This window comes from Verrucomicrobiia bacterium (assembly GCA_023953615.1).
Lineage (GTDB): Bacteria > Verrucomicrobiota > Verrucomicrobiia > Limisphaerales > JADLHS01 > JADLHS01.
Window position 1 is genome coordinate 1,498,206 of record JAMLJH010000002.1, and the last position, 115,343, is coordinate 1,613,548.

The 115,343-nt window shown below is 58.3% G+C and carries 77 protein-coding genes (2 of these 77 cut by a window edge); 24 read left to right on the top strand and 53 right to left on the bottom strand.

Annotation, left to right across the window (positions count from 1 at the left end):
* Positions 1 to 6,217 carry the 3' end of a hypothetical protein gene (locus tag M9920_16495; protein ID MCO5053877.1) on the top strand. 7,427 nt of this gene lie to the left of the window's left edge, so 6,217 of the gene's 13,644 nt are visible here — the last part of the coding sequence; its start codon lies off the left edge, out of view; it ends in the stop codon at positions 6,215 to 6,217.
* A 103-nt stretch (positions 6,218 to 6,320) separates the two neighbouring features.
* Positions 6,321 to 6,911: a signal peptidase I gene (lepB, locus tag M9920_16500; protein MCO5053878.1), complete on the top strand. Its 591-nt coding sequence runs from the start codon at positions 6,321 to 6,323 to the stop codon at positions 6,909 to 6,911.
* Positions 6,912 to 6,930: 19 nt separating this feature from the next.
* Here lepB and M9920_16505 read toward each other — a convergent pair whose 3' ends face one another.
* The 6 genes from M9920_16505 to sppA all read right to left on the bottom strand — a co-directional run bounded on the left by M9920_16505 (position 6,931) and on the right by sppA (position 11,965).
* Positions 6,931 to 7,686 (bottom strand): 2-phosphosulfolactate phosphatase, encoded by a 756-nt coding sequence (locus M9920_16505; GenBank protein MCO5053879.1) that lies wholly within the window; start codon positions 7,684 to 7,686, stop codon positions 6,931 to 6,933.
* 9 nt (positions 7,687 to 7,695) lie between these two features.
* Positions 7,696 to 8,586, bottom strand: a complete 891-nt coding sequence (locus tag M9920_16510; protein ID MCO5053880.1) for a hypothetical protein — start codon at positions 8,584 to 8,586, stop codon at positions 7,696 to 7,698.
* A gap of 8 nt (positions 8,587 to 8,594) precedes the next feature.
* Positions 8,595 to 9,131: an adenine phosphoribosyltransferase gene (locus tag M9920_16515; protein ID MCO5053881.1), complete on the bottom strand. Its 537-nt coding sequence runs from the start codon at positions 9,129 to 9,131 to the stop codon at positions 8,595 to 8,597.
* 16 nt (positions 9,132 to 9,147) lie between these two features.
* Positions 9,148 to 9,948, bottom strand: coding sequence for a sigma-70 family RNA polymerase sigma factor (locus tag M9920_16520; protein ID MCO5053882.1), 801 nt, complete (start codon positions 9,946 to 9,948; stop codon positions 9,148 to 9,150).
* A 366-nt stretch (positions 9,949 to 10,314) separates the two neighbouring features.
* The gene (upp, locus tag M9920_16525) at positions 10,315 to 10,944 is read right to left on the bottom strand and encodes a uracil phosphoribosyltransferase (GenBank protein MCO5053883.1); all 630 of its coding nucleotides are present in this window, start codon (positions 10,942 to 10,944) and stop codon (positions 10,315 to 10,317) included.
* Position 10,945: 1 nt separating this feature from the next.
* Entirely contained in the window at positions 10,946 to 11,965 is a 1,020-nt protein-coding gene (gene sppA, locus M9920_16530; protein ID MCO5053884.1) for a signal peptide peptidase SppA, read from the bottom strand.
* Positions 11,966 to 12,391: 426 nt separating this feature from the next.
* Here sppA and M9920_16535 point away from each other — a divergent pair, with 426 nt between their 5' ends.
* Entirely contained in the window at positions 12,392 to 13,360 is a 969-nt protein-coding gene (locus M9920_16535) for a prepilin-type N-terminal cleavage/methylation domain-containing protein (GenBank protein ID MCO5053885.1), read from the top strand.
* A 146-nt stretch (positions 13,361 to 13,506) separates the two neighbouring features.
* Positions 13,507 to 16,326, top strand: a complete 2,820-nt coding sequence (locus M9920_16540; GenBank protein MCO5053886.1) for a glycoside hydrolase family 78 protein — start codon at positions 13,507 to 13,509, stop codon at positions 16,324 to 16,326.
* Between the two features lie 62 nt (positions 16,327 to 16,388).
* Here the strand turns inward: M9920_16540 and M9920_16545 are convergent, their stop codons facing one another.
* Complete coding sequence (locus M9920_16545; protein MCO5053887.1) at positions 16,389 to 17,795, bottom strand: neutral/alkaline non-lysosomal ceramidase N-terminal domain-containing protein; 1,407 nt, start codon at positions 17,793 to 17,795, stop codon at positions 16,389 to 16,391.
* Positions 17,796 to 17,868: 73 nt separating this feature from the next.
* A complete protein-coding gene (locus M9920_16550) occupies positions 17,869 to 20,652 on the bottom strand; it encodes a hypothetical protein (protein MCO5053888.1) in 2,784 nt (927 codons plus the stop codon).
* 175 nt (positions 20,653 to 20,827) lie between these two features.
* Here M9920_16550 and M9920_16555 point away from each other — a divergent pair, with 175 nt between their 5' ends.
* The 4 genes from M9920_16555 (at position 20,828) to M9920_16570 (ending at position 26,603) form a co-directional block, all read left to right on the top strand.
* Positions 20,828 to 21,229: a hypothetical protein gene (locus M9920_16555; protein MCO5053889.1), complete on the top strand. Its 402-nt coding sequence runs from the start codon at positions 20,828 to 20,830 to the stop codon at positions 21,227 to 21,229.
* A gap of 93 nt (positions 21,230 to 21,322) precedes the next feature.
* On the top strand, positions 21,323 to 22,624 hold the full coding sequence (locus tag M9920_16560) for a TolC family protein (protein ID MCO5053890.1): 1,302 nt from the start codon (positions 21,323 to 21,325) through the stop codon (positions 22,622 to 22,624).
* Entirely contained in the window at positions 22,621 to 23,391 is a 771-nt protein-coding gene (locus M9920_16565) for a hypothetical protein (GenBank protein ID MCO5053891.1), read from the top strand. Before M9920_16560 ends, M9920_16565 begins: the two co-directional genes overlap by 4 nt.
* Before the next feature lie 8 nt (positions 23,392 to 23,399).
* Complete coding sequence (locus M9920_16570) at positions 23,400 to 26,603, top strand: CusA/CzcA family heavy metal efflux RND transporter (GenBank protein MCO5053892.1); 3,204 nt, start codon at positions 23,400 to 23,402, stop codon at positions 26,601 to 26,603.
* Here M9920_16570 and M9920_16575 read toward each other — a convergent pair.
* The 3 genes from M9920_16575 to M9920_16585 all read right to left on the bottom strand — a co-directional run bounded on the left by M9920_16575 (position 26,600) and on the right by M9920_16585 (position 29,809).
* A complete protein-coding gene (locus tag M9920_16575) occupies positions 26,600 to 28,525 on the bottom strand; it encodes a M48 family metallopeptidase (protein ID MCO5053893.1) in 1,926 nt (641 codons plus the stop codon). The genes M9920_16570 and M9920_16575 overlap by 4 nt on opposite strands.
* Positions 28,526 to 28,599: 74 nt before the next feature.
* Positions 28,600 to 29,202, bottom strand: a complete 603-nt coding sequence (locus M9920_16580) for a LemA family protein (protein ID MCO5053894.1) — start codon at positions 29,200 to 29,202, stop codon at positions 28,600 to 28,602.
* A 301-nt stretch (positions 29,203 to 29,503) separates the two neighbouring features.
* On the bottom strand, positions 29,504 to 29,809 hold the full coding sequence (locus tag M9920_16585; protein MCO5053895.1) for an ISAs1 family transposase: 306 nt from the start codon (positions 29,807 to 29,809) through the stop codon (positions 29,504 to 29,506).
* Between the two features lie 157 nt (positions 29,810 to 29,966).
* Between M9920_16585 and M9920_16590 the strand changes: the two genes are divergently transcribed.
* From M9920_16590 to M9920_16630, 9 genes are all read left to right on the top strand, one after another.
* Positions 29,967 to 30,854 carry an AraC family transcriptional regulator gene (locus M9920_16590; protein MCO5053896.1) on the top strand — a complete coding sequence of 296 codons (888 nt, stop codon included), beginning with the start codon at positions 29,967 to 29,969 and terminating at the stop codon, positions 30,852 to 30,854.
* A 191-nt stretch (positions 30,855 to 31,045) separates the two neighbouring features.
* Complete coding sequence (locus M9920_16595) at positions 31,046 to 31,726, top strand: hypothetical protein (protein MCO5053897.1); 681 nt, start codon at positions 31,046 to 31,048, stop codon at positions 31,724 to 31,726.
* Positions 31,727 to 32,072: 346 nt separating this feature from the next.
* Positions 32,073 to 37,253 carry an autotransporter-associated beta strand repeat-containing protein gene (locus M9920_16600; protein MCO5053898.1) on the top strand — a complete coding sequence of 1,727 codons (5,181 nt, stop codon included), beginning with the start codon at positions 32,073 to 32,075 and terminating at the stop codon, positions 37,251 to 37,253.
* A gap of 104 nt (positions 37,254 to 37,357) precedes the next feature.
* On the top strand, positions 37,358 to 38,164 hold the full coding sequence (locus tag M9920_16605) for a prepilin-type N-terminal cleavage/methylation domain-containing protein (protein ID MCO5053899.1): 807 nt from the start codon (positions 37,358 to 37,360) through the stop codon (positions 38,162 to 38,164).
* A gap of 116 nt (positions 38,165 to 38,280) precedes the next feature.
* Positions 38,281 to 40,779 carry a carbohydrate-binding protein gene (locus tag M9920_16610; protein MCO5053900.1) on the top strand — a complete coding sequence of 833 codons (2,499 nt, stop codon included), beginning with the start codon at positions 38,281 to 38,283 and terminating at the stop codon, positions 40,777 to 40,779.
* 19 nt (positions 40,780 to 40,798) lie between these two features.
* Entirely contained in the window at positions 40,799 to 42,238 is a 1,440-nt protein-coding gene (locus tag M9920_16615; protein ID MCO5053901.1) for a sugar porter family MFS transporter, read from the top strand.
* Positions 42,235 to 45,897, top strand: a complete 3,663-nt coding sequence (locus M9920_16620) for a DUF5107 domain-containing protein (GenBank protein MCO5053902.1) — start codon at positions 42,235 to 42,237, stop codon at positions 45,895 to 45,897. Before M9920_16615 ends, M9920_16620 begins: the two co-directional genes overlap by 4 nt.
* Positions 45,894 to 46,772 carry a hypothetical protein gene (locus M9920_16625; GenBank protein MCO5053903.1) on the top strand — a complete coding sequence of 293 codons (879 nt, stop codon included), beginning with the start codon at positions 45,894 to 45,896 and terminating at the stop codon, positions 46,770 to 46,772. Before M9920_16620 ends, M9920_16625 begins: the two co-directional genes overlap by 4 nt.
* A 79-nt stretch (positions 46,773 to 46,851) precedes the next feature.
* Positions 46,852 to 49,425, top strand: a complete 2,574-nt coding sequence (locus tag M9920_16630; protein ID MCO5053904.1) for an alpha-galactosidase — start codon at positions 46,852 to 46,854, stop codon at positions 49,423 to 49,425.
* An 87-nt stretch (positions 49,426 to 49,512) separates the two neighbouring features.
* On the opposite strand, the gene M9920_16635 is transcribed toward M9920_16630, so the two are convergent.
* The 8 genes from M9920_16635 to M9920_16670 form a co-directional block, all read right to left on the bottom strand.
* Positions 49,513 to 51,990, bottom strand: a complete 2,478-nt coding sequence (locus tag M9920_16635; protein ID MCO5053905.1) for a discoidin domain-containing protein — start codon at positions 51,988 to 51,990, stop codon at positions 49,513 to 49,515.
* A 297-nt stretch (positions 51,991 to 52,287) separates the two neighbouring features.
* Entirely contained in the window at positions 52,288 to 54,696 is a 2,409-nt protein-coding gene (locus M9920_16640; GenBank protein MCO5053906.1) for a hypothetical protein, read from the bottom strand.
* Entirely contained in the window at positions 54,693 to 55,997 is a 1,305-nt protein-coding gene (locus tag M9920_16645; protein ID MCO5053907.1) for a DUF3748 domain-containing protein, read from the bottom strand. The genes M9920_16640 and M9920_16645 overlap by 4 nt, the downstream gene beginning before the upstream one ends.
* Before the next feature lie 304 nt (positions 55,998 to 56,301).
* Positions 56,302 to 57,699: a tetratricopeptide repeat protein gene (locus M9920_16650; GenBank protein MCO5053908.1), complete on the bottom strand. Its 1,398-nt coding sequence runs from the start codon at positions 57,697 to 57,699 to the stop codon at positions 56,302 to 56,304.
* 125 nt (positions 57,700 to 57,824) lie between these two features.
* Complete coding sequence (locus M9920_16655; protein MCO5053909.1) at positions 57,825 to 59,150, bottom strand: GTP-binding protein; 1,326 nt, start codon at positions 59,148 to 59,150, stop codon at positions 57,825 to 57,827.
* A 53-nt stretch (positions 59,151 to 59,203) separates the two neighbouring features.
* Entirely contained in the window at positions 59,204 to 60,139 is a 936-nt protein-coding gene (locus tag M9920_16660) for a sulfate adenylyltransferase subunit 2 (GenBank protein MCO5053910.1), read from the bottom strand.
* Positions 60,140 to 60,285: 146 nt separating this feature from the next.
* Entirely contained in the window at positions 60,286 to 60,951 is a 666-nt protein-coding gene (locus M9920_16665; GenBank protein MCO5053911.1) for a phosphoadenosine phosphosulfate reductase family protein, read from the bottom strand.
* Between the two features lie 4 nt (positions 60,952 to 60,955).
* On the bottom strand, positions 60,956 to 62,629 hold the full coding sequence (locus M9920_16670) for an NADPH-dependent assimilatory sulfite reductase hemoprotein subunit (protein ID MCO5053912.1): 1,674 nt from the start codon (positions 62,627 to 62,629) through the stop codon (positions 60,956 to 60,958).
* A gap of 453 nt (positions 62,630 to 63,082) precedes the next feature.
* Here M9920_16670 and M9920_16675 point away from each other — a divergent pair, with 453 nt between their 5' ends.
* The 4 genes from M9920_16675 to M9920_16690 all read left to right on the top strand — a co-directional run bounded on the left by M9920_16675 (position 63,083) and on the right by M9920_16690 (position 71,851).
* Positions 63,083 to 64,390, top strand: coding sequence for a chloride channel protein (locus M9920_16675; GenBank protein ID MCO5053913.1), 1,308 nt, complete (start codon positions 63,083 to 63,085; stop codon positions 64,388 to 64,390).
* A gap of 85 nt (positions 64,391 to 64,475) precedes the next feature.
* A complete protein-coding gene (locus M9920_16680; GenBank protein ID MCO5053914.1) occupies positions 64,476 to 70,019 on the top strand; it encodes a PA14 domain-containing protein in 5,544 nt (1,847 codons plus the stop codon).
* An 87-nt stretch (positions 70,020 to 70,106) separates the two neighbouring features.
* Positions 70,107 to 71,195, top strand: a complete 1,089-nt coding sequence (gene aroB / locus M9920_16685; protein ID MCO5053915.1) for a 3-dehydroquinate synthase — start codon at positions 70,107 to 70,109, stop codon at positions 71,193 to 71,195.
* A gap of 53 nt (positions 71,196 to 71,248) precedes the next feature.
* Complete coding sequence (locus M9920_16690; GenBank protein ID MCO5053916.1) at positions 71,249 to 71,851, top strand: hypothetical protein; 603 nt, start codon at positions 71,249 to 71,251, stop codon at positions 71,849 to 71,851.
* Positions 71,852 to 71,889: 38 nt separating this feature from the next.
* Here the strand turns inward: M9920_16690 and M9920_16695 are convergent, their stop codons facing one another.
* The 14 genes from M9920_16695 to M9920_16760 form a co-directional block, all read right to left on the bottom strand.
* Positions 71,890 to 73,623, bottom strand: a complete 1,734-nt coding sequence (locus M9920_16695; GenBank protein ID MCO5053917.1) for a M3 family oligoendopeptidase — start codon at positions 73,621 to 73,623, stop codon at positions 71,890 to 71,892.
* Positions 73,624 to 73,663: 40 nt separating this feature from the next.
* On the bottom strand, positions 73,664 to 74,530 hold the full coding sequence (locus tag M9920_16700; protein MCO5053918.1) for a cysteine peptidase family C39 domain-containing protein: 867 nt from the start codon (positions 74,528 to 74,530) through the stop codon (positions 73,664 to 73,666).
* Between the two features lie 561 nt (positions 74,531 to 75,091).
* Positions 75,092 to 77,026: a hypothetical protein gene (locus tag M9920_16705; protein MCO5053919.1), complete on the bottom strand. Its 1,935-nt coding sequence runs from the start codon at positions 77,024 to 77,026 to the stop codon at positions 75,092 to 75,094.
* 201 nt (positions 77,027 to 77,227) lie between these two features.
* Entirely contained in the window at positions 77,228 to 78,031 is an 804-nt protein-coding gene (locus M9920_16710; protein MCO5053920.1) for an alpha/beta hydrolase, read from the bottom strand.
* A gap of 351 nt (positions 78,032 to 78,382) precedes the next feature.
* Positions 78,383 to 79,195 (bottom strand): nucleotidyl transferase AbiEii/AbiGii toxin family protein, encoded by an 813-nt coding sequence (locus tag M9920_16715; protein MCO5053921.1) that lies wholly within the window; start codon positions 79,193 to 79,195, stop codon positions 78,383 to 78,385.
* The gene (locus tag M9920_16720; GenBank protein ID MCO5053922.1) at positions 79,162 to 79,419 is read right to left on the bottom strand and encodes a hypothetical protein; all 258 of its coding nucleotides are present in this window, start codon (positions 79,417 to 79,419) and stop codon (positions 79,162 to 79,164) included. The genes M9920_16715 and M9920_16720 overlap by 34 nt, the downstream gene beginning before the upstream one ends.
* Before the next feature lie 844 nt (positions 79,420 to 80,263).
* On the bottom strand, positions 80,264 to 82,165 hold the full coding sequence (gene aspS, locus M9920_16725) for an aspartate--tRNA ligase (GenBank protein ID MCO5053923.1): 1,902 nt from the start codon (positions 82,163 to 82,165) through the stop codon (positions 80,264 to 80,266).
* Between the two features lie 251 nt (positions 82,166 to 82,416).
* Positions 82,417 to 83,772 carry a hypothetical protein gene (locus M9920_16730; GenBank protein MCO5053924.1) on the bottom strand — a complete coding sequence of 452 codons (1,356 nt, stop codon included), beginning with the start codon at positions 83,770 to 83,772 and terminating at the stop codon, positions 82,417 to 82,419.
* Between the two features lie 189 nt (positions 83,773 to 83,961).
* Complete coding sequence (locus tag M9920_16735) at positions 83,962 to 84,771, bottom strand: DUF1559 domain-containing protein (protein MCO5053925.1); 810 nt, start codon at positions 84,769 to 84,771, stop codon at positions 83,962 to 83,964.
* A 157-nt stretch (positions 84,772 to 84,928) separates the two neighbouring features.
* The gene (locus M9920_16740; protein ID MCO5053926.1) at positions 84,929 to 85,744 is read right to left on the bottom strand and encodes a prepilin-type N-terminal cleavage/methylation domain-containing protein; all 816 of its coding nucleotides are present in this window, start codon (positions 85,742 to 85,744) and stop codon (positions 84,929 to 84,931) included.
* Positions 85,745 to 86,023: 279 nt separating this feature from the next.
* Positions 86,024 to 87,346: an MFS transporter gene (locus tag M9920_16745; protein ID MCO5053927.1), complete on the bottom strand. Its 1,323-nt coding sequence runs from the start codon at positions 87,344 to 87,346 to the stop codon at positions 86,024 to 86,026.
* Between the two features lie 15 nt (positions 87,347 to 87,361).
* Positions 87,362 to 88,702: a glutamine synthetase family protein gene (locus tag M9920_16750; GenBank protein MCO5053928.1), complete on the bottom strand. Its 1,341-nt coding sequence runs from the start codon at positions 88,700 to 88,702 to the stop codon at positions 87,362 to 87,364.
* Positions 88,703 to 88,722: 20 nt separating this feature from the next.
* Positions 88,723 to 90,153, bottom strand: coding sequence for an aldehyde dehydrogenase family protein (locus M9920_16755; protein ID MCO5053929.1), 1,431 nt, complete (start codon positions 90,151 to 90,153; stop codon positions 88,723 to 88,725).
* Positions 90,150 to 91,304: an iron-containing alcohol dehydrogenase gene (locus tag M9920_16760; protein MCO5053930.1), complete on the bottom strand. Its 1,155-nt coding sequence runs from the start codon at positions 91,302 to 91,304 to the stop codon at positions 90,150 to 90,152. Before M9920_16760 ends, M9920_16755 begins: the two co-directional genes overlap by 4 nt.
* 135 nt (positions 91,305 to 91,439) lie before the next feature.
* Between M9920_16760 and M9920_16765 the strand changes: the two genes are divergently transcribed.
* On the top strand, positions 91,440 to 92,543 hold the full coding sequence (locus M9920_16765) for a haloacid dehalogenase-like hydrolase (protein MCO5053931.1): 1,104 nt from the start codon (positions 91,440 to 91,442) through the stop codon (positions 92,541 to 92,543).
* A 66-nt stretch (positions 92,544 to 92,609) separates the two neighbouring features.
* On the opposite strand, the gene M9920_16770 is transcribed toward M9920_16765, so the two are convergent.
* Entirely contained in the window at positions 92,610 to 93,623 is a 1,014-nt protein-coding gene (locus M9920_16770; protein MCO5053932.1) for a response regulator transcription factor, read from the bottom strand.
* A 262-nt stretch (positions 93,624 to 93,885) separates the two neighbouring features.
* On the opposite strand from M9920_16770, the gene M9920_16775 reads away from it, so the two are divergent.
* On the top strand, positions 93,886 to 95,829 hold the full coding sequence (locus M9920_16775) for a hypothetical protein (protein ID MCO5053933.1): 1,944 nt from the start codon (positions 93,886 to 93,888) through the stop codon (positions 95,827 to 95,829).
* A gap of 115 nt (positions 95,830 to 95,944) precedes the next feature.
* Here the strand turns inward: M9920_16775 and M9920_16780 are convergent, their stop codons facing one another.
* The 17 genes from M9920_16780 to M9920_16860 form a co-directional block, all read right to left on the bottom strand.
* The gene (locus tag M9920_16780; protein ID MCO5053934.1) at positions 95,945 to 96,940 is read right to left on the bottom strand and encodes a D-cysteine desulfhydrase family protein; all 996 of its coding nucleotides are present in this window, start codon (positions 96,938 to 96,940) and stop codon (positions 95,945 to 95,947) included.
* A 69-nt stretch (positions 96,941 to 97,009) separates the two neighbouring features.
* Complete coding sequence (locus M9920_16785; protein ID MCO5053935.1) at positions 97,010 to 98,497, bottom strand: NADH-quinone oxidoreductase subunit N; 1,488 nt, start codon at positions 98,495 to 98,497, stop codon at positions 97,010 to 97,012.
* Entirely contained in the window at positions 98,494 to 100,008 is a 1,515-nt protein-coding gene (locus M9920_16790) for an NADH-quinone oxidoreductase subunit M (protein ID MCO5053936.1), read from the bottom strand. The genes M9920_16785 and M9920_16790 overlap by 4 nt, the downstream gene beginning before the upstream one ends.
* Complete coding sequence (locus M9920_16795; protein ID MCO5053937.1) at positions 100,002 to 100,523, bottom strand: hypothetical protein; 522 nt, start codon at positions 100,521 to 100,523, stop codon at positions 100,002 to 100,004. Before M9920_16795 ends, M9920_16790 begins: the two co-directional genes overlap by 7 nt.
* Positions 100,483 to 100,680: a hypothetical protein gene (locus M9920_16800; protein MCO5053938.1), complete on the bottom strand. Its 198-nt coding sequence runs from the start codon at positions 100,678 to 100,680 to the stop codon at positions 100,483 to 100,485. Before M9920_16800 ends, M9920_16795 begins: the two co-directional genes overlap by 41 nt.
* Before the next feature lie 400 nt (positions 100,681 to 101,080).
* Positions 101,081 to 101,569: an IS200/IS605 family transposase gene (tnpA, locus tag M9920_16805; GenBank protein MCO5053939.1), complete on the bottom strand. Its 489-nt coding sequence runs from the start codon at positions 101,567 to 101,569 to the stop codon at positions 101,081 to 101,083.
* 155 nt (positions 101,570 to 101,724) lie between these two features.
* Complete coding sequence (locus M9920_16810; GenBank protein MCO5053940.1) at positions 101,725 to 102,843, bottom strand: HEAT repeat domain-containing protein; 1,119 nt, start codon at positions 102,841 to 102,843, stop codon at positions 101,725 to 101,727.
* Positions 102,844 to 102,849: 6 nt separating this feature from the next.
* Positions 102,850 to 104,442 carry an NADH-quinone oxidoreductase subunit M gene (locus M9920_16815; protein MCO5053941.1) on the bottom strand — a complete coding sequence of 531 codons (1,593 nt, stop codon included), beginning with the start codon at positions 104,440 to 104,442 and terminating at the stop codon, positions 102,850 to 102,852.
* Positions 104,439 to 106,589 carry an NADH-quinone oxidoreductase subunit L gene (gene nuoL, locus M9920_16820; GenBank protein MCO5053942.1) on the bottom strand — a complete coding sequence of 717 codons (2,151 nt, stop codon included), beginning with the start codon at positions 106,587 to 106,589 and terminating at the stop codon, positions 104,439 to 104,441. The genes M9920_16815 and nuoL overlap by 4 nt, the downstream gene beginning before the upstream one ends.
* Before the next feature lies 1 nt (position 106,590).
* Complete coding sequence (locus tag M9920_16825) at positions 106,591 to 106,998, bottom strand: pilus assembly protein (protein MCO5053943.1); 408 nt, start codon at positions 106,996 to 106,998, stop codon at positions 106,591 to 106,593.
* Positions 106,995 to 107,219, bottom strand: a complete 225-nt coding sequence (locus M9920_16830; GenBank protein ID MCO5053944.1) for a ribbon-helix-helix domain-containing protein — start codon at positions 107,217 to 107,219, stop codon at positions 106,995 to 106,997. The genes M9920_16825 and M9920_16830 overlap by 4 nt, the downstream gene beginning before the upstream one ends.
* A gap of 645 nt (positions 107,220 to 107,864) precedes the next feature.
* The gene (gene tnpA / locus M9920_16835) at positions 107,865 to 108,317 is read right to left on the bottom strand and encodes an IS200/IS605 family transposase (GenBank protein MCO5053945.1); all 453 of its coding nucleotides are present in this window, start codon (positions 108,315 to 108,317) and stop codon (positions 107,865 to 107,867) included.
* A 584-nt stretch (positions 108,318 to 108,901) separates the two neighbouring features.
* Complete coding sequence (gene nuoK / locus M9920_16840) at positions 108,902 to 109,213, bottom strand: NADH-quinone oxidoreductase subunit NuoK (protein ID MCO5053946.1); 312 nt, start codon at positions 109,211 to 109,213, stop codon at positions 108,902 to 108,904.
* Entirely contained in the window at positions 109,210 to 109,797 is a 588-nt protein-coding gene (locus tag M9920_16845; protein MCO5053947.1) for an NADH-quinone oxidoreductase subunit J, read from the bottom strand. Before M9920_16845 ends, nuoK begins: the two co-directional genes overlap by 4 nt.
* A gap of 106 nt (positions 109,798 to 109,903) precedes the next feature.
* Entirely contained in the window at positions 109,904 to 111,088 is a 1,185-nt protein-coding gene (gene nuoH / locus M9920_16850) for an NADH-quinone oxidoreductase subunit NuoH (GenBank protein MCO5053948.1), read from the bottom strand.
* Positions 111,089 to 111,166: 78 nt separating this feature from the next.
* The gene (locus tag M9920_16855; protein ID MCO5053949.1) at positions 111,167 to 111,784 is read right to left on the bottom strand and encodes a 4Fe-4S dicluster domain-containing protein; all 618 of its coding nucleotides are present in this window, start codon (positions 111,782 to 111,784) and stop codon (positions 111,167 to 111,169) included.
* Between the two features lie 152 nt (positions 111,785 to 111,936).
* Positions 111,937 to 112,356 (bottom strand): DUF309 domain-containing protein, encoded by a 420-nt coding sequence (locus M9920_16860; protein ID MCO5053950.1) that lies wholly within the window; start codon positions 112,354 to 112,356, stop codon positions 111,937 to 111,939.
* Between the two features lie 437 nt (positions 112,357 to 112,793).
* Between M9920_16860 and M9920_16865 the strand changes: the two genes are divergently transcribed.
* Complete coding sequence (locus M9920_16865) at positions 112,794 to 113,162, top strand: hypothetical protein (GenBank protein MCO5053951.1); 369 nt, start codon at positions 112,794 to 112,796, stop codon at positions 113,160 to 113,162.
* Positions 113,163 to 113,678: 516 nt separating this feature from the next.
* Here the strand turns inward: M9920_16865 and M9920_16870 are convergent.
* Positions 113,679 to 114,674, bottom strand: a complete 996-nt coding sequence (locus M9920_16870; protein ID MCO5053952.1) for a dihydroorotate dehydrogenase-like protein — start codon at positions 114,672 to 114,674, stop codon at positions 113,679 to 113,681.
* A 69-nt stretch (positions 114,675 to 114,743) separates the two neighbouring features.
* Positions 114,744 to 115,343: the 3' portion of a pyruvate:ferredoxin (flavodoxin) oxidoreductase gene (gene nifJ, locus M9920_16875; GenBank protein MCO5053953.1), read on the bottom strand. The gene runs 3,015 nt beyond the window's last position; 600 of the gene's 3,615 nt are visible here — the last part of the coding sequence; its start codon lies beyond the right edge, outside the window; the stop codon is at positions 114,744 to 114,746.

Here is a 115,343-nt window from a genome sequence, read left to right on the forward strand (position 1 = left end):
CGCCGCCACGATGACCTGGAACAGTTTCAAGGAATGGGGCGACAAAATCCTGGCGCAAACGCCGACGTTCCCGCCACTCGGTACAGGTCCGAAACTGGAACTTGTTGAACCCGGCACCTATCCCGCCAACGACCCCATCGGTTGCCCGGTGGATATTCCACCCGTGACCGCCAACATCTTCGGCATGCCGCATCCCGATCAAGTCCAGTATCCCGGCAAGTTCATTTTGAAATTCAGCTCCATTCCCGAGGACACGCTGAACAAGCCACTGGCCAACGGCGGCATGGGTATTACGCGCGAGTTCATCGAATCGCTCAACCAATCCGGCACGACCCTGGCCCAAACGCTGGCGACGCAGATTTACTCGCAAATCACCAACAACCTGCCGCCAGTGCCCAGTGCGCTCGGGCCGGGCTTGCAACAAGCCATGCAGGAACTGGCGAATCAGTTGCGGACGGAATTTACGACCGCCTTCACCACAGCGTTGGCGACCGCCGGACCGGATTCACAAGCCATCTACGCAGCCATTCGTGAAAAGGCCTACGCCGGTGTGCCAGTGCAGGATGCCACTTTCAAGGTCAAGGGTGTGTTCACGCATACGGCGGTTTCGTCTTTCTTAAACGTGGAAGGCGGCGGCACCATTGGCACGACGGGCAGTGCCGGCGTGTCTGGAGCGGTGAACTTCTTCGGTGTGCCCGTGGGCGTGGGTCAACTTTATCTCTCCGCCACGGATGCCAACGGCAATCCCAATCCCCAACTTTCCGGCGACATTGCCCTGGCGCTGGGGCCGTTGGAGTTCGGCAGCGTCAAAGCGGTGTTGAAAGCCGACGGCGCGATGACCGGACTGGCGGCAGTCGTGTCCGGTATCGCCAGCGCCTTGGGACAACCGTTCCTGAACCAGATCATGGCGAACGTAAATCCGGATTACGTCGGTCTGACGCTGGCCCAAGCGGAAGCCGCAGTAACCCAGGGCATTTCCGATCCGCTCCAGCGAGCGAAACGTCTCGCCACCTTCCACGCGGCTTTTATCGCCCAAGTGTTGCGTCTGCCGCCAAACACTTTGAACGAAGCGTTGATTGACCAGATCGCGACGCTGTTTGATCAGGTGAATCCCGAGCTCGTCATCTGCGCGGATTCCAGCGTCAAGCTGGCTGGTTTGAAACTCGGAAATGGGTTGGCTTCCATGAAATACCGCATGCGTAAAACCGGACGGGAAGCTTACTTCGACATCGCGCCCGCGGGATTCATCGGCTACGGCACGCCGTTGGTGCTGCTGACGAGCGGACTCGACCGTGCCAGCCTCGCTTATGCGGAAACGTTCCCAGACGCCACTGGTTTGATCAAACGATTGCTCAACGGCAAGCTCAGTTCTCCCGCCGCTTGGGAGGCGGAAGCGCGCAACCAAGTGCGTAACATGCTGGAACATTCCGTCATCACCGGCACTTACGAGGTCAATCCCTTGGGCATGACTTTGTTCCGCGCTCAGGCCCGCCTGATCAATCCCGACTTGACCGCGCATCCCGTAATCCGCAATTGGGTGCGGCCGGGGACCGGCGCGCTGGCGCACCTGCCGCCGCGCGAAGATTTGCTCTTGAAAGCGGTTCGAGCTGATGTGCTGGGTGATGGGTTCTGGAAAGGAACCACCAACGAGCTGGCGGCGCTCTACGACCAGGAGTTTCCCGATCTGGAACCCCGCACGCTGACCCACGATTATTTTCCTCACGGTGGCCTGGCCCTGGCCGCCATGCTCGAAGTGCCGCGGATTTTGGCGACGTTGCCGCGCACGGAGCTGGCCATCTTGTTAAGCGAAAGCGCTCAGCCACTCGACCGCTTGAACGCCTTGCGCACCATCCTGTCCGACTATTTCGGCACCACGGTCCAACAGGGCAATTTCATGGCTTACCTGCCGTTGCCAAATCCACCCGCGCTCTTCGATGCCAATGGCAATCCGATTGTGCCACCACCAACGCTGGACCCGCTTGACTTGATCAACTCACTCAAAACCTTCGATCCAGAAACCGCCCATCCTGGTTCGCTCTGGGATCTGGGTGAGAGTTTCGTCTTCCTCAACCTTGACGGACAACTGCTCGACATCCCGATCGGCAACGCCAAACTGACCGCCGTAGGCCCGAATCCCGACACCGGTGCGTCCGCCATGTTTGCGGGCAACCTGCAGTTGGCCAGCAACAGTTGGGCGGCGCAGGTATTCGGCGTGAACGTGGATTTGGTGGCGCACATTGTCGGGCAGGCCCGCCCCAACCGCCGCCCGCTGGCGACCGCTTTCGCAGATTTGCAATCGCTTGACACTTTCGGTCCCGCACCGAATCCAGCCGTGGTGGCCGCGGCCATTAACGATCTGGCAAGCCAGTTGGTGGAGGTGGTCGCTCAAGACCTGCCGGCGGTGGAACTGACAGCCAGCGTGAATACCCTGACGCCACCGGGTAATTGGGGTTGGGCGAATAAAATTGTGCCGCAAGGCGCTTTGTCCCTGACGGCTTATACGCCGGAATTTGTGAGCGAATTACCACCCGTGCCCACCGATCAGCAACGGCTTCAGAAAACCGGCGGTATTGCGATCGCGGGTAATTTCAAACTCGGCAACCTGATCACCACCGAGGCGCAGATGCTCGTCACCCCACCCATCCCTGGTCGCCCTCGGCCGCAACTGACTGCCCATCTGACCGGTCAGGCCGTTAATCTGCCGGCGCCCTTCAATAATTTGTTGGCTAACGCTGCGCTCACCTTCGATAGCGAGGCGTCCAATTATGTCGTTGCCTCCGGCGCGTTGTCCGGCAGCGTTGCGATCACTTTACCGAACGGTTGGTCGGTCACCATACCGACCGGAGCCACGGTGGGGATTACGAATCACCAAGCCACCTTCCACTTCACCAGCGGCGGGGCCAGCGCCACGGTGACGGCAAACTACGCGAACCCGCTGAACCCGATATTCTCTTTCGAGGGCACGCTGGAATTCAATCCTTTCGGAACGGGCGTCATCGGCATCGTGCCCCAGCCAGGCACCGGGTCCAAACTCCTGGTGACCTTGAACGGAAACACGGGCCTGCTCAGCAATGCGCGGGTAGTGCTCAATGGACTCTTCGGCGGGGCCAGCGCCAACCTTCCCACCCTCACGGTGGATCAAGCTCTGAATTTTGCCTCCACCGCCATCGCCGCTCCCATCAGCAATCACACGCTATTCGACTTCAGCGTCACGAACCTTGTCTTGCAGGTGCAACGCGTCAACGGAGTCTTATCCGTCCAACAGATTGCCTTCCAATCGCCGCTGCCAATCGGTTTTAATTCCGGCATGTTCTCCGTCAGTGGCGGCGCGTTTGCCGCCAACAACGTTGCCACGCTTCCGGTAACAACTCTGCCCTCCCTCAACCTGGGCCGCTTTGCGATTGTCAACAACGGGGGAACCCCCACGCTGACGGCTAGCGGATTGAGTCTGCCGGCGCCGCAATTTACTTGTGCGGATTTGGGGATGAATTTGCCTCTCCCAGGGGGGGCGCTGGTGATTCCACCCAACGGCGCACTAACCCGCAACGGACTTTCCGCTTCGACCTTGGCGTTGAATTTCGGCGCCCTGAACGGATTTTCACTCAGCGGAGCCACCTGCGATCTCGTGAAGTCCGGGGCGTCAATGAATCTGCAAAACTTCCAAGCCAATTTAGCGGTCCCCGGTTTCACCGCTGCGCCCGTAGCGCTGAACGGCACGATACCGGCCAGCGGCGCGATCAGTTTCACGGGCGCGGGCATTCCGCAATTGAGCAGCGGCAAGATCATCATCAAGGGACCCAACGGCGCCGCGCTCACATCCACACTCAGCAGCACTGCCGGACTGGTTTTCACTGCGGGTTATTGGGACGTCACCGGCATTTGCAAATCCGCCCTGATTCTAGCCAACCCGATTAACCTGTCGGTGCCGGCAAACACAATGGCGGATCACACCTTTGCCACCTTTACGGCCGCACCCAATCTCCGCGGTTTCGCCTTGGGCGACTCCACCCTTGCGTTTAAGCGGGTCAGCGGCGCCACGCAATTGCAGGTCAGCGCCGGTAATCTACCATTGCCCGACGGCCCCACGCTGATCAACTTCAACGGCACGATTTCGTCCGCCGGCACAGTGTCTTTGAACACCGCGTTCAACGGCCGGTTTTACAATTTCCCCGTGAGCGCCAACTTTGCCTTGGCAAACAACACCACGCCCTGGGTTACCATCATGAATAATTCCCAACCTCGAGCCTGGTGGCGAATGAACGAGGCCAGCGGGCTTAGCCTGGCCAACGCCTCCAGTTCCGGCAGCACGCACAATGGCAGCACCACGAGCACGACCACGCGTCCCCAACTGCAACAACCTTCCGGTTTCCAGGATGGCAACGGCAGCGTTAATTCGATGCGCTTCGACGGCACCGACGATTTTTACAATGTGCCGAACCACGCCAATCTCCAGGGTGGAAACGCCATGTCGGTCGCCTGCTGGTTCCAAGTAAATCAATTCACGCCGGGCAAGTCCTGGCACACGCTCCTGGCCAAGGGCGACGATTCCTGGCGCGTGGCCCAAGACAACCAGAACCACTGGCTCAGCTTCGACACCACCGATACCGGCGGCGGTTATCATGTGCTTAGCGCTGCGAGCATTCCTGTGAATGACGGTCAATGGCATCACGTCGTTGCCACTTTCGACGGTCACACCAAGCGCATCTATGTGGATGGAGTGCTGCAGAATTCCGCAACCTGGGACGCGACCATCAAAGCCAGTAGCTACCCGGTCGGCATCGGCCACAATCCTCAGGTGGCCGGACGCAACTGGAACGGGGGGCTGGATGAAGCCGCCTTCTGGAATCGCGCTCTCAGCCCGGCAGAAATTCACGCCATGTATGAGCGCGGCAACGGATTACGGCTGACGCTCAGCGGCACGGCTAATCTGCGGACGACCGCTCCCGCCTTCCAGCCTGCCTTCAGTGGGAGTGTTAATGCGCACGGAGAATTTGAATTCTCCACCCACCTCAACAACGCCACCCTGCTCGGTTTTGGCTTTACCGATCTGGATCTCATTTTCGAGCGTCGCTTGTTGCCGAACAACACCGCCACCCTGACGGCGGCCGCCACCCTGCAAATACCCGCCGCTCCTCCCGACAGCATCCCGTTCCCGGTATTGGACATCGCCCCACGGTTTGACGCTACGTTCACATCAACCGTAATCGCCAATAGTGTGACGCTGACGGCTTCGAACGTAATGGCGAAAATTTACGGTTATCAACCCAAGTCTCCCGGCTACACACTCCAACTTTCCGGAAACTTGGGGAGCACCAAAGACTTGATCTTGTCCGACTTCAAATTCGGTCCGTTTGGTAACAGCGAGCTTACGGATATCAACCTGAACCCGCCGACCGGGACCATCACCAGTGATGGCTTGTTGGCCGTGGGCCCGTTTAACCAACTTCTAAAACTGCGCAATCAGACGGCCAACAACGCCACCATCGCCTTTTACGAAGGTGGCTTGGTGGTAAATGCGCCGTTTCAGTTGAAAACCACCATCAACGGAACCACGCGAGACTGGGGAACGATCACCTTCAGTGGATTGATTGAGCCTTCGGGCAAATATGATCTTACGGGCAGCGGCAGCATCGGCATCGGCAATAATCCGCGCTTTACGACCACTAGTTTCAACCTGCGATTTCGGTCGCCTGACTTTAATACTTGGACGGTGGCGCCTGCCAACGGCATCCCCAAACCCAAATTTTCTTACGGTGCGGTTAATCCAGAGGTCGAAAACTTTGGCATTCATGCCGACGGTTTCAGCTTTTTGGCCAAGCTTAGCGGCGCCCAAGATTGGCAAAACCGCTCCCCGCTACCGATTCGAGACTACCTTTTCTGGGTCTTGCACTTCGAATTTGACTTTAATGCCGACAGACTCGACGGAAATATCAGCGCCGAAACCGATTGGAAATGGCAAGGTATCTACCCACCGAGCGGTTTTCCACCTCATGTGACTTACGGCCCGGAACACACCGTCAAACTCCGAGGCAAGGTGGGTACCGATGGTAAACTCTTCATCGACGGAGCGGCGATTGTCAGCGGTACTTGGCCGGTGGATTTGGGGGGCTTCGATCCGCTCGGTGGCTGGAACCAGGATGGATGGAGCGTGTTTAACTTCGATGGGACGTCGGACTTTAATTTCCCTCAGGCCCCCGGCAGAGCGCGGTTGTGGTGAACCCGTAATCCGTAATGTTTACGATTAAGTACGTAATCGCAGTGATTGCGTGGCCAGGCACGACCTGCTTAAAATGGTTTCCAGATGGAGCTAATCCCACGGCATGGAACTTGATCCGACATTGGATTTGAAGCTGGCAGACTCGGCGACAACGCCAGTTGCTCCGTCGCCGACACCGGTGTCGGCGCCCCGGACGTGGTGGCGTCCCCTGCTCCGCCATCTGTTCACCGGCGTACTGATTCTGGGCTTGAGCTACGGCACCTTCCAATTCGTCACCCATTATCTATTGCAGGTGATCGAAGTGGTTGGGGTCAGCATGACGCCCACCCTGCAAAGTTCTCATCGCTACATGATGAACCGCTGGATCTTTCACTTCCGCGATCCGCGCCCCACCGACATCGTTGTGCTGCGGGATCCGTCAGACAATGGCTACGCGGTAAAACGGATTGTCGCTCAACAAGGGGATACGGTCTATGTGGCGGACGGACACCTATTCGTGAACGGCAAATTGCTGGACGAGCCTTATCTACCGGAAAAGACCCCGACGTATCCCGGACCACAGGTGCGGGAGCAAATGTGGATCTGCGGTATCAATCAGTACTTCGTGCTTGGCGACAACCGCAACAACAGCGCCGACAGCCGGATCTATGGCGCGGTGCCGCGCGAAAACATCCTCGGACTGGTCACGCCTTGAAGCGGTTGCACAGCGCGACTCAATGCGCCAGCGTGATTCGACCGTCGGCCTGCATCTGAGCGACAACGTCGAAGACGTCTCGTTGAAGGCAAAATTCCACGTCCGCACGCAAGTCCGGCTGTCCAAGCAAACGCGATCCATTTTGCGAATGGGCGACCACCTCCAATAATTGATCCGCCGCTTGTCGGTAGGCCGACTCGACCAACTGCGCGGCATCGCTCCACCCGTTGCGCTTCAGCGTCGGCTCGAGTCGTTTCAGCAACGCGCCGGCGCCCAGAACATCCTCCAGCGCGCAGTTCGCTCCGGTCCCCGCGCAAACCAAAAGCAACCGCTGCGGTTTCACCCGCTCCAGCCAGCGCGCGGTGGCGCGCAAGTTGAGCAACCCGGCCGCCAGTATGGATTCCGCACCGACGCAAGCGCGCAACGCCCGGGTGCCGTTCGTCGTCGTGGTCACAATGTCTTTGCCCGCAACCACCGACGCCGGATATTCCCGGGGGGAATTGCCGAGGTCAAAATCCACCCCACCGCTGACTGCGGAAGTAATCCGCAATCCGTTGCGTTCTCCAGCCAGCAACACCTCCGGATGCTGCTCGCGCCATTGCCGGGCTTCGGCTATTTCCAAAACTGGAATGAAACTGCGCGCGCCATGTGCCAGACCAGTCACCATCACACTGGTCGCCCGGAATACATCGAAAACAACACAAACGCTGCCGTCAAATCGGCCCGGCGTCGGATGCTCGTATTCCGACGGACTGAGTAAAACATCCACCTTCATTGGTTTCCTTTAAGTTTTAGCAATCAAACGACCTTCGACTCTTCCCTTCATCATGCGAACGTGATGAAACAGGTATTGCTGACAATAGCCGGCGTTTCGCCCGAAGTGTCTTTGGATAAATTGTTGCAACCGCGCGTCGCTGACTTGGCGATTCCGGAAATAGTATTTCAACAAAACCCAGCGCACCCAAACATCCACGGGAAACGCTTCCGGAAAATCGTAGGCGAACAACAATACGCAATCCGCGATTTTGCGTCCGACCCCATCCAGCCGCAGTAATTGCGCTCGCGCCTCCGCCAGGGACAAACGCTCCAGCCCGGCCAAATCCATCTTACCGACGGCCACTTGTCGCGCCGCCTGCAAGAGGTACGGCGCGCGAAACCCCATCTTGCAAGCCCGCAACTCCACCTCCGTCAACGCCGCAATTTGTTCGGCGGACGGAAAGGCAAATCGCCTTTCTTCAGCGTCGCCGGTCGCGACCGGCGTTCCATAACGCTCGCTCAGCAACCTGACGATCTGACGAATTTGAACGATCTGCTTGGTCGCCGATAGAATGAACGCCGCCAGACATTCCCAAGGCGATTGGCGCAGCAATCGCAAGCCGTGACAAGCACGCACGGCGTCGCGCAAATGCGCATCGGCAGCGGGAAAACTCGTCACAATCTCGGCCAGATTCACGTCCGTTTGCAGAAAGTAGGTCAACCAGGACCAGTTGCGTTGCGACGTCGCGGTTCGAGCGACTATGGCGCCATCGGCAACCCGTAATTCAACCCAGCGTCCGTGGATCACGCCAGTCCAAGCGCCATCATTTTGTTCCCAGTTGAAGACTTGTCCCGAAGTCAACGTGGCGGACAGGTCGTAATCCGTCACCGGCACCGAGATGGTCGTTCCCGGTTGCATGAAACGGTTCAGTAGGTCACCAGCGAATGAATCGGCAGCCCCGGCAGCTTGTGGCGTCCATGCAAAAATTCGAGTTCGATAACGAACGCGGCTTCAAGGATTTTTCCTCCCAGCTTTCCAACGAGGGTCGCCGCCGCCGCTGCCGTGCCGCCCGTGGCCAACAAGTCATCCACCAGCAACACGCGACTGCCGGATTGCAACGCATCGGTATGAATGGCCACGGTGGCTTGACCGTATTCCAACGCGTAATCCTGCTCGATGGTTTGAAACGGTAATTTTCCTTTTTTACGCACGGGAACGAAGCCCGCCCGCAGTCGCATCGCCGCCGCCGCGGCAAAAATGAAGCCGCGCGCGTCAATGCCCACCACGGCATCCACCTCGCCGGGGCGGAAATGCGACGTCAGCAATTCCACGGTGCCGGCAAAGAGGCGCGGATCGGCCAGCACCGGCGTAATATCTTTGAATTGCACTCCCGCACTGGGAAAATCCGGCACGTTGCGGATGGCTTGCGCAATTTCGCGCGACGTAAGTTGAGCAGCACTCATATCACCACTGGCGGATTCAGCGTTGGGTGCGCTCGAATTTTTCGATCATGCGGCGCAAGCGGCGCAGGGCGATGTTTTGAATCTGCCGGATGCGCTCCCGCGTCACGCCAAATTTCTCCCCGACCTGCTCCAAGGTTTTTTCCGTGCCGCCATCCAGCCCAAAGCGGTAACGCAAAATCGTCGCTTCGCGCTCGTCGAGGTTCTTGACCATCTCTTCGAGCATGTCGGCCACCGTCTTGTCCTCCAACTTGACGTACGGGTCTTCCGCGTTTTCGTCCTGCACGACTTCGGAGAAGTGGTTGGAATCCTCGTCGCTGATGGGAGCGTCCAGTGAAGCCGGGCGAATGGAGGCCTGACGCATCGCCGCCACGCGCGCCGGCGTGGTCTGCAATTCCTCCGCCAATTCCTCGTCGGTCGGTTCGCGACCAAATTCCTCCTGCAGCTTCAAGGCCGTGCGCCGCATCCGCGAAATTTTATCCACCAAATGCACCGGCAAACGAATGGTCTTCGACTGATTGGCCAGCGCGCGTTTGATGGATTGCTTGATCCACCACGAGCCATACGTGGAAAGTTTGCCGCCCTTGGAGGGATCAAATCGCTCCACGGCCTTCATCAAACCGATGTTGCCCTCGCTGATCAAATCCAGCAGCGGCAATCCAATCCCCTCGTAATCGCGCGCGATTTTAACGACCAACCGCAGGTTGGCTTTGATCATGTGTTCGCGCGCGCGCTTGTCGCCTTTTTTTACCTTGGCCGCGAGGGCAATTTCCTCCGCCGGGGTCAGCAATTTGACCCGGCCGATTTCCCGCAAATACAATTTGACCGCGCTATCGCCATCGTAGCCGCCGCGCCCCTGGAATTCCGCCGGCGCCTCGGTCTCCGATTGTTTGTAGAAAGCCGTATCAATACGAATTTTTGCGGCCGCCTCCAGATCGCGCTTGAACTGCTCCACATCCACACCGCCGCTGACCTTGCGCAAAATTGCGGTGTCAAAGGCTTGTTCCAACTCACTGCGCTCCGACTTCCGCACGGTCTTTTGCGTCGAAGTCACCGCGCGGCGAGCCACGGATTTGGCACGCGGCGGCGATTTACGTTTCGGATTTTTTGTCTTCTTGGCTGACATCGAATGATTAATCTAAGTACCCCACCCAAGGGAACAAGCAAATTGCATGCAACGCGAAGCTCAAACGCCAAACAAACGGTCGCCCGCATCCCCCAGCCCCGGCAAAATGAAGCCGCGCTGATCCAACCGCGCGTCCACCGCGGCCGTGAAAATCTTCAGCCGGGGAAATTGCTTCCGCACCCGGCGAATGCCCTCGGGCGCGGCCACCAGATTCACAAGTCGCACCTGGGAAATGCGGGCGCGATGCTCCTGCAACAAGTGCAACGCCGCGCTTAAACTCCCGCCCGTCGCCAGCATTGGATCAATCAATAATACTTCGTACGCCCGCAGGTCCTCGGGCAGACTCTGGTGATAAAATTGGGCAGCGAGTGTATCTTCGTGACGCTTCAAGCCAATGAATCCGACGCGCGCTTGCGGAATCAGTTGGAGAATGGATTCCAACATGCCCAGACCGGCCCGCAAAATTGGCACCAGCACCACCTCGCGCTTTAACCGGCGTCCGGTGGTTTTGGTGAGCGGCGTTTGTACCGGAATAATTTCCGTGCCAAAGTCGCGGGTGGCTTCATAAATCATCAAGGCCGCCACCTCGCTCAACACCTGCCGAAACTCTTGCGGCTCGGTGCGCGCGTCCCGCAGGCGCGTCAGGTTATGCTGCACCAGCGGATGTCGGATGACCGTGACGCCGTTCACTTCAATGCAGGAATGTTGGGGCCAGAAAATACATGCAGCCTGGACGCAGTTGCGGCGCTTCCACACCCAGATCCACTTTGACCACCGTTGCGTCGCTCTTGCCCCAGATGCTGAACAAGTCGGCGAAATCCAAACGCAACCGATATTCCACCAGAGTCGGTTTCTTGGTGATCTCACCCAGGGTTCGGGCCCGGGCTACCGCCGTATCAAAGTCCCCCAACTCATCCACCAACCCGAGATCGTAAGCCTCTTTACCGGACAACACCCGCCCATCCGCGTAATCCTTCCAATCCTTCGCCAGCGGCCGTACCTCAGCGTTGTTCTTGGCGGCGCCATCGCGTCCTTCAGCCACCACCGTTTTGAATTGGCCGTAGGTTTCGTCAATCAACTTCTGCACCATGGCCCGCTCCTCGGCGGTAATCTCGGTGGTTTCACGATCACCACTCAACATGTCTTTGAACTTGCCGCTCTTGTACACTTCGGGACGCAGACCAATCTTGTCCATCAATCCGCGATAGTTATAGCCGTGCATGATCACGCCAATGCTGCCCGTGATGGTCAGTTTGTTGGCGACAATCCAACTGCACGGCGCGGAAACGTAATAACCGCCGGAAGCCGCCAGGCTTCCCATGGAAACCACCACCGGTTTGTAAGCCGTATTCTGAAATTTGGTCAGGCAGCGCGCAATGTCGTCCGAGGCCAGCACTTCGCCGCCGGGAGAATCCACGCGCAAAATGACCGCTTTCACCGTGTCGTCGGCCTCTGCGCGAGCCAACTGCGCCTTGATCAAATCCACCAAATTGAATCCACTTCGTCCGCCCAGGCTGCTGCTAATGATTCCTTCGATGGGAATTACAACGATCTTTTCCTTGCTCCCGCTCTCCTTGATCACCTCGTCCAGGCGCGGCCCACTGGAACGGCGTTGCGCGTTGCTCACGCCCGCCAGTTCATTCAGAAAACTACCGGCGTTGAACATCATGCTGATCACCAACAACGCGAGCAGCACCAGCGAGATCACCATCCATCCCCAACGCCGGGGTGGTCGCGCCGGTGGTGGGGGCGTGATTACCGGTGGAGGGACCTGGAAAGGTGGCGGAGTCCCGGCCCCGCTATTGGGAGGAAACGTGCTATCCATAATGACCGCACCCTAGCCAAACCTTTTCCGGGCGGCAAGCGGTATCCCGAGGAAATGGCGCCGCCATCACCAAACGCCACCGCCGCCCTCCTCATTCCGCCGTGCCGCACAAACATCCACCAACGAACATCAGTCCGCCTCGCGACAGATACGCGCATCGCAAACGTTTGAAAATCCCCCGACATTACCAGGCGGCTTGGTCCAAGAGTCTGCCGACACTTCAACCGCAACGAAAAGCTCGGAGTAATAGGAAGGAATTACCTTGCGCGAGCGGAACATCGTGACCAAGATTCAGCAACTCAAAAGCAGCTTATGCAAAATGACCTTACTAAAAACAGCGGCCTGCCGGATAACGAGCGGACGATAATTCGTTCCCTGCGCCCAATGGGCGGTGGGCGGGGCCAGGGCTTTACACTGATCGAGTTATTGGTGGTAATTGCCATCATCGCCATTCTCGCGGCGATGCTGCTCCCGGCGTTATCCAAGGCCAAAACCAAAGCACAAGGCATCAGTTGCCTGAACAACACGAAACAACTCACGCTGGCGTGGCTGTTGTATGCCGGCGATAGTAATGATCGCGTGGCCAACAATTACGGCGTAAACGAAACCGTTGCCGCCATTGAGAACAGCAAGCTGGATAATTGGGTGAACAACGTCATGACCTGGGGTGCGGGCAACTCAGTTGCGGACCGCAGCAACACCAATCTGCACTGGGTGGCTTCCGGCGTATTGGGCCGATACACAGCCGCCAGTGTCGGGGTATATAAATGCCCGGCCGACGTTTTTCTTTATGACACTCAGCGAGCCGCCGGTTGGAAACAACGTAATCGCAGCCTGTCAATGAATTCCGTCTTTGGGCGCTTCCAGAGTATCGACACACCAGCACAGCCTGACATTACGGCCAAGGGCAGAAATTGGGGCTTTCAGGATTACCGTCAGTACCTCAAAATCACCGAGGTGCCGCGCCCAGTGCGTACTTGGTTGTTCGTGGATGAACATCCCGACTCAATCAACGACGGATATTTCATTAACAACCCGGACGCCGCCAACTGGCAGGACATCCCGGCTTCATACCACAACGGCGCGTGCGGTTTCTCGTTCGCGGATGGACATTCGGAAATCAAAAAATGGCAAAGCCGCACCTCAAAATACCCGATTCGTTACAACTACCCGACTACAATGATGGCCTTTGACGCCGCCGGCCGTAATGACTTTTATTGGTATCGCCAACACACCGGTTACGTCCGCTTCGCCAACGGTCAGGCCATGTACGGGTATTAAAATCCAGCCAGATTGGTTATCCGGCTCCATCAGTTTTCACCATCAAGTTTTACCTGATCCGCAGGGCCGGCGCGGGGGTGTACAAAAGCAGTTCGGAGTGGTATTCGCACTTGCTGAACCGGCGAACGGATGTTTATCGTCCGCGCATGATGGAGTTCCCCAGGCAAACCGGGCTGGTTTCCCGCATCGCCATTTCAATCTTTCTAAGCGTCATCGCCTGGTCGCCAGTGACCCCGGCCGCGACGTTGCAGATCACCGACCCGCGCACCGAAGGCCAAGCCAATCCGCTGGGCATTGATCGCGCCGAACCGCGCTTGAGTTGGAAGCTGACCTCGTCGCAGCGCGCTCAAACGCAAACGGCTTATCAGGTGCGGGTCGCCACGGAGGCGACCAAGCTCACCCGAGGCGAAGCGGATTACTGGGACAGTGGCCGGGTCACTTCCAGCGAATCGGTGAATGTGATTTACAACGGGCCGGGGTTGCGATCGGGGCAGCGAGTCTGGTGGGCAGTACGAGTTTGGGACCGGGACGGCGAAGCCTCGGCGTGGAGTCAACCGGCTTATTGGGAAATGGGACTGCTGGCGCCAACCGACTGGCAAGCCACCTGGATTACGCGCGACCGGAAGCCGCGCACGAATGAAGCCGAGTTTTTTCAGGATGACCCCGCCCCGCTCTTCCGCAAGGAGTTTCACTGTGAGCCGAAGGTGCGTCGCGCCCGTCTGCATGTGAGCGGACTGGGTTATTACGAACTGACCCTGAACGGTCAGCGCGTGGGCGATCACGTTTTGGATCCGGGTTGGACGAGCTATTCGCAACGGGTGCTTTACTCGACTTACGATGTCACCCAGCAACTCCGACGCGGCGACAATGCGCTGGGAATCATGCTGGGCAACGGCTGGTTCAACCCCGCGCCCTTGCGGTTTTGGGGCAAGATCAATCTGCGCGAGCATCTCACCATTGGCGAACCGCGCTTCATTCTGCAACTGGAAGTGGAGTTCGCGGATGGACGCACGCAAACCATTGTTTCGGATGAAAGCTGGCGGGTGGCGGATGGTCCGGTGCGGCGCCACAACATTTATCTGGGCGAAGTTTATGACGCACGCCAGGAGCAGCCCGGTTGGGATCAACCGGGTTTTGACGCGAGCCATTGGCAAACCGCCGTACGCGCCGGCGCACCGCATCTGGGAGTGTTGCGCGCCCAAAGCGCGCCGCCGATTCGCATCACCCGCACGTTGCCTCCCGTTCGTCTCACGGAACCCCAACCCGGGGTGTTCATCTTCGATCTGGGACAAAACTTCGCCGGTTGGGCGCGACTGCACGTTAGCGGCCCGGCGGGAACGCGCGTGCGACTGCGCTACGGCGAACTGCTTTATCCGGATGGCGCGCTTAACGGCATGACGGCGGTTTGCGGCCAAATCAAGGGCGGCGGCAAGGACTATCGTTACGATGGCAACGGAGCGCCCAAGACGGCTTTTCAGCAGGACGAATACATTTTACGCGGCGGCAGCAGAGAAACCTTCACGCCACGATTCACCTACCACGGCTTTCGTTACGTTGAGGTTACCGGTTATCCCGGGCGACCGGAGTTAAATGCGCTCGAAGGGTTGCGCCTAAACGCGGATGTGGCGTCCGCCGGCACGTTTGCCTGTTCCAACGAACAATTCAATCGCATCCAGAAAATGGTGTTGTGGACTGAGTTGAGCAATCTGTTCAGCGTGCAGTCCGATTGTCCGCATCGCGAAAAATTTGGGTACGGCGGGGACATTGTGGCGTCGAGCGAAATGGCGCTGCTGAATTTCGACATGCGCAACTTCTACGTGAAAGCGGTGGAGGATTTAGCCGACGCCGTGCGGTCGAACGGCGGGTTCACCGAAACCGCGCCGTTCGTCGGGATCAGTGATGAAGGATTGGGTGACCAATCCGGACCGGTCGGATGGGGCACGGCGCAGCCGCTGCTGTTGGCGCAACTCTACCAGTATTACGGCGACCGCCGTCTGCTTGAAGAACAGTATGGCGCCGCGCGACGTTGGCTGAATCTGCTGCGCTCGCAGGCACGCGACGGCATCCTCGACAACGGAATCAGCGATCACGAAAGCCTGGTGACCAAACCGCGCGCGCTCACCGGTACCGCCTTTTACTATTTCAACGCCAAATTGTTGGCGCAGCTTGCGCAGACTCTCGGTCGCGCCACCGAAGCGACAGAGGCCGAGCGGTTGGCGGAACAAATTAAAACCGCGTTCAACCACAAGTTCCTCAAACTCCACACCGGGCAGTATGATGCCGGCACCCAAGCCGCCCAGGCTTTCGCGCTCTACTTTGGATTAGTCCCCGCCACGGAACAGGCGGCCGCTCTGAACACGCTGGTGCGCGATATCGAACAGACTCACCAAGGCCACTTGAGCACCGGAATTTTCGGCACGAAATACATGTTGCACACGCTCGCGGATCACGGACGACCAGAGGTGGCCTATCGGATGGTGGATCAACGGACCTTCCCCGGTTGGGGCTTCATGCTGGAAAACGGCGCGACCACCCTTTGGGAACACTGGGAATTCAGCGACAACACTTACTCGCACAACCATCCGATGTTCGGTTCGGTCAGTGAATGGTTTTACAAGGTGCTGGCAGGAATTCAACCGGCTCCCGATGCGGTGGGTTTCGACAAAATCATCATCAAGCCCCAACCGGTGGGCGACCTGCAATGGGCCAAAGCCAGCTATGATTCGGTTCGGGGCCGCATCGTCAGCAACTGGCGCAAGCGCGGCGGTGAATTTGACTTACGCGTGTCCGTGCCCATCGGCGCGCGTGCCACCGTGTTTGTGCCAACTCGCGACGCCGACCGCCTGCGAGAAGGAGGCCACGCACTTCCAAAGGTAACGGGAGTTCAATTGATCCGCGCGACGGGCGACATCGCCGAACTGGCAGTGGAATCCGGCGATTATCACTTCACGGCGCCGGCAAATTAAACTTGAGCCGCACGGTCGAGGCGATCAGCAAACGAAAACGACCGTTACAATGACCCAAACAATTATTGGGTTATCATCGCCGCGGCCATGGCGCGGATTAATTCGTCGAAATAATCCGGGACGTTGGGTCCGAAGAACGACATCAATCGCGGCTCGTAGCCGTTCAAATGATAATACCGCGCGGGCACCACGTAGCCCACGTAATCGCCGTTGAAACTGGTGATGACGCCGGAGTAACCGCGAGCGCGCAGGTAATCCTTGACGCCAAGGGTAAGTTCAGCGCTGTAATCGCAAGGAGTAGAAATCCAAACCGTGTCGTTGATTCTGAACACCTGTAGAAAACTGCTGGGCCGGACTGGTAATAGCTCGCGGGCGAGCCAGGGGCGCAGGCGGAGTCCATCGCTGACGCGCACGTTGAGCGGTGGCAACGCCACTTCCAAACCCAAGAGGTTGAAGACCACGCGGTTCGTCAGCGAAACCTCGGTCAACTGCGCCAGGGTTCGTTGCGCGAGCGCCCGCCCCATTTGCTCGGCGCGGTCAAAACCGTTGGTCCCTGGCGCCACGGGCGATTGGCTCCCAACTCCGCCCGCCAGAAAGATGGCGGCAGTACTGGGGGCCGTTTCAACCGCTCGTTGCCAGGAACCCGGATAGTCAGCGCTGAACACCATGGAACTCCCGGAAAGCACCGTCGCGTGCGCGCTGTAACTCCCCAACACGATGCGACGACCGTTGCTCTGCTGGAACAGCAACCAGCTAAATTCCGGATCCACCTGCCCCAGCGGGCCGACCAGTCGGTTGCGAATCAATTCCGGCGCCTCGAAATGGCCGTAGCCAAAAGTGGCCGGTTGCAGATCGGCGATGGCTTCGCGCACGGCGGTCACGATCCGATCCGCAAACCAAATGCGTGAACCCGGTTGGAATCCGCCGGCAAACGCTTCCGCCACCAGACCTTCACCCCAGCCACCCAGACTCGAGTGCGAGTGGCTCGCGCTGAGGTAAACTTGTTCGCGCCGCAAGCCGGCCTCCTGCTCAAGCCGTTGCATGGCTAAATCGGTTACCTCGATAGGAACAATCAGGGCGTCGGTTCCGACCATCACTCCCAGGCGCCCCCCCACGCGCAGCGCGGCAGCCTTGACGTAAAGATCATCATGCACCCCGGTGGCGGCCTCACCTCGGCGGCTGCCGTAACCCGCCAGCGGCAGCGAGCGAAACTGTCCTTGTTCCGGAAGATCCTGAGCGGCATTGATTGTCGGCGTCAGGCGCGCGCGCCCGAAGCCAGCAAACAGTTCCCCTTGGATCGCGGCATTGGTAGCTACGCGGGTTTGCAGGCACTCGACTGTATTTTGATGGTAGCTCGTGCGGAAGTAAGGTTGATAATCCACGGTATCCAAGCTAACCAGCAGGACAATGGCGATAAGTCCGCCAATACCGATTCCGCAACTAAAGCCGATTTTGAAAAGCTTCTTCACAACACGGGCACGTTAAAAAAGCGCCGCCTGACTCCGAAAAGTCAGGCGGCGATGCAAATTACCGTTTGATCACTCAGGGATAAACCAGACGGAAGAACTGCGAACCCGTCGCCGGAATCGTGTACTCGTACACGCCGCCCGCCGAGCTGATTCCCGTATTGATCTCGGTCCAGACCGGCGCGCTGAGACTCGGGCTGCTCTCCAAGCGATACGGAATGAACGGCCACGAAAGCGTGATCGAATCACCGGACTGAGTCAGATCAATCCGCGGTTCGGCCGTGGTGACCAGGAAGTTGTCGAAGGTCGCATCGCCGGGCACAGGGTTGGCGCCGTCATTACCCGCAACGATCAAGCCTACCAATCCACTGGGATAATGATTGGCCGGATCATTTGCGTGAATGGTCTTCACGGGGGTGTTCAAATCAGGGAATTCATAAACTTTCCCCTCAAAGTCCGCCCCCTTGCCGATGAAGACCAACCGGTACTGTTTACCGCGTTCCAAGTGGAACTCACTGGAGTCCGTTTCGAGCTGCCCCATCGGATTTTCCCCTTCGAGCCAGGAAATGTCCAAATCTCCATTATCCTCGCCCGGCAAGATTCCACCGCCTGGCTCCCAACTAAACAGGTACCCGTTCATGGTGCCCAGCCCCGGAGTGCTGATACGCGCCGCAATTCCAAATGCCTGGCGCACGGTATCGTCGAAGTCCAGCAAATCCACCGAGGCGTAGAAGTCCGAATACTCAACGCCGGAAAGGAAACTGCCCGCACGCGAGGGGCCGTAGTAATCGAATGGCTGCGCCGGAGTGATGAGGTGATACACGCCTCCAGTCGTAATGAAACTGGAAGCCAGGAACGGGTCGCCAGCGGTCTCAAAGATTGGGTCGTAGTGCAACCAGGCCGGATTGGTATCATTGCCATCGTTGAAGTTGTCAAATACCGTGGGCGGCATGGATGGATAAACTACGGTCGGGCCATCGCTCGTTGGAACGAGCAGGAGGTAGTCCAGATTAACGACCCGCTGATCCTTGATGGGAGTCCCCCCCATGGTCAACCGCAGGGTCTTCAGCCCCGAAAGGCTGACTACTGCCGGCGTGTTTCCAACCATTAACGGCACGTACTTGTAGTTGAGCCGCATCATGTTATTCCCAACGTTGAATGCGCCATGTCGCACGGTGGATTGTCCGCCATGCGTCGGGTCGCTGGTGACTTGATCCAGGTAAACCGTGGTCGCGCCAAAACTACTGCACCGCAAATAGACGTGGTAATTCGTAGGCGTAAAGCTGCGGGTGTAATTCATCCAATCGCCCGGTGACGTTAGCTTCACCTGGTATTCCCAAACGCGGGCCGCAGTGTATTTCGCCCGCTGCGTGCTATGGATCCGATGCGGAGGAGTATTAGTGTAAAAATCTTGAACGTCTCCCGCCTCGTCTCGACTGGCGGTGGTGGTTGATCCCTGCGTGATCATTACCTTGTCTTGTGGGCGATATTCAGCAAAGACCGTGTTCATGAACCCGGCGGTCTTTACGTAATCAATTCCCTCGATTCCTTGAAAGTTGAAGTAGCCCTTGTCGTTTCCGCCATACGCCGAATTGCCTCCGACCGCGACTTCGTCATAGTCAATCCCGGAGACGTCAATGGGGTCCAATTGATATTGTCCACCAGAAACCAAATCCGTTGAGTAATTGTAATCCTCCGCTTCAATGGTTTTTTGAGAAGCCACGTACGCATCCGAGAAGGTATCAAACCAGAAGGTATTGGTGGATTTGAGATTGCCGGTTGTATCCGTCAATTCGATGCGCGCTTCGTAGAGGGTATTTGCCTCCAGGGTGTCGGGTGCGGTGCTGAAACTAACCGTACTGCCATTGGCGGGCAGCGGTGACAGGGACGCTGAAGCGTCCATCCCGTTCAGATACAATTTTGTGGCACTGGCGTTAATTTCGCCTGCCGTAAAGGTCTTGGCGGTAAAACTGATTCCCGCCGCCGGATCGTGAAAATTCGCCCACCGATCTTCGGGCACCCGTTCCGTTACCACTGGAACCCCCGGTACGGGGTGAGCAATGGCCGGAGCGGAAGCCGCGTTAGGATCACTGGTCGTCGCCAACAGGTTATCAATCGTGACATCCGTTACGCCGATGCTGCCGTCACGACTGAACGACAAGAACCCAGACAACCCACTGGAATAGGTCTGATCCAGATCTTGGAAGTAAATTGTGACCAAAGGTTTGGTCAAGTCGGCCAAGTCGTAAGCTTCGCCCTTCATCAAATTATCCGTCCCCTGAAAAATAAGCCGATAGGAATGTCCATGCACAAACGTAAGCTCGGCGGCCGCGGCAGTGGCCGTGGCAAAGCCCGGATAAACAGCATTGATTTGCAATTGCCCGCCCTGGCGATCACCAGCTTTATCACCATCTTGCAGCACGTCGAAGTTAAGGATGTAACCCGTGGCTTCCGCCAACCCGGCAGCACCCGCGGGGGTCCATCGTCCAAATAACACCAGCGCTTGGTCCAAGTCCGCCCAATCAACGATATCTACGGCCACGTAGAAGTCGGTGATGACGTTCGGCTGAGCAATCAAGAGCGCCGCCGGAGCTTGACCGGGAACGGGTTGTGCCTGGATGCGCATTCCTTTTCCATATCCCGTATCCGGAAAAGAAACCGGCTGCGAAAGGAACTGTGCGGTCTGCCACGGTGAATTTAATGCGCCGGAATCGAAGTTCTCCGACTGAGCTTGCAAATCGGCCTGCCAGCCGAACACGGTGAGCGACAGCAAGGCTACCGTCGTGCTTCGTAGTTTGGAACACAATGACCTCCGGACGGGCGGAAGTTGACTCAAGTAGGTCTTACAAGTTTTTTTCATACAGTTTAACTCAGATTCTGGGTTGACTCTGGCGCGAGACTAAGTGACATCCCCATATCGGTCAATAGGAATTATTAAAAAATATCAAGGATTATTAAGATTTCATCAGATGTCGGTGGCGTTGAAAACTTTAATTGAACTTTCTGCGGAGAACAGGCATCTATGCGTGGTGCGGATGTTCAAAACAGTCTTGGCGCTGGCGCTGGCAACGATCTGGTTGCCCATGACTTCGCATTGCCTGCTGTTTGAAACCGTCATGCAATCCGATTTCTTCGCATGCCCGGGCGCCGCAATCGCAGATGCCGCCGAGCCGGACCGATCCCCGGCGTCCGATTGCGATCAAGATTCGTGTCAGGTGGTGGAAAACGCCCAATACAAGTCTTCCAGCGTGCCGGTAACCATTCCACCTCTGAACTCACAACTGCTGTTTGAAGTGCCCGTTCCGGTTTCCACCCCTGCAAACGTGGTTCAAACCGGCTCTAATTCCGCCGCTGAGAATCTCGCAGGGCTGCCGGCCGCGTGGCAATTTGCCGTACGCGCGGCCCCGGCTCCGCGAGCTCCCTCCTGCATCATCTAATCATCCCGACGGGATGATCTCTCAGGTCGTTACGGCCCGGTGTGGCCGCGACGAGGTTTCGTTGGCTGGATCCTTGGTCTTGGTTTTTGAATTATGAATTTTTTACAAACAGGTCGGTTTTATGTGGTTGGAGCGATGCTTGGTTTTACGACGCTTCTGGCGAATGCTCAGGAAACGCCGTCGCCAGCGCGCTCCCTCGATGCGTTGGTTGCTGAAGCGCTGGAGAATAATCCGGAATTGAAATTCTACGAGGCGGAAATCGCCGCGGCGCAAGCCGGACGACGCACCGCCGGACAACTGGGCAATCCGGAAATCAGCGGCGAGGTCGGCCACAAGCGTATGACCGACACGGGGTTTGCCGGAGAAGGCGTGGCGTGGTCCGTGTCCGTAGTGCAGCCCTTCGAGTGGCCCGGGCGGCTCAGTTTGCGCAAAGCGATCGCCAATCAAGATCTCCAGTTGGCCGAACTGGGACAACAGCGTTTCCGCGCCGCGCTCGTGGGCCGTATCCGCACGCTGGGTTACGGATTGTTCGCGGCGCAGGAAAAATCGGTGGCGGCGGCGGAAGTGGCGTCGCGATTCAAGGCGTTGCGGGAGGTGCTGCTGCAGCGTGATCCGAGCGGCTTAACGCCTTTACTCGAAACCCGGATTATTGAAGCGACGGAATTGAACGCGGAACGTAAAGCGACCGAGACGACGTTGCGGCGCGAAGCGGCCTTGTTGGAATTAAACCAACTACGCGGCGCGGCGCCAAACGCGCCACTGACGGTGACGGCCGTACCGTTGAATTTCAGCGCGGCGGAAAATGTCGCCGAACTGCTAGCCCGGGCGCACACGAACAATTTTGAGTTGCGGGCGCGGGAGCTTGAACTGGCGCAGCAAGGTTGGCGCGAAGACCTGGCGAAAAATGAGCGTTATCCGACGCTGCGGATCGGGCCGGCTTATTCCGAGGAAAACGCCGGGAACGAGAAGGAGCGCGTCTTGAGCGTGGGTGTTTCGTTGCCGTTGCCCTTGTGGAATCGCAACCAGGGAGAGATCGGCGTGGCGCGCGCGCGCCGGTTGCAGGCGGAAACCGCGCTGGAAGTGGCCGAGCGCGACTTGCAGCGCCAGGTGATCGCGGCGGCCCGCGTGTACGAAACGAAAGTGCGCGAGATGGAGAAGTGGCGACCGGATTCGGTGCAACACTTCAAGGCGGCCGCCGAACTGGCGGACCGACATTATCGCCTCGGCGCCGTGCCCATTTCCACTTACGTCGAGTTGCAGAAGCAATATCTCGAAGCGGTGGAAAGTCTATTGGATACCAAACTCGAAGCATTGGAAGCCGCCGCACAATTGGAATTACTCACCGGGTTGCCGACGCCGCTGGTGCAGGCGCAAACTGCCGAGGGAACAAAATGAGAGGCGTCTGGCTCATTCCCCTGCTCGCAACCTGGTGTCTGATGAGCGGTTGCGAGCGTTCCACGGATCACCCTGATGAACACGTCGGCGCCGAAGATCACGCGCACGACGAAGCCTCGCCTTCCGGGGCTACTTTTGAAGCGGGGCGCGGTCTGATTCTGACCGATGAAACGCGCGAGATTCTTCAAGTTACAACCGCCTTGGTGACGGAACAGGAGTTGCCCGTGCAGACGCGTTTTAATCTGCAGGTATTTGATGAAAAGCACCACCATCCCATTCAGGAAACCGATCACACCGGCTGCGATGTTCACGGCGCGGGTTTTCTGTCACCAAACCAGGCCGCCACCATTCATCCCGGCGAAACGGTGGAAATTAAGACGCGAAATCAAACCTCGCTGATCGGAGTGGTGCTGCGCATCGAACCGGCGCAAACCCTCGGCGAAGCGGAAGTCATCGTCGGTCTCACCAACGCGGCCAACCAAATCCAGCCGGGTGAATTCTTGTCCGCGGCCATCACGCAATCGCGAAACCAGCCGGTGTTGGTCATTCCGCAAACGGCGCGGCTGCGCACTTCCGAAGGCGCGTTTGTTTATCGCGTCACCAACGGCGCGTACGCTCGAACGCCGGTCAGGATCGGGGCGGCGGCCAACGATCAACTGGAAGTCACCGAGGGGTTGCGGGCCGGAGACGTGGTCGTCACGCATCCGGTCGAAGCGCTTTATTTGATTGAACTGCGGATCACCAAAGGCGGGGGTCACGCTCACTAATTATTTCGATGCTGAACCGATTGCTTGAATTTTCCGTGCGCCAACGAGTGTTCGTGGTGCTGGCCACTTTGATTTTGATCGGCATTGGCGTGTATTCGGCATTGCGTCTGCCAATTGACGCCGTGCCCGACATCACTAATGTGCAGGTGCAGATCAACACCTCCGTGCCGGCGCTCGCACCGGAGGAGATCGAAAAACTGGTCACCTTCCCGATTGAAAACGAAATGGCCGGCATCCCCAGTCTCACGGAACTGCGATCGTTATCCAAATTTGGATTGTCCCAGGTGACGCTCGTCTTCGCGGACGGCACGGACATCTACCGCTCCCGGCAACTGGTCAGCGAACGGTTGCAAACCGTACTCGATGATTTGCCGCCCGGACTTACCCCGAAGCTCGCGCCCATCAGCACTGGCTTGGGCGAGATTTATTATTACGTCGTCGAGTACGAACCGGGCGCGACCAACCAACCGGCCACACGCAAGGAACAGTTGATGGAGTTAAAATTGATCCACGACTACCAGATCAAACCGCGGCTCCGCGCCACGCCCGGGCTGGCCGAAGTCAATTCCCAAGGCGGTTACGAAAAGCAGATTGTCATTCAGCCCAATCCCGACAAGTTGAAAAGCGTGGGCATGTCGTTCAGCGAGGTGGCGGCGGCCATTGGTGAGAACGTGGAAAACGCCGGGGGCAGCGTGATCCAACTGGGCGGCGAACAGGTCGCCGTGCGCGCGGCGGGACGCGTGCAAACGATCGCGGACCTCGAGCGTTTGCCGCTCAAGTTCGGGTCGCGCCCGACTCCGTTGCGCGTCGGTGACGTGGTGGACGTGGGCATTGGAAGCGCCGTTCGCACCGGCACGGCGACCTACAACGGCGAGGAAGCAGTCTTGGGCGCGGCGCTGATGTTGGCGGGCGAAAACAGCCGGCTCGTGGCCCGAGCCGTGGATCAAAAACTACGGGACATTCAACTTCAATTACCCGCCGGCGTAAAAATCATCCCCGTTTACAACCGCACCGTGCTGGTGGATCAAACGATTCACACCGTGGAAAAGAGCCTGTTTGAAGGCGCCATTTTGGTGGTGGCCATTCTGCTCATCCTGCTGGGCAACTGGCGCGCCGCGCTGATCGTCGCGCTGGCCATTCCGCTCTCACTGTTGATGGCCATGACGGGCATGGTGCAAGGTCGCATCTCGGGGAATTTGATGAGTCTGGGGGCCATTGATTTTGGCCTCATCATTGATGGCGCGGTGGTGATGGTGGAAAACATCATTCGCCATCTCGCGGAAAAACAGCGGCAACTGCAACGGCAACTGACCCCCGAGGAACGTGCGCGGGAGGTGCTGATTTCCGCCAAGGAAGTCGCCTCACCCATGTTCTTCGGCGTCGTCATCATCACCGTGGTTTATTTTCCGATTCTCGCGTTGACCGGCATCGAAGGAAAAATGTTCCACCCGATGGCGCTCACGGTCATTTTCGCGCTCGTTGGCGCGCTGGCGCTGGCGCTCACCTTGATGCCGGCGCTGGGGTCCTATCTGCTGGGCGGGCGCATCCGCGAGGCGGATAGTTTTCTGATCCGCTTTTTCAAATACCTCTACCAGCCCGCGCTGAACTTCAGCCTGAAGCATCGCGGTCTCGTCACGATGCTCGCGGTGGCTCTGCTGGTTTTTGCCGGTTACCGTTTCACGCGCCTGGGCGCCGAGTTCATTCCGCAACTGGATGAAGGCTCGTTCGCCGTCCACATGATTCGCACTTCCAGCATCGGCATTGATGCGAGTGTGGCCATGCAAAAACGCAGCGAAACCGTGCTGCGCGAAAAATTCCCCGAGGTGGATTACACCTTCAGCCGACTCGGCACCGCCGAGGTGGCCACCGATCCCATGGGCGTCAACGTGGCGGACACGTACCTCATGTTCAAACCCCGCAAGCAATGGCGCCAGGTCAATGGCCAGCCGATCAGCAAGGAGGCGCTCGCTGATTTGATGGCCGCCGAGCTGGGCAAATACGTGCCCGGGGAAGCGCACCTGTTCAGTCAACCAATTGAGATGCGCTTCAACGAACTGCTCGAGGGAACGCGCGCGGACCTCGCGGTGAAAATTTTCGGCGACGATTTTGCGCAGCTCGAACACCTCGCCGAAACCGCTCGGGAAATTCTGGAGCAGATTCCCGGTCGCGCCGACGTGGAACTCGACGAACTCGGCAAATCACCGTTGCTGGAAATCATTCCGAAGCGCGAGGCGATGAGCAAATACAACCTCCACGCGGCGGAATTGAATCGGGTGGTGCATACCGCGCTCGCCGGTCAGGAAGTGGGCAAGCTCATCGAAGGCAACCGGCATTATCCCATCGTGGTGCGTCTGCCCGAAGCCTTGCGCGCGCAGTTGGACGAACTTAAACGGTTGCCGGTGCGCGTGGATGACGGGGGGTTGCTGACCCTGGGACAAGTCGCGGATTTTCATCTCACCGAGCAAGTCGCCACCATCACTCGCGAATTGGGCCAACGCCGCGTTGCCATCATGATCAACCTGCGCGGTCGCGACGTGGAAGGCTTCGTCCGCGAAGCGCAACAAAGGGTCGGTCAGATCAAACTGCCGCCCGGTTACTCAATCGAGTTCGGCGGCCAGTTCAAAAATCTACAGGAAGCGCGGTCCCGATTATTGGTCGTTGTGCCGGTGGCGTTGGCGCTCATCTTCGTATTGGTATTTCTCGCGTTGGGCAGTTTGCGTCAAACGCTGTTGGTTTCCACCGGCATTCCCCTGGCCGTCACGGGCGGCGTGCTGGCGTTGTGGCTGCGCGGCCTGCCGTTCAGCATTTCCGCAGCGGTCGGGTTCATCGCGTTATCCGGAGTGGCCGTCCTGAATGGCTTGGTGATGATTTCCTACTTCAACCAACTGCGCGAACGCGGTCGCGACGTCAGCGCGAGCGTGTGCGAGGGCGCGTTGACCCGATTGCGTCCGGTGTTGATGACCGCACTGGTGGCGAGTTTGGGGTTCGTGCCGATGGCGATTGCGACGGGGGCCGGGGCCGAAGTGCAACGCCCGTTGGCCACGGTGGTGATCGGCGGCATCCTCAGCTCGACGTTCCTGACCCTCATTCTGCTACCCAGTCTGTATGAAGGGTTGGAACGGAGAAAACCTGATAGCGAGGCCGAGGCAACAGTGGCTACCACTCAACCGAACGCCGCTGGTTCAGCGGCCCCGCCCGCTCCTCCCGCTTAAACAAACGGGGGCATGGGACAATCGAGCGCTTCAGCGATGCCGCGCAGCAATTCCGCTTCGCGCTCCTGCACCACGCCATCCGCGCCGACGACCTGGACGCTCCCCGCGATCAACTGTTTTTTAATCTGCGGCGTGGCGGCCGCCAAGCGGTTTAGCGCCCGGTCAATTTCCGCCAGCCCACACTGTGCGGACGGTAGTAACGTCAGCCCGCTTCCCCCGGCGGGGATCGCCGCGGCGCCCGCTCGAAAGGCGCGCACCGTCGCCTGGGCGTCGCTGCTGCCCACATGAGCGAGCGCGGAGAGCAGAACGGCTAGGTCCGGAAGCAACGGTGGCAGCGCGTAGTATTGCATCACCAGCGGTTTGCCCGGATGAAAATGGCGCGTCAAATTGCGCTCCAAAATCTTTTCCAGCACATACTCGAACAGATCAATTTGTCCGTCACTTTCAATCAGCCATCGCAGGGTCGCGTGAAAGGTTTCAAACTCCTCGCCTGACATTTCCCGCAGCGCCGCCACCGCCAGATTTACCAGCGGCAGCCGGGCCTTGGTCGGCAACCCGGCAACCAATGCCGCCAGCGCGGTTATTTCCGAACTTACGTCCGGCGACATGCGGCGCGCGATCTCAGCCAGTTGCGTAGCGCGCAATTCGTTCTGGTCGCTGAGTAACAACGCGAAAATCAAGGCGGTGGCGCCCAACGGCTCCCGCGCTGCGGTCTGGATGGCTGCGGGAATGGTCGAGCGCAGTTGTTCAGCATAACGCAACTGCGCCAGGGTCGGTTGACCGATGTTTTGAATGGCGCTCTGCGACGAAAGCCCCGAAGCCGCCACGACAACCGGGGGCGCTGAAGCTGCGGAAGCAAGTGGTGAGATCAATCCCGATTCCGGACTGGAGGACGACGCAGCGGCAGCCGCCGCCGGCCCGCGGGCGACCGGGAAGTCGCCCTGCCACGAAGGATCAATCGCACGAATCCGATCCGCCAGTGGCGGATGCGTGGCGAACATCCCGAGGAAAGAGGAGCGCAGTCCGTTGCTGAAATACATGTGGCTGGCTTCCTCAGCCCGCTCCGTTTGCAGTTGCGATCCGACCGCGCCAATTTTTTGCAAGGCGCGAGAAAGCCCATCCGGGTTCCGTGTGAATTGCACTGCGGAGGCATCGGCGAGGAATTCCCGCTGGCGACTGACGGCCGCTTGAATCAAACGACCAAAGAAAACGCCAAAGCCGCTGACGATGATGAGTGCCAGTCCGAGGAGCGGTAACGGATTTTTCCGCCCCCGAGTGCGCAGCAGAATCCGGCCGATGACGGCCAGACAAATCAGCCCGAAGATCAGCCCCATCAGGCGGATGTTCAAGCGCATGTCGCCGTTCAGAATATGGCTGAATTCGTGGCCAATGACCCCTTGCAACTCATCCCGATTCAACCGCTCCATGCAACCGCGGGTCACGGCCACCGCCGCATCGTTCGATGAAAACCCGGACGCGAAAGCATTGATCCCGCGCTCGTCATCCAGCACGTACACCTTGGGCATGGGCACCCCCGAGGCGATGGACATTTCCTCGACCACGTTCAGGAGTTTGCGTTCCTGCAAATCCGTGCTGTTCGGTTTCAGCAAGCGACCGCCGAGCGATTCGGCCACCACGCCGCCGCCGGCGGATAATTGGGAGATTTTGAACAGGCTGCCGCCGGCAATCACCACCAGAGTGCCCACCGCCGAGTAGAAGAACAGGTCCGACTGCCAGAGCGAGCGCGACTTGAACGCGGCTTCCGAGGAATCCCAACCCGAGCCAAAAATCAACCAACAGACCAGATAAACCGACACCACGATCCCGATCACCGCCAGGGCGAAATAGACCACCAACCAGCGGGTGCGGCGATGCGCCAACTCCTGGCGTTGGAAGAAATCCATGACGCCTGTGGGCTTCACGACAAAATGGCGCGACGCCGGGGCCGCGCGTTAATGGTTAAAAGTCGGAGCAACAACCGCTCAGTCATGGGCGTTCAGGTGAAGGAAACCTTCGGCGCCTCGCGCTGCTCCGCTTTATCAATCACAAACAACTCGGCGGCGGCGAAGTTGAACATGCCGGCAATGATGTTGTTCGGGAACACCTCCCGCGCGGTGTTATAGGTCATGACGCTGTCATTGTAAGCCTGGCGGGCAAAGGAAACCTTGTTCTCCGTGGAAGTCAGTTCCTCGGACAATTGCATCATGTTTTGATTCGCTTTGAGATCGGGATAGCGCTCCGCCACCATCATCAACCGCCCCAGCGCACCGGCCAATCCGCCCTCGGCGGCGGCCAGATTTTTCACGGCGGTGGCGTCCCCTGGATTACTGGCGGCCGCCTGGGACGCGGTGTAAGCCAGATTGCGCGCGTTGGTCACGCTTTCGAGCGTTTCGCGTTCGTGCTTCAGATAACCCTTGGCCGTTTCGACCAGATTCGGGATCAGGTCGTAGCGACGTTTGAGTTGCACATCAATTTGCGCGTAGGCGTTCTTGAACCGGTTGCGCAGCGAGACGAGATGATTGTATTTGCCAATCACCAGCAACACCACCAACACAGCCAAGCCGACCAGCACCACCAGCGTAATTAGTAATGAACTCATAAAACCCTTTCTTTCAGTTGCTGGCTTCTAAGCTAATTCGACCCGCACAGCAATTACAATTTCACCCAACAATTCCATTTGAACCCGCCACGCCAACCATTATCGGAAGCATGCCACTGAAAAATTGGAAGAGCTTCTCGCCTCCGAACATCTCGGGCGAAGCCCAGCTCGGCTGGGAGCTGGTGCGAGACGCAAGCCGATCTCGACTTCCAAATCCGACGCTCCAGTTGGCAAGCCTCGCGACAATGAACGCAAGGAAACCACCCGAAGGAACAAGCTGACAAGAGGCAGAGAGACGGATCTAACGTCGGCGCAGCCGCGCGCGCCACCCCTTCACTCCATTACGCTCCGCGCGTCCACCGTGACAATGCCCCCCGGCCAATTCCAGCGCCCGCAGCAGTTCGGACACGGCGGTGATTTCATTGCTCTTGTCGGGTACCTTGATTGATCCCAACGCCAGCCGATTGGTGCTGGCCCAAGCGCTGACCGGATGAATCGCGCTCTGGCTCTTGGCGGAATCAAAACTCCGCCACCCGGTCTTACCATCCAACGCGACAATCTTCGCCTCCACTGCCTGCCTCAAGGATTGCGTCCAGTTCAGAAACACGGCGGAGAATGACTCCGGCGCGAGCAGCAGTTCTTCAACGCAGCATATGCCGCCAGCTTTGCGGCGAGTTTTGACGTCCGGAAAACCGGAATTGACAGGTTGACCTAAGTGATGAAGGTTGGCATACATTCCGAGTTCAGATAAGATATATCATCCCATGAAGTGGCGTGAGAAGCGTGAAGGTTTTGCGGGGCAACGCCTGGTGGTCGTGCCGCGTCCGATTTTATCCACAGCTTCGAAATCGCCGTTACTACGGCACTTGCTGCCAACAGATGCCGGATATTATCCCAAAGCCAGAGGGCATACCTGCGTACGCGAAAAAGGCTGCCCCGAGGTTGTTTTTATCTATTGCGCGGAAGGAAATGGCTGGTGCGAAATCGCTGGTTACCGGTATGCCATTACCAAGAACCAGTTGCTGGTCATCAATGCCGGTACGCCGCACGTTTACGGAGCGGAGAAAAGATCGCCGTGGACGATCCATTGGTTTCATGCGGTCGGCGAGAACGTGCCGGTGTATCTGGAGCAACTCGAAGTTTCCGCAGCGAAACCAGTGGTACCGCTGGGTGGTGACGTACAGGTGTTTTCGTTGTTCGAGGAGGTGTTGGAAGGTTTGGAGCACGGTTTCACTTCCCCGCACCTGACTTACGCGGCGCATGTACTCGCGCATTTGATGGGGCTGATCCTGCGACACAAGGACGAATTCGGCTATGGTGAGGTCAGTGTGCGCAAACGGGTGGAACGCAGCATCGAGTTCATGAAGGGACATCTACGCGAACCGCTGACCGTGGCGGCATTGGCTGCGCTGGCCAACCTGTCGCGCTCGCACTATACCGCGTCGTTCCGCCGCGTGACGGGTTACGCACCGTTGAGCTATCTGAATCACCTGCGGATGCAACGCGCTGTGCAACTGCTCAACGCGACGGATTTGTCCGTCAAGCAGATCAGCGAACAACTCGGTTTTTCCGACCAGTTTTATTTCTCCCGCGCCTTCAGCAAAATGCACAATCATTCGCCATCGGAGCATCGGCGACGCTATGCGGCCTGAAATTCCGTCGGAGTTTCAGACGGGCGCTGGCGGCGGTTAAATGTCCATGAGTTCCGGTGTTCAGTCCATTCCCAATCCGGCGTTTTCATGAGAAAGTAGCACCGCACTAAAGAAATGGTCCCAAAGTGCAGCGTGGCGTGTGTCGTCAAGCAAACGGACCTTTCCGGTGCCAATCAAAACCAAAATCCAACATGAAAACTAATCAGATCACCGCATTGGCCGCCGCCGTTTTAAGTCTGGCGCTGGCCGCGCCAATCCCGGCGCAAACTGTCCCGGGTAGTATGTTGTTCACGCCGAACGTGGACTTGTCCCAAGGAGCGCAAAATGGCTACGTCGGCTATGTGGGCGGCGTGTTCCTCACTTCTTATAATTATTATCCGCAGGTCAATTCCCTGGGTTACTTTGATTTCGACGGCGACGGCTTGGTGAATAGCCACACCCTTTCGCTCTGGGATTTGAGCGCGGGCAATATCTTGCTGGCCACCGCCGTCATTCCGGCGGGAACCGAGGCGGCGCTGGTCAACGGCTTCCGTTGGGTGCAACTGCCGGAGACCGTGAATCTCACCTATAACAACTGGTACCTCATCAGCGCGCAGGTGGATAACGTGGACACTTGGGGTGATTTCATCACCAATAATGGCGGGGCTGGGCAAATCAATTGGAGCGAACAATACGTCAACCTGCAGGATGGCTATCAATTTTCCCGCGCCGGACGGTACGGGGACACGTCGTTGCCCGGCGGTCAGGCCGGAACGGACGCCATTTATCCTGCGGCGAATCTTGGTTACAATGTCATCCCCGAACCGGGCACGGCTGGCTTGTTGGCCGTCGCCGCTTTCCTGTCAGCATTGACGCAGCGGCGGAAGCGTTAAGAAAATTAAGTGAACAGTCCGGGGTCGTCATTTTCAATGGCGACCCTTTTGCTTTTATCTAGCGCGATCGTGACCAGGAAGTTCCGCAAACGCCCGGCACATCAGCGAGGAGCAAAGATAAAAGCAAACTTTGCGCCTTGGCGGCTACGAAATCATTTAATCCGCTATAATAGCAAGCGGCTAATTGTCCATACAGTTCGGACGCCCGTCCATTCCCTGAAGAGGACGCTGCCTCTATAGTCTCGTCTTAGCTTAAGGGTTCCGTCTCGTGGTCGTGTTATTTCAGCCGAACACGACTGAAAAGGGGGCGGACTTAAGGAGCGTTCGCCAACTAATAAATTAAGCCATGAAGACAGCAACCAGCGTTATTCTTCCATCCACCCGCGCGCATCTGAAATTACTTTTAGCCGTTGCCACGCTCAGCGCAAATTATGTCTTCGCCGCCACCGAACAGTGGCAGGGCGGATCCGGCGTCAGCGCGTCGCTTAACTGGACGGACCCGGCCAACTGGACAGCTCCGAAACAAACTTACTACAACCAGGTCCAATTTCTCGGGACAGGGGCCAATGCCGTCAATGATTTCACGGTCAACAACATTCTCGATGCCGCCACGGGCGTCGCGCAGATGCCGATTTGGGAATTGGATTACATGCCGACGAACGGCAATTACGTCACGCTCATCAATCCGGGCGTCACGCTGACGCTCGGGGCCGGTTGGGGTAGTTTGTACGTAGGCGCGGACATCCAACACAGCAGTCAACCGGCGCCGGCCAACGCGGTGGAAACCATCCGCATCGAAGGCGTGGGCGGTGCGCTGAACCTCGGCGGCAATCTCTATCTTGGCCAAGGCTCGGTCAGCCCCAACGATGCGCATAACGTGACGCTCGATTTATCGGGATTGGACAACTTCACGCACACCGGCTCGCAGATTTCCATCGCTTCCGGCACACTGCAACATGCGCATGGCGTTTTTTATCTCGCCAGGACCAACCAGATTTCCCTCGGCAACGATTTCCAGATCAGCAGCCAAAATTACAGCAATTCCCTGCCGGTCGAAGTCTATCTCGGACAGGCGAACAACATCAGTCTCGGCTCCGGAAACCTCGTGGTGGGCGGCACGGGAACAACCGCTGCCGGCGCCTGGATAAAATTTAATCCCACGTTTCTACCATCGGTACCGACTGCCTATTTTCACAGTTCTCGTAGTGACGGACGCATCGCAAACTTCTGGATCGCCAACGGCAACGGCGGCCCGAACGTGCCCGGGACCGCGCTGGCTGATTTCACGGGCGGCAGCGTGGCGCTGCTGGTGGACAGCCTGCAACTCGGGCGGGCGGGCACGGCCAGCGCCACCGGCGTTTTGACCCTGAACAACGGATTGGTGGACGTGAACAATGCCACCATCGGCAACCAGCAAGTGACCAGCGGCGGCGCGGGCGTCGGGCTTGTCAATCTCAACAGTGGTTCTGGCACCAATGCCACGTTGCGCGTCAACGGCACGCTAACCTTGGCGGCAGCGACGGGGACTTTGACGCCGGGCACGGCGGGCACCATCAACGTCAACGGCGGCGCGTTGGCGGCGGGCAACATCGTCAATGGCGGCGGTGCGGGAACGATCAATCTTTCCGCCGGTGCGCTGACGGTTGGCGGCTCGGCGGGAACGCTGGCCGCGCCCCTCACGCTGTTGGCAACCACTAATTCAAGTTTCAATCTGGCTTTGGCCTCGGGCGCAAGCAGCGTCGTGGTGAACACGTTGCGGACGGGAGGAACGACCAATCTCATCAATATCGTGTCCGCGCCGCCGTTGGCGAGTTATCCCACGCAATTGGTCGTCGTCAAATACTCGGGTAGCATTGCCGGTGCGGGTTTCAATTTTGGTTTGGGCACGCTGCCGCCTTTGTTCGCGGGGTATCTGGTCAACAACACCGCCAATGGGTCCATTGATGTCGTGCTGACCACCGGTTCGACGATTCTGACCTGGGCGGGAAATGTGAATGGAAATTGGGATACCATGACGGCCAACTGGCTGGCTGGTGGCGCGGCCACTTACACAGATGGCCAGTTTGTGCGTTTTCAGGATGGCGCGACCACGGCCAACATCAATCTGACCACGGCGCTTTCACCCAGCAGCATTACGGTGAGCAATAACTCGCAGGGATACACTTTTGGCGGGGTGGGCTCGCTGGTCGGGACGACGGGATTGGTAAAGGACGGCGCGGGCCGATTGATTTTGAATCACAGCGGCGACAACAATTTCACGGGCGGTGTCACCATCAACAACGGCGCGTTGCAAATTGGGAACAACGACAACGCGGGAAATCTTCCGGCGGGCAGTGTGGTGAACCACGGCAACCTGACGTTCGCGCGTTCCGATTCCATCACCGTGGCGAATAGCATTTCCGGCACGGGTTCGTTCACTCAAGCGGGCGCGGGCGGAACGCTGTTGTTGAGCGGCGGAAACAGCTACGCCGGTAATGTGCTGGTGACGAACAACAGCACACTGGTAGCCGGCAGCGCCCCGGCCTTGGGCGCGAGCAGCGGAAATCTCATCATCGCGAGCGGGTCAACTTTTGATCTCAATGGTTACGCCAGTCCGAAACCGATCATCGTGTCGGGCGCGGGCGTGGACGGCGCCGGGGCCATCGTGGATTCGGGCGGCGCGGTTTATGGCATCGCCACAAGCGTAACGCTGGCGGGCAACACCACTTTCAGCCTGCAGAACCGCTGGGATTTGACAGGCAGTTTGAACACCGGCGGCAACGCTTACGACCTGACGCTGCTGGGCGCGGGTTACTTTGAATGGAGAAATCTTTCGGTGGATTCCGCCTTGGGCAACCTCTTTCTCCAATCCGGGCAATTGGGCATCGTCGGCAGCACCAGTCTCGGCAATCCGGCACGGACACTGACGCTAAGTTCCGGTGCGGCAATCGTGTTTTACGGCGGGCCATTCTCCAGCGTGAATAAGAACGTGGACTTTCAAAGCGGCGGCAACATTTTCAACTACGGCGGCAACAATATCATGAGCGGCACCATGACGTTGGAACCCGGCTTCTGTTCCTTTGATGTCAGCGGCGGCACGTCCTTGACGTTGAGCAATGTCCTGACCGGTTCGGGCGTTTTGTATCAGAACAACGGCAGCGGCACGATCATTCTCGCGGGCAACAGCCCGGCCTTCACTGGCGGCGTGTTGACCTATAATGGCGCGCTCTTCTTGAACGGCATGATTGGTTCGGGCATCACCAGTCAATTCGGCACGCTCGTCGGCGGAACGGGCACGGCTACGGGATTGGTGGACATTGGCGGCGCGCTCGTGCCCGGCGGAGTCAATGTGGTCGGCACTTTTCACGCGCAAGGCGGTCTGGTGTTGGAAGGCGGCGCGGTGGTGACCAACGACCTCGCGGCTTTGCCCGGGCCCAATAATGACCTCGTGCAAGTCATCGGCGATTTGACGGCCAATGGCAACGATCTCTACATCAATCCGATTGGCGGCAGTCTCGCGAACGCGTCGTACCCGCTCTTTACCTACACGGGCAACCTAATCGGCTCGTTCGGCAACGTGACGACCATTGCGCCGACGGCTTACACATTGGTACTGACCAATGTGACCACGACTTCGCCGAAGGAGATTCGCGTCATCGTTTCAGGCAGCCAGCCGCGGTCGCTGGTTTGGAACAATGCCAGTTCCAGCGGTGTCTGGGACGTGCAAGGTTGGGCGAATTGGTCGAACCTCGTCACGCACACATCGCCCGAACAATTCCTCGCGCTGGACGCGGTGTTGTTCAGCGACGTGGGCGCACCGTCCACCAGCATTGACATTCCTGCGTTGGTGGTGCCGTCCGCCCTGACGGTCAACGCCAGCGTGGACTACAACTTTGCCGGCAACGGTGCAATCGGCGGCACCGCGAGCCTCGTGAAACAAGGCGGCGGCACGCTGAATCTGGCGGTTGCGGGATCGTTCTCGGGCGCGGCCACCATCAGCGGTGGAACGGTGAAGACCATCAAACCCGCGTTGAATTCCGTTTCCTCCCTCACCATCACCAACGGCGGCACGCTTGATTTCTCGGGCAATGCCGTGACGGGAAACAAATCGTTGACGCTCGCGGGCGCGGGCGTGGGCGGGCGCGGCGCGTTGGTCAACAACAGTAACGATTTCTACAATCAGGTTTTCAGCATCAATCTGGTTGGCGATGCGACCATCGGCGGCAGCAACCGCTGGGACCTCGTCAGCGGCGCGACGGTTTCCGGCCCGCACAAACTGACCATCCAGCGTTCCGCCGCCGGCGGCTATCAGGAATGGGATTCCGTCGCCGTGGGCAGCGACGTAAGCGAGATCGAATTAGCCGTGGGCAATCTCGGTATCAAGAACATGTCGTCGAGTTTCGCCAATCCCAACACGGTTTTGACGGTCAACACCAACTGCGAACTTTCGTTCTGGAGCGGCGGTTGGAATGGCAGCATCCACGTCCGCACCAATGGTCGCGTCAATCTCTGGACCGCCCCGTCGGCGTTCACCGGCGGCAACATCATTTTGGACGAGGGCGCACACTGGCTGGCTTGGTCCGGCAGCGGCCCGCAACTTTACGGCAACGCGGTCACGCTCAATGGCGTCGCGCATCTACTCATCGGCGACTATAGCCGCATTTACACCAACGTCATCAGCGGCCCCGGCGGCATGTTGATCGAGAATTGGAATCAACAGATGGTGCTCTCGGCGGCGAACACTTACACCGGCCCGACCATCATCGCGAACGGGCCGCAAATCGCCCTGACCAACAACGGCAGTATTTCGCACAGCGCCCTGCTCTTCTTCGGCGGCAGCGACGCCAATTCCGTCCACATTGATGTCAGCGGGCGCGGCGACAAAACGCTGACGCTGGCGAGCGGCCAGACCTTGGCGGGCATCGGCGCCGTGGCCGGAAATCTGGTGGTCAGTCCGGACGCAACGCTGGCTCCCGCGGGAACGAACACGACCATTGGTTATACCCTCGGCGCGAACGCGACGGGTGGCATTTCGGCGACCAACAACATCGTCCTGAACGGCACTACGACCATCAAACTGAACGGCTCAGGAATGAACGACACTCTTCAAGCCGGTGGCAACATCACCTACGGCGGCACGTTGAATCTCGCGAACATCAACGCCGCGCCGCTGGCCAGTGGCGACACGTTCCAAATCTTCAACGCGGCGAGCCGTTCCGGTTCGTTTGCGGCCATTGTTCCCGCGACGCCGGGCGCGGGACTGACTTGGGATTTATCCCAACTCAGCCTCGGCAAGATCAGTGTGGCGGGCGCGGGAGCGCAACCCACGTTCACCGGCACTTCAGTGTCGGGCGGCAACTTCATCTTCAGCGGGTCGGGCGGTCTGGCGGGCGGCACTTATTATGTGCTGACCTCGACGGACGCAGCGGCCCCGCTGGCCAACTGGATTCCGATTGCGACGAACCTCTTTGATGGCGGCGGCAATTTCAGCTTCACCAACGCGGTGAGCGCCGATGCCCAGCGATTTTTCATCCTCCAGATTCCGTGAAATTTAATGAGTAAATCCGACTGAATCTGTTTGCCCGCACGTCACCGGTTCCGTGGTGGCGCCGGGGCAAACCGGTTCGCGAACAACTGCGACTGTTGCCTAACTTGAAAACGACACGAACCAAAGCCTCGAACCGATCCGCGTTCACGCTGATTGAATTGCTGGTGGTGATTGCCATCATCGCCATCCTCGCGGCCATGTTGTTGCCGGCATTATCGCGGGCAAAACTCCGCGCGCATAGCATCAGTTGCATCAACCAGCTCAAGCAGTTGTCGCTGGCCAATCTGATGTATTCTGACGATACGGGCGTGTGGGTTGGCGCAACCGATCCCAATCCCGCTTTGAGCCAGGGTGATTGGATGTACACGATGATCAGCTATTACGGGAACACCACCAATCTGCTGGTTTGTCCTGCCGCGCCGGACAAGGGCATCACTCCCGGCGCGGTCAATGTTCCGGGCACGAGCGATTCAGCCTGGCATTGGACAATTTCCACGCCGCCCTACAGCGGCAGCTATGGCTACAATTGCTGGCTCAATTTGGGTTTGGGCAACGCGGCCACGCGGCCCGACAATGTGATCAAAAAACCGGCTGCGGTGCAGCGCGTGAGCACCACGCCGATGTTCATGGATAGCATCTGGATCAACTGCGATCCGCTCGAAACGGACCCGCCCGCCCGCGACTTATACAATGGCGACCAGTCCAAGGAAGGCATGCCGCGCGTGACCATTGCGCGTCACGGCGGTCGCGCCGCTGCCGCCGCTCCGCGCAGCGTTGGCATTGGCGCGGCCCTGCCCGGCGCCATCAACATCGCCTTCACGGACGGCCATGCCGAGCAGGTCAAATTGGATCAACTGTGGAGCTACGACTGGCATCGGAATTGGAAAACGCCCACCATTCGCCCGCCGTGATGTTGGCCGCGCGACAGAAAGAATCCGTTTCCGGAGTTGATGAACAACCCGGAGCAAACCGGGAAAGACTGGGTTGCGTTCGATTGATTTCCAGCCGTTTCAAGTCGAGTTCATTTGTGCGAATCAGAATTGCCAGAGTTTTGCCGGGCGTGTGCGCTGGCTTGGCGTTGGCCCACTTGGGACTGGCGGGGCCACTGCCGCCGCCCGTGCAGAACGGCGATTGGCTGCGAATGACCAATGGCCATGTTCGCCTCGAATACAATCTGGCCACGGGCCGCGCCAATTTCTACTGGCAGGACGCGCTCAAGGTGGCGGGCTTTTACGCGGGCGTGGGCTTGTATTCCGGCGTAACGCTCACCAATTACGTGACCGGCACGGTCTATCTGAATCGCGCGTGGAGCGTGACCAACAACACCGTGGTCGTCACTTCGACCCGCGCGGATTTGCCGACCATGAAGCAAACTTTCATTCTGGACGAGGACGATAGTTTCCTGACGCGCGTCGAGATGCAGGGCAGCGCATTGGAATCGCGCTGGATGGGACCGGTGGTGATGGACACGACCGGCGGCGTGGACCTTGGCAGCTATGACGACAATCGCGCGTTGATCGTGCCGTTCGACAATGACTCGTTCACGTTCAGTTACAACGCCATGCCCATCAACAACACCAGCACGAGCTACGAGGTGTCGGCGTTTTACGACAACACCAGCCGCCACGGACTCGTCGTCGGCTCGGTCACGCACGATACCTGGAAAACCGGGATTTATTTTCAGGGCGCGAATGCACGACTGAACGTGCTGAATGTTTTCGGCGGCGTGACCTCAAGCGACACGCGCGATGTCGAGCCGCACGGCCCGGTGACGGGCAACACGATTGTCTCGCCGACCGTGTTCGTTGGGTTCGGCACGGATTGGCGGACGGTGCTGGAGGATTTCGCCGAGGCGAATACCCGGTTCGCACCCAAGCTGACATGGAATGGCGGTGTGCCGTTCGGTTGGAACAGTTGGTACGCCTACGGCACAAGCGTCAATTACGACAACGCCACGGCGGTTGCGAACTTTATCAAAAGCGATCTTCAGACGAACCACTTTCTCAGCCAGGGCACGGTCTATATCAATCTCGATTCGTTTTGGGATAACATGAGCACCGCGCAACTGGCGCAGTTCGTGAACGTCTGCCACGGCAACGGCCAGAAGGCCGGCATCTATTGGACGCCGTTCGTTTTTTGGGGCACACCGGCGCAAGGCTCGAATTGGACGATGACGGCGAGCAGCGTTTACAAATGGAGCGACGCGTATCTCCGCACCGCCGCCGGAAGTCCGCAGGTCATTGACAGCGGCGTGGCGATTGACCCGACGCATCCCGGCTTCCAGACGCTGGTTTCCTATCAGATCGGTTATTTCAAAAGTCTTGGCTTCGATTATCTCAAGCTGGATTTTCTTTCCCACGGTGCGCTGGAGGGAACGCATTACGACCCGAATGTCACCACGGGCATCCAGGCGTACAACCTCGGAATGCAATATCTGGTGAACCAAAACAATGGCCGGATGTTCCTCAGCGAATCCATCGCACCCATCTTCCCGTATCAATACGCGCATGCCCGCCGCATCTATTGCGACACCGCCGGTTCGATCAACGACACGAAATCCACCATGCAGGCGATCAATTACGGCTGGTGGCTCAATGGCCGATTGTATCAATTCAATGATCCTGATATGTCGAAGCTGACCGGGTTCACCGCGAACGAAAACCAAAGCCGCATCATCAACTGCGCCGTGGCGGGAACGGTTTTCCTGAACAGTGACGATCTGACCTCCGCCGCCGCGCAAAGCCTGGCCCGGAATTGTCTCACCAAAGCCGGCATCAATGAGGTCGCCCGCGCGGGCGTTTCCTTCCGCCCGATTGAGGGCAATACCGGCGCGGACGCGAGCGACGTGTTTGTCCGTCAGGACGGCGCCACCTGGTATGTGGCGGTGTTCAATTATTCAAGCAGCAGCACGGTCAAGATTCTTAATCTTGCGCGACTCGGGATTACAGGAACGTACACGGCGGTTGATTCGTGGACAGGCGCGGCGACCGCGGTCAGCGGTGCGACGTGGAACGTCGGTCTGGGTGCGCGGCAGGCAAGACTTTTCCGGCTCGGCGCGGGTAACACCAGCGCCATTGGCCCGAGCAGTCAAGCATTGGTCGTTGGCAGTGCGACGACGTTCAACACCGCCGCGTCCGGCACGCCGCCATTCACCTACGAATGGCGCAAAAACGGCGTGCCGCTGTCCGGAGCGAACGCGAATGCGCTCACGATCAATTCCACGACGTTGAACGACGCGGGAGTTTATACGGTGATTGTCACCGGTCCCAACGGCGTCGTGACCAATCACGCGACGCTGGCACTTTCCGGGCCGACCACTTTGTCCGCGCAACTGCGCGGCGACAATCTGGTTCTGGATTGGTTGCCGGGTTACACCGGCTGGCGATTGCAAGCCCGTGCCACTTCATCCGCCCCGGACTGGGACGCAGGCTGGTCAATCGTAACTGGCTCGGAATTTACCAATTGCTGGTTTGTTCCCGTCTCCGGCCCGGACTACGGCCGCTTTTTTCGCCTGATTTCGCCCTGAAAAACTGATTTAAGACCGCATGATCACCGCCACACCAACCGAAACCTCATCGCTCAAGGCCCATTACCATCTTGGCTACGTCTGGCTGATTTCCATCGTCGCCGCGATGGGCGGCTTGCTGTTCGGCTGGGATTGGGTCGTCATCGGCGGGGCCAAACCATTTTTCCAACGCTACTTTGAACTGACGAGCGAAGCGCAGATCGGCTGGGCGAACAGTTGCGCGTTGATTGGTTGTCTCGCGGGCGCGTTGATCGCCGGCGGCTTGAGCGACCGCTTCGGACGCAAACGCCTGCTCATCATCGCCGCGTTGTTGTTCGCCGTCACCTCGGTTGGCAATGCGCTGGCGCACAACTTCACGGTCTTCATCACGTGGCGCATCCTTGGTGGCGTGGCCATTGGTCTCGCGTCAAATCTGTCACCGATGTACATCGCCGAAGTCGCTCCGGCGCAGATGCGCGGCAAACTGGTTTCCATCAACCAGCTCACCATCGTCATCGGCATCCTGCTGGCGCAATACCTCAACTGGTTCCTCGTGCGTAAACTGCCGCCCGGCGCGACGGATGAGTTCATCCGCAACTCGTGGTTCGGACAACAAGGCTGGCGTTGGATGTTCGGCCTGACCGCCGCCCCCGCGCTCGTGTTTTTCCTTGGAATGTTGTTTGTCCCCGAAAGCCCGCGCTGGCTCGCGAAGAACGGCAAAGCCGCCCGCGCCCGGGAAATTCTGACCCGCATCGGTGGCGTCCCCTACGCCGCCGCCGCCGTCGCGGACATCCAATCCACGCTGGCGAGCGAGGCGGTTCAACGGGTGCGCTTTTCCGATTTGCTCGATCCAAAAATCCGCCGGGTGCTCGGGCTGGGAATCATCCTCGCCGTGTTCCAGCAATGGTGCGGCATCAACGTCATCTTCAACTACGCCGAGGAAATTTTTCACGCCGCCGGTTACGACATTTCTTCCGTGCTGAAAAACATCGCGTGGACCGGTTCGGTGAACCTGACCTTCACGTTCATCGCCCTTGGCGTTGTGGATCGCGGCGGCCGCCGCCCATTGCTGCTATTCGGTTCGGCGGGACTGGCGTTGATCTACATTGCGATCGGTTTCTGTTACAGCCAGGGCGTGCAAGGTTTGCCGATGCTCCTGCTGGTGCTGGCGGCGATTGGTTGTTACGCCATGTCGCTCGCGCCGGTGACGTGGGTGGTGATCGCGGAAATCTTCCCGAACCGTATTCGTGGTGCGGCGATGGCGGTCGCGGTTTCGGCTTTGTGGATCGCCTGTTTTATTCTCACTTACACGTTCCCGATTTTGAACGCGAAACTGGGCCCGGCCGGGACGTTCTGGCTTTACGGCGCGATCTGCGTCGCCGGATTTATTTACATCAAACTCAAATTGCCCGAAACCAAGGGCAAGTCGCTTGAACAATTGGAACGGGAACTCGTGGATCGGAAGGAATCAAGAAAATGAAGTCGCTGAAATCGCAGTCACAGCTCGCAAAACCACGCGCCGCCGTCTCGGTGCGTGTCGCCGATTTGGTCCTGCCCACCTACCTGCCCGCCGCGCCGGAGAAGAATCCGATGTTTTTGGAGAAGCGCGTTTATCAAGGCAGCAGCGGAAAAGTTTATCCGTTGCCATTCACCGATCGCATCGCGGAAAAACCGGTGAACCGCAAATGGAAAGCCATCTGGATCGAGAATGATTTCATCCGCGCGCTGGTGCTTCCCGAAATCGGCGGACGCATCCATGTCTTGCAGGACAAGACGAACGGTTACGACGTGCTTTACAATCAGCCGGTCATCAAACCGGCGCTCGTCAATCTGGCCGGGCCGTGGATTTCTGGCGGCATCGAATTCAACTGGCCGCAGCACCATCGTCCCGCAACCTTTCTGCCGGTGGATTTCGAGATCGAGAAACACGCCGACGGTTCGGCCACGATCTGGTGCAGCGACCATGATCCCCTGTGCCGGATGAAAGGGATGCACGGCGTTTGTTTGCATCCCGGCCGCGCGTATCTCGAACTCAAAGTCCGGGCCTACAATCGCACGCCGTTCGTGCAGACATTCCTGTGGTGGGCCAACGTCGCCACACGCGTGCATGAGGCGTATCAAAGTTTTTTCCCGCCGGATGTTTACTACGTCGCCGATCACGCGCGCCGCTCGATGAGTGAGTATCCGTTGGCGCAGGGTCATTACTACGGCGTGGACTACGGCACGCGCGGACGCAAAGGCATTCCACCGAGTGAAGTGCCCAGCCAATTTGTGCCGCCGCATTGCGTGAATGTGGCGGCAGGCATCCTGCCTGCCGTAGAGCCGGGCTTCCAGCCCGGCGGAAAGAGCGTGGCTACGACAGCGGGCGTGAAGAACTCGGAGGCTGTCGCGCCAGCGGAGGCAAATCCGGGCGGCAAGATGCCGTCCTCCACGGCAGGCAAGATGCCTGCCGCTACCTACGCGCCAAACGACCTGTCATTCTACGCCAACATCCCCGTGCCCACGTCCTACATGTGTATGGGCAGCAAGGAGGATTTCTTCGGCGGCTACGATTTCAAGGCCCGGGCGGGTATCGTTCACATCGCAAACCACCACATCTCGCCCGGTAAGAAACAGTGGACGTGGGGCAATCACGAGTTCGGTTACGCGTGGGATCGCAATTTGACGGACGCGGACGCCAACGGCGAATACGGTCCGTACATCGAACTCATGGCGGGCGTCTATACGGATAACCAGCCCGACTTCAGTTTCCTGCAACCCGGCGAAACGAAAACGTGGAGCCAGTTCTGGTATCCGATTCAACAAATCGGCCCGGCGCAGCACGCGAATCTGGATGCGGCAATTGCATTGCGCGTCTTGAACTGCGGCGGCAAACGCAGCGCGGCGCCGCTTGCGCTGGGCATATCGGTGACGAGGAAATTTCCCAAGGCAAAAATTTCTCTTTCTGCCAAAGGCAAAAGCATCCGGCAACTCACTCGTGATCTCGCCCCGGGCGTCCCCTTCGTCACCGAGGTCGCCTTGCCCTCTGGTATTACCGAAACCGATTTGCTCCTGCGCATCACCGATGCCGTCGGAAACAAAATTATTTCCTACCAACCCACGCCGCGCGTCGTGGGGAAAGTCCCGCCACCGGCCACCGAACCACCTGCGCCTGCTGACATTGCCAGTGCCGACGAACTTTACGTCACCGGCCTGCATCTTGATCAATATCGTCACGCCACGCGCTGCGCCACGTTGTATTGGCGGGAGGCCTTGCGGCGCGATCCGCTGGACGCCCGCTGCAACAACGCGATGGGCTTGTGGCATCTCAAGCGTGGCGAGTTTGCCGTGGCGGAAAAGTTTTTCCGCCAGTCCATCGCACGACTTACGTGCCGGAATGGCAATCCCTACGACGGTGAACCGCTTTACAATCTCGGCCTCTGTCTGCGTTATCTGGGTCGCGATGAGGAAGCCTACGACGCTCTTTACAAAGCCACTTGGAATCAAGCGTGGGCGGGCGCGGCTTATCATGCGCTCGCGGAGATTGACGCCACGCGAAACGATTGGGTCAAGGCTCGCGAACATTGCGAACGCTCAGCTCGCAGCGGTGGTGAGAATAATCGTGTCAACAACCTCTGGGCCATCGCGGTGAAGCACACGGCCTCTGAATGGCAGGCTGAGGCGTTGCTCAAGCTCAATCGCGCGAGAGACCCGCTCGACTGGTGGACGCGCCATTTGCTCGGCGAACCGTTGCTTTGTGATTTACAGACGCGCCTGGATATCGCTCACGACTACGCCCGCGCCGGGCAGTTTGCCGAAGCCATCAAACTACTCACCGACGCCGTCACTCAAGTTCGCGGCGAACGTTCTTCCCTCTCCCCGGGGAAGCGAGCCGGGGTGAGGGGGAGCGATAACACCAATCTCCTCGACCAAAGCTGGGGCGCGTTGCCGCTCGTGCATTACACCCTCGGCTGGCTGGAACAAAAATGTGGTAATCATCGCGCGGCGCTCAAGCATTTCAAAACCGCCGCCACGCTGCCGCCGGATTATTGTTTCCCCGCGCGCCTCGAAGAGATCGCCATTCTTGAAGCCGCGATGCGCGCCAATCCGAAGGATGCCCGCGCGGCTTATTATTTAGGCAACTTGTTTTACGACCGCCGCCGCCACGACGAAGCGATTCAACTCTGGGAACGCAGCGCGAAGCTTGATTCCGACTTCTCCGTCGTCTGGCGCAATCTTGGTATTGGCTATTTCAATATCCGCAAGCAACCTGCCAAAGCCCGCGCGGCTTACGACCGGGCGTTCAAAGCAAATTCCACCGATGCGCGGTTGTTTTATGAACGTGACCAACTCTGGAAACGCCTTGGGGCTAAACCCGCGCAACGACTGCGCGAACTGGAGCGGCATCGCGAGCTGGTGCAGCAACGCGACGATTTGAGCGTGGAGTTGAGCGCGCTTTACAATCAGACCGGACAGCATGAGAAGGCGCTCGCACTGGTCAGTACACGCAACTTTCAACCGTTGGAAGGCGGTGAAGGCGGCCCGCTGGGCCAATGGGTTCGTTCCCATCTAGCCTTGGGCCGGCGCGCGTTGACGGCTCAAATGAAGCGCCGGGATCCGCTCAAAAACGTGCTGACTCACTTTCAAGCCGCGTTGACCGCGCCGCAAAATCTGGGAGAAGCCAAGCACCTGCTCGCCAATCAAAGTGACATCTACTACTGGCTCGGCTGCGCTTGCGCCGCGTCCGGCGACCAATCGTCCGCGCGCCGTTATTGGTCCGCCGCCGCCAATTTCAAAGGTGATTTCCAGGAAATGAGCGTCCGCACCTTCAGCGAAATGACCTATTACTCCGCGCAATCGTGGGAGAAACTTGGGCAACATCGCAAAGCCAGAAAATTGCTTCAGGCGCTGCTGGCCTACGCGCAGCAACTTCAGAAAACCCGCGCGAAAATTGATTACTTCGCCACCTCTCTGCCGACGATGCTATTGTTCGATGACGACCTGCAATTCCGGCAGGAAACGACGGCGCTGTTTCTGCAAGCGCAGGCGCACTTGGGACTGGGCCGCAAAACCAAAGCGCGCACCTTGCTCCAAACCGTCCTGCGGCGCGACCCCAATCACGCGCTGGCGTCGGACTTCCTGCGAGGACTCGCATCGTGAACGCGATCGGCAACAGTTACGAAGTGCGGCAGGAGCAAGGATTCGCCGTTTATGTGCTGGCCAATTCCGAGGTGGAACTGGCGGTCGTGCCCGAACTTGGCGCGCGCATCATTTCACTGCAAGACCTGCGCACCGGTCGCGAATGGCTCTGGCATCCCACCGGTGGACGGAAGCTGTTTCGGAATTTTACCGGCGACGGCTTTGAGACCAGCCCGCTCATCGGCGTGGACGAATGTTTTCCCACCATTGCCCCGTGTCAACATCGGGGTCGCGCCTTGCCGGATCATGGTGAACTTTGGTCGGCCGCTTGGACGGTGGATTCGAACGCATGGGAAGCTGGCTTGCTGCGCACTAGCGCAAGTCTGAAAATCTCCCCGTTCGATTTCACCCGCACGATTGAACTCGTGGGAAACGAAGTCCAGTTTCAATACCAACTCACCAACCGCAGTCCGGCGCAGGAGCATTTTCTTTGGGCCATGCACCCGTTGCTGCGTTTGCAATCCGGTGATCGTTTGGAATTACCGGCATCCACCCGCGCCTTGTTGAATGGCGAACCTTGGTTGGACAACATCGGTTTGATTGGTTCCAGCGGAGATTGCGCCAAAGTTTTCGCTGCACCGGTGACGGAAGGTTTTGCCGCCATCAGCAATCCCGAGACCGGCGACCGTTTGGAATTTGAATGGGCGCCGACGGAAAACAATGTCTTGGGAGTGTGGTTGACGCGAGGCGGCTGGCATGGACATGAACATTTTGCCTTGGAGCCGACCAACAGCAACTCCGACATTTTGAGCGACGCCGCGACGTGTGGCCGGTGCGGCACCTTGACGGCGGGAGGAACGAGTGTTTGGCGGGTAAGTTTGCGGGTCGGCGCATGATGCCGAGGCCGCGATAGGTTAAATAGTTTTCGTTGCAGAATTTTGGACGCCAAGAACCGTTCCATTTGAGATATTGACCATGATGAGACTTCTATTCCGAAAACAGCTCCTAAGTTTGGCGGCTTTGACGGCGACTTCCGCCTTTGCCGCATCCGTGCCGCTGTCATCGCTTGACTTGAAACTCATGACTTGCGGTTGGAGCGAACCAAAAGTGAATCAAGCCATCGGTGGCGGGCCATTGAGTATCGCTGGAACGAAATTCACCGGCGGTATCGGTACGCACGCGAACAGCCAGTTGCGCGTGGATTTGGGCGGGAAAGCGCAGCGGTTTATGGCTCAAGTCGGCGTGAACGACAGCGCGAGCGCACAAGGCAGCGTGGAGTTCATCGTGCTGGGTGATAACCAGGAACTCTGGCGCAGCGGCGTAATGCAGGTCGGTCAGCCCGCAAAGTCCATGGATGTCAACTTATCGGGCGTGAAAATCCTGACGCTGCGCGCCACGGATGGCGGTGATGGCGAGAGCAACGACCATGCTGATTGGATCGAACCGCAAATCATCGTGGCCGAAGGTGCGACCCGGCCGGTTGCCCTGCCCGCCTATGAAACTTTCGCGGTGCGGACCAAAACGTTTGCGTTGAATTTTCAGGTGAAAGACGATGGCCGGCTTTACCAGCGCGCCATTGGCGGCAGGGAAAACTCCAAATTGCTTCGCACCGACGAGGCCTTTCCGCAATGGGGCGACGGTTATATTTGGGAGCCGGCGTTGCAGGTGGTTCACGCCGACGGCAACACGTCCACGGCCTTGCACTACGACGGATTGACGCGCGCTCCAGAAAGCGATGGGCGCGAATTGGTTCGCATCAAGTTGCGCGACCCCGCGTATCCATTTGAAATAGCGCTTTGTTTTCGTTCGGATCACGAGCGGGATGTCATCGAGCAATGGATGGAGATTCAACATCACGAACGCGGCATCGTAAAACTGGAGCAGATGGCGTCGAGCGCATTGCTGTTGGCGCCGACGAAGGTGCAATTGCTGCACTTTTTCGGTGATTGGGCGAAGGAAATGCAGCCGTTTATCGAGCCGCTGAATCCCGGCACGAAAGTGCTCGACTCCAAAATCGGCGTGCGGGCGCATCAGTTCCAAAACCCATCGTTTGTGCTCTCGCTCGACGGCGCGCCGCAGGAAAACAGCGGTCGCGTGCTGGCGGGTTCGCTCGCGTGGTCGGGGAGTTTTCGATTGGCCTTCGATAATTTTGCGACCGGCTTACGCGCCGTGTGCGGCATCAATCCTTTCGCCTCAACGTACCATCTCGAGGCGGGGGAAAAGTTCATCACGCCCGCGATGATTTGGACCTGGAGCGATCACGGTTTGGGTGACATGAGCCGCAAGCTGCATCGCTGGGTGCGGGAGTTTGCGTTGCGCGACGGCAACCAGCCGCGCACGGTGCTGCTCAACAATTGGGAAGCGACCGGATTTGATTTCGATTTCGACCGCATCGTGAGTCTTTACGATCCGGCGAAGGCCATCGGCACGGAGTTGTTTCTGCTCGATGACGGTTGGTTCGCCAATAAATACCCGCGTCTCAGTGACAACGCGGGGCTGGGCGATTGGGCGCCAAACTGGAAACGCCTGCCCAAGGGACTTGCGCCATTGGCCGCCGAAGCGAATCAACGCGGTCTGCAATTCGGCATCTGGATCGAGCCGGAGATGGTTAATCCCAAGAGCGAATTGTTCGAGCGGCATCCGGACTGGGTCATTCGCCAGCCGAAACGTGAATTGGAATTGCAACGCAATCAACTCGTGCTCGATCTCACGCGGCCCGAAGTGCAGAAGTTCGAATGGCAGGTGATTCAAAACATTCTCTCCGTGCCGGGCGTCGCGTATGCAAAATGGGATTGCAATCGTTACCTCACCCAGCCCGGCTCATCGTGGCTGAAGCCGGAGCGCCAGTCGCATTTATGGATTGATTACGTGCATGCGCTGTATGCGCTGATGGATCAAACGGCGAAAACTTTCCCAAAAACCGAGTTGATGCTTTGTTCCGGCGGCGGCGGACGCGTGGATTACGGCGCGTTGCAATACTTTCACGAATTCTGGCCAAGCGACAATACTGACCCGACGGTGCGCATCCCGATGCAATGGGATTACTCCTACTTTTTTCCGGCCATCAGTATGGCGAGTCACGTCACACATTCGGGCCATCGCCCGATGCACTTCTCGTGCAGCGTGGCGATGAGCGCCCGCTACGGCATGGACCTCGATCTCGTGAAACTGCCACCGGAAGACAAGGCCATCTGCGCACGGGCGATCACGGCTTACAAACGCATCCGCGACGTGGTGCATCGGGGCGATTTGTATCGTTTGGAACATCCGCACAACGCCGAACGTGGGGCGCTCAATTATGTTTCCCCGGACCAGACCAAAGCAGTGTTGTTTGTGTTCCAACTCAAGGACGGAGCGGCGCAACCGGTGCGTCCGCAAGGACTCGATGGGGCGCGGCGTTACACGGTGCGCGAAATGAATCCCGCGCCGGGCCGTGCGGCATTGGCGTCGGAAGGCAAATCATTCACGGGCGAGGAACTGATGCGTGATGGAATTATTCCAAACTGCGTGAAGGGACTCGAAGCTTGTGTCGTTGAACTTGCACCGTGACCGAAGGTTTTTGGTTTCAATTTACCCTGACAGATTTTTAGCTGGATCACATCCTTCCAATTGAACTTCTCATCTTTCCCTGCCGGCTCAAGGCGCCACCTGCAATTCGCGAATCGCGTTTCCCCACGGCGTGCCGCGTTTGGTGCAGTTCACCCGGAGTTGTTGGACTTCGACCAACGGGAAGGAAATCCGGTTGGTGCCGCCCTGCCCCTCGCTGGTTTGATACACTTCCGTCCACGTCTGACCGTCGGGGGAGACGGCGACGGAAAAAGCCGTGGCGTAGGCTTTTTCCCAGATGATGTTCACCTGACTGATTTTTCGCGGCGCGTTGAACGCCACGGCCAGCCAGGCATCATCCTGAAAAGCTGAAGACCAATAACTGTCTTCGTACCCGTCCACCGCGTAGGCCGGGCTGTGGGCCGGTTGATAAACCGACGAGGCGCTCACGGTGCAGTCCTCGAGAAGCGAGCCGCGTTGCGAACTGACGGTGACTTCGCGACTGCTGCGGACGGGCCGTCCGTCGGCACCGCGCAACTCCGCTTCCAGCGTGATCAATCCTTCTTCCGTCGGCCAGTTGATATCGAAACTCAGCTTGGCGGTGCCCCACGGCTCGATGGCGGCCTTTTGTTGTTGCCGGGACAGGGTCCGGTTGCCACGTTTCACCCGCAACGTCACCACGCCTTTCCAAGCCGGCTCCAAGTCATTGATCAGGAGAATCGGCACCGGCAGGTTGGCGCCAGGCTGAACCCGTTCGTTGCCGAAGTTCACCATCAGCCCGACCGGAGCGAAAGCGTCGCGGACGTAACGGTAAAATTCCGGTTCCCATTGCAGTTTGGCGACTTTGCCTTCCAGCCAATGATCGCTGGTCTGGCCATCGGCCCGCGCGTAACCGAGCGTGACAAAGTGCAGGACGGCGGCGCATTGCCGGTGCGCGCGCCAGAATTCCGTGGTCGCGGCCAGCCAGGTGGCTTGCAGATGCAAGCGTTGTTGCGGCGTGGCGTGGGCGCCCAGCACTCCGTCATACAAGGCGCGGGTAAGCGTGGTGGGCGTACCGTTCCGGTTCACCCAATGCCAGCCATATTCATTGTTGATGATGGCGTGTTGGCCGTCACCGCCACCGTTCTGGTAGGCTTCCGGGTTGGTATCCAGCCAGGTCAGTTGCGCCGGACGGAATCCGGCGTTGAACTGATACGGATGCTGCTCGCTCGTGTCGCCCGGCGTTCTGGGCCAGGAATAACCATCGTCCCACGGGCGATTCGAGAGATCCAGATGCCGGATTTGCATGAAGGCATCGCCCGTTTTCGGGTCCCGGGTTTCATTGCAAGCGTCCCAGATGACGACGCTCGGATGATTCCATTGGTCCTGCAGCCAATCGCGGTATTCCCGGGCCAATTCCTCGGTCGAGAGACCGGCGGGGACCAGCCCGCCAAACCAGATGGGAAACTCGTTTTGAATCAGGATGCCTTCCTCATCGGCAATCTCATACCAGCGTTCCGGCGGCAGGCCAATGCAGTAGCGCAGGCTGTTCCAGTGCATGTCTTTGACGCGCCGATGCAACCGGCGTACCCAGGCGTCGTTCCACGGCAGCGTCCCGCGCTCCGCATCCTCAAAGAACCGGTACAGCGTGAAATTGCTGCCGCGCAAAAAATACGGTTTGCCATTCAGAACACCCCGGCGTGTGACCGGATCGAAATGAAACTCCCGCATGCCGAAACGGGTTTTGAATTCGTCACCGGAAGTCCGCACCGTGATGCTGTACAGAAAAGGGTCTTCCGGCGACCAGAGCCGGCACCCGGCGATGGGTACCGTCACATCCAATTCCCGCAGTCCGGCGGGCGACTCGGCGGCAGCCTGACCCGCTAGTCGCCGACTTTTGGTTTCCCGCACTTCCACCGTCACCCGGGTGGCTTTGGTGCCGTCGAGATACACCCGCACTTTCGCCTGCTGCGACCCGAGGTCTGGCGCCACCTGCACATTCTCAATGCGCGGCGCGCTGGAGAGCAGCAGCGTGACGGAATCGAAAATACCCGGGATGTAACGCACTTTTTCAAAGTCAAACCCGTCTGGATACGTCGGACGAATGGCATCGCGATCCGCACCGACGCGAATGATCAACTCGTTCTCCCCGGTCTTGAGCGCAGTTTTCACGTCGAAAAATCCCGGCGTCCAGCACGGCGCATGATCCCCGAGTGATTGACCGTTGAGGAACACCCGCGTGCCGAACATCGCCTTGGCAACCTTCAAAGTCGCCACCTCGGGGATGGGACCGGTGACTTTGAAAGTGCGCCGATACCAATAAGCGTCCCGGCGCGGGTCTTTCTGTCCGAGCTCCTGCCGATCGGCCACCGCCGGGCCGGGCGCCACGAAGGGCGGTGTGGCCATATCCACCAATCCCGGGACCGGAACAGTGCGGGAAAACTCGGACGGAATGACCTCCCGCCCGCCTTCCGCGATCTGCCAGTTGCCATCAAGGGAAATCGTCCGCCGCAGCGCCGCCGCATGGCCCCAAGTCAAACTGCCGGCGACCACCAAGACAGCCAGCGTGAGTGTGTAAGATCGTATCATGTCATTTGCTTTTTGTCGCCGCTTGGCGCCGCTCCGGCGCCAAAGCGAACGTCTCCGCCGAAACATCTTAGGCGGGGTAGTGTAAGTAAACGAGGCCGAATCCGAGGAGTTAGCGGATATCGGGTCGTCGGGGACACGGAGCTGGTGCATCGGTGGCGCGGCATGCCGGGCAGCACTATGTCTGGATCCAGCGGAATTGCCCGCAAGGGTTCACGAAGCGGTCGAATGTCGAAGGGATCATGACTGGACCGGGTTGTCGTCGGCAGACTGATCGTGGCCGTATCGAGGCAAGCGGTTTCAGGGCGCTTTCAGCAGCCAGACCTCGCTCACGCGCGATTGCTTGCGCCAATTGAGTTCCGCCTCTTCCGGCAACGCATCGAAGGTCAACAGTAGTTTGCCGTCCTTTATCAAGTCACGCGGAACGGGAAATTCCAGGAATTCTCCGATTTCATACCGCGTCGCGCCGAGCGGCTGGAGCAATTGTCCGTTGGCGCGCAGTTTGGCTTGACCATAACCGGTCAAGCGCACGCGATAAACGGCGGATGGATCCAGCCCATGATATTTCAATCCCAACGGCCAATCCATGCTCACCTGCCAGGTGAGTCGGCGCCGGCTAAACCCGCTGTCCCACCACCAGAATCCCGGCGGCGGATCCCCGACACCAGTCGGGTCGGTTTGAAATTGCTCGCCCCGGACCACATGCGGCGCTTTACCTACATGCCCCACTGCGTCGTAGAAGCTGCCCGGTCCGGGCTGTTCCCATGCGGCGATCCGTTCCAAAACTTGCCGCCGTTCAGCTTCCGTCGGTAACTGGCGAATGCGCGCGAATTCATCCTCCAACCACCAGCGATTGTTCAACGGCACATCGAGGTAATCAAGAATCGCGCCCCGTTCGGCGCCGCTGGCGTGATACTGAGGCACGCTGGTTTGCAACTGAACGGTGCGAAACAAATCCGCGCATAAATCAATAATGCGCGTATGCCATTCCACCCGCACCGGCGCGGACGTCGCCCGGGCCAAAACCACCAGAGCCGCGTCCATGGCCGCGGCGGCGCCCGACTGGGAAGCGGCGGCTAGAATCCGGTTGGCTTGTTGTTCCAGAGCGGTTTCATAAATCAGGCGTTGACGGGTGTACGCATCGTAGTAAGCGCGCAAAAGACAAAGTTGCCAACGCCAGTTGTCGCGCAGTTGCGGGGCGCGCTGCTCCAGTTGCTGCCACAGGATGAGCGTCGCTGCCACGCCGCCATTCTCCGCCAACGCTCCGTCCCAATTTTTCTCGAGCGCCAGGAGGCCATCCGCCGCCGCTTCGGCCACTTCCGTGCCAAAGAAGAACCGCGTATAATCCAGAAGCATCTCGCGTACGTCCGCTCCGGGTGACCAGCCCAGCCGGCTCCAAATCGCCTTGTTGACATCGTCGTGAACGCCATCCGAATAGCTGATGAAACCGCTCGTGTAGGGACCGTAGTAGTTGGCGATGATTTTGTAGAACGCCGCCCGGGGATTCGCACCCTCGCGACCTTCCGTCAGCGCAAACGCGGGATCCCACCAAATCGTTGGCCATTGGCAGCGCACGGTGTGAGTGATGTCGGGGTAATCGCGCAAGCCGTAACGCTGCGGCAATCGGGCGCGCGTTTCGGGAATCGGCGGACTGCTCGGTCCGGCCACCAAACCGCCCAACCAATCAGGTTGATGCTCGATGATCCACTGATGCACGTAATCCACCGCGGGTTTTTCGTAACCCTGCATGGACAACCAGATTTTCGCGCGAGGATGGTACTTTACCAGCAATCGCGATATTTCTTCCAAGTAAGGAAACACCAACTCCGGCGCGTTATCGCCGGGGTCGCCGCCCGGAAAGAAAATTCCGTCCAAGCGCGGGCAATCCCGAAACAAAGCTTCGTGCCGCCGTAAAAATTCAGCGCGTCGCGTTTGATTGGTCAGATCAAAATCCGCCGGCGCCCACACCCAGTATTCCAATTCATATTGCGCGCAAATTTCGCTGAGCCGACGGTTCATCACGTCGCGCGGCAACGGCATGAGCGGACTTTCCCGCTCGTCGTGAAACGGAATTCCCTCGATGCTATTGGCACCGAACAAGGCCAGCTCGCGGATGTACTGCTCGAATTGCCGGTCGTTCCAACCATCGTAACTGTTGGCCGTGGCGCGATAACCGAGTTGATGTCCGCGAATCGGCAGCGCGGGCGCGGTGGCCAGATCCAAACCGGCCGCAACCTTGACCGCGCCGGACGACCATTCCATCCGCCGCAACAACTCGCCCACGCCAAACAAGGTTCCGCGTGAATCCGCGCCCTGAATCCAGAGCACCGCGTCCGAATCACTCGCGGCCGGAATGATTAAACGAAAACCCTCCGATTGATGCTCGGGATGTTCCAGACCCGATCGCACTGCCGGAGCGGACATTCCCGCCGGGGTGGCGTTACCCGAGGTAATGGCAATCACCACGCCGGACGCGGGTCGCGTGGCGCTGACCGGCCAATCCAAATCCGTGCGGGATTTGATTTCTTCCGCCAGAACGCGGGCCGCCATGGCTTCCGCCGGCGGCAACGTGCCGTCGCGGATGACGATGCGGGCATGGGTCAGATCAATTTGTTCGGCCGCTGCAGCTTCAAGCAGCGAAGCCAAGCCAGCGACAACAACGCTCAACAACAAACAATGGTAACGCATCATGGCCAATCTGAATTTCATCGCGAGGAACAAACAAAGATTTGATTAAAAGTCGCGCCGCCCTGCGCTTGCGGCCGCAGGTAAGCGATATACCGACCATCAGGTGAGAACACGCACGCCTCGGATCGCGGCGCTTCGGCATCCGAAAACCGTGCGGTCAACCGGACGGTTTGACCCGTGCGCACTTCGGTAACGCAAACGCTGTTGTCCATGACGTGAGCAATGCGCTGCCCATCCGAACTCCAAGAAAAGGCGGAAGCGACGCTGAACGCATTGTGCGTAAGCTGCGTTGGCGCGCCACCGTTGGGTGAGACGGTCCACAGTTGCACCACTCCGGCATCGTCCTTCATCAGGAACACAATGCGCGTTCCGTCCGGCGAACTGCGCAACCAATGGCGCGGCCCCTGAATGCCCGGGAATTTGCGCCCGGTGGTGAACGTAAGCCGTCGTTGCACCGTACCTCGCGGCGGTCGCGGGCGAAGCGTCGCCGTTCCCGCCAATGGACCATCGCCCGGCTGCGTTACGTCATCCGGCAGATCCACGATATACACTTCGAGGGCCGGCTGCCCGTTCGCGCTCACCACTTCGCCTTGGAATGCCAACGCGCGCTTTTGTCGCGTGCCATCGGTTCGCACGTAACCGTTCGTGCCAATCCAGGCATCTTCAATCGCGCGACGAATCTCATCCGAACCGGGACGCGGTTGCGCCATTGTTCGGGTCGCCAGCACCGAAAACGTTTCACCGTCTTGATTGCGTGGATGATCCCGGGCCACACGCACAGGGGCGCCGAAGACGCTGACGCCCACGTTGCGCAGGTTCATTTCGTGATCGGCGTTTTCCTCCTGGAACGACGCCAGCACGTGATCTTCGTAGGTGTAACTCACCCATTGCCCATCCGCACTGAACACATGCACATGCGAACCGCCGCGCAACGCACCCGGCGTAAACGGCGGGGTGACGTCGCGCGCGTCCAGATTCAACGCCGTCTGGGGATGGTTCAGGTTCACCAACACGCCGTGACGGTGATAGAAATTATATTGCCAATCCGACGTGGGATTCTCCGGGCCTAAAATGAACACAACCTGGGGCTGAACCGGATTGCAGGTAACCACGCCGCAATGCGCGCCGTTTTGCGCACGATACAACTCCTGCACCGCGCCAGTCTCCACATTGACGCTTTCGATGGTGGCGCCATCGAAATCCGCACCCGGCCGGCCCGAGCGCGTGTCATAAACAATCCAACGACCATCGGGCGACCAAACCCCAATGTTGGTCAGGACGTGATTTTTGGCCTGGCGAGTAAGCTGGCGTTCAGATTGCATCGGGGAAACTTTCTGCTGAAACCGTGCGGAAGCAGGATCACTGGTGGTCGTGCAACCGACGAGTACTGCGGTCGCCAACCCGACCCAACCGGCGCGACTGGCCCGGTTCAACTGAGTGAGTTGTTGTTTCATCCGTTGCACGCGCGGCATTTTCGCAAGGCACGTCGCCGAGGCAAGGCAATTGAGCGCAGACAAGTTATTTCAAACCTCATTCCGGATTTTGCCGCGACGAACGCCCGCCTTGCGGACGAATGGAAAGATGCGTTGGTCCACGCGCCAAGACCAAGCCAGGCGACATCATGCATCACTGGCCCGCGTAGTAGGCGTCCACCTTGGCTTCAACGTCGCGGTAGGCCGTGTCCACCTTGTAAATCTGCTTGAACTGTTCGATCGCCGCTTCCTTTTGGCCCATGCTTTCATAAACACCGCCGAGGTTGTAAATCAACTCCTTCTTCTCGTCGTCGAATCCCGGTTTTTCCTTGATCGCATCCTCCAACGCGCTGGCGGCCAGATCGTAGATTTTGCGCTTCGCAAAACATTGCGCGAGGTAGTTCATGGCGGCGATGCGCTTATGCGGATTGCCCTGCGCCTTCTGGAATTCCTTCTGCGCTTCGCTGATTTTGCCCGCTTGAAAATAGAGCGCACCCAGTTCAAAACGGAAATTCAGGTCGGTTGGATACTTCTCCACGCGTCGTTGACATTCGCTTAATTGGAATTCCAATTTTTCCTGTTCGAGGCGTTTGGTGGCTTCGGCAAAGTCCGGCGCCAGCGGATCCAACTGCTCGCGTTGCGCGTCCAATTGCTTCAACTTCACCTGCGCCACCGCCTGATCCAGGGCCGCGTCGTTTCCGGCCTCGGTCGCCTTCAATCTGGCATACCATTCCAGGGCGCGATCGAACTGTTTGCGTTGCGTGTGGAGTTCCGCCAGCGACCGCAACAACCGCGGGTTTTCCCCCTCCGTCTTGAGTCGCTGCTCATACTCGCGAATCAGGCGTTCATTTACGTCCTCGCTTTTGTGCGTGCGCTGTTCCTGTTCCAGGGATTGCGCCTCCGCTTCGTTGCGCAGCATTTGCCGGTACGAACTGCCCTCGGCTTCCGCCGCCTGGTAGCCGCCTTCGCGGAGCGTCCGCTTGGCTGAACAGTTCTTCAGCGCTTGATGCACGTCGGCGTCGGTGGGATAAGCGGCGCGCAAATCAATCAGCAATTTTTCGGCGACTTTGACCTGTCCGGTGCGCGTCAGGAAATCGGCCAGTTGAATCGTGATATCTTTATCCTTTTGATTATGCTCCCACAAGATTTCGAGCGAGAGCAAGGCGGTCTGCGGCAAATCCAACGCCGCTGCGGCCTGCACAATGATTTTATGCGCCGTACCGTTGTTCGCATCGGCGTTCAACACCTGCTCAGCCAGCAGCATGGCTTCAACCGGATTGCTGCTCAGAGTGAGCTGGGCCTTGGCCAGCACTGGAGTCGCGCTGGCGCTGCTAAACATCTTCTTAAAAAAGCCGCCCCCCTTGGCGGCGGCTTTGCCCTGCTGCGCCTTGCGCAACGCCTTGCGGACTTCCACCACCTCGGGCGCGCGCGTCACCACATGCATCAGCAGCTCGATGGCGTAATCAAAGTTGTCACGGCCCAGCGCGTCCTGCGCCTTGGTGAATAACGGCCGAACCTCCCGCGGAATCTCGCTTAAACTTTTTTCAGGCACGATGCGGCAATGTAACCCCAATTTTTCGGGAAAAGCGAATTGAAATTACGGTCCGAAATAAAATAGACCAATGCGGACGCAACTCACCGGAAGCGCGCCTCGCGCCGCCGCTGGTCTAAACCCGGTTAAATGGCGAAGTCGGTGTATTCGGGCTTGGCCGCTTCCGTGGGCGGGAACAACATACCGGCGCCCACGGTCAAATTGGTGCCCTGCTCAATCAAAATGAAGGCGCCAGTGGCACGATTGGTCGTGTAACCATCGAATACCAACGGGCGAGCGGTTTTAACCCGAGCGACCCCGATGTCATTCATCCTTAGTTCTGTAGGACCGGACTCCAGATCAAAAGTGTTCATGTCATAACGCCCTTCCAACTGCGGGATCAAAGCCAGCACGGTCTGGGAAGCGTGTTTGAGCAGGTACTTCTTCCCGGGCGTCAACGGTCGTTGGTGCATCCAGCAAATCCGCGCCTTCAGTTCCGTACTCAGTCCCGGCGAATTTTCCAAACCAACAATCATGTCGCCGCGGCTGATATCCAGGTCGTGTTCCAAACAGAGCGTGACCGACTGCGGGCAAAACGCCTCCGGGCGCGTGCCGTCATAAGTCCAGATTTCCCGCACGCGGGTTTTGATGCCGCTGGGCAACACCACCACCGATTGACCTTGCCGCACCACCCCGCTGGCGATTTGCCCGCTCAATCCACGAAAGTCGTGCCAGCGCGGATCGCTGGGATCGTTGGGTCGGTTCACCCATTGCACCGGAAACCGCAGGATTCCCAGATTCCAATCGCTGGCGATGTGGACCGTTTCCAGATGCGCAAGCAACGTGGGGCCGGGATACCACGGCATCCGCGTTGAACGCTCGACGACGTTATCGCCATTGAGCGCGCTGATGGGAATGAATTTCACGTCACGGAAGGCGTTCAGCTTGGGCAGAAACCCTTCCACCTCGCGACGGATTTTTTGATAATGCGCCTCGCTCCAATCCACCAGGTCCATCTTGTTGATGGCGATGACCAGATGCGGAATCCCCAACAGCGCCGCAATGAACGTGTGCCGTCGGGTTTGTTCAATAACGCCCTGACGCGCATCCACCAGCACGATGGAAAGATTGGCCGTGCTCGCACCCGTGACCATGTTGCGGGTGTATTGCACATGCCCCGGAGTATCGGCGATGATGAATTTCCGCTGTTGCGTGGCGAAGTACCGATAGGCCACATCAATCGTAATCCCCTGCTCGCGTTCGGCGCGCAAGCCATCCGTGAGATTCGCCAGATTGATTTGCCCGCCACCGGTGAGGTCCACGGATTTTTCCAAGGCCGCGATTTGATCCTCCATCAGCGACTTGGAATCGTAGAGCAATCGCCCGATCAAGGTGGATTTGCCATCGTCCACGGAACCGCAGGTATTCAACCGCAACAGTTCAATGGGAGTCTGGGGAAGGGCATCACGCACGGATGCGGTTTCAGTTGGAGCTAAGGACACGGTGGTTTCCATGAGTTCAAATGCTAAAAATATCCCGCCTTCTTGCGGTCTTCCATGGCGGCTTCACTGCATTTATCGTCCGCCCGATTCCCCCGCTCCGTCACGCGCGCCGCTGCCACCTCGGCGATGATATCCTCCACACTGTCGGCGGGAGATTCAATCATGCCCGTGCTGATCATGTCGCCAATCGTGCGCACACGGCAAATGAGCTTTTGAATGGGTTCGGCGGGTTTCGGGCGCGCGCCTTGATACGGATCCGCGGCGCCATTGGTCCGGGGCGGCGGGACGGGCACCCACTGGTTATTGCGGCGCACCACTTCCCGTTCGTGACTGAAATAAATGCTCGGCACGGCCAGCTTTTCGCGCTGGATGTATTGCCAGACGTCCATCTCGGTCCAGTTGGACAACGGAAACACCCGCATGTTCTCTCCCGGATTTACGCGGGCGTTGTAAAGCTGCCAAAGCTCCGGTCGCTGCGCTTTCGGGTCCCATTGCCCGAAGCTGTCGCGAAAACTGAAGAACCGTTCTTTCGCGCGCGCCTTTTCTTCATCACGCCGCGCCCCGCCGATCGCGCAATCGAATTGAAACTCCTCGATGGCCCCGAGCAGGACGGGAATCTGCAGTTTGTTACGGCTGATCTCGCCGGGCACCGGATGCGCCTGCCCGTTGGCAATGGCGGCCTCCACCGTGCGCACAATCAACTTCGCGCCGAGCTCGCGCGCGCGTTGATCGCGAAATTGAATCAACTCGGGAAACTCGTGCCCCGTTTCCACGTTCAACAGCGGCATGGGAATATCCGCCGGACGAAACGCCTTCTCCGCAAGCCGCAGAAGGCAGATCGAATCCTTCCCGCCTGAGAACAGCAACGTCGGGCGCTCAAATTCACCGGCCACTTCGCGGAGGATGTGAATCGCTTCCGTTTCCAGATATTGCAAATGATCCAGTCTATACGAACTCATGAAAAGCCTGCTGGCGTTGGGTGTTTAATCAACCGTTGGTCTGGCTGGCGCGCTTCCGCTTCAATCGGTGAAGCGGAGGCCAACGCGGAACGAGCCAATCCGTCGGGTCAGTTTTATCAAAAGCGATAAGCCTCCGCAAACCCGGCTCAAGCGGCGGCTGCCGCCCGGCCTCCCCACGCGGCATGTAATCCGCACTCGCGTTTCTCGTCGGCCTTGGCGGGATCGAAATAATCCCATTCGTTGGGCAAATCGTGTTCTCGGAGATAATTTTCCATGTCGGTATCGTTCCAATAAAATACGGGATTCACCTTGACGGTGTTGAAGTTTTGATCCGCCACGACGATATCCAATTCCGCCCGGTGCGGATTCTGCACGCGCCGCAACGCAGTGAACCAGAGACGCGGCGACAACTCCTGCATGCCGCGCCGGAACGGTTCGAGCTTCATGACCGCGCTGAAATCCTTGAGCCGATCCTCGTTCTCGAGCGCCGGTTCGGGCGCACCGCCGTAAAGGGCGTTGTAGTGCGCCGCCGTCATTTTGGGCACGTAAGCTTTCAAGTTTAACTTGAGGCGCCGTTGCAAGGTTTCGGCATAACGATAGGTCGCCAGCCGATTGTAACCGTGATCCGCCCAAAGCACCGGAATGTCGGGTTGAATCCGCGTAATCAGATGCAATAACACCGCTTCGTAGGGACGGAAATTCGTCGAGACAATCGCGCGACCGCCCGCCTGGCCAATGGCCCAGCGGATAATTTCAGCGGGAGATTTACCGCGTAATTCGGCGTTGGCCGTTTCAATTTGAATGGCAGTCATAATTTTAATTTGTAACGGCGGCTTCCGTCCAGAGTGCGCGATCGCACCAATCGCCAAACCGCTCGTCGGAATTTCGCTCGGTGGCAAAGCGCGCAAACAAAGGTCGCAACTCCGCTTCCAGATCCACGTCCTTGACCACGTCTTTCCAGAGACGATTCAAGCGCGTTCCAGCGGCATTACCGCCCAACCAAACCTGATATCGGCCCGGTCCTTTCCCCACAAAGGCGATCTCCGCCATGTAGGGCCGGGCGCAGCCGTTCGGGCAACCCGTGGAGCGAATGATGATTTCCTCATTGCCCAAACCGAGGTCGTCGCAAATCTTTTCGATTCGGTCAATGACGCCGGGCAACATCCGTTCGGATTCGGCCAAGGCCAATCCGCAGGTGGGCAATGCGGGGCACGCCAGCGCGGTGGAGCGCAACAATGAGGCCTGGCGCTCCGTCTTGAGTCCCGCCGCCTGAAGCAAACGGGTGATGGCGACTTTATCTTCGTCGCTGGCATTGACGAGAATCACGTTCTGATTGGGAGTGATGCGGAATTCCAGATTTGGAAATTGCTCGGCCACCTGACGTAAAGCCGTTTTTTGCGCGTCTTTAACCCGCCCCATGTCAACATAGACTCCCAAAAACCATTTCCCATCCACGGCCTGACGCCAGCCGAGCAAATCCGTGCTGCTCGTAAACTTGTAAGGCCGGGGCGGCGCCAACAAGGTATCGGCGCGCTGATTCACTTCGTTCCGCGCCCACGCCGCGCCACGCTCCGCGATGACGTATTTCAACCGGGCGTGCCGACGATCCACGCGATCACCAAAATCGCGATGAATGGTCAGCACCGCTTTGGCGACGCTCACCACTTTGTCCGGAGTGATGAAGCCGATCACATCGGCGATGCGCGGGTAAGTCGCCACGTTTCCGTGGCTCCGCCCCATGCTGCCGCCCACACAGACGTTGTAACCGACGAGGCGATCGTTCTCGACAATGGCGATAAAGCCCAGGCAGTTGGTGAGAATGTCCACATCGTTCACGGGCGGCACCACGAAAGCCACTTTGAACTTCCGCGGCAAATAGGCCTTGCCGTAGAGCGGGTCCTCGAAGTCCTTGTTCTCCGGCGCTTCGTTGTCCAACTGCACGCCATCAATCCAGATCGAGTGATACGCCTTGGTGCGTGGCGCGAGCGCGCGGACGACCTCATGCGCATCAGCATAAACTTGATCGCGCGCCTGGGTGTAGGCTGGCGTAGGCGGCGCCATCACGTTGCGCGTGATGTCACCGCAAGCCGACAACGTGGAGAGCAGTGATTCGTTGATCCGCTTGATCAACGGACGCAAATTGGATTTCACCACACCATGAAACTGGATGCTTTGGCGCGTGGTCAGCCGCAAGGTGTTGTTGCCGTACTGGGTGGCCAACTCATCGAATACCGTCCACTGTTTCGCCGTCAGGACGCCACCCGGAATCCGTCCCCGCACCATCATGATGTATTTCTTTCCGGTTTTGCGCAGATCGCGATCATCCTGCTGATAGGACCCGTGAAATTTTAGATACTGGATATCCTCGGCTGAAAAATGATCCACCGAATCATCAGCGATGGTTGCGTAAATGTTACCCGATAAAGTAGGGATTGAAGATTTAAGCTCTTCATTGTGGCTCACTTTTTTCTCAGTCGCTATCGTCGTCATATCGTTATGTGTGGATATTATGGTAAAATAATAACTTGTCCACAAAAAAGTTATCTATCTTGATGAATTTACTAGGGATTCAGTTTTAAACAATATCATTTTGAAGCAAATGAATTCGACTGTATCGCGGTTCTATGCCCTTTTTTAAGTCATCGTTCGAAAGGTTTTCAGAACAGATCTGAGGTGGTTAAGCGAATGATAATGTTTTGGTTAAACTCCAACGCGCAGTAAGCATGCGCCTCGAACACGACTGAAATTGAACACCATACCCGACCGCGTGCGACCCCATTCCCATCTGACTGTTGAGTTCACCGGATTCCGTTTGCTCTCACGCCAAGCGTAAGGCTTCGGTTGTGGAGTGAACCGTTTCGGCTCTCTGCGAACGGCTTGCCTGTCTGTCGTCCCTGCCGTAAAACATTCCCGTTGCGCGCGGCCTTCACTGAACTTCTGATCATGCTCGCCACTGTGTTGCAGTGGCTTCTGCTGGCCACGCTCACGGGCGTGATGGTCGGAAGCGGCGTCAGCCTGTTTCTCATCGCGCTGTTCGCGTTCACGGATGCGACTGCCGGGGTGCCGTTGTGGTGGCAAATGGTGCTGTTACCCGCCGCCGGTTTGGCCAATGGACTTTTGCTGTATTACGGCTATCGCCTGAATAAAACCCCACTTCAGGACAGCATCATCACCGCCTTCCACGAGCAGGAAGGGCGCATGCCGCTCAAAACCATGTTGATCAAACCCGTGGCCGCCTTGCTGACCCTGGCGTCCGGCGGTTCAGCGGGAAAGGAGGGGCCGTGTTCACACATCGGCGCAAGCTTGGGCGCCGGGTTGGGACAACTGCTCAATCTCAATTCCGAACTGCAAAAGCGATTAGTCGCATGTGGTGTGAGTGCCGGTTTCGCCAGTGTGTTCGGCACGCCCATTGCCGGGGCGATTTACGGAGTCGAAGTACTGGCCATCGGTCGCGTGCGAACGGATTTTCTGCTTCCGGCCATCATCGGCGGCGTGACGGCTTATCAAACGAGCAAGTTCTGGGGCGTGCCCTACGAATACTATCAACTCCCCTTCCTCTCGACATTTTCGGAATGGGGGTTCATCAAGACGATAATTATCGGCATCATTTGCGGACTGGCCGCCCGGGTGTATGTCGGCAGTTTTCACCTCATCCGCGACGCCTTCGAGCGCTTGCGCACCACGTTCAAACTTTGGCCGCCCGCTCTGCCGCTGATCGGTGGTGGATTGTTGTCGTTGCTGATCTTGGTCATCCCGACGGATTATCTCGGACTGTCGCTGCCTTTGATGGACTCCGCGCTGCGCGGTGAACCTGCACCATACCTGGGTTTCCTGTGGAAAAGCCTGCTCGTCGCCATCACGCTCGGCTCTGGATTTTACGGAGGCGTGGTGACGCCGCAATTTGTGATTGGCGCGGTCACTGGGAACGCCTTCGGACATTTGCTGGGCATCAATCCGGCACTGGGCGCGGCGGCGGGACTGGTGGCAGTAGTCGCTTCCGCTTCCAACACACCCATCGCCGCCATTCTGCTTGGCGTTGAATTATTCGGCGGCAACGGACTGTGGTATGTCGCCGGAGCCGCCATCAGCGCTTACCTGCTGATCGGCCATCGCAGCATCTATCCGGACCAACCACTCGCGTATCCCAAATCATCGTGGATTCGGATGCGGCCCGAAATGCCCGTTGGCCAAGGCAAAGTGCGCCTCTCCTACGGTTTACTGAAATGGTGGAACCAGCGCTTTCGCCGCTAACCTCGTCGCACTCTTAATCCCGGGCGGCGCGCTTAATTTGAGGTTTCGCTCCGTGACGCTTCCGCGTAGCCTACCGACCAAATTCATGAAACGATACATTGTAGCGATCTTGATCCTCATGGGATTAAGCGCGTTGGTTTTCAGTTTCTCGCGGTCCAAACCGGCCTCCAATTCCGCCCCACCGGACGCGACCACCGTAAATAACGTCGCCAGCCCATCCACACCGACCGGCCTCGATTCGCCAGCTACCGCGGCCACGCCAACCGCGACGACTCCCAACACTGCTGGCGCGGCGAATATAACGAACCACCCAGCAGCCTCAACCTCCTTGGGAGGAACCGTCAGTCCGCGTCAACGGCCTTGGGATTACACTTTCCTCGATCAATTTCACGACACCCCGCAACGACATCCCGTGCGCTTTGAATTGGTAGCGGGTGAATTTGCCGCCGGTACCATCACCCACACGGAGTTTCAGGATGGTCACGTCATCGTGCTGGCTGGCGAATTAACGTCGCCCGAAACGGGCCGATTCTCGTTTCGCAAACAAACGCTGCCTGGCAAAGCGGGTGATTACTCAGGCGAAGTCACTTTTCCGGCGAGCCAACGGGCTTACCGCCTCGAACCGCTCGGCGCTGCGGGTAAAACGGTTCTAGTGGAACGCCGTTTGGACGAGGTGTTATGCCTGACATTACCACCGCCCGATCCGGGTTTGACCGCCGCCGATGTAGAAGAAATGCCGCCGTTGCGACCGGACGACGTGCCGAACTTCGTGCCGCCGCATAATGACGGCATCATTTCGTTGCAGAGTCTGCCGGGGGTCGTGCCGGTGGTTTACATTGATTATCGCGGTGGTTACACGCCGACGTGGGGCGGAATCACCTACGAAAAACCGAATGTCAACAACACCGTGATCAAAGACGTGTGGAAACGGGTCGCCGAGGACTTCATGCCGTTCAACATCAACGTCACCACGGACATTCGCGTTTATGAAGCCGCGCCGGAAAACAGCCGGCAACGCTGCGTCGTCACGCCCACCACCACTGCGGCTCCGGGCGCCGGCGGTGTTGCCTATCTCCAGGATTGGAACAATACCGGGGATCGTCCGTGTTGGTCGTTTTATTCCAGTGGCAAAAGCGCGGCCGAAGTAATTTCGCATGAAGTGGGTCACACACTCGCGCTCAGTCACGATGGCCGCACCAGTCCCGCCGAGGAGTATTACGGCGGTCAAGGCAGTGGCGCGGTGGGCTGGGCGCCGATCATGGGAGTGGGTTATTCGATGCCGGTGGTCCAATGGAGCAAGGGCGAATACGCAAACGCCAACCAAACGCAGGACGACCTGTACGTCATCACCAATAACAACAATAACGTCGCTTACCGCGCGGATGACACCGGCGCCACGCTGGCGACTGCGCGTTACCTCGAGATTTATTCCAATTACACGGCGAGCGCGGAAGGCGTGATTGAAAGAACGGGCGACACCGATGCGTTCCAATTTACCACGTCCGGCGGAGCGATTTCACTCTCGGCCAATCCGGTCGGCGATTGGGCTAATCTCGCCATTTCCGCCACTCTGGCCGACGCGGCGGGCACGATCATGGCCAGCAACAATCCGCAAACTCAGTTGAAGGCGAACATCGCCTTGAGCATCCCGCCCGGCACCTACACCTTTCGCGTCACCGGCGCGGGGCGAAATAACCCGATCTCAAACGGCTTCTCGGCCTACGCCAGTCTGGGCTATTACTCCATTACTGGAAACGTGGCCGGGGCCGTGTTGCCCACGCGGCTGGTGGTTGCGGAAAATTCTCCCAACGGTTTTGAGATTGGCACGGTGCCCGCGCTCAACCCCGACGCCGATCCGCTGGCGTATGGAATCACCGCAGGCAATCTGGGCGGCGCGTTTGCTCTTGACGACATCGGTCGGCTCACCGTGGCCAATTCCAGCGCGCTCGACTATGAGGCGCTCGCCGCAACCACGCAATTACCCGTGCAATTCGAATTGTTCGTGAACATTACCAACCTCGCAAATCCCGCGCTCACCGAACTGAACCGGCGCGTCGTCATTCAGGTGCAGGACGTGAACGAACCCCCCACCATCAGCGCCGCCAACGTCACCGTTCTCTCGCATACGCAACCGGGCATCGCCATCGCCTCGGTGAGCATGAACGATCCGGATGCTTATTCGATTCTGACGGGCACGATTCCGGCGGGAAATGACGCCGGCGTTTTCACCTTCGACAATTCCAGCAGGCAAATCAAAGTGGTGGGTGACCTCGACGCGACGCTGCAAAGCGTCTATGACCTGACTCTGGTGATTACGGATAATGGCATACCGACACTCAGCGCCACCAACTCTCTGAAAATCACGGTCCTGCCCAACAGCACTCCCTTCACGCCCGGTGGCGTAAATTATGCCATTTATGAAAACATTGGCGGCAGCACGGCCCTCTCCGGCTTGACCAGCAACCCGCGTTTTCCGCTCGATCCCACTTTCGAGAAACAGTTGACCAGCTTTGAAGGGGATCAGGATCGCGGCGATGCCTACGGCTCGGTGCTGCGCGGCTATCTCTTTCCGCCGGTGAGCGGTTCGTACACCTTTTGGATTGCGAGCGATGACGCGAGCGAATTGTGGATGAGCGGGACGACCAATCCAACCACGCTGACACGCATCGCTTACGTGAACACTTACACCAGCCCCCGGCAATGGACGCAATACGCCTCTCAGCAATCTACGGCCCGCTCGCTCGTCGCCGGACAGGCGTACTACCTTGAAGCCCGACACAAGGAAGGCGGCGGAGCGGATCATATCGCAGTCGCCTGGCGCGGCCCCGCCACTGGCAACCAGACCAACATCATCCCCGGAATTTATCTGGCCCCACGCTTTATGAATTACGTTCCGCACCTGACCGGATTCACCAATTCCGGAGTGCGGCGCGACCTCTTCGCCGAGGCCAGTGTGGGCCAAGTGACGGTCCGCGACGTGAACGCCAACGACACGCACACACTCACGATTTTGAGTGGAAATGAGGAAGGCATTTTCCATCTGGATGCCAACGGAGCGGTGCGCGTGGCGGATGTTTCCGCCCTGGCAACCACGCCCAACGCGAATTTTCTGTTGACGATCCGCGCCACGGACAGCGGTTCACCGTCACTCTCCGCCACCAGCACGGTGGCATTGGCGGTGGTGGACGCGGACGCCATCGTAGCCACGTCGTTGCGCCGGGAAATGTTTCTCGATATTGGCAGTGGCATGACCGTCGGTGATTTGACCAACAACGCCAAATTCCCCGGTCGTCCCGACCAACTGGAGACGCTGCCCGGCAACCGGTTTGAAGCGGCCCAGGACGTGGGAGAAAATTACGGCTCACGGATCCGTGGTTACGTCATTCCGCCGGTCACTGGCAATTACCGGTTTTTCATCGCCTCGGATGACGCGAGCGTCCTGCGCTTCAGCATGGACGCCAATCCCGCCAACGCCACGGTGATTGCCTCAGTTGGCGGCTGGACTGATTTTGAAAATTGGACCCAATACCCCACGCAAACTTCACCGTTGCAAGTCGGGCTGGTGGCCGGCCAACGCTATTATCTCGAAGCGCTGCACAAGGAAGGCGGCGGTGGCGACCATGTTTCCGTGGCCTGGCTCGTCCCCGGCAGCGGCGTGACCAACGTCATTCCCGCCGCCAACCTCGAACCGGTGAACCTCAATCTGCCACCGCAGATCAGCGATCAATCCTTCAGCGTGCTGGCCACGGTGACCAACGGCACGCGGCTCGGCACGATTAACGCCACCGACAGTCCGCTGGACACCCTTGCGTTTCGTTTGCTCGAGAGCGATGCCGGCGACGCCTTTGCCTTGGATCCGGTCAGCGGGGATCTGTCGGTTGCGGATAACACCCTGCTTGCCGTCGCTTCAGTTGGCACGGCCTTTCACCTCGTCGTGGGCGTGCAGGATTCCGGCTACGGCGGATTGTATCCGTTGCAAACCAGCTCGGCCAACGTCTCGATCATCGTGCGCGGAACCAATAACGCCGTGTGGCTCAATCCTGCGGGCGGCTCTTGGTCGGTGGGTGCGAATTGGACCAACGGCATCGTCGCTGATGGCGCGGATCAAACGGCGGACTTCAGTCAACTCAATCTCCTGGCGAACGCCACCGTCACGCTCGACGGCTCCCGCACGATCGGCAATCTCATTTTTGGCGACGCGGTTCCGTCGCACAACTGGACGTTGAACGCCGGCACCGACGGCACGTTGACCTTCGCCGGCAGCAATTCGACTCTCACAGTAAATAACCGGGGCGTCACCATTGGGGCCGAATTGGCCGGGACGAATCAACTCACGAAAGCGGGCAGTGGCTCTTTGACTCTGAGCAACAAATTCAATCACTTCTCGGGTGATTTCAACATTACCGGCGGCACGGTCTTCGCCAGCATCGCCAACGATCAAGCCACTACCTCCGTTCTCGGCGCCAAAACTGGCGACCGCATCATTCTGGTTGGTCCGGGCACCACACTGAACTTTAATCTGAACAACATTTTCGGCGGCTCGGGTCAGAGTGCCGCCAATCTGCCCACCCTGAACATTCACGGCAACTTGATTTCCACTCGATTCAACGTGTTGCCCAGTCTCGAATTAAACGGCGGCACACTGCGCAATGCGAACGCCACCGATCCCGCGAATTACGACGGCTTTCAATTCATCGGCAGCATCACCGTCACCGGCACCGCGCCATCCACCATGGATACCGTCACGGGTCGCGGCAACCATTTGAACAACGGCGGCACCACCTTCAACGTCGCGGATGTGACCGGCGATGCCGAGACGGATTTCTGGGCGCGCACCATCCTCCGCAATCCCTCGGACGATTATGGTGGAAATAACATTCCTGCCGCCCTCTTGAAAACCGGCGTCGGCACCATGACCTTGACGGCGAACAACACCTATACCGGCGGCACGCTCGTCAACGAAGGCGCGTTGCAGGTGAACGGCATCATCGCGGCCGGCGGCGCGGTAACCGTCCAGTCCGCCGCCACGCTGAGCGGCGGCGGCATAATCAACGCCCCGGTGATCATCAATCCCGGCGGCCATCTGGCGCCGGGCGCAACCCTCGGCCTCCTGACCATCAACAACAATCTCACGTTGAACGGCAACCTGGTGATTGAAGTAAACACCGCCAGCACGCCGACCAACGACTGGGCGAGCGTCTCGGGCACACTCACCAGCACCACCGCCGGAACGGTATTCGTTACCAACCTCGGTCCGGCGCTCGTGGCGGGACAAAGTTTCAAACTGTTCAACCAACCGCTGGTGAACGGTGAAGCTTTTGCCATCCAGCCGCCACCGGGCGACAATCTCATCTGGACCAACCGGCTCGCCGTGGACGGCACCATCGCCATCACTTCCCTCGTGGCTACGGACCCGGTCAATCTGACCAGCACCTTCAACGCAAATGAATTGATCCTAACCTGGCCGGCGGATCACACCGGCTGGCGGTTGCAGGTGCAAACCAATGCGCTCGCTCAGGGCCTGAGTGATAACTGGGTGGACGTGCCCGATTCATCCACCACAAACTGGTTCACCATCCCGGTTGATCCGTCCGTCGGCACGGTGTTTTATCGGCTGATCTATCCTTGAATCACGTCGGGCGCGGTAAAACGATGCTTCCTGGGGAAGCGCACAAGACGCTTTGACAGTCTCGCTCCAGCCTTTATCCTTCCCGGCGTGCGCACTGTCAGAGTTTCACTAGGCCGCCGCAGTTACGACATCAAGATCGCTTCCGGATTGATCAACAAACTGGGGGTCGAATGTGCGCGGCTGAGGCTCGGCAAACGTTGCGCCATCATCACCGACGCGCACGTTGGCCGCTGGTATGCCAAACCGGCTTACAACTCCCTTTCGCGCGCTGGATTTGACCCGGCGCTCGTCGTCGTGCCGGCCGGCGAAATCGCCAAGAGCCTCAAATCCGCACAAAGTTGCTACCGGCGCCTCGCGGCGCACCGGCTCGAACGGCACTCGTTCATCGTCGCTTTGGGTGGCGGAGTGGTTGGCGATCTGGCGGGATTTGTCGCCGCCACTTATCTGCGCGGCATTCCGTTCGTGCAAGTGCCCACCACGCTGCTCGCGCAAGTGGACAGCTCGGTCGGAGGCAAAACCGGCGTCAACCTGAAGGCGGGCAAAAATCTGGTCGGCGCTTTCCATCAACCGCGACTGGTATTGTGCGACCTGACCGCGCTCCACACCCTGCCCTCGCGCGAACTTCGCGCGGGTCTGGCTGAAGTGATCAAGTACGGCATCATTTACGACGCGCCATTCTTTCAACGATTGGAGCGCGATCTCCCCAAGCTTTTACAACGCAAAAATCCGGTACTCGCCCCCGTCATCGCGCGCTGTTGCGAAATCAAAGCGGAGGTTGTGAGCCAGGACGAAACCGAAAGTGGCCTTCGCGCCATCCTGAATTTTGGGCATACCATCGGGCACGGCCTCGAGGCCATTTCGCATTACGGCAAATATTTGCACGGCGAGGCGATCGCCATCGGTCAGGTGGCCGCCGCCCGGTTATCCCAGCAATTCTGCGGTCTGAAAGCCGCGGACACCGCACGCATCGCATCGCTGTTCAAACGCGCGGGTTTGCCAACCACGGTAAAGTTGACGGCCGCCTGTCGCACCAAGCTGCTGGCCGCCATGAAGCTGGATAAGAAAGTTCACGCCGGTGAAATCAAATTCGTGCTCGCCAACCGAATCGGAAAGGTAACTTGGGGACAACGCGTGCCCGCACCGGATCTGGAAACTCTCCTGAGCAATCATGCCTGATCTTGTCCGCACCACCGCAGCCGCGCCGAGCAACAGGTCATGTTCTTGAAGCCATGAGCGCGGTCAGTGAAAGCATCGTTCGCGAATACTTCGAGCTGCACCAGTTCCTCGTGCGGCAGGATCGCAAATACATCAGCCCGACCCGGCGCGAGCAGGACGACATTGACTTTTTCGTTCTGAATCCCCTGGCCACTTCCCGTGACACCGCCCTGCCCTTCGTTCTGCGCTCGGAAGATTTGCCGGGAATCGAACGCGCGATTGTCGTCGTCAAAGGCTGGCACACCGAGACGTTCAGTTCGGCGCGACTGGCGGGCACGCCCGAAATTTTTCGCTTCGTCAATCCCAAGGTCTTTCAACGCGCGGCCCGAGCCTTCGGCTTGAACGGCGCACCGTTAAAAATTCTCATCATTCCCGCCCTGCCGCACCCCATCGAGGCGCGCGAGCAAAGCATCACTCTGCTCCGCAATAAAGGCGTGGACGCCGTCATCCCATTCCGCACCCTGCTGACTGATCTGGTCCAATCCGTGGCCGCCAACCGCAATTATCAAAAATCGGACCTGCTGCAAATCCTCCGGATTTTAAAGCACTACGACTTTTTCAAAGGTCCGCAGTTGGAACTCTTCAAATCCGCCCAGCGACGCAATCGGCGCAAGTAATTTCACCCGTGGCGCACCGCACGCTGGTGCGACTCATTTTACGCGTGCAGTTTCGTCAACTCGCCCCGGAGCAATTCCACGAGCGGTTTGATGATGCTCGCGTCAAACTGAAACCGACACCCGGCCGCGGCGAACAGTTCGGGTAATGGCCGCGATCCGCCCAACGCCAGCGCGGCCTGGTAATCGTGCAGCGCCTGACGCCGATCGCGTTTGGAATTCGCCCAGACCTGCAACGCGCCCAACTGCGCGATTCCGTATTCAATGTAGTAAAACGGGTAGAGGAAAATGTGCAGTTGCCGGTGCCATAAATGGGTGCGCGCCGCTTCATAACCGCTCCAATCCACACTGCCGCCGAAGCGATCCATCAATTCATTCCACGCCGCGCCGCGGGCGGTCCGATCGTGTCCCGGATGTGTATAGAGCCAATGTTGAAACGCATCCACCGTGGCAATCCAACCCAGCACGCTGATGATGCTCTCCAGATGCTCGACCCGGGCGCGGCGGATTTCGTCGCCCGTGTAAAATTCGCCGAGGAATTCATTACCAAGCAGTTCCATGCTCATGGACGCCACCTCGCAAAACTCGATCGGCGCGCTGCGGTAGGCGAGCAAATCCTCGCTCTGCGCCGCCAGCGCGTGAAAGGCGTGTCCTGCCTCGTGCAGCAACACTTCCACGTCCCGCTTTTGTCCGACTGCGTTCATGAAAATAAACGGCAGCCGCGCTTCGTTCAGCGTGGATTGATAGCCCCCCGGCGCCTTGCCCTTGCGATTGGCCAGATCCAGCAGCTTTGCCGTACGCAGTTTGGCAAAACCGACGGCCAGTTGCGGGTCCAGCCGGTCAAAAATCTTTTGCGTGCGCGTGATCAACTCCGCCACGTCCGTGAACGGTTTCAACGCCGGACGTTGCAACGGATCCACCGCCGTGTCCCACGGCCGCAGCCGTTCCAGCCCAAGTTGTTGCCGACGGCGTTCCTGCAAGTCCCGCAACACCGGTACGACCTCCTGCGCCACCGCCTCGTGAAACGTGACGCAATCCGCCGGGGTATAATCGAAGCGGCCCTTGGCGCGAAAGACGTAATCGCGATAGTTGCGGAAACCCGCGTTCCGCGCGATCTGTTGCCGCAGTGCCAGTAACTGCTCCAACTGTGTTTCAAACGCCTCCCGCTCCTCCAAGCGGCGTTGCGCCACCAGCGTCCAGGCCTCCTCTCGCAACGGCCGATCCGGTTCTTCGAGATACTTCCCCATCGCCACCAACGTGCGTTCTTCTCCCTGAAACGTCACCGTCAGCGCCCCGCTCAATTTCTGATACTGCTGACCGATTTTGGCTTCCTCGGTTTCCAGAGCGACGTTTTCCTCGCGGAACAGTTCGACCAGATTTTTCACGCTCCGAATCAGCACCTCGAACCGGCGCGACGGCAGTTGACTCCGCTGCGGATGCTCGATGAAGGCGCGCTCCAGTTGAAACTGTCGCGTTTTGAGCTGCGGCTCGATCTCCTCCACGAATTGCAGGTAACGCTGTTCGGCTTCCGGATGATCCGTGTGGCACGTCATCGCGATGTAACGGCGCGATGCCTCCTCATCTACGGCGGCGCTCAATTCACTCCACGCAATCAGCACTGCTTCCAAATCCGCTGCCGAACGCGCCAGCGCCAGCCGGTCCTCCACCGCGTCAAACCACGGCGCCATCCGCGGCCAATCCGTAAAGGTTAAATCTGCCGGAATAAACTGGCGCGGCTTGAACGGCGGCAACTCCCCAAAAGGCAATAAATCCATGACTCCAGCATAAGCGAGCGCGTCGGGTCGCAAAAGAATTTCAACGCGGCGGGTTTCCAATTGGCGCCGAATCAGTGGTCGGCGCGGCAGGGGCGCGACGTAAAACCACGCCCACATAGCGCCAGCGTCGGGCAAACTCGTCCCGGGACAGAATGGTTTTCCCGCTCAACGGATCGCCCACCACGACCTGATCGTCATTCACCGCCAGAATCGCCACGTAGTGATCCAGCATGAAACTAAATTTGACCACCGCCAGCGTAAGATCGGTGCTTGGCAATTCATCCACGCTCTGAAACCCACGAAACTCACTGAGTAATCCGTCCGTGCCGTACTTTTCCTGCAAGGCTCGGGCGAGAATGTCCGGGGGCGTGCCCGTCGCCGTGCTCGTATGTGCAAGAATGGCCAGTTCGCCTTCCTCCGCCGGGAATCCCAACCGACGCAATGCCGTCACCGCCGCGGCGGGACCACAGTTGTAATCATTGCTCTGGCGACAAATACCATCCTCGTCCAGGCGGGTCTTCAACTGCGCGAGATAACTGCGATTGAACGCTGGAGCGAGGAACGGCCACACGGACACGAAAGCAACCATCACCATCATGAGGATGACAATCAAAACGCGGGCGCGTCGGCCGGAGATTCGGGATAATGGCGTGGTCAACACCATTGCGGCCACCAGGCCAACCACCGCGAATTTGTTTCGCCCCATCATCATCCAGGCGAGGGGTGGTTCGACCGCGAGCGCTGGATGGCGCGCGGCAATTCCATAAATGACGATCAACCCCAGCGGGAGACAATAGCCGAGCACCCAATAGGGTCGTCGCAACCGGGAAAACCAATAGCCCAACCCGGCTCCCGCCGCCGCGAGCAGGGCCACCGCCACCGCTTCAATCCATGGAGTCCAGTGCATGCGTTTTGGAGCAGTTGATAAACCGCGCGATAACCACATTCATTTCGAGCCAGCAGCCAGCCAGCGAAACAACGAAATAATAGCTGCGAACAAAATACCGGGAACAATGGCACGCCGGAAGTCGCCGCCAGAGACAATCCCTCCCCACGCCACTAAAAAATAAATGCTTGCACAAACAAACCAAACTACGTTCCTGAGATTCATAGAGTTGGCATAGCGCTTTTAATGTCGCCGTAAATTTGATGGAACACGGGATTCATGCTGTTACTTCTGTCCAAGATTTCGCGTGGTTGGCGTATTTCGCAGTGGTGTTCATTGAATGTTGTGCCCGTTTCACGTCCGCCTATGGATTACGTCAAGCGTACTTCGTAGCAAAGAAATGACGCCATTTGGTATGAAGGCGGACGCCCACTTCAAACCACGCGCGGACATCAAACTGACGACCGCCCTGAATTCATGAACGAGCATACGCGCGGCAGCGCTTTGGACTGCGACAACAAAACAGCCCGCCGTTTCCGGCGGGCTGTTGGAATTTTCGCCTGGTTTCAGCGATCTCGGACCTTAATTCGCAGTGACCGAGAAGACATCCGCAAACGCACTGGTCTGACCGCCGCCCACCGCGCTGGGTGCTGCCACGCGATAGAACGAAGCGCTGGCGTTATCATCAAAGATCGCCGGACTCGCAGCCACCTGGGCAATCTCAGTGTAAGGACCGTTGGCCGTTGCCGCGCGAACAACGCTATGCATCGGCACGACATCGGTGAAGTTGATGGTGGTGGTCGAACCACTCCGTTCAAACGAACTTACCGTCGGGACTTTGGCCTCCTTCATATAGGTGGCGGTGATGGTGATCGAAGTGCCCGCTTGAATACCGAGGCTGGCAACATTGAAGGTGAATTCACCCGCCGTCGAATTGGAATCCGCCGCGGAATTATCCTCAAAACTGCCAAGATGCTTTTTGCCCTGCGGCACGCCGGCCAAATCCCCTTCCGGATCCGATTCATACACATCAATGATCACCCGTGAAACGCTCGACAGCGGCACCCCACACGTGCCGGAAATCGAGCTTACCGTGGCAGCGGTAATCATGGGCTTAAACGGATAGGGTGACGTTTCATCAATAAACTTGTTCAGAGTTGTGTAACCCATACTGTCATCAATCATTGGGAAGCAGTTCACAAAGGAATTGCCGCGCATCAGAATCCAGGCATTGTCGTCCGGCGCATTCCAATTGACGCTTATCCCGATGGAATCATAAACCGTATTGGCCTCGAGTTCGTCACTCACGCCATCGAAATTGGAACCGAACCGCATTTTGCTCTTGCCGCTCAAGTTCATTTCGTCAACCGCCCAAGCCGTGCCGGTTTTCGGACGGGAACCATCCCGTTCCAAACCGTACGTGTTTCCAGCGATAACAAACACCTTGTCACTCGTTCCATAGAACGTCGGTCCGCCATAGACAAACAAGTTTCCTTCCTCGGCATCATTGACGCCGTCGCCATCCGTTCCGATGACGATACTGGGCACCTGGGTGTCATTGTACCGACCAATCTCCGACGGGGACGGGAACTCGGCCGTACCAAGGTATTGATTGCCAGCCACCGTGCAACGCATCCCTTCGGCAGCGATGCTGTATTCAAAGGCTGACAGCACGTTGAACTCGGCGCGCGGATTAGCTGCGCCCGCTTTCACGCCAATGGTCGCATTTTCCAAGTTGGGCAATTCCGGACGAGCGCCGCCGCTGGCGTCACGGTGGCGGAACGCCGTAATTGCGGCGCCGCTCCGGGCGAATTCGTGCGTGACCGGATCCACTCCGACCCAGCAACCGGAAATATGCAATCCCCGGCAGGAACCTTGATCGTATTCCCACCAATTCTTGACGTTGTTATCCAGACCGTAATCCAGCGCCACGGCAATTCCATACTCGGTGCCGGTTTCCTGACCCAGGAGAGCCAGCCCTTTGATGGTGACATTCTGTGCGCGGTAAACCCCCAAAATGGCTACTTCACCCGGCTCGTACGGATCCGTATTTTCCTCGCCATAACCTGCGCGTTCACTGGCCATGGCGGAATTGTTGATCGCCGGATCGGAAGTGATCAGGGTGCCGTAATTGGCATAGGCCATATCGCGAAAGTTATTGTTTGGCGCTCGCGCGTCCAAAATAATCTTGATCACCGCGTTGTTCGTCTCCGTGATGGGAGCGGTGTTTACCGCCGACCCCGGCTGGCTGTAGCCGTCAATGGTCAAATTGTCCTTGATAACCAAGGGAAACCCTTTAGCCGGCGGATAAATATAATGCGGCCCGGCTCCTGGGATATTGAAGACAATCGAGTCGGACGGATCCGTGCTGGCATCCGCATCTCGAATGGCTTGCGAGAAGCTGCCCGCTCCATCAGATGCGGTGGTGGTAACGGTAAAGGTCGCCGCAGAGGCAACCCCGGTGAATAACACAACGCTGCACGCTGTGACACAGGTTAGGATTTTGGTTTTCATCATTTTATCTTGGTTTAGGGACAACGGCGATATTAAAAGCTCAAGTGGGTAATGCAACAACTATTTTGGGAAAACATGAAATTTCTTCAACGCCCTCGCGGGAAGGCCGGTCACGACCGGTTTCGGCCTCGTGGTGACGTTCAACCGTCCGTAGAAAAACTGATCGCGGCGGACCGGTGGTCGGGCAATCACCATGGTTCAACCTCACCGATCAGAGGGGTGCATCAGGAAGTCGAAGGTGTCCCGCCACCACTCGGGAGGGTGTTCCGTGGCTTCATTGTGCGCGGCTCCAGAAATCACCTGCAACTGCTTCGGCCCGGCATAATTTTCATAGAGCCGCTCGCCAAACTTGGGCGGGATGGTTTGATCGGCTCCCGCAATCACAAATTGGATCGGCTGACGATAATCCCGCAACCAGGCGGCGGGACGATAGCGATCACGCAGGAAAAAATAGGGCAATAACCAAGGCATACGGTTCTGTGCCAGAGCCGGCAAACTGTCGTACGGCACAAACATCACCATTCCGCTCACTTGCTCCGGATGGCGCCGTGCCAAATGCGCCGCGGGGCCGGTCCCGAGTGATTCACTGACCAGATAAGTGGATCGCCCTTGCGGCAACGCAGCCAGCGCCGCTTCAGCCGAACGCAACCAGCTTTTCAGGCTGGGCCGCCCGCCACGCGCGCCATAACCGGGATATTCCAACACATAAACGTCCGCGGGCGTCGCCTGACTGATGGATTGTGCGAGATAGCCACGGCCGATTGCCGCTCCGCCATTGCCGTGCAAAATCAAGACATTCCAGGTTGCGTCATCAGATCGGACATATTTCCATCCCATCATTTCACCTGCGGAATTGGTCCAAAGACTGAAGCCACGTTCCCGCGCCAGAGCGGTTTCTTCCGCCAGCGAATAACGCGCCGGGTGATAAAGCAATTTACGTTGCCACGCGCAGCCGCATAGCACGAGCAACACATAGCCACACAGCAGCGCCAGCAGAAAAGAAGTCACACGCGATCTCCTCCGCCCCTGACGCGGCCTCGTTCCTGATTTGAGTGAATTCGCATCCATTCGTGATTCACCCCTGCCCCTCCACGCGTTTTGGTTGGGGAACGATTCCGCCTCGCCGCAGCTCCGCATCGGGCAACGCCGGGATATACTCAAGCGGACAACCAACTTTAACGCGATTCATACCGCGCAGCTTACAACCAGCGCCCTCCCAAAACCAGACCGATTCAGCCACAGATGAATGTGGATATCACAGGTGGCGGGTGAAACCCTACGCCGCTTTTCCAGCGCCAGCGGTGCTGAAGTCTCTACGGCAACGACTTTGTCCGAGCGGCGAGCACGGATGCCTTGACGCTACAGCTCCAACCCATGCACCGTCGGCCAGCAGCCGCGCACGGACGGCGCGTGAATTCGCAACGAGGAATCATTGCCGATCCAGCCCGGTTGGCCCGCCGCGTCCACAAACGCCACTCCAATCGGTAGGTCCGGTTGCTCATCCGCCACCCGAATCATCTCCGCCTCCGCCGCATCGCTCATTTCAATCCACGCCATCTTGAGTTTCACCGGGTCGAGCGCGCGGGCTTTGATCTTATCAAGTTCCGTCGGGCTGACCTTGGCAAACCGTTTCATCATTTTGATCAACGAGAGCGGGCTGAACCCGGGGTCCTTGCCGCACGCCGCCCAACAGATTGCCGGCAATGGAAAAGTTTTGTGCAATTCCACGATGTCCACGTAATCGCGCGTTTCCGTGCGGGCGGACAGTGCCAGTGCCTTGTTGGTTGCCATGTCGAACAGGTGTAGTCGCCAGCCGAGCAGCGCGTCCCGTTCGATCGGGAAGAAACGAAAAGCCGAATCAGCCGCCCAATCTATCTCCACGGATTGCTCGCCGCGCCGTACTCTTGCTTTGCGAAATGTGGCATCTTCTTTCCACTCATTATTTCTTGATGACGTGTCCACCTCAAAGCCCGCGCGCCGCAAACTTTCCACATCCCGATTGCTGGCGCGCGTGACTTCCCCCGCCAGTTCATGGAAAATGTCGAAGTCATGCGAGAACCGCGCCGAATCGTCCGTGGCATTCAACACGATCCCGCCCGCGAAATGGCTTTCCTCGCTCCGATTCGCTGCGAGAACCGCTAGGATATCTTTTTGTAAAGTGGTGAGAGGCATCGGTGTAATTCCTGGGCGTCCCACCAAGCGCGGCGGTCGCCGTATTCACGGAGGTGTTCCACCACCAGGCGTACATCTTCAAGGTGGCGAATGCTCGCTTCTGGATGCCAGAACCAAAAGCACTCGGGATGATCACGCACCAAGGCAGAGGCGCGCTGGCACAATTCCGGCGGCGCCGGTGTGGGCGGCGGGAACTCGCGCATTTCATCAGGCTCGGCGGCCATGAAGCCAACGTAAGAACGTTCCGGCTGCCGGGCAAGAACTCCTTGCGGCTACGTCCGGCTTCTTCACCTTCACCTCGATGTAAAGTTCGCGCAGTTGCTTCGGTGAAACCGTGGAAGGCAATCACGTCGCGGATGTCCAACGCATCAGAGAGCATCCCATTCTTCCAACGAAATGGCGCGCCCCAGAATGGCTTCCACCTGTCGAAGCAACATGCGGAGTTGCGGAACATAGTATTCCCCAGACATTAGCGTTTGCTTTGGGGGTTGCACTGGCGGGTGAAGTTTTTGGAAGCAAGATTGAACCAATCGGTCGCGGGAGGGTTTCTTCTCCATGCCCTGCTATCGCCAACGATCACCTAAACTTCGCTTCCAATTCGTCCCGGCCCAGCGGCAGCCCGGCAGGGTTCAGTCCGGCGGACTTTCATTGGTCACAGCAGCGAACGGTGACAACCCCTCGCCAGCGGCTAAATCCGTGAAGATTCAACAACGACAGCCACCTTTCTCAGCGCCGTTAGGCATGACATATTTGTAGAAACGTCCGCGCCAAAATCACCAGCTCTGTAGGAGCGACATATTTCCGCCGATGCCGCTCCTACGGAGCTTGATTCCATTTTAGGTTTACGAACTACAAAGATTCCGCGCCTACGGCGCTGAAACAATCATCCATGTCCGCCCGCACCAACGACGTTTTGGACTGCGGCGGGAAGCGTAGCGCCACGCCGCTTTTGCACGCACGAAAGCTGTCCGATTAAAGAAGCCTTTCCGCCCGCCCAAAAGCGCTGTCGCCACTACACTCTGCCAGCACACTCCATGACGCTTTTCGCAAAGTTCGCGTCTTTTGCGGTTACGCTTTCGACACAGCGGGCACTTCAGGCTTTTTCACCTTCACCTCAATGTAAAGTTCGCGCAGTTGCTTCGGTGATACGGTCGAAGGCGAACTCGTCATCAAATCCGTGCCTTTCGCAGTCTTCGGGAAGGCAATCACGTCGCGGATGCTCGGCGTGCCGCAGAGAATCGCAATAAGCCGGTCGAAGCCCAACGCGATGCCTCCATGCGGCGGGGCGCCGTAACGGAACGCTTCGAGCATGTAACCAAAGCGCAGCTTGGTCTCGTCCGGTGGAATCTGGAGCAGTTCCTCGAAGATGGTCTTCTGCACCTCGGGTTGATGGATCCGAATCGAGCCGCCGCCCAGTTCAATGCCGTTGACGACGATGTCGTAATGCTGGCCGCGCACCCGCTTCGGGTCGGTTTGCAACAGTGGAATATCTTCCGCCACGGGTGCGGTGAACGGGTGATGACTGGAATACCAGCGGTTTTGTTCGCGGTCGAAACCGAGCAACGGAAACTCAATCACCCACAGGAAATTGAACCGCTTTGGATCAATGACCAGTTTCCCCTGCGCTTTCAAAATATCCGCGCAATAAAGCCGGATCTTGCCAAGAATCTCACAGGCGTTCAGCCATTGGTCCGCCGCGAATAAAATCAAATCGCCTTCCTCGATGTTTAACTTCCTGGTCAAGGCTTCCTTCTCCGCCGCGCTAAAAAACTTCACGATCGGTGATTTCCATTCGACCGGTGGCTGCGACGCCTCCGTCGCACCGGCAGCAGAGGCGCTACCGTCACCTTTTGGCGACGCGGCGGCGGCGCCACTCGCACGCTCAACTTTGATGAAGGCCAGTCCTTTCGCGCCGAAACTCTTGGCGTATTCCGTCATGGTTTCAATCTGCCCCTGGGTGGCGCCCGCCAGTCCTTTTGCGTTCAACGCCTTCACCACGCCACCGTTCGCAATCGCGCCGGAAAACACCTTGAACGTGCTCGCTTTGAATTCCTCGGTGAAATCCACCAGCTCCAGGCCAAAGCGCGTATCGGGTTTGTCTATACCGTAGCGATTCAGAGCTTCAGCAAATGAAATACGCGGGAAAGGCGTCGGCACGTCCACCGCCAAAGCCGTTTTCCAAATGCGAGCGAGCAAGCCTTCAATGAGCGCGTAAATGTCTTCCCGATCAATGAAGCTCATCTCGATGTCCACCTGCGTGAACTCCGGCTGCCGGTCCGCGCGCAAGTCCTCATCGCGATAGCAGCGCGCGAGTTGAAAATACTTCTCCACGCCGGCCACCATCAGAATTTGTTTGAACTGCTGCGGCGACTGGGGCAAGGCGTAAAACGTGCCCGGCTCGCGACGGTTCGGCACCAGAAATTCGCGCGCGCCCTCCGGCGTGGATTTGAACAACGTGGGAGTTTCAACTTCCAGAAAACCTTGTTCATCCATGAACTGGCGCGTCGCAATGGCCACTTTGGAACGCAGCCGAAGGTGGTGCGCCATCTCGGGCCGCCGCAAATCCAGGTAGCGATATTGCAGGCGCGTGTCCTCCGCCACTTTGGCCGCCGCCTCCGGATCATCAATCTGGAACGGCAACACGTCCGCCATGTTCAACACTTCAAGCGACTGCACGGCGACCTCGATTTCGCCCGTCGGAATCTTGGGATTGTTCGTGCCATCCGGTCGCTGGCGCACTTTACCAGTCAGGCTGACCACGCACTCGCTGCGCAACGCGGCGGCGCGCTCGAAAAGGGCAGCCGGCAAATCCGAAGGATCAAATACGGTTTGGGTGCGGCCTTCGCGGTCGCGAACGTCAATAAAGATAAGCCCGCCGAGGTCGCGGCGGGAATGAACCCAGCCGTTCAAAGTAACCGTTTGTCCGATGTGCGTCGGACGCAATTCATTGCAATGATGTGTGCGTTTCATGTCTGGTGGGAGTTCAGGCGCTTGCCCGCTCCGAAGCGCGAAGATCCATCACGTCAACTCCAGTTGGGGTTCCGGTTGGCTCCACGCGGATGGGCATCATGGCCGGGATTCCGCCTGATTTCAAAAACATTCTTATTCGATCAATCGGCGCAGCGCGCGATCCGGGAGAATTTACTCACACGACTCGGCCCGCCGCTGGAATTACCTTTCCCTGGTCCGAACCGAAGTCATCACGTGAGCATGCCCCGACGTTACTTCAACTCGATCGGGTTCGCGTAAACCCACGGCACCCATTCGTCCCGGACTTTAAGCTCCGCCTCGACGCGATATTTCCCGGGACTCGAAGGCGTCCATTCACATTGCCGCCCTTCCAACTGCTGCACCGCTTCCCCGTTTCGCAGAATCGTAAAACGACACGGCAACGGCGCCAACGCGCGCAGTCGGGTCACAGGGTCAAAGGGAAGCGATTCCCCCATCATCGCCTGACCCGAGTTGTTTTGCGCCAGCCACCGAAACGTGGAACTGTCCGCCATCATGTCGAAGCCAATAAACACCCGTCCGACGCGCAACGCATCCAGCACTGCGGCTTCGCTCAACTCCCGCGCCAACACATGCGTATTCACAAAGCGCGCGGAGCGTTCATAGGGATCGAGTTGAACGTGGAACAGTTTTCGGTTCACCTCCAAACGGCCAAAACTGAGTCGCGCCAACGGACGGGTAAACCAATTCAAGGAAAACTCCGCCAACACTTTGGGACTCGTGTCTTCGATGCGGATCGTATCCGCCGCCGTGTAAAAGGCCCGGAGGCCAACATTCTGATGGCAATCATTTCCCGCCGTGCCCGTGATGTGTCGCGTGAGATTCAACTCATCCCACCGCTGGAGAAAACGCGTGGGCCGGTTAAACAGCTTCCGGTACACATGATCGGGATAGCGTCGCAAATTCACAATGGCTTCCGGCAAAATCGCGAACAAGCCGCCACGCAACCGTTTGAGGTCGCTATGGATGTTGTAAATCTCCATGCCGGTCAGCTCCGGCAGTTCCCAGACGCGCGGCTCTTCCGGGTGCGCGAAAAACAGGACGCCGCCGTTGGTTACGATCTGCTGCGCCAGAACGGGAATCTCCGTTCGATTGCTCAACACCACTCCCGGGGCAACACCGAATGGCATGACGCCATCCCGCATTTCAAAACCGGGAATGAACAGCTTCCCGCCGTGCAACCCGCGCCATTGCGCGTTAAAATCCGCCCGCCCGTCGGTGCAATGATCGCTGAGTCCAATGAAATCCAAACCCGCCACGTCGAGCGCCTGGAGAATCGCCTCGAAAGACATCTCGGAATCGTGCGAAAGATGCGAATGGGAATGTAAGATCCCGCGATACTCAGTCCAGCCCGCGTCATTGGTGACGGCCTGACGTTCGGCGCGCAACTCCTGCCACGCCGCCGCTTCCCGGGGAAAGCGAACGAAATGATCGTAAAGCGCGACGCGCAGCCAGAAGATCACCACCAAACCCAATAAGATTACGAGGTAGGTACCCCAACGAAGCGTTCGCCCCAACCACCGGCGCCATCGCTTCGGCGACGCGCCCTTCGCCTTGACTTCCTTCATAGGCCGAAAAGCATGACGACTCAACGGGATTTGTCACGCCTTCCCTGGAGCGGTCTCCACCTTAAACCACGATCAAACCCACTCCATCCGCTCGGAGGAATTCACGGCTCACGGCGACGCTGGAAGGACGGCTTCAAGTTGAAACCGGTGGCTGACCGGCGGCGAGACGGAAGCGAAGCGGAATCTCACTCAAGGATTCACCCCGTAACCGGGAAGATGCTGCTGGATGCGATCCAAGTCCGACCATTCATCGGGGAAAGCGCCGCGGCCGCGCGTCGGAGGATTGCGCTTGGGCGATTTCCATTTCCAAAACTCGACGTGGCCGTCCGCCAGGGAAACAATCAGGCCGTTATTATGACGGCGCCCCGGCAAATCACCCCATTCGCGTCTCGGATAGGCGCGCAAGCCGATATTTCCGTCATTAATAAAATTGCGATAAGTCTGGCCGGTGAAATTTTCCTGTTCCTCCATGAAAACGAGCGCCTTGGCCGGCTTGGGATCATTGAGTGTGGAGTATTTTTTCCCGACGGGCGGCATGAAATTAACCATCGAAAAACTCCGCGTTGTGCGGTACTTCTGGTCGCCCTTGACCACCATGAACTTGTCATCCGGGCAGACATAAATCGCGGTGGATTTATTGTAAGGAAAGAGCACCCCCTGCTCGATGTTGGTCGTGTTGATGTCCACTTGCACGTCCCCGTAAATCCAAGCCTCATAACCCGGAATATCTTTCATGTTGGGATTGAGTCCCGGTCCGTTCGGAGTGCAGGTGTCGTTGTTGTCATGCGCGTACATGATCCAACACAACTGCAACTGCTTGAGATTGTTGAGGCACATGGTGCGTTGCGCCTTTTCTTTGGCTTTGGACAACGCGGGGAGCAACATCGCTGCGAGAATGGCGATGATCGCAATCACCACCAACAATTCAATCAGCGTAAAGCCAAAATGCTTTATTCGGGTCGAAGCTGAACCTGGTCGGAGACATTTTTTTGTCTTCATATCGTGATTACGCTTTGGCGATTGTTACCGACAGTTTATACAAATCCGCTGACCTGCAAGCAAAATTTACCTGCGTTCCCTCGGGATTCGCGCCACGCTCGAACCCAGCTCCCCAGCCCGCCATTTCCGCAGCGGGGGGTTACTTCCCAAGATTAAATCAGCGCAACCGCGTCGAGCGTTCCATCAACCAAAGCACGTCTTCATTGTTCGCCGACACCACGTTCAAGGGCAATCCCTGACCCGATCGGAGCGCCGGCATCGTCCGCGCATCCTTCCAACGTCGAATTTCCGAGTGACCATCGGCAAACGACAGGCCGCCCGCCTGCCCGTGGTAACTGGCCGGATAATCCACCAGCATCCACTGGCCTGGATTCGACGGATAGCCAAACATGCTCACCACGAATTCACCATCGTTAATGCTGTCCTCCCGTTCATCCAGGAAAACCCACGTCATGGCCGGGCCGGGACTGGTGAGGTCGCTCATCTTTTTGTAAACGCGAAATCCGGACGGCGCGAATCCCGCGATGTCCGTACTATCGAACCAGCCGTTCATGGAAATACTGCGAACTCGCGGCACCAACTGGCCCGCATTGGGACCGGCAGTCGCTCGCGCCGTAGAGCGATCACCAGGACATCGCCAGATGCCCAAATTATTACCGCAGTAGGGCCAAAGCAGACTTTTCATGAGGTCCGTTTCCGGATTCCAGTTGCTCGGATTGGCCAGGTTGAAATTGAGTTTGCCATTCACCCACTGGTTGGGGCCATAGGATTGCGGCACGCGATCTTGATTATCATCCACGTAAAGCCGCCACGCGAGCATGATTTGGCGCCCGTTGTTCAAGCACGAAATTCCCTGGGCTTTGACCTTGGCCCGGCTCAAGGCCGGCAACAACATGGCGGCTAAAATGGCGATAATCGCAATCACGACCAGCAACTCAATCAGTGTGAAACCGCCCCGCTGGGCAGGCGTCATTGATCGCCGGGTCTGAGAGTAGCTATACAATTTCATCACCTCGATACTTGGTTTGCTGAACAAGCTACGTCAGGACTTCGTAGGCAACAAGCCAATTTTCCAAACCTCCCGTAATCATTCCGCGCACGGCTGTCCACTCGTGGCTCGCGAGCGCGAGCGATCGGCTGGGGTGCGGACTTACGTCTGCGATCCAATGATTCACTGATCCGCCGCAACTGCGGAGGGCCGTTGGGAATAATGACAACCAAGGTGGATGGAACCGCGTTTGTCTGAGTTGCTTTACTTCGCGCCTTTGGGGCGCGCATTCCAGATGGATACCATGAAACCAGCGGCAACCAACACCAACCCCGCCAGCACATAGAAAACCAGATTCCAGTTGCCTCGGGACAGGTCGCGCAGCCAGCCGATCCCGGCGCCCGAGAAGATTGAGCCGAGCGCGCCCAGGCACATGGTGAATCCGGTGGCGATTGAAGCGGCGCGCGGATGACTGACGTCAATGGTGGCAGCGCCGCTCATCAACATGTCCGGGCCGTAAATCATGAAACCCGCCAACCCCAACATCACGGTGGCCAGAACCCATGCGCCTTGCGGCACGAAGGCGAAGCCCACACAAACCACGGCCAGGCCCACTTGCATGATGGCGCAGACCGGCGCGCGCCGCTTGCCAAAGAGGGCGTCGGACATCCAACCCGCCGTGATGGCGCCGAGCGAGCCGATCAATGGAATGGCCACCGCAGTGAAGGCGCTGCCCTTGATGGAGCGGCCTTGAAAATCGGCCATGTATTGCACGCTCCAGTTCATAAAGGAATATCGAACCGCGTTCATGCAGAAAAAGCCGATGCCCAGAATCCACAGAATCCGGTTCGAAAAAGTGAGACGCAAAATCTCGCGAAGCGGCAATTCATCAGCCGACGGGGTCGCCGGGCCATTGGCATTCGAAGGCGCGGCCTCGTGAATATCGTCGCGGACGGCGGGCAAGCCGGCTTCCTCCGGGGAATTGCGCAAGAACAGGTAGAAAACCACGGCGAATGGGAACAACACCATGCTGGGCACCCAGAAGGCGGTGCGCCAACCAAAGGATTCACAGAGCTGCCCGGCCAGGAGCCACGAGGCGACATTGCCGACGGTGTAACAGGTGGAGATGAGTCCCACCACGGTGCCGCGGCGTTTGGAGGTGGTCCAATTGGCAATCGTCTGCACCACGAGCGACCAGCCGGCGGATTGGGCGCAGCCATTGATGGCCCACAACACCAGCATGACGCTGAAGGAGGAGGCAAAGGCAAACAACAAGTTGGTCAAGGCGGCCATCAACAGCGCAATCGTAATCATCCGCCGGGCGCCAAATCGCGCGCACAAGGTTCCATTCACCATCTGCCCGATGGCGTAGAAGATGGCGTACGTGGAAGGGATCATGCCGATGTGCGTGCTCGACCACGTGGGGAATTCCTTCAGGATCAGTGGTTGGGCAACGGCGAAATTAACCCGGCACAGGTAATAAGCGGCATACGCCCCCCAGAGCAGCCAGAAGATGCGCGTCTGCCAGGAACGCAGCATCGTCTCACCAGCGGGTGATGCTTTGGCGGAGGGCGCGGAATCAGTCATGTGAATTGAGGCGGATTAGATTTGTTCAAAGTAACGGCGGCGCTCCCAATCCGTCACCGAAGTTTCAAACGCCTGAACTTCCAACCGCGCGGTATGGACATAAAAATCCACCACTGCATCACCGAAAGCCCGGCGGGCCAGTTTGCTGCGATCAAGTAAATCCGCCGCCTCGCGCAAGGAAGTGGGCAGCGCCTTCAATTTTTTATCTGCATAGGCGTTGCCGACATATTCGTCGCCGCAATCCAATGCTTCATCCACGCCCGCCAATCCCGCCGCCATCATCGCGGCAAACGTCAGATACGGATTGGCATCCGCGCCGGGCATCCGGTTTTCAATGCGGAACGAGTTGCCGTGCCCCACCACACGGAAACCAACCGTGCGGTTGTCGCGCGACCAGGCCATCCGCGTGGGCGCCCAACTGGCGGACTGATAGCGTTTGTAGGAATTGATGGTGGGCGCGAACAGATAACTCAGCTCCGGTGCGTATTTCATCAAACCGCCGAGGAACTGGCGGAAGCATTTCGTGCCGCCGGTTTTCGCGTCCGCGAATAAATTCCGCCCCCCACGCCACAGACTGATGTGGATGTGACAACTGCTGCCCACTTCGGAATGCCAGGGTTTGGCCATGAACGAAACCGCCTTGCCCTGTTGCGCCGCCATCTCCTTCAATCCCTGTTTGAATAACACGTGCATGTCGGCCATCGCCAATGGTTCGTCATACACGAAGTTGATTTCATGCTGGCCGCGACCCCACTCGCCCTTGCTCGATTCCACCGGCACCCGCGCGGCGGTCATGGCGTTGCGCACCGCGCGCAACAGCGGTTCGTCCCGCGTGGGCTGCATCGTGTGGTAATCAATCCGGTAATCGCTCGAGGGCAACAGCTTCTGATAATCACCGGCAAAAGCGTCCTCGTACGTCTGGTTAAAGAGGAAAAACTCCAACTCACTGGCGGCGGCGGCGTGCCAACCGCGGCGGGCCAGCGCCTCGATTTGCGCGCGCAAAACGGAGCGCGGCGCCTCCGCCACCCGTTGCCCGTCTGCGTGGAGCGTATCACAAATGGCCAGCGCCGTGCCCGGTTGCCAGGGCAACACCCGCAGCGTGGCGAAATCGGGGCGAATTTCAAAATCGCCATAACCCTTGTCCCAGTTGGCCAGTTGAAAGCCATCCAGCGGATCCATTTCCAGGTTCACGGTGAACAGGTAACTGCAACCGTGGGTGCCCTGTCGCGCGTGCTGGCGGAAAAATTCGCCCGTGCAACGCTTGCCCACCAATCGGCCAAAGACGTCGGGGAACGCCACAATGACCGTATCAATCTCGCCGGTTTTTATCTTGGCCAACAACTGGTTCAAATTCATACGCGCTATTGAGTCCTGAATTATTCCGCCACGTAAACATTTTTCAACTCCGTATAACCTTCGAGCGCCGTCATCCCGAGGTCGCGCCCGATGCCGCTTTGCTTGTAGCCGCCGAACGGCGCTTCGACGTGAACGCTGCTGTGCGAATTGATGCTCAACACGCCGCTCTCGACCCGTCGCGCCACCCGCAACGCCCGGCGCAGGTCGTTCGTCCAGATCGAGCCGCTCAAGCCGAACGGTGAATCGTTCACCGCTTCCAGCATGGCCGCTTCGTCGTCAAACGGCGTGAGACAAACGACCGGACCGAAGATTTCCTCGCGCCAACAGCGATCGGTCAACCCCACTTCCAGGAGCACCGTTGGTTCGAGGTAAAATCCCCGGGACTGCGGACGTCCGCCGCCGCACGCAAATTTGGCGCCGCGCTTCCGCGCGTCGGCCAAAAATTCCTCAACCGTTGCGCGTTGGTTCGCCGAAGCCAGCGGCCCCAACTGTGTTTCCGGTTGGGTGGGATCGCCGACGACGAGTTTTTTTGTCGCCGCCACGAAGCGTTCGACAAACTGCTCGTAAATTGGACGCTCAATAAAAACCCGGCTGCGAGCGCAACAATCCTGTCCCGTATTGGCAAACACGCTTAACGGCGAGGTGTCCGCAGCCAGTTGCCAGTCCGCATCGGCAAAGACGATGTTGGGCGATTTACCGCCCAGTTCCAGTGAGACTCGTTTGAAATCACGCGCCGCCAGTTCCATCGCGCGCCGCCCGACTTCAGTCGAGCCGGTGAGCGAAACTTTACGCACCTGTGGATGCGTAATGAGCGCTTCACCAATGGCGCCGCCCGGTCCGGGCACGATTTGTAAAACGCCCGGCGGCAAACCGGCTGCGTGCGCCAGCTCGCCCAGTTTAAGCGCGGTCAACGGCGAGATGGAGGCGGGTTTGAGCACGACACAATTCCCCGCCGCGAGCGCCGGGGCCGCTTTCCAACACGCAATGGGGAACGGAAAATTCCACGGCACAATGGCCGCGACCACGCCCAGGGGTTGTCGCAAGGTAAAATCAAAACCGCCGCGGGCCACGGGCAACGTCTCGCCGCCGAAGCGTGAGATCGCTCCGGCGTAATACTCAAACACGCGCGCGCCCAAACCCGCTTCGTCGCGCGCGTCACTGATGGGCTTGCCGATCTGCTGCATTTCGAGTTGGGCGATTTCCTCGAGGTGCTCGCGGAGTCGGTGCGCGACGGCAAACAGCATGGCCGCACGTTTGCCGGGAGCGAGATCGCGCCAGCCGTTTTTCCAGGCGCGATGGGCCGATTCCACCGCGGCGCCGGCTTCGGCTGCGTTCGCCGCCGCGACTTCGCACAAAACATTTTCAGTCGCGGGATTGATCAGTTGCGAACGTCGTCCCGATTGGGAGTCCCGATAAGCGCCGTCCACAAAAAGTTGCGTGGGATACTTCATAACACTTCAAGATAAAGCTGCCGGAAATCGTCGGCCGTCACCGGTACGACGTTGGTTTTGTGGCAGGGATCGGCCACCGCTTGAGTCACCAGGGCGTCGAGGTGTTCGCGTTTGACGCCATGGTCGCTCAACCGGGTGTTCAATCCGATGCGCTTCAGAAAATCGGCGATGAACTGGATGGTTTGCTGGTCCGCTTCCGCAGCGGCGACTTTCAACACCTCCAAACCGCAGGCCAGTCCCACGCGACGGTAAATTCCAGATTTGCGCGCGGCACAGAATTTCATGCCGGCCACCAGACAAAGCGCATTGGCCAGACCGTGGTGCAATCCGCAAACCGACGAGAGCGGATGCGCCAGCGAGTGGACCACGCCCAAATCTTTCTGAAAGGCCACCGCGCCCATTGCCGCCGCGACGAGCATGTGCCCGCGCGCTTCGAGATCGTCGCCGTGGTGATAAGCGCGCGGCAACGCTTCCACAATGAGCCGGATTCCCTCCAGCGCAATGCCGTCGCACATCGGGTGAAATTGTGGGCAGGTGAAACTTTCGATGCAGTGCGTCAGCGCGTCCGCACCGGTCGCCGCCGTCAACTTGGGAGGCAAACCGACGGTGAGTTGCGGGTCCAAAATGACCAGCTTGGCCAGCAGTTCGGCATGGAACAGCACCGCCTTGCGATGAGTGGAATCAAGCGTGACCACGGAACTGCGCCCCACTTCACTACCCGTGCCCGCCGTGGTGGGAATGGCCACGCACGGAACCAGATTGGACCAATCCGGCTCGTCGTAAAATCGCGACAGCTCGAATCCCGGACGTTTCACCAGCAGCCGCGCGGCCTTGCCAACGTCCAGCGGACTGCCGCCGCCGATGGCAATGACGCCGTCGCATTGGTGCGCCCGAAAAGCCGCCGCCGCATCGCGGACGTCCTGCTCCACTGGATTAGGATGCACGCCCGAAAACACAAACCAATCCTGGTCCTTCCGATCCGCGCCCAACGCCTGGGTGAGCGCTTGAAAAGCGGGGGTGTTCACCAAACCGGGATCGGTGACCACCAAGGGACGGTTCATTCCCAACCGTTCGGCGCGCGCGCGCAACCCCGCCACGGCGCCGGCGCCAAAAAGTGTTGGAGTGGGAAACGAGAAAGTCGTGATGTTCATGTGCCGCCGTGGTTTCTAAAGCAATCCAGTCTATCTGACAAGTCTCATACCCTCCCCCAAAAGGGCGATGGCACACCCGCGCCTTCCTTGTTACAAACCCGGGCGTTTGATTCACAACGGCCGACCAGGACGCCAATGACTGCCAAAAAAATTACCAAACCCCGCCGGGCAACAGCTTCGCCAGCCGCCGGAGCAGTAGTTCCGTGGGAACGCGGTGGGCGCGCGGCGGTGTGGAAAGTCATCCAACGCGGCGCGGGAAAAAATCTGCCCGTGGTGTTCGATTTCGATAACACCATTACCCGACACGATCTCGGCGAAGCGACACTGGCCTGCCTGGTTCATTCGGGACGATTGACGCCCAAAACGCTACCGAAGGGAATTTCACCCGCATTCCGCGCGGACGGCAAACCTCGACGCGACCTGAATTCCTTTCCGAGTTTGGTGGATTATTACCTGGCGCTGTTGCACCCGACCACGCATGGCCCCGCTGACCCGCGTCCGTATGCCACCAGTTACACCTGGGCACTGGAAGTCATGAGCGGGATGCGCGTGGCGGAGGTCGTGGCCGCAACGCGAAAAGTGTTGGCGCTGTCTCGAGCGAAAAAGCAAACGGCCATTCGCGTCACGCCGAAAGGCACGCCCATTCCAATTCCACGTTTTCACCCGGAAGTCGTGGAGCTGTTGGCGGAATTAATTCGGCACGCCTACGATGTCTGGATTGTCTCCGCCAGCAACGTATGGACGGTGCGCACCGCCGTGCTGGAGGCGTTGAATCCACTGCTGCGAGCGCGCGGCGCCGGCGGAGGCATCCGGGCCGATCAGGTCATCGGCGTTTCCTGTTTGCTAGCCGATACCAAAGATCGCCTCTACAAGGACTCGCTGCTGGTGCGCGAGAATCCCGAATACGCGCAACTGCAAACCCAGGCGCTCAACCAATTCAAACTCACCAACCGCCTTGCGTATCCGCTGCCAACTTACTCCGGCAAGGTGGCGTGCATTCTGGACGCCATCGGACGCCGGCCTTACCTCGGCGCCGGCGATAGTCATGGCGATCGAGCCATGCTGGCGATTTGCGACCATCAGTTGTGGGTCTCGCGAGATTCCGCCGCGCCCGAACAAGTGGCGGTACGACTCGTCCGCTCCGAATTCGAAAATGGCTGGCCACTGAATTATTTGCGCGAAACGATCGCGATAACCTCCGCGCCCAAAGCTTCCAAGCGATCTGTGAAAACGAGTTAAAATTTGGCGAGTGGTTTTGAGGTAATTGAGTAGCTCGAAATTCGCTGATCGCGCAGGCGACTTTCGCTACTTCTGAAAAAATTTCGCCACGGCCTCGGCGCGGGTGTGAACACCGAGCTTATCAAAGAGGCTCTTCATGTGCGTATGCACGGTCCACGAACTAATCCCCAGCAAGGCGGCCAGGCTTTTATCCGTATGCCCTTGGCGCAACCCCATCAACACATCGCGCTCGCGATTCGTTAACCTGGGAAAAACCTCCTCCGACGCGGCCCGCAGCCCAAACAACGTCCGCATGTGATGACGGATCCGCGACTCGACGAGTTCGCGTTCCGGCTTCCCGTCCGGCCATAAGCCAGAAATCGGCTCGAACAACTGCGCCGGTGGGCGACGTCGGTAATAATAACCGCCATCCACCCCGGTCACCGAATACCAGGCGTGTTCACTGTCTCGATAAATCCCGAACGGAAAACCAACCTGCTCCGGACATTCATTGGCCAGCCGTTCCTTGAGCAAATCGCTGCCCGTGGCGCAGGGCGGATTGTGAAACAACACCAACTCGGGGCGGGCGCGCTTTACATCTTTCAAAAAGTCGTTCACGGAATCATGCGCGCCAACGCACTCGAAATCCGGGAGCAGGTTGAGCCACTCCAACATTCCCCAACGCACGGAAGCTTCCGGCTCGTAGAAGATGAGTCGCGCTGACTGACCGCCGGGCTTTCGAATCAATGAAGGCTGCGCCAAGGCCGTAAACAGCGTGGCGTAAGTGCAGGTCAATGGGTTCGGCAACCAGAAAATCGCCAGGGTAAATTCACGGATGAATCGCGGCGTTGCCTCCTTCCAGCCAGATACCGCGATGGCGTGACGGATGGCTTCCGCTTTCGACTCCGCCGCCTTCCGCCGTCTCGTGCCCAAGGGAAAGAACGCGTAATGCCGCCCATACTTAATTCGCGCCGATAACTCGTCAGCGACCGCCGGGCGGAGGTCGGCCAGATATTTGCGTTGCACAACGGAGGCGACGCATTCGACATCGGGCGACGCGAGCGTGAGCTTCAAACTTGAGGCGCGTTTGGGTTTACGCATTGGCTGCAATCCATCGGCAGGACCTTTCCCCTGCCGACGCCAGCATCCACAAGATACTTAATGCGGGTCAAACCCTACTTTCCATTACTTTCACTGCGTTCGCCTATTCACCCCATCAGAGAGTCAGCATCGCCTGCCGAAAAGCTTCCCGGGCCAGCTTGTGCGCTGGACTGGGTAATCCCTCCCCTAAACAGGCGATTTCAGGATTTTATAGCCTTGTGTTAAGGTTGCCGCCGTAAGACCAAACCGCGACTTAAAATATATGAAAAAAAACATCATCGGAATCGCAATGGCACTGGCTGTCGGAGCGAACCTCTCCGCCCCCGCCGCCGTGACCGGGCAGTGGGACTTTAACGGCAGTAACTTCACGGCGACGGTCGGCCAGGACATCCAGGACTACGCCGCAGTGTATTACGGCGTGGAAACTCCAACCACTTTCACCACGGCTACTATTGACGGACAAACGGCGGTCGTCATGGGCTTTCCCGCTTGCACCGGCACCGAAGGTTACCTGGCAAACCCTGGCGTACCGGTGTCGCCTGATGGTTATTTCCTGGCCAATAATTACAGCCTGATCATGGATATCATGTACCCCGCCAGCAGTTCGGGCGATTTTCGTGGTTTGATCCAAATTGACACGTTGGACAATCTCAATGACGCCGATCTGTTCGTTGATGGCGGAAACGGAATCGGCATCAGCTCCGCCTATCATGGTTTGCTGACACCGGATGTCTGGCATCGCGTGGTTTTCACGTTCAACGTTGTTTTTGATGAAACGCTCGCACAAGACATCCACCTCTTGCGCAAATATATTGACGGCATTCTCGTAGGAGAGCAGTCCCTAGGGGTGCCGGACGGTCGGTGGGCACTCTCGGACACCGTCTTATTGTTTACGGATAACGACGGCGAATCCGCTCCCGGCTTCGTTAACAGCGTACAATTTCGCGACGAGGTGTTGAGCGATATTGACGTCTTTGCTCTGGGCAAACCCACCGCCGCCGGAATTCCTGCCGAGATACCGATTTTTACCGACTTGAGCATCACGATTGATTCCACTAATGCCACCGACGTGGTGGGCATGAACGGAACCTACTTCAACAGTTACGTCGTGGGTACCGGCACTTATTCCTATCAGTGGTATCGCAATGGTGACGCGGTTGCCGGGCAAACCAACGGCAGCTTGCGAATCACAAATGTCCAGATCGCCGATTCCGGCACCTACACGCTTGTGGTTAATAACGGAATCCAAACCGTCACCAGCGCCCCGCCCTCGGTACTCACCGTCGGTCTCCCTTCGGGAAGTAGCGTCACCGGACAATGGAACTTCGACCAAGGCAACCTCAACGCGGCCACGGGTCAAGCACTGCAGTATTTCGATGCCACCGTGCAACAAGACACCCAATTTGGCACCACCACCAGTTTTGGCATCAGTGATATTGACGGCCAACCGGCCGACGTCATGTATTTCGCGCCGAGCATCGGCGCCTGGGGCGGTTACGTCATGACGCACGAAATCGGTGGTAACGGCGGCGGCACCAACGCCAATCAATATACATTGATTTTCGACCTGTTGAGTCCCAGCACCAGCGCCGGCTACCGTGCGCTCCTGCAAACCAATCCGGGAAATACCAACGATGCGGAAGCTTTCTTTAATGGCTCCGACGGCTTGGGGATCAGCGCCAGCTATCAAGGTGTCCTTACTCCCGACGAATGGCATCGCGTGGTATTGGCCTTCGACCTGACACAGCGCGAATTTGGTAAATACATTGACGGCACCAGCGTGCTCACGGGACCCATCGGCGCAGCCCCAGTGGGAGTTCACGACGCGCAATACCTTTCGAACAGCGCCGACCCGTTGGCAGGAGGTAGCGTGGACATGCGCTGGTCATTGGGACCGACGGCGCTCCTGCTGGCTGATGAAGATGGCGATCTGCAGCCCCTGTACATCAGCAGCATTCAAATTCGCAACGGCCGCATGACCGATTTGGAAATTGCCGCGTTGGGTGGCGCGACGGCCAGTAAAATCCCGATTGGACTCAATCTCCAAATCAGCCGCTCCGGAAATTCCATCATCATTGACTGGACCGGTGGCGCGCTGGAAAGCTCTTCGTCGCCAACCAGCGGATGGAGCGAAATCGCCGGTGCGGCGCACCCGCATGTGATCACCAATCCAACGGGCAACCAGTTCTTCCGCGTGCGGCAGTAGCCGTCGCCAAGCGCACTGTAAAGCAACTAAATCGTCAACGGGCTTTGGTTGGTCAATCCAGCCAAAGCCCGTTGGTTTTTTCCCGATCCGACTCTCTTTGTCACCGAAGGTAATCTCACGTTGTGCCCGATAATTCGCGGGCATAAGCGAACAGCGCCGGCGCTCCGCCGGTGTGCCAGAATAAAACCGATTCGTCGCGCTTGAACCGACCTTGTCGAATCAGATCCAACAACGCCCCAAACGCCCGTCTCGCGTAAACCGGATCCAACAAAATACCTTCCTCCCGAGCCAGCAGGCGGATCGCCTCCCGTTCCAATTCACCCATGATTCCGTAGCCCGCGCCTCGGTAGCCGTAAATCACTTCCACGTCTTCCCGCGTCAACCGCGCGGCTGAATCCAATCGCTTCGCGCCCGCATTGGCTAGGTGCGCGATTTCGTCCTCGAACTCGAATTGCCCCGGATCATTCCGATCAATTGAAATTCCGGTCACGCGCCCGGTGTATCCTGCCAGTCGCGCTCCCAATGCCATCCCCGCTTGCGTCCCTCCCGAACTCGAGGCAAACACCAAATGATCCATCCGTTGGCTCAGGGCGCGCAATTGCTCCTGCAACTCCAGCATGGCGATCACGTAGCCCACGGCGCCGAGTCCGTTCGAACCGCCAACGGGAATCAGGTATGGTTTGCGGCCCTCCTTGCGGCGTCTGGCCTCCAACTCACGCAATTTCTCCGCCCGTTGCGCGCGTTCGATCCAATGCACCTGGGCGCCCAATAATTCATCGAGCAACAGGTTCCCATTCGGCCATTCCGGCGGCTGACCGTTCAGCAACAATTCACAGCGCAGACCGGTCGCTGCCGCCGCGGCGGCGGTTTGGCGGCAGTGATTGGATTGCCCCGCCCCCAACGTCACCAAGGTGTCCGCACCCTGAGCCAGCGCCTCACCGACCAGGAACTCCAATTTTCGGGTTTTGTTGCCACCGAACGCCAGGCCGGTTTGATCATCCCGTTTGATCCATAGATGCGGACCGTTCAACTTCCGCGACAAACGCTCCAGACGGGTGATCGGCGTTGGTAATTGGGCGAGTCGGACGCGTGGCAGTGATTCAAGATTCATCCTCAAGGGTGTGCGAAAAGAAAGGGAGAAAGTCAATCACCCGGCCTGCACGAGACCGCCCAACCATTTTTACAAGCCCGCTTGCAAAGGTCCTACCAGCAAATCTGGGAAGCAACCCAGCGCAACAATTGCCAGCGCCAGCAGCAGCAGAATAATTTGAGCCAACCGGGATACATTCGCCGCGTCGCCGGATGCGGGAGCGTCCGCTGGCGGCGGCAGATAAATCCACTTCAACACCTTCACGTAGTAGTAGAAGGAAACCACGCTCATGATTACCGCCAGCACGACCAACCAAAGTAAGCCCAGATGGTCAGCGCCTGTTTGCAGCACGGCGGCAAACAAATAGAACTTTCCGAAGAAACCAGCCAGCGGCGGAATGCCCGCCAGCGAGAACAGGAAAACCATCATGGCCAACGCTGCGATCGGAGCGCGCCGACTGAACCCAAGCCAGCTCGACATGGAATCATCTCCCGTTTGCCTCTCAACCAGGTCAACGACGCCGAACGCGCCAATGGTTGCCAGACCATAAGTCGCCGCGTAATAAACCACTGCCGCCAGCGCCGCTCCGTCCTGCGCCAGCACGCCCAACAACAAATAGCCCGCATGGGCAATGGCTGAGTAACCCAGCAAACGCCTCACGCTGCTTTGCGCCAACGCCGCCAGATTGCCCAGCACCATCGAAAGCGTCGCCACCACTGCCAACAACGAAACCCAGCCGCCCACCAAAGCGCGCCCATCCGCGCTGCCCGCGATTCGTTCGCCGGCAAACGCAATCATCATGATTTTGGCAAAGATGAAAAAGCAGGCCAGTTTCGAACCGGAAGCGATAAACGCCGCGCTGGGCGCGGGCGCGCCCTGATACGTATCCGGCACCCAGAGGTGCAGCGGCACGATGGCCAGTTTGAACCCAAAGCCAATCACCAACATCGCCAGCGCCACCAGGAGCAGCGGTTCTGGCCCGTGACCGCCGAGCGCGTGGGCGATGGCCGTCAGCTCCGTCGCGCCGGTAACGCCATAAATCAGACTCAAGCCAAAGAGCAAAAACGCGGCGGCAGTGGCGCCAAATAAAAAGTATTTCAAAGCCGCCTCGGCCGAGTAGCGGCTCTGCGAGTTGAATCCCGCCAGCACGTAGAGCGGCAGGCTGACCAATTCGAGCGCCACAAAAATCATGAGCAAATCTTCCGCGCTCACCAGAAACATCATGCCCACCGTGGAGAACAGCAGCAGCGTCAGAAATTCGGCCGGGTGAGCAGTAAATCTGGCTTCCACTGAAATCAATACCGTCGCCACCACCAATCCGAGCAGGCAGCCCTTGACGATTTGCGTCAGTTGATTAACGACCAACATACCTTCGAGCGCGTTCGCCTGCACCGGCATCACGAACATCCAGGCCAGGGCCGCCGCGCAACCCACCGTCGTCAACAGCCCGCTCACGATGAAACGCAGACGCGACTCGAGTCCGCGCATGGAAGTGAGGTCCACCACCAGCACCGCCAGGGCCGTCAACACGACGATCGTTTCCGGTGCGGCCAGTTTGAGCAACTCGAGGTAGCTCACAGCCCACCTCCTTTTCGCAACCAATCAAACAACGGCGAATCAAAACTGGGCACAATCACTCGAAGCAACACTTTCGGATATAATCCCACCACCAACGACGCGCCAATCAGCAGCACCGCGCCAATGCGTTCCGGGATTGAAATCGGAGGGACGGCCTCCACTCCGTCGCCGATTTTGGCCTCGGAGGAATGGGACGAGTTGGAACTCCGCGCTTCCGCCTCGCCAAAAAACGCTTTCTGCATCGCCCGCCAGGTGTAGGCCACGCCCATCAAAATCCCCACGCCGACAATGATTACCAAGGTCGGATACAATTGCCACGCGCCGATGATCACCTGCAATTCCGCCACAAAACCACTGAACCCCGGCAGGCCCATCGAGGCCACGCCCGCAATGACAAAGGTCGTGGCGGCAAAGGGCATCACCCGGCTCAAGCGCAGGCCTGCCAACGTCGTCAACTCCCGCGTGTGCGTTCGGTCATACACCATCCGCCCCACCACCGCGAAGAGCAGCCCCGCCAGGATGCCGTGCGAGAACATCTGCAACACCGCGCCGCTCAAGCCGATGGTGTTCAGCGTCACCAGCCCGAGTAACACAAAACCCATGTGACTCACGCTGGAATAACCGATGACGAATTTGAAATCCTTCTGCACCAACGCCACCATCGCGCCATACACGATGCCGATGACCGCCAGCACCGCGATCCATAGTTTCCACGCTGCCAACCCTTCCGGGAACAACGTCATCGCCACGCGCAAACAACCGTAAGCGCCGAGTTTCATTACCACCCCGGCCAGCAACATGGAAGCTCCGGTCGGCGCGGCCACGTGACCCGTTGGCGCCCATGTGTGAAACGGCCACAGACCGGCCAGAATGGCAAACCCCACAAAGACCAAGGGAAACGCCCAGATTTGGAATTGGTGCGGGAACGGATGCCGGGCCAGTTCCAACACGTTCATGGTGTGCGTCCCGGCCACGACGTAGAGCGCAATCAACCCGATCAACACGAGCGCGCTGCCCAAGAACGAGTAAAGCACCAGCTTCATCGCGGCATATTCGCGCCGGGTCGAACCCCAGATGGCGATCAGAAAATATTTTGGCACGATCGCGATTTCGTAGAAGACGAACAACAGGAACAAATCGAAACTCAGGAACACGCCATATACCCCGCCGATGAGCGTGAAGTAGAAGGCAAAAAATTCCTTGGTGCGCGAGGTCAGATTCCACGAGAAAAGCACGCCGCCGAGCGCGGCTAATCCGGTGAGCAACACCAACGTCAAACTCACGCCATCCGCCGCGAGATGATATTCCAATCCCAAGGACGGCACCCACGAATGTTTGGTGATGGTTAAAATTTCACCAGCCTGGAACTGTGCGTAACCCACCAGACCCACCAACCACCCCGCGCTGGCCGCCGCCAGAGCGACCCAACGTGCCGCCGCGGCGTGGCCTTTCGGCAGGAGCATCAGCACCAGCACGCCAAGGAATGAAATGTAAATAGTCCAGGCTAACATGATCTGAAAAATTTCTTTACGATCTCCCGGAGCGTGGCGATCACCGGCGCAATCAAGTCGAATCGCCCCAATTCCACCGTCAATTTCTCGTGGTCAACCCCGGCCAATTCCGCGTCGCTGCTCGTCAACAACGGACATCCCAATGCCGCCGCTTCCACGATGATCGCCGCATCATGCACTTCCTCCTCCGGCAACAGCCCTTGCTGCCGCAAGCGTTCGCCAATGCGCTCCACCTGTGCAAAGCCCAGCGGAATGAAATTCACCAAGCGAAACCCCCAAGCCCGATGTTGCCGGAGCATCTTCGTCGCCGCCTGCCGCACTTTGCGATCCGCCGCTGTTGCCGCTGCGTTCGCCAGTTCTCCCATCACGGTCGGCGGCAATAGCAACTCGACTCCGGGAATCCGGGTTTTAATCGTCGCGATGGCATCGCAGATGTCATCCACGCCTTTCGCAAAGTCGAGGGCGACGTTGGTGTCAACGGCGACGAGTCTGGGTGAGTTGAGCTTTGCTGCCATAGGCAATTTGCATCGCGCGCTCCAGCCAAGCCTCCCGCTCGGCGCGCGTCCACTGGTTGCTCTGGGCGCGGATTTTCGCCGCCGCGCGCGTGCCCCAGGTTCTCGACCCACGGGCGCGACCCGGCTTTCTGGCGGCTGCCTTCGATGGCGTGCTCATGGGTAAGTTATCGTCGTTTTGGGCTTCAAAGTCAATTTTGCGAACTGGAACAGCGCGCCGCCGCCGCGTTGCCTTTCGGCAGGAGCATCAGCACCAGCACGCCAAGGAATGAAATGTAAATGGTCCAGGCTAACATTTTGAAAAAGACGAACGATGAATGATCAATGTTGACACGAGGCCGGCGATTCCAGAATCGTCAATCGCACGCAGTAGATGATCCCGCCCTTTCCAGGCCTGTAACAATTTACCAACAAATTTCCCGAGGCGCCACCCCGGCTTCCCCTGTTCCAGCCATTTGGACTGTAAATCATCGCGCTGAAAGCGCACGCCATGACAGCCCAGGGCAACGCCCTGGGAGCAATCCCTTAATCCATTCAAGCCCTGAAAGGGCGGCACAAAATCAATCCCACACATAATGTTCGTCAATGGTCACACCGTATCGTTCGCAAAACGCGCGGAACTCCGATTTGAAATCGCACCGCTGGTGGTGTGTCGCCTGATTCTCGATATAGTTGCGAACCGAAGGCACGTTTGATTGGCTCACCGAAAAAGCTCCGTAGCCGCTCTGCCACGCAAACTGCGAAACTCCCTGTGTCTTCATCCACTTGCTCGAACTCTTCTTCACCTCTTCGATTAGCTTGCAGGCGGCGAGGTTCTTGGAAAGCTGGCAAAGGACATGCACATGATCCGCCACGGAATTAATGATCAACGCCGGCGATTCGATTTTTTTCAAAATGCCCGCCATGTACGCATGCAATCCAGCCCGGACATCCTCTGTAATCAACGGACGACGTTCCTTCACGCTCCAAATGGCATGAACCAAAATATTGGCCAATGATTGCGACACGTTGTCTCGCCCCTTCAGGGCTTTATTGTTTTGTTCATTCATTACCCAGGGCGTTGCCCTGGGCTGTCTTGTTTTGCGCCTGCGGCGCGGCAATTTGTTTATCCATGTTCATCCGCGGCTAAAATTTCAACTGCTCCGCCATTTGCACGGCGGCGTTCCGTCTCGCAAAAAATAATGAACTTCTTCCGGCCGACATATCATTTGTTTTCTTCGATCGGCAAAATTGCTCTTAACATTTCGAAGAGATCCCGGCGATCTGATGGACTCGCATTCGTCCATCCCGTTCTGACTTGAGCCAATACTTCCGTAGGTGTATGCGATGCAGACGCCAGTGCCGCCTCCCATGTCTCCTTCACTCCCAACTTCGATCGGGTTTGATCAATCTCTTGAACGATCTGACTGTCATTCGTGGACAGCACAATGTAGGCGAGTAGCGAAAACAAATTGGCCTTTTCATTTTCACCCACCCAACACTGCTGGATTTGGGGCAAAGCAACGCGACCGGCATCTCCCAACAGCATCAGGCCAATCGCGGCATTACCAACAATCGTATTATTTGTGTCTGCCAGCGCCTGCTGGAGTACTGGTAAAACCGTGTCGCGAGGTTCACCTATGCGCCCTAATGCTCGCAAAACGAAGGGGCGAACCCGGTCGTGCTTCGGGTCGTTCAACATTGAAACGAGCAGCGGCGCAAGTGGCTCGGCATCACGACCCAGAAACCCCGCAGCAATCGCAGCGTGCCCAGGATCAAAATAGCTTGAACTCCTGAGTCCATTACTAATCACATTCAGCGAGGCTGGCCCGGTGGCACTTAGCGCCTCCCAGACTTGCAGTGCGGACTGTTCATTCTTAGCCGCGAGTAGGGATGCCAAATCCGGGACTGCCTCCGCACTGTTTGTCCCCAACACTCGAAATCCCAGCACCGCCTGTCTCGCTAGGCTCATCCGATGGTCCAGCCGTTGCTCCACCACTCGAAGCGGTAATTTGACCGGCAAGCTATCAAGTGCGTAATACGTGGAGATGGCGCTGTATCCTGATTTAACAAACTCAATCAGGAACGGCACTGCTGGCTGGCCAATTTGCCGAATGGCTTCCGCCGCTTGCGGGTCTAAAACTGCGCGAAAATCAATAATCTCCATCCTCCCTGTATCGAGCTCGGCCAACCAATCAGACAATGACTTCCCGGCGAATTCTGGCTCCTTCGGACTGCGGAATGCAATCCCTCCCAAGTAAAGCAGCAAAAGCAACAGCAGGCTCGAAAAGCAGAACCATTTCCACTTCTGACCGAATCCAAATTGGGAGTGATTCGCGTCCATTCGCTATCAAAACTTCAATTGCTCCACCATTTGCACGGCGGTGCTATTGACCACGCCCAAGATCAATTGCGGCCACAATCCCAGCACAAACATCAGCGTAATCGGGATCGCCAACATTCCGATCTCACGCGGGGTCAGGTCCGGGAACTTCAACCATTTGTCATTCACCGGACCGTGAAACACGCGCTGGAGAATCGTGAGAATGAAAATCGCTGTGACCAGCAATCCCAGCACCGCAATTCCCGCCGCCCAAGGCGCGAGCGGAAACACGCCTTTGAAAATCAGAAATTCCCCCACAAAGCTGTTCAGCCCCGGCAGGCCAAGCGACGAAAACATCGCGATGCCCATCAATCCGCAAAAGATCGGCGCGACTTTACGCAACCCGCCGAAGTCATTCAATCCGCGCACGCCGCCGCTGCGTTGTTCGATCAGGCCCACGCACCAAAACAGCGTCGCCGCCGTGAAACCGTGATTGAACATTTGCAGGAATACGCCGTTGAGCGCCGCCGCTTTCTCCGTGGCGAACTCGGGGGTGTTGGTGAATTTGGCCACCGCAAAAATGGCCAGCAGACAATAGCCCAGGTGGTTGATGGACGAATAGGCAAAGATGCGTTTCAGGTCGCGTTGCGCGAAGGCGGCGCACGCGGAGAAAACAATCGTGACGACCGCCAGCGCGAGCAGAAGATTTTGCACGCGCGGCTCGCCGAGTTGCCGACTAAAGATCGGCAGAAAAATCCGAAGCAAGCCATAGACGCCCATCTTGGACATTAATCCGGTCAGCAATATCGTCACGCCACAGGGAGCTTCCGCGTAGGCCGTGGGCAACCAGGTGTGAAACGGCATGAGCGGCACTTTCACGGCAAAACCCAGCAGCACGCCGCCCAGAATCACCAAGACGAGTTGATTCGCCGTGAGGTTGAACCAGCCAAGTTTTTCGGATAACACCGTCGCCAGCGCGCCGCTGTGCCCCAATTCGGCAAGCGCCGGAAAATCGAATTTGCCGGTGGCCAGATAGATGGCCAGAAAGGCGAGCAACAGCGCCACGCTGCCCGCCATGGTGTAGAGAAAGAATTGATTCGCGGCGGCGACCCGGCCCAATCCACCCCAGAGTCGCATCAGAAAAAACGCCGGGATCAGACTCAGCTCCCAGAAGATGAACCAGTGGAAAAAATTCAGCGCCGTGAACGTGCCCATGAGTCCGGCCTGCAGGAACAAAACCAGCGCGTAATAAAGTGAGGGCGGCGTCCCGCTGGCGCACTCACCGGACCGGCGCCATGCCGGTCTCCCTTGATCCGACGCCAACAACGCCATCGGCACCACCAGGCTCGTGAGCAACACCATCAACAAACCAAGTCCATCCACGCCGACCAAGTAGTTTACTCCAAGCGCCGCAATCCATTCGTGTTGCTCCACGAATTGAAGTTCGCCCGAAGCCGCATTGAAAGCCTTCCATAAAGCCAGGGCCAGGCTGAGCGAAAACAAAGTGGAAACCAGCGCGAGTCTGCGGGCCAATTCCCGACGCGCTCCCAGACTGGCAACGACAATTCCCGTCACGAGCGGCAGCAACGTGATGATGGTGAGAATGGGGAATTGGTTCATCGCGCCCCTCCCCAAACCAGGAACAGCACCAACGCCACCAGGCCGACGCCAATAATTCGCAAGTAATGTTGCACCTGGCCGTCCTGCCAGCGCGACATCCACTTGCCGCCGCGCGTCAAGCCAGCGCAGCTTCGATCAAATCCGAGATTGATCACGAACTCATCAATCGCCCGGCTCACCCACGAGAGCGCCAGGGCGACATAACTAATCCCCGTGACCACCCCGCCCCAGACCCATTGATCCAAAAACGCGCAGGCCTTCGCCGCCCAGGCGTTAAAGCGAATCACCGTCAATTCGTAAAGTTCATCAATGCCGTACTTCTTCGCGAACCATTCATACATGCCCAGTGGCAAGGCTTTTTCCAGCAGGTCCGGTTCGGCGGCAGTTTTACGTTGCACGTAACCGTAAAACGCGAGGCCGAATCCGACACCGACAAAAACCGCCAGCGTGGAAACCACCATTAGTTGAGCCACTTCGCGGGTGAAACCTTCAGCGGCATCCGCACCGAGGAACGATTGCAACCACGGCCACCACGGCGTTCCAATCGCGCCCAATGCGACGACGCAGATCGCCAGAACCAACAGCGGCAAGGTCATGGCGCCGGAACTTTCGTGCGGCTCATGCTCCGCGCGCAGTCGCACAAGTTCAGGAGTCTTGGAAGGCGTCACTTCGCGCGCCGGATAACCGCGATACTGCCCCCAAAAGACCAACGCCATTTGCCGCGTCATGTAAAAGGCCGTCAACACCACGCCCGCCAAGGCCAGGTAAAACGGCCCGGCAGAAAGCGACCAACCGTGCGCCGCGTGGAGGATGGCGTCTTTGCTCCAAAATCCGGCAAAGAAAAACGGCACGCCCGCGAGGGCCATCATGCCAACGGCGTAAGTGAAAAACGTCAAGGGCATGAACCGGCGCACTTCACCCATCTTGCGAATGTCCTGCTCGCCGTGACAGCCGTGAATCACCGAACCCGCGCCCATGAACAGCAGTGCCTTGAAAAACGCGTGCGTGATAAGGTGAAACATACCGACCGCCACGCCGCCAACGCCCAAGCCAATCATCATGTAGCCCAACTGTGAAACGGTGGAGTACGCGAGGATGCGTTTGATGTCGTTTTGCGCGACGGCAATCGTCGCGGCGAAAAACGCCGTGATCGCGCCGATCCAGGTGACGACTTGGAGCGCGACAGAAATTGGAGGCAGCGCGCTATCTCCCAAAAGACCTTGCGCCGTTGATTCAAAGATTGGATACGTCCGCGCCACAAGGAACACGCCCGCCGCCACCATCGTCGCCGCGTGAATCAGGGCACTAACGGGTGTCGGACCTTCCATCGCGTCCGGCAACCAAACGTGCAGTGGGAATTGACCCGATTTACCCATTGCGCCAACGAAGATCAGCAAGCCAATCGCCGTGGATACGGCCATACCCGCGAGAGTGCTTTGCGCGACGAGTTTTGAAAGCGCAGTTGTTTCCAAGCAGCCCGCGCCGTCATCGTAAAACAACAACGTGCCGGATTCGTGATAGAGCCAGACCATGCCGAGCAGAAGTGCCACGTCGCCAATGCGCGTGGTAATGAACGCCTTCTTCCCCGCCGCCGCCGCGCTGGGTTTTTGATACCAGAACCCGATGAGCAGATAGGAAGTCAGTCCGACCAATTCCCAGCAGATGAAGAGCAGCAATAAACTGTTCGCCAACACGACGCCGAGCATTGCGCCAGCGAAAAGCGACATGAAACAGAAGAAGCGGGTGTAGTTCTCGTCATCCGCCATGTAGCCGACGCTGTAGATGAAAATCAACAGACCGACGAACGAAACCATCACCAGCATCACCGCCGCGAGCGGATCGAGCACCCAACCCAGTCTCAACAAACCCGCGTCGCCAGCGGCGAATTGCAACCAGGTAAAATTGTAAAAATGTGGCGGCGACGCCCCCGTCGCACTGGCGAAATGAGGTATTGCGGCGACGGGGGCGTCGCCGCCACACAGCGCAAAAGCAAACGCGCAAAGTGAAAGGAGAAACGCCCCAACCATCGAACTGATGGCCAGAGTCGCTGCGGTCTGACGGCGGCGTTGCGGCAATAACGCGTTCAGTCCCGCCGCCAAAAATGGCAGCGCAGGAATCAGCCAGAGGTTTTTGACAATCCAGGCCATTCTATTTTTCGGGCGGACAGATCAGCGGAATCGCTTCACGCTTGTTGCGACGATAAATGTGAAAATCGCGTCGGTCGGTGGTGATTACCGAGTAATCGGGATTGAGTTCACTCATGCGAATCAAACAGAGATCGGCAAAATCCGGATTTTGGTCTGCATAGCGACGAGCCAATTCCTCCAAGTGATGCAGGTGATCGTTGCAGTCGAATGCGACCATTACCAGGCCGTCACGAATCATCGCGAGCACGCGATGTGAGTCGTCCAGATTAAAGGCAGCTTCCGATAACACGGATTCACAGGTCAGCAGCGGTTCGGTCACGCGGGACGCCACGCTCAACGCCCATTCATGGTGGACGTCGTTCACGCTGGCAAATGCAACCAGAAAGCCGGTGTCGGCGATTCCCTTCATCCCTTTGTTCCCTTGGAGTATCCTTTACGCATGGACAGGTCGCGAGGCAGGCCCTTGATACTACCGGCCCAACGCATGAACGGTCGTTGTCCTCCCGCCATCCGTGCTTTTTCCAACTGATCGCGCACCAGCCTGCCCTGCGGCACGCCTGTACGCTCGGAAGTTTCCGCCAGCCACTCGGCAAGCTCTTTGTTAAGACGAACTGTGATTGTATGACTCATGTGGCAAAAGTGTAATCGCTTCGGTGTTTTTGGGCAAGCGCATCCATTCCCGCCGCCAGCAGCGACAGCACGGGAATCAGCCAGAGGCTTTTGACAATCCAAGGCATCATTTGGAAGCCACGGCGTGGCGACAGAGATTAGCCCGCGGCGATAGCCGTGGATCACGCGAATAAAACCAATCCAGCCCCGGAAGGGCGATAGAAAACATGCGCTCAATTGAAACGCAACGCATGCACATGTGAAAGATCCCGCCAGAATCTTCCGCCTCTCCAGGGCTGGATATTTTTGCCACTTGATACCCATACCTCACGGCATGGGCTACCCCCTGACGGCGCTCCGCGCCTGAACTGGTCACATTCGCCCCACGAACCGCGCACCTCGCGGTACAGGCCACCATCCAACGGCGCTCCGCGCCTGAACTGGCCGCGTTCGTCTCACGAACCGCGTGCCTCGAGGCACGAGCTACCAGCCTCCGCGATTCCGTGCCTGCAAAGGACGGTAAATTGAACAACGCGTTTAAGGCAGTGAAACCAAAGGCGCGGATGCGCCGCCCGACGGTAGCCCACGGCGATAGCCGTGGGTCAGTCACGGCAAACCGGCCAAGCCCCGGCAGGGGCGACAGAAAATGTGTTTTCAAACCCGCGTTCATTCCCAGAGATATTTTTCGTCGTATTGAATCTGATGCTTTTGGAGAAACATTAGAAATTCCTCCTGAAACGAAATGTTGCGGTGATGCTCCTCCTGATTCGCAATGTAATCCAACACCGATTGTTTTTGTGAATGGCTGACGGTGAACCCCGCAAACCCGCTCTGCCAGGCAAACGACCATCGTTCCGGAAATTCGCGATGCACCCAGCCGCTGGTGTTGGCTTTCAATTTTCCGATCGCTTCCGAAAGACCAAGTTTTGCGAGCAACAGGATCAGCAGATGGACATGATCGCTCGGCCCATTGATAAGCAAAGCCGTGCCGCCAAGTTCGCGGATCACCCCGCCCATGTAGGCAAACAGGCGCGGTTTCAATTTCGCATCCAGCAGGGGCAACCGTTCCTTGGTGCTGAACACGACGTGAAACAATAGGTTGGTGTGGGTGTGCGCCATACATGATTAGTCGGGCCATGGTGAGAACGAGTGACCCACGACACCGGTTGTGGAACGCAATGTTGAAGTGACATCAGCCCCGGAAAGGGTGGTTGATCCTTCCGCCCCTCCGGGGCTGGATATTTTTGCCACTTGATACCCATGCCTCACGGCATGGGCTACCCTCTGACGGCGCTCCGCGCCTAAACTGACGGTCACGTTCGCCTCGCAAACTGCGCGCCTCAAAGCACGAGCTATCAGCTTCCCTGATTCCGTGCCTGCAAACGACGGTAAATTGAACAACGCGTTTAAGGTAGTGAAACCAAAGGCGCGGACGCGCCGCCCGACGGTAGCCCACGGCGATAGCCGTGGGTCACGCGAATAAAACCAATCCAGCCCCGAAGGGGCGATAGAAAACATACGTTCAATTGAAACGCAACGCATGAACGCGGGAAAAATCCCGCCAGAATCTTCCGCCCCTCCGGGGCTGGATATTTTTGCCACTTGGTACCCATGCCTCACGGCATGGGCTACCTTCTGACGGCGCTCCGCGCCTATTCCGCGCACTCTTGTTTCAATGGCTTGAAAATCGTTCATGGTTCTGGTCAACCCTTCAACAAACCCACTGCATCCACGTTCGCGGTGCGGTAGTGCCGATAAATCGCGATGATGAGCGCGAGGCCGATGGCGGCTTCGGCGGCGGCAATACCAATCGCGAAGATGGCGAACATGATGCCCGTGAGCGCTTCCGGATGCTCGCTGAAGCGCCAAAACGCAATGAAGTTCAGGTTCGCCGCGTTGAGCATCAGTTCAATGCCAATCAGCACGATGATGGCGTTGCGCCGGGTGAGCGCCCCCGCCAGACCGATGCTGAAAAGCAGCGCGGACAAAATCAAATAGCCGGCGAGCGGGTTCATTGAGGCTCTCCTTGCGCGGCGGGTGGATGGAGGCGGGCGGGCGGCGCGACGGTTTCATCCACCTTCAATTCCCCATCACCCAGTTTCGTTTTTGCGACTTCGTCACGCATCGCAATAATCACCGCGCCAATCAACGCCGCCGTCAGCAGCAAGCCGAGCACCTCAAGCGGCAACACAAATTTCGTCATCAATCGGCTTCCAATCTGATCAACCGTGACCTCCGGCGCGGGCGGCAGCGGCGATTGCGCAACCGGACGGTGCAGAATCGCCCAAACCAGGAGCGCAAAGACCGCGACGCCAATGGCGCCGCCCCAGAACCAGGAGACTGAAAAAATGGAGCGTTCCGGGACCTCGCCGCCGCGCGTGAGCAGAATCGCGAACACGATGAGAATCGCCACCGCGCCCACGTAGATCAGAATTTGCGCCAACCCGACAAATTGCGCTTCCAGTTGCAAATAGGCCGCCGCCAGACCGATAAACGTCACCGCCGCCGCCAACACGCAGTGAATGAGATTGCGCAACCACATCGTCGCGATAGCCGCGCTCACGATCAGCGCGGCAATGATGGCGAAGGCAAGGGTCATGCGTAAAAACGGCGCAAGGTTAAAACATTAAAACGTGGCCGCGCTGCGCCACCGCGTGGGCCGTGGTGGTGCGGCGACGATTTAGCCTGATAATTATTTAGCATCTTCATTCCGCAAAACGGTACGTGCGTTTGGTGAGTTGTCGGCCTTGCATCAGGCCGCGCCCCAATAACCAGTACGAGCCTAGCGCCAGCGCGCCGCACACCAGCCAGCGCGTGAAAGCGCCGCTGACCCAATGCCAGAGCGCGGCGGTCACGATGTTGATGAGCGCCATCGGGAGCATGAATTTCCACGCAAAATTCATGAGTTGATCCTGACGCAACCGGGGCAACGTGCCGCGCGTCCAGATGAACAAGGCGAGCACGGCAACCAGTTTCAAAAAGAACCACAGCCAGGACGGAATAAATTCCCACGCGGCGTAGGGCGCGTTCCAGCCCCCGAGAAACAGCGTGACCCCCAGAGCGCTGATGGCGAACAAGCTCAGATATTCCGCCAGGAAAAAGAGCGCGAATTTGAATCCCGAATACTCGATGAAATATCCGGCAATGATTTCCGATTCCCCTTCCGGTAAATCGAACGGACAACGATTGGCCTCCGCGCTGGCGGCAATCAGGAACAGAACGAAGCCCGCCGCGCCCCACGGAGTGAACACAAACCAATCCAGCGACCAACCGGGCGTCGGACTTTGCGCCAGCACCATCTGCGGCAGCGAGAGCGTGCCGGCGATCATCACCACCGGGAGCGTGGCCAGCACCAGCGGAATTTCGTAACTGATCATTTGCGCCACGGCGCGCATCGCGCCCAGCAGCGCGTACTTGTTCCGACTGGACCAACCCGCCATGAACACCGCCAGTTCCGCCACCGCGCCCACGGCAAAGAAAAACAACAGCCCCGAATCCAAATCCACCACCACCATGTTTCGTCCGAACGGCAACACGGCATAGACGGTGAAAGCCACCATGACGAGCAGCACCGGCGCCAGCAAATGCCCCACGCGATCCGCCGCCCGCGGCACAATGTCTTCCTTGATCAGCGCCTTGATGCCGTCGGCGGCCGGTTGCAACCAACCGAACGGCCCGACGCGATTCGGTCCGTAGCGATTTTGAATGCGCCCCAAACCTTTGCGTTCCATCCAAGTCATCACCGCGAAGAGCGTGGGAAAAATGACGAGTACCGGAACAATCGAAAGCAACAGCGAAACGACGGCCAACCCCGACTCCGACAGAATTCCGTCCGCCTGACCAAGCAGCCAGTGTTTGAGTTGCACGAAGATTTGATCCAAACCGGACATGAATGACTTTTAAGTTGGCCGCGCGGCCAGGCGATCTGGCAGTTGTCGTTGGGGGTGATTCATACGCGCATCAGGTCATCAATCGGTTCGGGTTGGAGGCGACGCGGCGGGCGGGCGAGGTTTGCTTTCCGCCGCGGCTTTTGCTTCCGCCGCAGCCTTGGCTTTGGCCTGCGCCTTGGCCAATTCCCGCGCCAACGCCGCATCCGAGACCGCCGCATCGGTCGGATGGAGTTTCTGGTAGTGCGAATTGGGTCGGGCCAGTTGCTGCTTGTGGACGAGTAATTTTCCGAACCGATCCGTGGCGCTCCACTCGTAATCCGTGTCCATCTTGATCGCTTCGAAGGGACAAACTTCCACGCAAATCTGGCAGCTCATGCACACCGAAACGTCAATATCGAAGACCGCCGGATAAAACTGCGTCTGCCCCTTGTAATCCGGTTTCTTGTCCTTGCTCTTGACGATGTAAATGCACTTGGGCGGACATTCCTTCTCGCAAATCTGGCACGCCACACAGCGCATCCCCTCATGCCAATCGTCGCCATCGTACACGAGAAAGGGGAACTGGCGTGCGTTCTCGATTTGCGGCGCGCGCTCCTCGGGATACTCCACCGTGGTCAACCGATCGTCCCGGACATAGCTGCCCAGAAAATTCCGCGCGGTCTCCACCATGCCTTTGATGATCCCTTCGCCCAGCATGAATTATGTTCAGGTGCTCAAGCCGAATCTGTAACGCGCCGGAGCGAAGATTCCCTGGCCCGCGCCAGTTGCGCCTCACTCCGAACGAACCCCGGCAGAGTAAGAAGCTCTCGTTCCAGACGCAAGCCAACGGTATCGCGCTCCCGGGAAACTTAATGCGTCAAAGTCAGCACCGGAGCGGGAATTTCCAACCACGGATTGCGCTGAAAATCAGCCGCCGCCAACTCTTCCGACCATTGCGCAATCAGGCTCAAGACCCGCGCCAAATCCAGCCGCTCCTGTTGGGCCGGATACTTGCCCAGATTGGCGCGCGCCAATTCGAACAGCGCCGCAGCGGGACGCAGGCGATTTTTTTGCAGATGCACAAACGCCCCGGCCAGTTGGATCAAACCCTTGTAAAAATCACCGTTCGGCCCCTGCCGATCCGCCAGCCAAAGTTCCTCCAACACGTCATGCGCCTCGTAAAACTGCTGTTGATTGAAGCAATCGAAATATCCGAGGTAATGCGCGTTCAGACCGCCGCCCTGAAACGCGGCGATGCGTTCGGCGATCTTGCCGCTCTTTCTGCTCACGCGCCAAAGTTACCCGCGCCTCGCACCCGGCCCAAGCCAATTTACGAGCTGCAAATGCCAATAAAAGGGATTGATGTTTTGTCGCACCAAGGCGATAACCAGATGATGACCGCGATAAATAATGATGACGCCGTCACTGTTTCAAACAGTGGCTGCCATCACGACCCAATGATAATCGCCATGAAAATAAAAAAAATGCGCCTTTGCTGTTCGCCTGTCTTTCTATCGCGACCTATTCTTCCTTCGGGCAAGGGACCATCACTTTTGATGGCCCGCCTATCCTGCCACTAGGCTCTGCGGTCCTGACTCAGAGATACGATGAAGCTAACATATCGTTCACACCGATTGGTTCGGTGGGATTCGTGCGTCAGGGAGGGGGGGTATTATTTTATCCAGAAAATGGTACAACTTATTTACAGGCGGGGTTAGGAAGCACCTTGCAATTCAGCTTCACCAATGGATCGAGCTTCAACTTGGTGGCGGTGGATTTGGCGGAATACAGCACCGTCGTTCCTGATGCTGTCACGGTGCCCTTCTACGGCTATCGGGCGGATGGCAGCGTGGTGTTCACCAGCTTCACCACGGACGGCATCATTGATGGCACGGGGCCGCTGGCGGATTTCCAAACCTTCTATTTCGGCGCGGAATTTTCCAATCTACTTCGGGTGGAAATCCCCACGCAGAACTGGACGCTGGACAATCTGGTGATCTCCATTCCCGAGCCGTCGTCGTTGGCGTTGGTTTTATGCGCCGGGGCGCTGTGGCTCGCGGCTCGCGGCATCCGCCCCAAGCCCATCCGCTCGTAATGAAAGTTCAGTCTGAATGGAGCAACGGCGTCAATGCCCGCAAGGTTTTGGAGTGCGGCAGTCCGCTGCCGCTTTGGAATCACCGGCGCGCGACGGGAAAGCGGCAGAAGACTGCCGCAGTCCAAGACGCTACCGCGCAGAGGCACATCCCGAACCCATGACAGCCGCCAGTTTCATATCGGCACTTGGTTTGAAGTTGGAGGTGACGCCCCCTCACGGTGGCTATAGAAATTCTTCTATTGGACCAAGCCGGAAGGATGCAGTTGGTCCGGGTGGAACGGCCAACTTGGCCGTTCTGGGCGGCAACCTGCCGCCCAGCCGAGCGTACGGAGATCGCACACCATTGGGTTCGTACTCTTTGCGGTCGGCGATCGGGCTGGTAGCCCGACCGAACGGGCCAGTGGCCCGTTCCACCTAAACTCCAATCGAACCGTTCCGGCTAAGCCGCGAATCCGCAGAACATGACGCGCAAACCACCAGTGAAATCCAGGCGTGTTCCATTGCCCCCGAGAAGTTTCATCGTGGGTAACTCGAAACCGCACGCACGTATTGGGCGCGCTCGAAGGCCGCCGGGTCCGGACAGCTCCGCTGGCTCATGCTGCCGCGCAGTTGCGCGAGCGATTCATAACCGTGCTGTTCCAGCCAGTCGCACATTTCCCGCTCCACCGCGGTCAGATGCCGCTCCCCATGTCGCAACAACGCGGAACACATCATCGTCACATCCGCGCCCGCCATCAGCATTTTCAACGCGTCACTGGCGCGATGGATGCCGCTGCTGGCGGCCAGGCTGAGACTTAGTTGGTCGCGCAGAATGGCGGTCCAACGCAACGGCAGGCGCATGTCCATGGGCGTGCTCAACAACACCTGGTTGGTCACTTCCAGCGCTTCCAAATCCAAATCCGGCTGATAAAAGCGGTTGAACAAAACCAACCCCGCCGCGCCCGCCGCTTCCAAGCGTCGCGCCACGTTGGCGAAGTTGGTGAAAAACGGGCTGAGCTTCACGGCAATGGGAATCCGAATCTGTTGCCGGACGGATTGCAGAATTTCCACGTAGAGGTTCTCAATTTCGAGCGACGTCAAAGACGGGTCCGTGGGGATCCAGTAAATGTTCAGTTCCAGCGCATCCGCGCCCGCCTGCTCGATGCGCCGCGCGTAATCCATCCAGTTGCCGCGGGTGGCCCCGTTCAAACTGCCGATGACCGGCACGCGTACGGCGGCTTTTGCCCGCGCGAGTTTTTTCAAATACAGCTCCGGACCGACGTGAAATTCCGCCGGCACGGGAAAATAGCTCAAGGCTTCGGCATAACTTTCCGTCCCCTGCTCCAGGCACTCGAACAAGTCGTGGCGTTCGAGCGAGAGCTGCTCTTCGAACAACGAATGCAGCACAATCGCCGCCGCCCCGGCATCCTCCAGACGCTTGATTTGATCCAGACTTTCCGTGAGCGGTTGGGCCGCCGAGGGGACGAGTGGCGAGCGGAGTTGCAGGCCGAGATAGGTGGTTTCAAGATTCATAATTGCCTCCCTGGGATTTCGCGCGGTTCACTTTACGTTTTCATGCTTACGACTGCGGTTGCATCAGGTTCATTGCGGGGCCGGCGGGACCGCCGCTGGCGGCGCCGCCGGGGTCGCGGCCGGTTTCAAGTCCCGAGCCGCCAGGTGCTGGTATAATTTCCAGCGCAGATTCACTTCCTCCTGCGCCTGGGCCAGCATGGTTTGAGCGGCGTCCGGATGGCTTTGGCTGAGCATTTTGTAGCGATTTTCCATGGCGCGATACTCGGCCAGCTTGAGGCGCGGATTGCTGGAGTCCAGTTGCAACGGGTTCTCGCCGCGCGCCGCGCGATCCGGATGGTAGCGATACAACAACCAATGGCCTGAGTTCACCGCCGCCTTCTGGTTTTGCATGCCGGTGGCCATGTTGATGCCGTGCGCAATGCACTGCGAGTAGGCAATGATCAGCGCCGGCCCGTCATACGCTTCCGCTTCGAGAAAAGTTTTCAGCGTGTGTTCATCCTTCGCGCCCATCGCCACGCTGGCCACGTAGATGTTCCCATACGTCATGGCAATCAGCCCGAGGTCTTTCTTGGCGGCGGGTTTGCCGCCCACGGCGAATTTCGCCACGGCGCCGAGCGGCGTGGATTTCGAGGCCTGCCCACCAGTGTTGGAATAAACTTCCGTGTCCAA

Coding starts and splice junctions, on each gene's coding strand:
- M9920_16780 (MCO5053934.1), bottom strand. CDS start 96,940: ATGAATCTTGAATCACTGCCACGCGTCCGACTCGCCCAATTACCAACG.
- sppA (MCO5053884.1), bottom strand. CDS start 11,965: ATGGTGATCTCGCTGGTGCTGCTCGCGTTGTTGGTGATCAGCATGATG.
- nuoH (MCO5053948.1), bottom strand. CDS start 111,088: ATGTCCGGTTTGGATCAAATCTTCGTGCAACTCAAACACTGGCTGCTT.
- M9920_16675 (MCO5053913.1), top strand. CDS start 63,083: ATGCTCGCCACTGTGTTGCAGTGGCTTCTGCTGGCCACGCTCACGGGC.
- M9920_16515 (MCO5053881.1), bottom strand. CDS start 9,131: ATGAGTGCTGCTCAACTTACGTCGCGCGAAATTGCGCAAGCCATCCGC.
- M9920_16845 (MCO5053947.1), bottom strand. CDS start 109,797: ATGACCCTTGCCTTCGCCATCATTGCCGCGCTGATCGTGAGCGCGGCT.
- lepB (MCO5053878.1), top strand. CDS start 6,321: ATGGAACTTGATCCGACATTGGATTTGAAGCTGGCAGACTCGGCGACA.
- M9920_16540 (MCO5053886.1), top strand. CDS start 13,507: ATGATGGAGTTCCCCAGGCAAACCGGGCTGGTTTCCCGCATCGCCATT.
- M9920_16590 (MCO5053896.1), top strand. CDS start 29,967: ATGAAGTGGCGTGAGAAGCGTGAAGGTTTTGCGGGGCAACGCCTGGTG.
- M9920_16560 (MCO5053890.1), top strand. CDS start 21,323: ATGAATTTTTTACAAACAGGTCGGTTTTATGTGGTTGGAGCGATGCTT.
- M9920_16600 (MCO5053898.1), top strand. CDS start 32,073: ATGAAGACAGCAACCAGCGTTATTCTTCCATCCACCCGCGCGCATCTG.
- M9920_16640 (MCO5053906.1), bottom strand. CDS start 54,696: ATGAAATTCAGATTGGCCATGATGCGTTACCATTGTTTGTTGTTGAGC.
- M9920_16510 (MCO5053880.1), bottom strand. CDS start 8,586: ATGCAACCGGGAACGACCATCTCGGTGCCGGTGACGGATTACGACCTG.
- M9920_16870 (MCO5053952.1), bottom strand. CDS start 114,674: ATGAATCTTGAAACCACCTATCTCGGCCTGCAACTCCGCTCGCCACTC.
- tnpA (MCO5053945.1), bottom strand. CDS start 108,317: ATGGCGCACACCCACACCAACCTATTGTTTCACGTCGTGTTCAGCACC.
- tnpA (MCO5053939.1), bottom strand. CDS start 101,569: ATGAATGAACAAAACAATAAAGCCCTGAAGGGGCGAGACAACGTGTCG.
- M9920_16825 (MCO5053943.1), bottom strand. CDS start 106,998: ATGAAGGGAATCGCCGACACCGGCTTTCTGGTTGCATTTGCCAGCGTG.
- M9920_16705 (MCO5053919.1), bottom strand. CDS start 77,026: ATGATGAAAACCAAAATCCTAACCTGTGTCACAGCGTGCAGCGTTGTG.
- M9920_16615 (MCO5053901.1), top strand. CDS start 40,799: ATGATCACCGCCACACCAACCGAAACCTCATCGCTCAAGGCCCATTAC.
- M9920_16570 (MCO5053892.1), top strand. CDS start 23,400: ATGCTGAACCGATTGCTTGAATTTTCCGTGCGCCAACGAGTGTTCGTG.
- M9920_16815 (MCO5053941.1), bottom strand. CDS start 104,442: ATGAACCAATTCCCCATTCTCACCATCATCACGTTGCTGCCGCTCGTG.
- M9920_16720 (MCO5053922.1), bottom strand. CDS start 79,419: ATGGCCGCCGAGCCTGATGAAATGCGCGAGTTCCCGCCGCCCACACCG.
- M9920_16770 (MCO5053932.1), bottom strand. CDS start 93,623: ATGCGTAAACCCAAACGCGCCTCAAGTTTGAAGCTCACGCTCGCGTCG.
- M9920_16775 (MCO5053933.1), top strand. CDS start 93,886: ATGAAAAAAAACATCATCGGAATCGCAATGGCACTGGCTGTCGGAGCG.
- M9920_16795 (MCO5053937.1), bottom strand. CDS start 100,523: ATGGCAGCAAAGCTCAACTCACCCAGACTCGTCGCCGTTGACACCAAC.
- M9920_16735 (MCO5053925.1), bottom strand. CDS start 84,771: ATGAAGACAAAAAAATGTCTCCGACCAGGTTCAGCTTCGACCCGAATA.
- M9920_16750 (MCO5053928.1), bottom strand. CDS start 88,702: ATGAATTTGAACCAGTTGTTGGCCAAGATAAAAACCGGCGAGATTGAT.
- nuoL (MCO5053942.1), bottom strand. CDS start 106,589: ATGGCCTGGATTGTCAAAAACCTCTGGCTGATTCCTGCGCTGCCATTT.
- M9920_16695 (MCO5053917.1), bottom strand. CDS start 73,623: ATGGATTTATTGCCTTTTGGGGAGTTGCCGCCGTTCAAGCCGCGCCAG.
- M9920_16715 (MCO5053921.1), bottom strand. CDS start 79,195: ATGCCTCTCACCACTTTACAAAAAGATATCCTAGCGGTTCTCGCAGCG.
- M9920_16810 (MCO5053940.1), bottom strand. CDS start 102,843: ATGGACGCGAATCACTCCCAATTTGGATTCGGTCAGAAGTGGAAATGG.
- M9920_16755 (MCO5053929.1), bottom strand. CDS start 90,153: ATGAAGTATCCCACGCAACTTTTTGTGGACGGCGCTTATCGGGACTCC.
- M9920_16550 (MCO5053888.1), bottom strand. CDS start 20,652: ATGAAAAAAACTTGTAAGACCTACTTGAGTCAACTTCCGCCCGTCCGG.
- M9920_16535 (MCO5053885.1), top strand. CDS start 12,392: ATGCAAAATGACCTTACTAAAAACAGCGGCCTGCCGGATAACGAGCGG.
- M9920_16620 (MCO5053902.1), top strand. CDS start 42,235: ATGAAGTCGCTGAAATCGCAGTCACAGCTCGCAAAACCACGCGCCGCC.
- M9920_16670 (MCO5053912.1), bottom strand. CDS start 62,629: ATGACGACGATAGCGACTGAGAAAAAAGTGAGCCACAATGAAGAGCTT.
- aspS (MCO5053923.1), bottom strand. CDS start 82,165: ATGAAACGCACACATCATTGCAATGAATTGCGTCCGACGCACATCGGA.
- M9920_16505 (MCO5053879.1), bottom strand. CDS start 7,686: ATGAAGGTGGATGTTTTACTCAGTCCGTCGGAATACGAGCATCCGACG.
- M9920_16855 (MCO5053949.1), bottom strand. CDS start 111,784: ATGCTGGGCGAAGGGATCATCAAAGGCATGGTGGAGACCGCGCGGAAT.
- M9920_16595 (MCO5053897.1), top strand. CDS start 31,046: ATGAAAACTAATCAGATCACCGCATTGGCCGCCGCCGTTTTAAGTCTG.
- M9920_16700 (MCO5053918.1), bottom strand. CDS start 74,530: ATGCACTGGACTCCATGGATTGAAGCGGTGGCGGTGGCCCTGCTCGCG.
- M9920_16565 (MCO5053891.1), top strand. CDS start 22,621: ATGAGAGGCGTCTGGCTCATTCCCCTGCTCGCAACCTGGTGTCTGATG.
- M9920_16740 (MCO5053926.1), bottom strand. CDS start 85,744: ATGACGCCTGCCCAGCGGGGCGGTTTCACACTGATTGAGTTGCTGGTC.
- M9920_16665 (MCO5053911.1), bottom strand. CDS start 60,951: ATGACTGCCATTCAAATTGAAACGGCCAACGCCGAATTACGCGGTAAA.
- M9920_16790 (MCO5053936.1), bottom strand. CDS start 100,008: ATGTTAGCCTGGACTATTTACATTTCATTCCTTGGCGTGCTGGTGCTG.
- M9920_16800 (MCO5053938.1), bottom strand. CDS start 100,680: ATGAGCACGCCATCGAAGGCAGCCGCCAGAAAGCCGGGTCGCGCCCGT.
- M9920_16765 (MCO5053931.1), top strand. CDS start 91,440: ATGACTGCCAAAAAAATTACCAAACCCCGCCGGGCAACAGCTTCGCCA.
- M9920_16580 (MCO5053894.1), bottom strand. CDS start 29,202: ATGAGTTCATTACTAATTACGCTGGTGGTGCTGGTCGGCTTGGCTGTG.
- M9920_16630 (MCO5053904.1), top strand. CDS start 46,852: ATGATGAGACTTCTATTCCGAAAACAGCTCCTAAGTTTGGCGGCTTTG.
- M9920_16760 (MCO5053930.1), bottom strand. CDS start 91,304: ATGAACATCACGACTTTCTCGTTTCCCACTCCAACACTTTTTGGCGCC.
- M9920_16635 (MCO5053905.1), bottom strand. CDS start 51,990: ATGATACGATCTTACACACTCACGCTGGCTGTCTTGGTGGTCGCCGGC.
- M9920_16690 (MCO5053916.1), top strand. CDS start 71,249: ATGAGCGCGGTCAGTGAAAGCATCGTTCGCGAATACTTCGAGCTGCAC.
- M9920_16555 (MCO5053889.1), top strand. CDS start 20,828: ATGTTCAAAACAGTCTTGGCGCTGGCGCTGGCAACGATCTGGTTGCCC.
- M9920_16645 (MCO5053907.1), bottom strand. CDS start 55,997: ATGCAATCTGAACGCCAGCTTACTCGCCAGGCCAAAAATCACGTCCTG.
- M9920_16745 (MCO5053927.1), bottom strand. CDS start 87,346: ATGACTGATTCCGCGCCCTCCGCCAAAGCATCACCCGCTGGTGAGACG.
- nuoK (MCO5053946.1), bottom strand. CDS start 109,213: ATGAACCCGCTCGCCGGCTATTTGATTTTGTCCGCGCTGCTTTTCAGC.
- M9920_16680 (MCO5053914.1), top strand. CDS start 64,476: ATGAAACGATACATTGTAGCGATCTTGATCCTCATGGGATTAAGCGCG.
- M9920_16730 (MCO5053924.1), bottom strand. CDS start 83,772: ATGAAGGAAGTCAAGGCGAAGGGCGCGTCGCCGAAGCGATGGCGCCGG.
- M9920_16660 (MCO5053910.1), bottom strand. CDS start 60,139: ATGAGTTCGTATAGACTGGATCATTTGCAATATCTGGAAACGGAAGCG.
- M9920_16830 (MCO5053944.1), bottom strand. CDS start 107,219: ATGAGTCATACAATCACAGTTCGTCTTAACAAAGAGCTTGCCGAGTGG.